Annotated in this window: 107 protein-coding genes and 1 tRNA gene; 47 read left to right on the forward strand and 61 right to left on the reverse strand. The window is 60.5% G+C overall.

The window, feature by feature from the left end; translation table 11 throughout:
• A partial coding sequence (locus EIY72_RS00175; RefSeq protein ID WP_132680096.1) for a retention module-containing protein occupies window positions 1-3,550 on the reverse strand: 3,550 nt, incomplete at its 3' end.
• Between the two features lie 89 nt (window positions 3,551-3,639).
• Window positions 3,640-3,867, reverse strand: a complete 228-nt coding sequence (locus EIY72_RS30015; protein WP_093225337.1) for a hypothetical protein — start codon at window positions 3,865-3,867, stop codon at window positions 3,640-3,642.
• A 270-nt stretch (window positions 3,868-4,137) separates the two neighbouring features.
• On the opposite strand from EIY72_RS30015, the gene EIY72_RS00185 reads away from it, so the two are divergent.
• Genes EIY72_RS00185 through EIY72_RS00195 form a run of 3 tightly spaced genes read left to right on the forward strand, consistent with a single transcriptional unit; the run spans window position 4,138 to window position 9,054 of the window.
• Window positions 4,138-5,502 (forward strand): TolC family outer membrane protein, encoded by a 1,365-nt coding sequence (locus EIY72_RS00185; protein ID WP_093225339.1) that lies wholly within the window; start codon window positions 4,138-4,140, stop codon window positions 5,500-5,502.
• Between the two features lie 18 nt (window positions 5,503-5,520).
• The gene (locus EIY72_RS00190; RefSeq protein WP_093225341.1) at window positions 5,521-7,680 is read left to right on the forward strand and encodes a type I secretion system permease/ATPase; all 2,160 of its coding nucleotides are present in this window, start codon (window positions 5,521-5,523) and stop codon (window positions 7,678-7,680) included.
• A gap of 9 nt (window positions 7,681-7,689) precedes the next feature.
• Window positions 7,690-9,054, forward strand: coding sequence for an HlyD family type I secretion periplasmic adaptor subunit (locus EIY72_RS00195; RefSeq protein ID WP_093225343.1), 1,365 nt, complete (start codon window positions 7,690-7,692; stop codon window positions 9,052-9,054).
• A 145-nt stretch (window positions 9,055-9,199) separates the two neighbouring features.
• Here EIY72_RS00195 and EIY72_RS00200 read toward each other — a convergent pair whose 3' ends face one another.
• Window positions 9,200-9,796, reverse strand: coding sequence for a tRNA-uridine aminocarboxypropyltransferase (locus tag EIY72_RS00200; protein WP_093225345.1), 597 nt, complete (start codon window positions 9,794-9,796; stop codon window positions 9,200-9,202).
• Window positions 9,797-9,800: 4 nt separating this feature from the next.
• The gene (locus EIY72_RS00205; RefSeq protein WP_093225348.1) at window positions 9,801-10,694 is read right to left on the reverse strand and encodes a LysR family transcriptional regulator; all 894 of its coding nucleotides are present in this window, start codon (window positions 10,692-10,694) and stop codon (window positions 9,801-9,803) included.
• Between the two features lie 356 nt (window positions 10,695-11,050).
• Between EIY72_RS00205 and speB the strand changes: the two genes are divergently transcribed.
• The 6 genes from speB (at window position 11,051) to EIY72_RS00240 (ending at window position 16,740) form a co-directional block, all read left to right on the forward strand.
• Complete coding sequence (gene speB / locus EIY72_RS00215) at window positions 11,051-12,001, forward strand: agmatinase (protein ID WP_093225352.1); 951 nt, start codon at window positions 11,051-11,053, stop codon at window positions 11,999-12,001.
• Window positions 12,002-12,010: 9 nt separating this feature from the next.
• A complete protein-coding gene (locus EIY72_RS00220; protein WP_093225355.1) occupies window positions 12,011-12,433 on the forward strand; it encodes a YybH family protein in 423 nt (140 codons plus the stop codon).
• Window positions 12,434-12,488: 55 nt separating this feature from the next.
• Window positions 12,489-14,000, forward strand: coding sequence for a purine-cytosine permease family protein (locus EIY72_RS00225; protein ID WP_093225358.1), 1,512 nt, complete (start codon window positions 12,489-12,491; stop codon window positions 13,998-14,000).
• 227 nt (window positions 14,001-14,227) lie between these two features.
• Window positions 14,228-15,607 carry a sodium:solute symporter family protein gene (locus tag EIY72_RS00230; RefSeq protein ID WP_093225361.1) on the forward strand — a complete coding sequence of 460 codons (1,380 nt, stop codon included), beginning with the start codon at window positions 14,228-14,230 and terminating at the stop codon, window positions 15,605-15,607.
• A gap of 86 nt (window positions 15,608-15,693) precedes the next feature.
• Window positions 15,694-16,419: an MBL fold metallo-hydrolase gene (locus EIY72_RS00235; protein ID WP_093225364.1), complete on the forward strand. Its 726-nt coding sequence runs from the start codon at window positions 15,694-15,696 to the stop codon at window positions 16,417-16,419.
• Between the two features lie 69 nt (window positions 16,420-16,488).
• Window positions 16,489-16,740, forward strand: coding sequence for a phosphopantetheine-containing protein (locus EIY72_RS00240; protein WP_093225367.1), 252 nt, complete (start codon window positions 16,489-16,491; stop codon window positions 16,738-16,740).
• 96 nt (window positions 16,741-16,836) lie between these two features.
• Here the strand turns inward: EIY72_RS00240 and EIY72_RS30185 are convergent, their stop codons facing one another.
• A complete protein-coding gene (locus tag EIY72_RS30185) occupies window positions 16,837-16,965 on the reverse strand; it encodes a PA1414 family protein (protein ID WP_007914492.1) in 129 nt (42 codons plus the stop codon).
• 135 nt (window positions 16,966-17,100) lie between these two features.
• A complete protein-coding gene (gene ptrR / locus EIY72_RS00245) occupies window positions 17,101-17,994 on the reverse strand; it encodes a putrescine utilization regulator PtrR (RefSeq protein ID WP_093230693.1) in 894 nt (297 codons plus the stop codon).
• Window positions 17,995-18,098: 104 nt separating this feature from the next.
• Between ptrR and EIY72_RS00250 the strand changes: the two genes are divergently transcribed.
• Window positions 18,099-19,280 (forward strand): MFS transporter, encoded by a 1,182-nt coding sequence (locus tag EIY72_RS00250; protein ID WP_093225370.1) that lies wholly within the window; start codon window positions 18,099-18,101, stop codon window positions 19,278-19,280.
• On the opposite strand, the gene EIY72_RS00255 is transcribed toward EIY72_RS00250, so the two are convergent.
• Complete coding sequence (locus EIY72_RS00255; protein WP_093225372.1) at window positions 19,225-20,157, reverse strand: DMT family transporter; 933 nt, start codon at window positions 20,155-20,157, stop codon at window positions 19,225-19,227. The genes EIY72_RS00250 and EIY72_RS00255 overlap by 56 nt on opposite strands.
• Window positions 20,158-20,346: 189 nt before the next feature.
• Window positions 20,347-21,183, reverse strand: a complete 837-nt coding sequence (locus EIY72_RS00260; RefSeq protein ID WP_093225374.1) for a CvfB family protein — start codon at window positions 21,181-21,183, stop codon at window positions 20,347-20,349.
• Window positions 21,184-21,534: 351 nt separating this feature from the next.
• On the opposite strand from EIY72_RS00260, the gene EIY72_RS00265 reads away from it, so the two are divergent.
• From EIY72_RS00265 to EIY72_RS00275, 3 genes are all read left to right on the forward strand, one after another.
• The gene (locus tag EIY72_RS00265; RefSeq protein ID WP_015096330.1) at window positions 21,535-21,723 is read left to right on the forward strand and encodes a hypothetical protein; all 189 of its coding nucleotides are present in this window, start codon (window positions 21,535-21,537) and stop codon (window positions 21,721-21,723) included.
• Window positions 21,724-21,927: 204 nt separating this feature from the next.
• Window positions 21,928-22,650 carry a TorF family putative porin gene (locus tag EIY72_RS00270; protein WP_093225376.1) on the forward strand — a complete coding sequence of 241 codons (723 nt, stop codon included), beginning with the start codon at window positions 21,928-21,930 and terminating at the stop codon, window positions 22,648-22,650.
• Window positions 22,651-22,720: 70 nt separating this feature from the next.
• On the forward strand, window positions 22,721-23,590 hold the full coding sequence (locus tag EIY72_RS00275; RefSeq protein WP_093225379.1) for a DUF6279 family lipoprotein: 870 nt from the start codon (window positions 22,721-22,723) through the stop codon (window positions 23,588-23,590).
• 67 nt (window positions 23,591-23,657) lie between these two features.
• Here the strand turns inward: EIY72_RS00275 and EIY72_RS00280 are convergent, their stop codons facing one another.
• Complete coding sequence (locus tag EIY72_RS00280) at window positions 23,658-24,050, reverse strand: transcriptional regulator (RefSeq protein WP_093225382.1); 393 nt, start codon at window positions 24,048-24,050, stop codon at window positions 23,658-23,660.
• A 189-nt stretch (window positions 24,051-24,239) separates the two neighbouring features.
• Between EIY72_RS00280 and EIY72_RS00285 the strand changes: the two genes are divergently transcribed.
• Window positions 24,240-24,974, forward strand: coding sequence for a DUF899 domain-containing protein (locus EIY72_RS00285; protein ID WP_093225385.1), 735 nt, complete (start codon window positions 24,240-24,242; stop codon window positions 24,972-24,974).
• Window positions 24,975-25,163: 189 nt separating this feature from the next.
• Window positions 25,164-25,439: a hypothetical protein gene (locus EIY72_RS00290; protein WP_093225388.1), complete on the forward strand. Its 276-nt coding sequence runs from the start codon at window positions 25,164-25,166 to the stop codon at window positions 25,437-25,439.
• Between the two features lie 52 nt (window positions 25,440-25,491).
• On the opposite strand, the gene EIY72_RS00295 is transcribed toward EIY72_RS00290, so the two are convergent.
• Entirely contained in the window at window positions 25,492-26,832 is a 1,341-nt protein-coding gene (locus EIY72_RS00295) for a DEAD/DEAH box helicase (protein WP_093225391.1), read from the reverse strand.
• A 191-nt stretch (window positions 26,833-27,023) separates the two neighbouring features.
• On the opposite strand from EIY72_RS00295, the gene EIY72_RS00300 reads away from it, so the two are divergent.
• Entirely contained in the window at window positions 27,024-28,322 is a 1,299-nt protein-coding gene (locus tag EIY72_RS00300) for a mechanosensitive ion channel family protein (protein ID WP_093225394.1), read from the forward strand.
• 71 nt (window positions 28,323-28,393) lie between these two features.
• Here EIY72_RS00300 and EIY72_RS00305 read toward each other — a convergent pair whose 3' ends face one another.
• A complete protein-coding gene (locus EIY72_RS00305; protein ID WP_093225397.1) occupies window positions 28,394-29,038 on the reverse strand; it encodes a hydrolase in 645 nt (214 codons plus the stop codon).
• Between the two features lie 159 nt (window positions 29,039-29,197).
• On the opposite strand from EIY72_RS00305, the gene EIY72_RS00310 reads away from it, so the two are divergent.
• Window positions 29,198-30,088, forward strand: coding sequence for a LysR family transcriptional regulator (locus EIY72_RS00310; protein WP_093225400.1), 891 nt, complete (start codon window positions 29,198-29,200; stop codon window positions 30,086-30,088).
• Window positions 30,089-30,122: 34 nt separating this feature from the next.
• Here the strand turns inward: EIY72_RS00310 and EIY72_RS00315 are convergent, their stop codons facing one another.
• The 4 genes from EIY72_RS00315 to EIY72_RS00330 form a co-directional block, all read right to left on the reverse strand.
• On the reverse strand, window positions 30,123-30,971 hold the full coding sequence (locus EIY72_RS00315) for a mechanosensitive ion channel family protein (RefSeq protein WP_093225403.1): 849 nt from the start codon (window positions 30,969-30,971) through the stop codon (window positions 30,123-30,125).
• A 105-nt stretch (window positions 30,972-31,076) separates the two neighbouring features.
• Complete coding sequence (locus EIY72_RS00320) at window positions 31,077-31,943, reverse strand: carboxylate/amino acid/amine transporter (protein ID WP_093225406.1); 867 nt, start codon at window positions 31,941-31,943, stop codon at window positions 31,077-31,079.
• A gap of 342 nt (window positions 31,944-32,285) precedes the next feature.
• Window positions 32,286-32,885, reverse strand: a complete 600-nt coding sequence (locus EIY72_RS00325; protein WP_093225409.1) for an FMN-dependent NADH-azoreductase — start codon at window positions 32,883-32,885, stop codon at window positions 32,286-32,288.
• Between the two features lie 227 nt (window positions 32,886-33,112).
• Window positions 33,113-33,427, reverse strand: a complete 315-nt coding sequence (locus EIY72_RS00330; RefSeq protein WP_093225416.1) for a 3-phosphoglycerate kinase — start codon at window positions 33,425-33,427, stop codon at window positions 33,113-33,115.
• Window positions 33,428-33,476: 49 nt separating this feature from the next.
• On the opposite strand from EIY72_RS00330, the gene EIY72_RS00335 reads away from it, so the two are divergent.
• From EIY72_RS00335 to EIY72_RS00350, 4 genes are all read left to right on the forward strand, one after another.
• Entirely contained in the window at window positions 33,477-34,400 is a 924-nt protein-coding gene (locus EIY72_RS00335) for a PA3225 family LysR-type transcriptional regulator (RefSeq protein ID WP_093225420.1), read from the forward strand.
• A gap of 14 nt (window positions 34,401-34,414) precedes the next feature.
• Entirely contained in the window at window positions 34,415-35,230 is an 816-nt protein-coding gene (locus EIY72_RS00340) for an alpha/beta fold hydrolase (RefSeq protein WP_093225423.1), read from the forward strand.
• Window positions 35,224-35,781, forward strand: coding sequence for a peptidylprolyl isomerase (locus EIY72_RS00345; RefSeq protein ID WP_093225426.1), 558 nt, complete (start codon window positions 35,224-35,226; stop codon window positions 35,779-35,781). Before EIY72_RS00340 ends, EIY72_RS00345 begins: the two co-directional genes overlap by 7 nt.
• 93 nt (window positions 35,782-35,874) lie before the next feature.
• The gene (locus EIY72_RS00350) at window positions 35,875-37,707 is read left to right on the forward strand and encodes an ABC transporter ATP-binding protein (protein ID WP_093225429.1); all 1,833 of its coding nucleotides are present in this window, start codon (window positions 35,875-35,877) and stop codon (window positions 37,705-37,707) included.
• A gap of 3 nt (window positions 37,708-37,710) precedes the next feature.
• Here the strand turns inward: EIY72_RS00350 and EIY72_RS00355 are convergent, their stop codons facing one another.
• Window positions 37,711-38,835 (reverse strand): GNAT family N-acetyltransferase, encoded by a 1,125-nt coding sequence (locus EIY72_RS00355; protein WP_093230696.1) that lies wholly within the window; start codon window positions 38,833-38,835, stop codon window positions 37,711-37,713.
• A gap of 282 nt (window positions 38,836-39,117) precedes the next feature.
• Here EIY72_RS00355 and EIY72_RS00360 point away from each other — a divergent pair, with 282 nt between their 5' ends.
• Window positions 39,118-40,449 (forward strand): putative porin, encoded by a 1,332-nt coding sequence (locus EIY72_RS00360; RefSeq protein WP_093225432.1) that lies wholly within the window; start codon window positions 39,118-39,120, stop codon window positions 40,447-40,449.
• A 1,242-nt stretch (window positions 40,450-41,691) separates the two neighbouring features.
• Here EIY72_RS00360 and EIY72_RS00365 read toward each other — a convergent pair.
• From EIY72_RS00365 to aceK, 3 genes are all read right to left on the reverse strand, one after another.
• On the reverse strand, window positions 41,692-42,813 hold the full coding sequence (locus EIY72_RS00365; protein ID WP_093225435.1) for a beta-ketoacyl-ACP synthase III: 1,122 nt from the start codon (window positions 42,811-42,813) through the stop codon (window positions 41,692-41,694).
• Window positions 42,814-43,143: 330 nt separating this feature from the next.
• Entirely contained in the window at window positions 43,144-47,055 is a 3,912-nt protein-coding gene (gene hrpA, locus EIY72_RS00370; protein ID WP_093225438.1) for an ATP-dependent RNA helicase HrpA, read from the reverse strand.
• 224 nt (window positions 47,056-47,279) lie between these two features.
• Entirely contained in the window at window positions 47,280-48,998 is a 1,719-nt protein-coding gene (aceK, locus tag EIY72_RS00375) for a bifunctional isocitrate dehydrogenase kinase/phosphatase (protein ID WP_093225441.1), read from the reverse strand.
• Window positions 48,999-49,157: 159 nt separating this feature from the next.
• On the opposite strand from aceK, the gene EIY72_RS00380 reads away from it, so the two are divergent.
• On the forward strand, window positions 49,158-50,066 hold the full coding sequence (locus EIY72_RS00380; RefSeq protein ID WP_093225444.1) for a DMT family transporter: 909 nt from the start codon (window positions 49,158-49,160) through the stop codon (window positions 50,064-50,066).
• Between the two features lie 60 nt (window positions 50,067-50,126).
• On the opposite strand, the gene EIY72_RS00385 is transcribed toward EIY72_RS00380, so the two are convergent.
• The 7 genes from EIY72_RS00385 to EIY72_RS00415 all read right to left on the reverse strand — a co-directional run bounded on the left by EIY72_RS00385 (window position 50,127) and on the right by EIY72_RS00415 (window position 58,975).
• Complete coding sequence (locus EIY72_RS00385) at window positions 50,127-51,707, reverse strand: aldehyde dehydrogenase (NADP(+)) (RefSeq protein WP_093225447.1); 1,581 nt, start codon at window positions 51,705-51,707, stop codon at window positions 50,127-50,129.
• A gap of 33 nt (window positions 51,708-51,740) precedes the next feature.
• Window positions 51,741-52,736 (reverse strand): AraD1 family protein, encoded by a 996-nt coding sequence (gene araD1 / locus EIY72_RS00390; RefSeq protein WP_093225450.1) that lies wholly within the window; start codon window positions 52,734-52,736, stop codon window positions 51,741-51,743.
• A gap of 53 nt (window positions 52,737-52,789) precedes the next feature.
• Window positions 52,790-53,965, reverse strand: coding sequence for an L-rhamnonate dehydratase (locus EIY72_RS00395; protein WP_093225453.1), 1,176 nt, complete (start codon window positions 53,963-53,965; stop codon window positions 52,790-52,792).
• A 33-nt stretch (window positions 53,966-53,998) separates the two neighbouring features.
• Entirely contained in the window at window positions 53,999-55,324 is a 1,326-nt protein-coding gene (locus EIY72_RS00400) for an MFS transporter (protein ID WP_093225456.1), read from the reverse strand.
• A 357-nt stretch (window positions 55,325-55,681) separates the two neighbouring features.
• Window positions 55,682-56,686, reverse strand: coding sequence for a 4-hydroxythreonine-4-phosphate dehydrogenase PdxA (locus EIY72_RS00405; RefSeq protein ID WP_093225459.1), 1,005 nt, complete (start codon window positions 56,684-56,686; stop codon window positions 55,682-55,684).
• A complete protein-coding gene (locus EIY72_RS00410; protein WP_093225461.1) occupies window positions 56,683-57,642 on the reverse strand; it encodes an amidohydrolase family protein in 960 nt (319 codons plus the stop codon). Before EIY72_RS00410 ends, EIY72_RS00405 begins: the two co-directional genes overlap by 4 nt.
• Window positions 57,635-58,975, reverse strand: a complete 1,341-nt coding sequence (locus tag EIY72_RS00415) for an MFS transporter (RefSeq protein ID WP_093225465.1) — start codon at window positions 58,973-58,975, stop codon at window positions 57,635-57,637. Before EIY72_RS00415 ends, EIY72_RS00410 begins: the two co-directional genes overlap by 8 nt.
• 310 nt (window positions 58,976-59,285) lie before the next feature.
• Here EIY72_RS00415 and EIY72_RS00420 point away from each other — a divergent pair, with 310 nt between their 5' ends.
• From EIY72_RS00420 to EIY72_RS00435, 4 genes are all read left to right on the forward strand, one after another.
• On the forward strand, window positions 59,286-60,302 hold the full coding sequence (locus tag EIY72_RS00420) for a Bug family tripartite tricarboxylate transporter substrate binding protein (RefSeq protein WP_093225468.1): 1,017 nt from the start codon (window positions 59,286-59,288) through the stop codon (window positions 60,300-60,302).
• A 52-nt stretch (window positions 60,303-60,354) separates the two neighbouring features.
• On the forward strand, window positions 60,355-60,888 hold the full coding sequence (locus EIY72_RS00425) for a tripartite tricarboxylate transporter TctB family protein (RefSeq protein WP_093225470.1): 534 nt from the start codon (window positions 60,355-60,357) through the stop codon (window positions 60,886-60,888).
• Window positions 60,885-62,414: a tripartite tricarboxylate transporter permease gene (locus EIY72_RS00430; protein WP_093225472.1), complete on the forward strand. Its 1,530-nt coding sequence runs from the start codon at window positions 60,885-60,887 to the stop codon at window positions 62,412-62,414. The genes EIY72_RS00425 and EIY72_RS00430 overlap by 4 nt, the downstream gene beginning before the upstream one ends.
• 69 nt (window positions 62,415-62,483) lie before the next feature.
• Window positions 62,484-63,440, forward strand: a complete 957-nt coding sequence (locus EIY72_RS00435; RefSeq protein WP_093225474.1) for a LysR family transcriptional regulator — start codon at window positions 62,484-62,486, stop codon at window positions 63,438-63,440.
• Window positions 63,441-63,474: 34 nt separating this feature from the next.
• On the opposite strand, the gene EIY72_RS00440 is transcribed toward EIY72_RS00435, so the two are convergent.
• The 3 genes from EIY72_RS00440 to cysK all read right to left on the reverse strand — a co-directional run bounded on the left by EIY72_RS00440 (window position 63,475) and on the right by cysK (window position 66,936).
• Window positions 63,475-64,338, reverse strand: coding sequence for a DMT family transporter (locus EIY72_RS00440; RefSeq protein ID WP_093225476.1), 864 nt, complete (start codon window positions 64,336-64,338; stop codon window positions 63,475-63,477).
• Window positions 64,339-64,766: 428 nt separating this feature from the next.
• Window positions 64,767-65,705 (reverse strand): aspartyl/asparaginyl beta-hydroxylase domain-containing protein, encoded by a 939-nt coding sequence (locus EIY72_RS00445; RefSeq protein ID WP_093225479.1) that lies wholly within the window; start codon window positions 65,703-65,705, stop codon window positions 64,767-64,769.
• Window positions 65,706-65,961: 256 nt separating this feature from the next.
• On the reverse strand, window positions 65,962-66,936 hold the full coding sequence (gene cysK, locus EIY72_RS00450) for a cysteine synthase A (RefSeq protein ID WP_093225481.1): 975 nt from the start codon (window positions 66,934-66,936) through the stop codon (window positions 65,962-65,964).
• A 129-nt stretch (window positions 66,937-67,065) separates the two neighbouring features.
• On the opposite strand from cysK, the gene EIY72_RS00455 reads away from it, so the two are divergent.
• Entirely contained in the window at window positions 67,066-68,142 is a 1,077-nt protein-coding gene (locus tag EIY72_RS00455) for a DUF748 domain-containing protein (protein ID WP_093225484.1), read from the forward strand.
• Here EIY72_RS00455 and EIY72_RS00460 read toward each other — a convergent pair.
• A complete protein-coding gene (locus EIY72_RS00460) occupies window positions 68,139-68,639 on the reverse strand; it encodes a DUF2442 domain-containing protein (protein ID WP_093225488.1) in 501 nt (166 codons plus the stop codon). The genes EIY72_RS00455 and EIY72_RS00460 overlap by 4 nt on opposite strands.
• The gene (locus EIY72_RS00465; RefSeq protein ID WP_093225491.1) at window positions 68,627-68,857 is read right to left on the reverse strand and encodes a DUF4160 domain-containing protein; all 231 of its coding nucleotides are present in this window, start codon (window positions 68,855-68,857) and stop codon (window positions 68,627-68,629) included. The genes EIY72_RS00460 and EIY72_RS00465 overlap by 13 nt, the downstream gene beginning before the upstream one ends.
• Before the next feature lie 204 nt (window positions 68,858-69,061).
• Between EIY72_RS00465 and EIY72_RS00470 the strand changes: the two genes are divergently transcribed.
• Together EIY72_RS00470 and EIY72_RS00475 are read left to right on the forward strand one after the other, a co-directional pair.
• Window positions 69,062-69,907, forward strand: a complete 846-nt coding sequence (locus EIY72_RS00470) for an AAA family ATPase (protein WP_007911294.1) — start codon at window positions 69,062-69,064, stop codon at window positions 69,905-69,907.
• Window positions 69,908-69,918: 11 nt separating this feature from the next.
• Window positions 69,919-71,097, forward strand: coding sequence for a vWA domain-containing protein (locus tag EIY72_RS00475; protein WP_093225494.1), 1,179 nt, complete (start codon window positions 69,919-69,921; stop codon window positions 71,095-71,097).
• 117 nt (window positions 71,098-71,214) lie between these two features.
• Here EIY72_RS00475 and EIY72_RS00480 read toward each other — a convergent pair whose 3' ends face one another.
• The 6 genes from EIY72_RS00480 to EIY72_RS00505 are packed head-to-tail and all read right to left on the reverse strand — an operon-like array spanning window position 71,215 to window position 75,512.
• The gene (locus tag EIY72_RS00480; RefSeq protein ID WP_093225497.1) at window positions 71,215-72,141 is read right to left on the reverse strand and encodes a 5-oxoprolinase subunit C family protein; all 927 of its coding nucleotides are present in this window, start codon (window positions 72,139-72,141) and stop codon (window positions 71,215-71,217) included.
• Window positions 72,138-72,842 (reverse strand): 5-oxoprolinase subunit B family protein, encoded by a 705-nt coding sequence (locus EIY72_RS00485; protein WP_093225499.1) that lies wholly within the window; start codon window positions 72,840-72,842, stop codon window positions 72,138-72,140. Before EIY72_RS00485 ends, EIY72_RS00480 begins: the two co-directional genes overlap by 4 nt.
• Entirely contained in the window at window positions 72,839-73,591 is a 753-nt protein-coding gene (locus EIY72_RS00490; protein WP_093225502.1) for a 5-oxoprolinase subunit PxpA, read from the reverse strand. Before EIY72_RS00490 ends, EIY72_RS00485 begins: the two co-directional genes overlap by 4 nt.
• A 58-nt stretch (window positions 73,592-73,649) precedes the next feature.
• The gene (locus EIY72_RS00495) at window positions 73,650-74,192 is read right to left on the reverse strand and encodes a DUF2937 family protein (protein WP_093225505.1); all 543 of its coding nucleotides are present in this window, start codon (window positions 74,190-74,192) and stop codon (window positions 73,650-73,652) included.
• Window positions 74,193-74,204: 12 nt separating this feature from the next.
• Window positions 74,205-74,981 (reverse strand): class II glutamine amidotransferase, encoded by a 777-nt coding sequence (locus EIY72_RS00500; protein WP_093225508.1) that lies wholly within the window; start codon window positions 74,979-74,981, stop codon window positions 74,205-74,207.
• Between the two features lie 33 nt (window positions 74,982-75,014).
• The gene (locus EIY72_RS00505) at window positions 75,015-75,512 is read right to left on the reverse strand and encodes an MFS transporter (protein ID WP_093225511.1); all 498 of its coding nucleotides are present in this window, start codon (window positions 75,510-75,512) and stop codon (window positions 75,015-75,017) included.
• A 113-nt stretch (window positions 75,513-75,625) separates the two neighbouring features.
• On the opposite strand from EIY72_RS00505, the gene EIY72_RS00510 reads away from it, so the two are divergent.
• Window positions 75,626-77,680, forward strand: coding sequence for a S9 family peptidase (locus EIY72_RS00510; RefSeq protein WP_093225514.1), 2,055 nt, complete (start codon window positions 75,626-75,628; stop codon window positions 77,678-77,680).
• Between the two features lie 127 nt (window positions 77,681-77,807).
• A complete protein-coding gene (locus EIY72_RS00515; RefSeq protein ID WP_093225517.1) occupies window positions 77,808-78,281 on the forward strand; it encodes a cyclic nucleotide-binding domain-containing protein in 474 nt (157 codons plus the stop codon).
• Here the strand turns inward: EIY72_RS00515 and EIY72_RS00520 are convergent.
• Entirely contained in the window at window positions 78,278-78,568 is a 291-nt protein-coding gene (locus tag EIY72_RS00520) for a hypothetical protein (protein ID WP_093225520.1), read from the reverse strand. The genes EIY72_RS00515 and EIY72_RS00520 overlap by 4 nt on opposite strands.
• A 95-nt stretch (window positions 78,569-78,663) precedes the next feature.
• On the opposite strand from EIY72_RS00520, the gene EIY72_RS00525 reads away from it, so the two are divergent.
• From EIY72_RS00525 to EIY72_RS00545, 5 genes are all read left to right on the forward strand, one after another.
• On the forward strand, window positions 78,664-79,350 hold the full coding sequence (locus EIY72_RS00525; RefSeq protein WP_093225523.1) for a spermidine synthase: 687 nt from the start codon (window positions 78,664-78,666) through the stop codon (window positions 79,348-79,350).
• A gap of 49 nt (window positions 79,351-79,399) precedes the next feature.
• Entirely contained in the window at window positions 79,400-79,771 is a 372-nt protein-coding gene (locus tag EIY72_RS00530) for a YajD family HNH nuclease (protein ID WP_007944009.1), read from the forward strand.
• A 300-nt stretch (window positions 79,772-80,071) separates the two neighbouring features.
• Window positions 80,072-80,944, forward strand: coding sequence for a hypothetical protein (locus EIY72_RS00535; RefSeq protein WP_093225526.1), 873 nt, complete (start codon window positions 80,072-80,074; stop codon window positions 80,942-80,944).
• A 72-nt stretch (window positions 80,945-81,016) separates the two neighbouring features.
• Entirely contained in the window at window positions 81,017-81,487 is a 471-nt protein-coding gene (locus tag EIY72_RS00540; protein ID WP_093225527.1) for an RNA methyltransferase, read from the forward strand.
• 80 nt (window positions 81,488-81,567) lie between these two features.
• The gene (locus EIY72_RS00545) at window positions 81,568-81,945 is read left to right on the forward strand and encodes a YgaP family membrane protein (protein ID WP_093225531.1); all 378 of its coding nucleotides are present in this window, start codon (window positions 81,568-81,570) and stop codon (window positions 81,943-81,945) included.
• Between the two features lie 82 nt (window positions 81,946-82,027).
• Here EIY72_RS00545 and EIY72_RS00550 read toward each other — a convergent pair whose 3' ends face one another.
• Together EIY72_RS00550 and EIY72_RS00555 are read right to left on the reverse strand one after the other, a co-directional pair.
• On the reverse strand, window positions 82,028-83,257 hold the full coding sequence (locus tag EIY72_RS00550; protein WP_093225535.1) for a hypothetical protein: 1,230 nt from the start codon (window positions 83,255-83,257) through the stop codon (window positions 82,028-82,030).
• Between the two features lie 36 nt (window positions 83,258-83,293).
• On the reverse strand, window positions 83,294-83,743 hold the full coding sequence (locus tag EIY72_RS00555) for a YcgN family cysteine cluster protein (protein WP_093225537.1): 450 nt from the start codon (window positions 83,741-83,743) through the stop codon (window positions 83,294-83,296).
• A gap of 277 nt (window positions 83,744-84,020) precedes the next feature.
• On the opposite strand from EIY72_RS00555, the gene EIY72_RS00560 reads away from it, so the two are divergent.
• Complete coding sequence (locus EIY72_RS00560) at window positions 84,021-84,614, forward strand: nitroreductase family protein (protein ID WP_093225540.1); 594 nt, start codon at window positions 84,021-84,023, stop codon at window positions 84,612-84,614.
• A 154-nt stretch (window positions 84,615-84,768) separates the two neighbouring features.
• Here the strand turns inward: EIY72_RS00560 and EIY72_RS00565 are convergent, their stop codons facing one another.
• The 4 genes from EIY72_RS00565 to EIY72_RS00580 all read right to left on the reverse strand — a co-directional run bounded on the left by EIY72_RS00565 (window position 84,769) and on the right by EIY72_RS00580 (window position 89,065).
• Window positions 84,769-85,701 carry a D-2-hydroxyacid dehydrogenase gene (locus EIY72_RS00565; RefSeq protein WP_093225543.1) on the reverse strand — a complete coding sequence of 311 codons (933 nt, stop codon included), beginning with the start codon at window positions 85,699-85,701 and terminating at the stop codon, window positions 84,769-84,771.
• A gap of 121 nt (window positions 85,702-85,822) precedes the next feature.
• On the reverse strand, window positions 85,823-86,116 hold the full coding sequence (locus EIY72_RS00570; protein ID WP_093225546.1) for a YcgL domain-containing protein: 294 nt from the start codon (window positions 86,114-86,116) through the stop codon (window positions 85,823-85,825).
• Window positions 86,113-87,246, reverse strand: a complete 1,134-nt coding sequence (gene rnd, locus EIY72_RS00575; RefSeq protein WP_093225549.1) for a ribonuclease D — start codon at window positions 87,244-87,246, stop codon at window positions 86,113-86,115. The genes EIY72_RS00570 and rnd overlap by 4 nt, the downstream gene beginning before the upstream one ends.
• Window positions 87,247-87,415: 169 nt before the next feature.
• On the reverse strand, window positions 87,416-89,065 hold the full coding sequence (locus tag EIY72_RS00580; protein WP_093225552.1) for a phosphoethanolamine transferase: 1,650 nt from the start codon (window positions 89,063-89,065) through the stop codon (window positions 87,416-87,418).
• Between the two features lie 370 nt (window positions 89,066-89,435).
• On the opposite strand from EIY72_RS00580, the gene EIY72_RS00585 reads away from it, so the two are divergent.
• The 3 genes from EIY72_RS00585 to EIY72_RS00595 all read left to right on the forward strand — a co-directional run bounded on the left by EIY72_RS00585 (window position 89,436) and on the right by EIY72_RS00595 (window position 92,586).
• On the forward strand, window positions 89,436-90,620 hold the full coding sequence (locus EIY72_RS00585; protein ID WP_093225555.1) for a cyanate transporter: 1,185 nt from the start codon (window positions 89,436-89,438) through the stop codon (window positions 90,618-90,620).
• A gap of 13 nt (window positions 90,621-90,633) precedes the next feature.
• Window positions 90,634-91,563: a DMT family transporter gene (locus EIY72_RS00590; RefSeq protein ID WP_093225558.1), complete on the forward strand. Its 930-nt coding sequence runs from the start codon at window positions 90,634-90,636 to the stop codon at window positions 91,561-91,563.
• 90 nt (window positions 91,564-91,653) lie between these two features.
• Window positions 91,654-92,586 carry a LysR family transcriptional regulator gene (locus EIY72_RS00595; protein WP_093225561.1) on the forward strand — a complete coding sequence of 311 codons (933 nt, stop codon included), beginning with the start codon at window positions 91,654-91,656 and terminating at the stop codon, window positions 92,584-92,586.
• Here the strand turns inward: EIY72_RS00595 and EIY72_RS00600 are convergent.
• The 7 genes from EIY72_RS00600 to dapA form a co-directional block, all read right to left on the reverse strand.
• Complete coding sequence (locus EIY72_RS00600; protein WP_093225564.1) at window positions 92,576-92,941, reverse strand: 5-carboxymethyl-2-hydroxymuconate Delta-isomerase; 366 nt, start codon at window positions 92,939-92,941, stop codon at window positions 92,576-92,578. The two genes, EIY72_RS00595 and EIY72_RS00600, sit on opposite strands and share 11 nt — an antisense overlap.
• A 57-nt stretch (window positions 92,942-92,998) precedes the next feature.
• Window positions 92,999-93,925 carry a LysR substrate-binding domain-containing protein gene (locus EIY72_RS00605; protein WP_093225567.1) on the reverse strand — a complete coding sequence of 309 codons (927 nt, stop codon included), beginning with the start codon at window positions 93,923-93,925 and terminating at the stop codon, window positions 92,999-93,001.
• A 161-nt stretch (window positions 93,926-94,086) separates the two neighbouring features.
• Window positions 94,087-94,176: transfer RNA gene (locus tag EIY72_RS00610), tRNA-Ser, on the reverse strand.
• Window positions 94,177-94,259: 83 nt separating this feature from the next.
• Window positions 94,260-94,973: a phosphoribosylaminoimidazolesuccinocarboxamide synthase gene (gene purC / locus EIY72_RS00615; protein WP_093225570.1), complete on the reverse strand. Its 714-nt coding sequence runs from the start codon at window positions 94,971-94,973 to the stop codon at window positions 94,260-94,262.
• A 28-nt stretch (window positions 94,974-95,001) separates the two neighbouring features.
• Window positions 95,002-95,760, reverse strand: coding sequence for an MBL fold metallo-hydrolase (locus EIY72_RS00620; protein WP_093225573.1), 759 nt, complete (start codon window positions 95,758-95,760; stop codon window positions 95,002-95,004).
• Between the two features lie 4 nt (window positions 95,761-95,764).
• Window positions 95,765-96,880, reverse strand: a complete 1,116-nt coding sequence (gene bamC, locus EIY72_RS00625; protein ID WP_093225576.1) for an outer membrane protein assembly factor BamC — start codon at window positions 96,878-96,880, stop codon at window positions 95,765-95,767.
• Window positions 96,881-96,897: 17 nt separating this feature from the next.
• Entirely contained in the window at window positions 96,898-97,776 is an 879-nt protein-coding gene (gene dapA / locus EIY72_RS00630; protein WP_093225578.1) for a 4-hydroxy-tetrahydrodipicolinate synthase, read from the reverse strand.
• 327 nt (window positions 97,777-98,103) lie between these two features.
• On the opposite strand from dapA, the gene EIY72_RS00640 reads away from it, so the two are divergent.
• Together EIY72_RS00640 and EIY72_RS00645 are read left to right on the forward strand one after the other, a co-directional pair.
• A complete protein-coding gene (locus EIY72_RS00640; RefSeq protein ID WP_056856013.1) occupies window positions 98,104-98,664 on the forward strand; it encodes a glycine cleavage system transcriptional repressor in 561 nt (186 codons plus the stop codon).
• Between the two features lie 10 nt (window positions 98,665-98,674).
• Window positions 98,675-99,148, forward strand: coding sequence for a peroxiredoxin (locus EIY72_RS00645; RefSeq protein WP_093225581.1), 474 nt, complete (start codon window positions 98,675-98,677; stop codon window positions 99,146-99,148).
• A 127-nt stretch (window positions 99,149-99,275) separates the two neighbouring features.
• Here EIY72_RS00645 and EIY72_RS00650 read toward each other — a convergent pair whose 3' ends face one another.
• Both EIY72_RS00650 and EIY72_RS00655 read right to left on the reverse strand, forming a co-directional pair.
• Window positions 99,276-100,346: an AI-2E family transporter gene (locus EIY72_RS00650; protein WP_093225584.1), complete on the reverse strand. Its 1,071-nt coding sequence runs from the start codon at window positions 100,344-100,346 to the stop codon at window positions 99,276-99,278.
• Window positions 100,347-100,377: 31 nt separating this feature from the next.
• A complete protein-coding gene (locus tag EIY72_RS00655) occupies window positions 100,378-100,617 on the reverse strand; it encodes a sulfurtransferase TusA family protein (RefSeq protein WP_093225587.1) in 240 nt (79 codons plus the stop codon).
• A 97-nt stretch (window positions 100,618-100,714) separates the two neighbouring features.
• On the opposite strand from EIY72_RS00655, the gene EIY72_RS00660 reads away from it, so the two are divergent.
• Window positions 100,715-102,148 (forward strand): M48 family metallopeptidase, encoded by a 1,434-nt coding sequence (locus EIY72_RS00660; protein ID WP_093225594.1) that lies wholly within the window; start codon window positions 100,715-100,717, stop codon window positions 102,146-102,148.
• A gap of 77 nt (window positions 102,149-102,225) precedes the next feature.
• Here the strand turns inward: EIY72_RS00660 and EIY72_RS00665 are convergent, their stop codons facing one another.
• The 4 genes from EIY72_RS00665 to rpoE form a co-directional block, all read right to left on the reverse strand.
• The gene (locus EIY72_RS00665; protein WP_093225597.1) at window positions 102,226-103,650 is read right to left on the reverse strand and encodes a DegQ family serine endoprotease; all 1,425 of its coding nucleotides are present in this window, start codon (window positions 103,648-103,650) and stop codon (window positions 102,226-102,228) included.
• Window positions 103,651-103,828: 178 nt separating this feature from the next.
• Window positions 103,829-104,788, reverse strand: a complete 960-nt coding sequence (locus EIY72_RS00670) for a MucB/RseB C-terminal domain-containing protein (RefSeq protein ID WP_093225599.1) — start codon at window positions 104,786-104,788, stop codon at window positions 103,829-103,831.
• Window positions 104,789-104,796: 8 nt separating this feature from the next.
• Window positions 104,797-105,384, reverse strand: coding sequence for a sigma-E factor negative regulatory protein (locus EIY72_RS00675; RefSeq protein WP_093225602.1), 588 nt, complete (start codon window positions 105,382-105,384; stop codon window positions 104,797-104,799).
• A 31-nt stretch (window positions 105,385-105,415) separates the two neighbouring features.
• Window positions 105,416-105,997 carry an RNA polymerase sigma factor RpoE/AlgU gene (rpoE, locus tag EIY72_RS00680; protein WP_003172477.1) on the reverse strand — a complete coding sequence of 194 codons (582 nt, stop codon included), beginning with the start codon at window positions 105,995-105,997 and terminating at the stop codon, window positions 105,416-105,418.
• Between the two features lie 553 nt (window positions 105,998-106,550).
• Between rpoE and nadB the strand changes: the two genes are divergently transcribed.
• Window positions 106,551-108,167 (forward strand): L-aspartate oxidase, encoded by a 1,617-nt coding sequence (gene nadB, locus EIY72_RS00685; RefSeq protein ID WP_093225605.1) that lies wholly within the window; start codon window positions 106,551-106,553, stop codon window positions 108,165-108,167.
• Here the strand turns inward: nadB and EIY72_RS00690 are convergent.
• Together EIY72_RS00690 and EIY72_RS00695 are read right to left on the reverse strand one after the other, a co-directional pair.
• A complete protein-coding gene (locus tag EIY72_RS00690) occupies window positions 108,136-108,588 on the reverse strand; it encodes a protein YgfX (protein WP_093225607.1) in 453 nt (150 codons plus the stop codon). The two genes, nadB and EIY72_RS00690, sit on opposite strands and share 32 nt — an antisense overlap.
• Window positions 108,572-108,826, reverse strand: coding sequence for an FAD assembly factor SdhE (locus EIY72_RS00695; RefSeq protein WP_007979797.1), 255 nt, complete (start codon window positions 108,824-108,826; stop codon window positions 108,572-108,574). The genes EIY72_RS00690 and EIY72_RS00695 overlap by 17 nt, the downstream gene beginning before the upstream one ends.
• 149 nt (window positions 108,827-108,975) lie before the next feature.
• Here EIY72_RS00695 and ygfZ point away from each other — a divergent pair, with 149 nt between their 5' ends.
• Both ygfZ and EIY72_RS00705 read left to right on the forward strand, forming a co-directional pair.
• Window positions 108,976-109,917: a CAF17-like 4Fe-4S cluster assembly/insertion protein YgfZ gene (ygfZ, locus tag EIY72_RS00700; RefSeq protein ID WP_093225610.1), complete on the forward strand. Its 942-nt coding sequence runs from the start codon at window positions 108,976-108,978 to the stop codon at window positions 109,915-109,917.
• A gap of 34 nt (window positions 109,918-109,951) precedes the next feature.
• Window positions 109,952-110,773 carry an HDOD domain-containing protein gene (locus tag EIY72_RS00705; RefSeq protein WP_093225613.1) on the forward strand — a complete coding sequence of 274 codons (822 nt, stop codon included), beginning with the start codon at window positions 109,952-109,954 and terminating at the stop codon, window positions 110,771-110,773.
• Between the two features lie 90 nt (window positions 110,774-110,863).
• Here the strand turns inward: EIY72_RS00705 and EIY72_RS00710 are convergent, their stop codons facing one another.
• Both EIY72_RS00710 and EIY72_RS00715 read right to left on the reverse strand, forming a co-directional pair.
• A complete protein-coding gene (locus EIY72_RS00710) occupies window positions 110,864-112,252 on the reverse strand; it encodes a sensor histidine kinase (protein ID WP_093225616.1) in 1,389 nt (462 codons plus the stop codon).
• Window positions 112,245-112,916 (reverse strand): response regulator, encoded by a 672-nt coding sequence (locus tag EIY72_RS00715; protein WP_093225619.1) that lies wholly within the window; start codon window positions 112,914-112,916, stop codon window positions 112,245-112,247. The genes EIY72_RS00710 and EIY72_RS00715 overlap by 8 nt, the downstream gene beginning before the upstream one ends.
• Window positions 112,917-112,957: the final 41 nt, after the last annotated feature.

Consider the following 112,957-nt stretch of genomic DNA (forward strand, 5'->3'; position numbering starts at 1 on the left):
CAGAATCACGCACGGTGTAGGTGAACACATCCACCGCACCTGGGCCGCTGACCGAGTTGGGGTTGCTGTGGTACACAGCGTTACCGTGGGCATCGAGAGTCAGGTAGCCGTAGGTGCCGTTGATCTGTGAGTTGAGCCCGCCGATGGCCGAGGTCGAGGTATCGGAACCGGCGCGCACGCCGACTACTGCCCCACCGAGAGCCGGGCCGTCGGCACCGCCGATGTCGTTGTCCAGCACGTTGCCGCTGACCGTGCCGCCCTCTTGCACCGAGTCCCTGTCCGCCACGGCCTTGGGCACATCGTCGACGATGTTGACGACGATAGTGCTGGTAACCACGTTGCCCAACGAGTCGGTGGCCTGATAGGTGAAGCTTTCATGGGTAACGTTCGGGCCGTCGTTACTGTGCGGCGAGGTGCTCGGTGGCGAAGTCAGCGTGTAGGTATAAGTGCCGTTGGCGTTGATTTGAATCTGCCCGTAGGCACCGACATTGCTGCCGACCAGCGCGTAGGTGATCGCGCCGACAGCGCCCGTCACCGAACCGACCAAGGTGCCGGACGCGGTTTCGCCAGTATTGTGCGGATCACTGCCGACCACGGTACCCGCCGCCAGGTCGTTGCCGTCCTTGGTCAGGTCGAGGGCTTTTTCGTAGACCGTGACATCGTTGTCGCTGACCGCCTTGAGGCAGCTGTTGTAGACGTCGATAGTGATGGTGGTAGTGCTTTCATCGCCATCAGAGTCACGCACGGTGTAGGTGAAAACATCCACCGCGCCGGGGCCGCTCACTGAGTTCGGGTTGCTGTGGTACACCGCATTGCCCTGGGCATCCAGAGTGAGATAACCGTAGGTGCCGTTGATCTGCGAGTTGAGGCCGCCAATGGCCGAGGTCGAGGTGTCGGAACCTGCGCGCACACCGACCACCGCGCCACTGAGTGCCGGGCCGTCAGCACCGCCGATGTCGTTGTCCAGCACGTTGCCGCTGACCGTGCCGCCTTCCTGCACGGAAGTAGAGTCGGGGTTGGCCTTGGGCAGGTCGTCGACGATGTTGACGTTGATCTGCCCGCTCGCCGAACTGCCGTCCGTGTCGGTCGCGACGACGTTGAAATTCTCGGTGATGCTGTTGGCACCATTCCCGGTCGGATGGGTTTCGTGCTCCACCAGGGTGTAGCTGTAGCTGACCACACCGGTGACCGGGTTGTAGCCGGTGATGGTCAGGGTGCTGCCCAAGGGCGTCGTCACCGATTGCGGGAAGCCCGCGGCCACGCCGTTGGTGACCACCGCTATGCCACCGACGGTCAAGGTTTGCAGGCCGTCGAGTGCAGTCACCGTGAAGGTGCCGCTTTGCGTCAGCGCGGGTGCATCAGGACTGGTGCCGTCGCTGAGGTTTTTCTCGTAGACGGTCAGTTCACCGCCACTGACATCAAGACCATTGAGGATCACCGGATCGTCGTTATTGTGGATCTGCAGCACCAGGTTCGCGGTGCTGCTGTCGCCGTCCGCATCGGTGATGGTGTAGGTGAAGGTCTCGGTGCCATTGCCGCCGCCGTGCAAGGCTTTGAAGTCGGCGTCATTGGTGTTCAGGGTGTAGGTGTAAGTGCCGTTGGCATTCAGCACCAGGGTGCCGTAAGTGCCAGTGAAGGTACCAGGGGTGATTGGCCCGGAATTCTCGCCGACCGTTACCCGGTCCGCGCCCTGCACGTCGTTGGTCAGCACGTTACCGCTGAGGGTCAGCAGGGTTTCGGACGCGGTCGAGGCGTTGCTGTCGTCCACCCCCTTGGGCAGGTCGTCGACGATATTGACGTCCAGCGAGGCATTGGCGGTGGTGCCGTTGTCGTCAACCACGGTCACGCCAAAATGCTCGGACAGCGAGTTGGCACCGTTAGCCGTCGGATGCGCGTCATTGTGATCAAGGGTGTAGCTGTAGCTCACGACACCGGTCGCGGCGTTGAAACCGGTGATGGTCAGCGTGCTGCCCAGGGGTGTGGTGATCGATTGCGGGAAGCCGGCCGCCACCCCGTTGGTGACCACGGCGATGCCGCCGACAGTCAGGGTGGTCACGCCGTCGAGCGCAGTGATGGTGAAGGTGCCGTTCTGGGTCAGCGCGGTGGAGTCCGGTGCGCTGCCGGTGCTGAGGTTTTTCTCGTAAACGGTGAGCTCACCGCCGTTCACGTCCAGTCCGCTGATGACCACAGGATCGTCATTGTTGTGGATCTGCAGCACCAGGTTCGCCGTACTGCTGTCACCGTCCGCATCGGTGATGGTGTAGGTAAAGGTTTCGGTGCCATTGCCGCCGCCGTGCAGGGCTTTGAAGTCGGCGTCATTGGTATTGAGGGTGTAGGTGTAAGTGCCGTTGGCGTTCAACACCAGGGTGCCGTAAGTGCCGGTGAAGGTACCGGGGGTGATTGGCCCGGAGTTTTCGCCGACCGTTACCCGGTCCGCGCCTTGCACGTCGTTGCTCAGCACGTTGCCGTTGAGGGTCAGCAGGGTTTCCGAGGCGGTAGAAGCGTTGCTGTCGTCCACGGCCTTGGGCACGTCATCGGTGATGTTGACGTCCAGCGAACCGGTGGCGCTGTCGCCATTGCTGTCGCCGGCAACCACGCTGAAATGTTCGCTGAGGCTGTTGGTGCCGTCACCGCTGGCATGGGTTTCCGAGCCGTTGAGGGTGTAGCTGTAACTCACGACACCGGTGCTGGCGTTGTACCCGGTCACGGTCAGGGTGCTGCCCAACGGCGTGGTGATCGACTGCGGGAAACCGGCGCTCACACCGCCGACCACCACGTTGATCCCGCCGACGCTCAGGTTGGTCAGCCCGTCGGGCGCGGTCACGGTGAAGGTGCCGCTCTGGGTCAGCGCCGATGGATTGGCGGACGAACCGGTGGGCAGGTTGGCTTCGTTGACGGTCAACTCGCCGCCACTCACCGACAGGCCGGTCAGGGTGACAGGATTGTTCGGGGTTTCCGGGACCACTGGAATCACCGGCGTTACCGGAGTGACTGGCGTTACTGGGGGCACCACTGCGTCAACAGATGGCGCACCGTTGTCCGGATTCGCCGCAAAGCGCTCCTCGGGGAACTCCGGAATGCCGTTGAAACCAGCCGTAGGGAAACCGATGGTGGGATCAACCCGACCACCGACTTCTTCCAGCAGGACAAAACTATGCCCGCCACCCTGCGGCCCGCCAGGACCGGTGAAGGACGGCCCGGCGGCAGTGGCTTCGGCGGTTTGGGTCGGGTCGTCACCGGCGGCAATGGCTTTTTGCAGTTGCTCGACGTCGGTCAATTGCGCCTGAGAGGGGGTCGCCGTGTCAGCGGTATCCACATGGGGGATCTGGTCGCTGAGCATTTGCACGGTCATCTGCTGGCTGCTGCCACGCCCGAGGGTCAGTTCCTGGCCGTTTTGCAGATGCACCGCGACTGCACCTTCAGCGCCGGTGTTCAACTGGTCGCCGGCGAACAGGCGATCGCCCTCGACCAACGCCCGGCGAGTGCCATCACTCGACACCGCAAACACCTGACCAATGACCTTGCTGACGATTCCGATGAGCGTTGCCATGTGCACTTCCTCCGCTGCCAACTGCTGCCGGCAGCCTGTTTTGTGCGAAGAACGTGCTCATGGCTCAAACGGGTTGCTGAACGGATCGTCTACCGCGTGCCGGTTACCGGCCGTAAACCACGGCCCTGGCGACTCTCTCGTCCTTTCATTAACTCACCGGCGATGTCTGCGATTCGGAAAAAGTCCATGCAATCAACGGCATGCGCCTCCTGTTTCGCAACAACCTGCCCAGTGAGCAATGCGTAACGATCTTGAATCACCAGTGACAAAAAACCGTCACCAAAGATCGTCGCATCCCTCCCCTCCAGCACTTCCACGCCCTATGTCGATAAGTGGATTGGAACTTTTTTCTCAAGCTCCGGTGAGCGCCCTAAAGCTCATGATTCCGGGGCTTTGCAAGTGAACAATGTGCTGGATTTGGCGGAGCGCATAAGTTTTTTTCGGCATAAACCTTATGAGAAAAATTTCTTAGCTACGCTCCAGAATGTTCTTAGCTCTTTTGTTAAAGGCATGAAACAACTTTATTAAAAAATGTCGTCAAATAATTGGCGACTGATAAGCACCATCAGGAATCAGGGAGATGCACCATGCGCCAGTTAACCCCCCTCTGCAGCGCGGTTCTTTTGGCGATGGCCTGCATGTCTCAGGCCCAGGCAATGACGCTGACCGAAGCCATCCAGAGCACCATCGCAACCCACCCCGAGCTCGCCTCGCGGGTAGACAGCCGTCTGTCGGCTGACGAGGATGTGAAGGTCGCCAAGGGTGGTTTTTACCCATCAGTCGATCTGAACGCCGCCTATGGCCGCGGCTACAGCGACAACACCAACACCCGCGCGCTCACGCCGAGCGGACACAACACCGAAACCCTCAATTACACCCAGTCGGAATTGCGCCTGCGGCAGATGCTGTTCGACGGTTTCAACACCGCCAATGAAGTTGAACGCACCAAAGGCGTGGTCAACTCCCGCGCCTACTACGCCCAAGGCACCGCCCAGGATCTGGCCCTGCGCACCACCGAGGTCTACCTCGAAGTGCTCAAGCGCCGTGAATTGGTGACATTGGCCAAGAACAACCTGCAAGCGCACCTGCGGGTCAACGACCAGATCGGCCTGCGCACCCAGCGCGGTATTGGCAGCAACGCCGACGCCGACCAGTCCACAGCACGTCGGGCATTGGCGGAAAACAACCTCGATACGGCCCAGGTCGACCTGGCCGACGCCGAATCGAATTTCTACGCCGTGGTCGGGCGCCTGCCCGATGAACTCGAAGCGCCGCCATCGATTCGCGGTGAAGTGCCCACCAGCCTGCCCGAAGCTCAGCAGAGCATGGTCGAGAACAACCCGTACCTGAAGTCCGCGCAGGCGGACGTGCAATCGGCCGAGAGCCAGTATGAAGTTGCCAAGTCGCCGTTCTACCCGCGCTTCGACGCCGAGGCCGCCGTGGGTGCGAACAACAACGTGCAGGGCGATGAAGGCCATGACAACGAATGGCGGGTCGGTGTGGTGATGAACTACAACCTGTTCCGCGGCGGCAGCGACAAGGCGCGCCTGGCGTCCGACGCGCACAAGATCAACCAGGCAATGGACATCCGTAACAATGCCCTGCGCCAGCTCAACGAAAACATTCACCTGGCCTGGAACGCCATGCTCAACGCCAAGAAGCAAACGCCGACGGCCCGCGAGTATGCCGAAACCAGTAAACGCGTGCGCATGGCCTATCAGGACCAGTTCGGTCTCGGACAACGTACCCTGCTCGATTTGCTCGACAGTGAAAACGAGCTCTACAACGCCAACCGTCGCTACACCGAAGTGCGTTACACCGAGGAGTTCTCGATGTACCGCGTACTGGCGAACATGGGCCAGTTGCTGAGCAAGCAACGCGTAGTGCTGCCCGCTGACGCCATCGCCCAGACCGAAGTGAAGAACGAAGCGCGCTTGCCTGAACTGAAGTAGTGCCTGGGAGCGATCAATATGACCAGCATGGAACCCGGCAACACGGGGATCGATCCACGCCTGAGCTTCGATGACCCGCTTCTGGACGGTCTGTTGATCCTCTGCAAACTCCACGGCGCGACGGTCAGTCGCGCCAGCCTGAGTGCCGGGCTGCCAATGGCACACCAACGCCTGAGCCTGGACCTGCTGCCCCGTGCAGCGGCCCGGGCCGGTTTGCAGGCGCGCCTGCTGCGCCGCGATCTCAAGGACATCTCCCCGCTCAACCTGCCCGTACTGCTGTTGCTCAACGACGGCCGCACGGCGGTGCTGCGCCGCTATGGCGAGGACGGCAAGGTGCTGATCCTGCCCAGCGAAGCCGACGGTGGCGAACAATGGATCAGCCCGCAGGAGCTTGCCGAACACTACAGCGGCCAGGCCTTGTTCGCCCGGCCACGCCACGAACTGGAAGACCTGCGCTCGCCGTTGGTGCCGCGAGTGCAGGCCTGGTTTCGCGACACCCTGAAATTGTCGAAATGGCTGTACAGCGATGCCATCCTGGCCAGCCTGTTGATCAACCTGCTGGGCCTGATGGTGCCGTTGTTCGTCATGCAGACCTACGACCGCGTGGTGCCCAACCAGGCCACTTCGACCCTGTGGGTGCTGTCGATCGGCCTGTTGATCGGCACCGGCTTCGAACTGGTGCTGCGTGTGGTGCGCGCGCACCTGCTCGACACCGCTGGCAAGAAAACCGACGTGATTCTCTCGGCCACGCTGTTCGAGCGCATTACCGGCATGTCGATGAAGGCCCGCCCTGCCACGATCGGCGGCTTTGCCCAGAGCATTCACGACTTCCAGGGCCTGCGCGAGTTTCTCACCGCCGTCACCCTCACCAGCCTGATCGACCTGCCCTTCTGCCTGCTGATGCTGCTGGTGATCGGCCTGCTCGGCGGCTGGCTGGTGGTGATTCCGATCCTGGCGTTTCCCATCACCATCCTCTTCGCCATGATCATTCAGGCCCGCCTGCGCGACACCGTGCAGAAAAGCCTGAGCCTCGGTGCCGAACGCCAGGCGCTGCTGATCGAAACCCTCAGCGGCCTGGAAACCCTCAAGGCCTGCAGCGCTGAAAGTGAACGCCAGCACAAATGGGAAAGTACCCACGGCGCCCTCACCCGCCTCGACAGTCACGCGCGTAACCTCGCGGCGCTGGCCACCAACGGCACATTGTTCATCCAGCAACTGTCCGGCATGGCGACCATCGTGGCCGGGGTGTACAGCATCATCGCCGGCAACCTCAGCGTGGGTGCGCTGGTGGCCAGCTACATGCTCGGCAGTCGCGTGCTGGCGCCGCTGGGGCAAATCGCCGGCCTGATCACCCGCTACCAGCAAGCGCAACTGACCATGAAAAGCACCGACGCGCTGATGGGCCTGCCCCAGGAGCGCGACAGCAAACAGCGTCCGCTGGAGCGCACGCAACTGCAAGGCGCGCTGGATGTTGTCGGCGTGACTTTTCACTACAACGGCCAGAGTGCGTCGGCCCTGGCCAACATCAGCTTCAGCGTCAAACCTGGCGAGCGCATCGGCATCATTGGCCGCAGCGGTTCCGGCAAAAGCACCCTGGCGCGGCTGGTCATGGGCTTTTACGAACCCGACGAAGGCCAGTTACTGCTGGACAACCTCGACCTGCGGCAACTGGACGTCGCCGACCTGCGCCATCAGATTGGTTACGTCGCCCACGACCTGCCGCTGCTGGCCGGCAGCCTGCGCGACAACCTGACCCTCGGTGCGCGCTACATCAGCGACTCGCGCATGCTCGAAGTGGCCGAACTCACCGGCGTCACTGAACTGGCTCGCCAGCATCCGCAAGGCTTCGACCGCCCCGTAGGTGAGCGCGGGCAGTTACTCTCGGGTGGTCAACGGCAGGCCGTGCTGCTGGCCCGCGCCCTGTTGCTGGACCCGCCGATCATGTTGCTCGACGAACCCACCAGCGCCATGGACAACAGCAGCGAAGACGTCCTGCGGCAGAAACTCCACGGCTGGGTCCAGGGTAAAACCGTCCTGCTGGTGACCCATCGCACCTCGATGCTCAGCCTGGTCGATCGCCTGGTGGTGCTGGATAACGGACGGATCGTTGCCGACGGTCCGAAAGAAGCGGTCATCGATGCACTGCGCAAGGGCCGCGTCGGCTCTGCGGCTGTCTAGGAGCTGCCTATGTCTGCTTCATCGGATTCCTCGAAACAGCGCGGCTACTTCGACAGTTTCAACAAAAACGTCGAAACCGAGTTCATGCCGGAAACCGCCGGCGCCGCGCTGCAGGACTCGCCGCGCTGGTCGCGGATCACTGTGTGGCTGGCGGCAGGGCTGATTGTCAGCGCGCTGGTCTGGGCCAAATTCGCCGTGCTGCAGGAAGTCACCATGGGCGAAGGCAAGGCGATTCCCTCGAGCAAGGTCCAGGTGATCCAGAACCTCGAGGGCGGCATCGTCACCGAAATCTTCGTGCGCGAAGGACAAATGGTGAACAAAGGCGACACCCTATTGCGCCTCGATGACACCCGCTACCTGTCGAACAAGGGCGAAAGCGAAGCAGATCGTTATGCCCTGACCGCTCAGGTCGAACGGCTGTCTGCCGAAGCCGAAGGTCGCCCATTCAAGCTGTCAGAAGAAGTGATTGCCAAAGCGCCGCAAGTGGCCGAAGACGAGCGCTCGCTGTACGACCAGCGCCAACGTCGCCTGGCCAGTGAACAACGCACCTTGAGCGAACAACTTCGGCAAAAAACCCAGGAACTGGCGGAGTTTCGCTCGAAACAGGGGCAATACAGCTCCAGCCTGGCGCTATTGCAACAAGAGATGAACATGTCGACGCCGCTGGTGGGCACCGGCGCGGTGTCGCCGGTGGAAATCCTCCGGCTCAAGCGCAGTGCCGTGGAGATCCGCGGCTCTTTGGACGCCACCACCCTGGCAATTCCCCGGGCTGAATCGGCGATCAACGAGATCAAGAGCAAGATCGACGAGTCCGAACAGACCTTTCGCTCGGACGCGGCAAAGGAACTCAATGAGAAACGCACCGACCTGTCGAAAATAACGGCTTCGAGCATTGCCATCGATGACCGCGTGACTCGCACCACGGTGGTGTCACCGGTCCACGGCATCATCAAGGTGCTCAAGGTCAACACCATTGGCGGCGTGGTCCAGCCGGGCAGCGACATGGTGGAAATCGTCCCGCTGGAAGACAATCTGCTGATCGAAGCCAAGGTCCGGCCACAGGATGTGGCGTTCCTGCACCCGGGCCAGAAAGCCATGGTCAAGTTCAGCGCCTACGACTACACGATCTACGGTGGCTTGAGCGCGAAGCTGGAGCTGATCGGGGCTGACACCATCACCGATGACAAGGGCAACAGCTTCTATCTGATCCAGGTACGCACGGACAAAAACCACTTGGGCGGGGATGTGAAACCATTGCTGATCATTCCGGGGATGGTGGCCACGGTAGACATCATTACCGGAGAGAAGACGGTGCTTGATTACTTGCTCAAGCCGGTGTTGAAGGCAAGGACCGAGGCGATGCGCGAAAGGTAGCCCTGAACAGCATTCTGCAGATGACTTCCTGCCGCCATCGAAAGCAAGCTCGCTCCCACAGGTTCACTGTCGTTCGCAAAAACCACCTACGACACGGACACCGTGGGAGCGAGCTTGCTCGCGATGGGGCCATCAAAACCAGCCATTATCCCGGGCCGTGATTACGCTGGAATGTCTCCTCCCCCATCGCCGCAATCTGCCCCTCGATCAATGCCTCGAAAGGCTTCAATAAAGGTGCAAACGTAGTCGGCGCTTCAAGACTTTCCAGCGCCTGCACAATGGCCTCCACCGTCGACAAGGCCCCCGGTCCCGGCGCCTTGCGCAGCCGGTAACGGGAAACCCCGCCCTCGGCCAGGGTCACCCTTGGCAACGCTGCCAGCAACGGGTTGAGGTGCAGCATCTTGCGCGCCTTGCGCCAGGTGCCGTCGGGAACCACCAGTAACAAAGGCAGATCCGAAACCCTGTAAGCCCGCATCGGCTGCGCGTCGTCACCAGGAAACAACAAGCGCGCCTGATAACCCGGTCGATTCAACAGCGCTGGCAGATCCTCGAACACCTCGCCGACGATCAACTCAGCATTGTTCAGGCCCAAGGCCGCCAATCGCGCCGTGTTCAACGCATGTTTCACTTCGCTCGGGTGCTGCAACAGCAACACCCGCGTGCGACTGTCGAGGTTCGGAATCAACGGGCACAGGCAGTGGCTCTGTGGGCGCAAGCAGCGTTCGCACTGGATTCTGGACATCGTTTCAAGCCTGGTTCAGTTGCGCTTTGAGCAAATCGCGGAAGGTCTGGATCAAGGGTTCGCGACTGCGTCCCCGGCGCATGATCATCGAGAACGGAGCCTGATAACCGAAGGTCGCCGGCAGCAACACGCGCAAGTCGCCCCTGTCGGCCCAGGCCTGGGCATAGTGTTCCGGCAAGTAGCCGATGTAGGCGCCCGACAACACCAGAATCAACTGTGCTTCCATACTTTCCACGGTCGCGGCGCTGTGCTTGAAACCGTGTCGCGCCAGTTCCGCCTGGCTCCAGTAACCACGACCGACCATGCGCTGCTGGGTGATGACCTGTTCGGGAATGCGTCGTTCGTTGAACAACGGATGGCGGGTACTGCAATACAACCAGTGCTGCTCGCGGTACAGCGGCATGTACACCAGACCGCTCATGCGCGTGGAAAACGCGCCAATGGCCAGATCAAGACGATTGTCCTGCACACCGAGCTGCAATTCGTAAGGGCTCATCACCGACAGGTGCAAGTGCACGGCCGGGTGTTCCTGGCTATAGCCGCCGATGGCTTCGGCGAAGGGCAAGGCCTTGTCGCTGACGGTGGAGTCGATCACCCCCAGGTTCAAGGTGCCGCGCAATTCACCCTTGAGGGCGGCGGCGTACTGTTCGAACCCTTCAAGTTCGCCTAACAGACGCAGGGTCTCCTGATGGAACAGCTCGCCCTTGCTGGTGAGGCTGAAACCGCCGCGGCCACGATGGCACAACACCAGGCCCAGGGCCGCTTCGAGTTGGCTCATGTAGGTGCTGATCGCCGACGTCGACAGATTGAGCTCCTGCTGGGCGTTGGCGAAGCCCTGATGACGCACCACGCTGACAAAGATGCGCAATAGTTTCAGGTCGGGTAAAGCGTTGGCCATGGGTACTCCGGAAGCAAGGTCATGCGTATTCACTTGTGGCGAGGGAGCTTGCTCCCGTTCGGCTGCGCAGCAGTCGTAAACCTGCGGATGCATTCAGCCTGTAAAAATTCAGTGAATGGGTGTGGGGCCGCTGCGCAGCCCAGCGGGAGCAAGCTCCCTCGCCACAGGAGTGCGGCACATGGCCGCAAGTCTAACGCCGTATCGGCCATTAGTTTAGAAAAATCTGAACTAAGTATTTGCGCGTAGCGATTCTTCCCGCCCACTACATTTCGCAGAATCCGCCCACAACGGTGCCCGTACCTCCCGTGAGCGGCGCAACCGACACAAATAAAACAAACGACGATGAGGCCATACCCGTGGACAAGATTCTTCACCAACCACTGGGCGGCAACGAAATGCCGCGCTTCGGCGGCATCGCCACCATGCTCCGACTCCCCCATGTACCTACCGCTGCCGGTCTGGACGCTGCCTTTGTAGGCGTGCCCCTGGACATCGGTACTTCGCTGCGTCCGGGCACCCGTTTCGGGCCACGTGACATCCGCGCCGAATCGGTAATGATCCGCCCGTACAACATGGCCACCGGTGCTGCACCGTTCGACTCGCTGTCGGTTGCCGACATCGGCGACGTAGCGATCAACACCTTCAACCTGCTGGATGCCGTGCGGATCATCGAAGAGTCCTACGACAACATCCTCGAACACGACGTGATCCCGCTGACTTTGGGCGGCGACCACACCATCACCCTGCCAATCCTGCGTGCCATCCATAAAAAGCACGGCAAGGTCGGCCTGGTGCACATCGACGCTCACGCGGATGTGAACGATCACATGTTCGGCGAGAAAATCGCCCACGGCACCACCTTCCGTCGCGCCGTTGAAGAAGGCCTGATCGACCCGGACCGCGTGGTCCAGATCGGCCTGCGCGCCCAGGGCTACACCGCTGACGACTTCAACTGGAGCCGCAACCAGGGCTTCCGTGTGGTCCAGGCCGAAGAGTGCTGGCACAAATCCCTGGAACCTTTGATGGCCGAAGTTCGCGAGAAAGTCGGCGGCGGTCCGGTGTACCTGAGCTTCGACATCGACGGTATCGACCCGGCCTGGGCTCCAGGTACCGGCACCCCGGAAATTGGCGGTCTGACCACCATTCAGGCGATCGAAATCGTTCGCGGCTGCCAGGGTCTCGACCTGATCGGTTGCGATCTGGTAGAAGTCTCGCCCGCATATGACACCACCGGCAACACCTCGCTGCTGGCCGCCAACCTGCTGTACGAAATGCTCTGCGTACTGCCTGGCGTAGTCCACCGCTGAGGATCGGTCATGAACGAACGTGATCAGGTATTGAAAGCTGCCGCCGATCTGGTGTCGGCCTTTGCCCGCAACGATCGCGAAGCCTACTTCGGCGCCTTCAGCGCCGATGCCAGCTTCGTCTTCTACACCCTCGAACAGCCTCTGCTGTCGCGCGACGCCTACCAGGTGTTGTGGGACAGCTGGCGCGCCGAGGATGGCTTCGAGGTGCTGTCGTGCACCTCGAGCAACGCTTTCGTCAGCCTGCAGGGTGATGTGGCGATTTTCATCCATGACGTAGCCACCGAGCTGCGCATGCAAGGGGAGCAACACTTTAGCCAGGAGCGCGAGACGATTGTTTTCAGGAAACAAGCGTCTGGCCAAGAACAACAAGGCCTTTGGCTGGCCTGCCACGAACACTTGTCCGCCTTGCCGGAAGGGCTGCCAACCCCTTAGCCACAACAGGTGACGCTCACACACGATGAGCGCGCCTTTATGATCGGAGCAGATCATGAATAACAACAACAAAGACCAAAGCCTTACACAAATTGAAACCTACGGGGTCGAGCAGATCCCGGACAACGAGCGCACCGCAGGCCCGACGGACTTGTTCCGGATGATCTTCGGTGGTTCGAACACTTTTGCCACCGCCGTTCTCGGCAGTTTCCCGGTACTGTTCGGCCTGTCTTTCCAGGCGGGCGTCTGGGCGATTGTGCTGGGCGTGTTGCTCGGTTCGCTGATCCTCGCCCCCATGGGCCTGTTCGGTCCGATCAACGGCACCAACAACGCCGTGTCTTCCGGTGCGCACTTCGGCGTGCACGGGCGGATCGTCGGTTCGTTCCTGTCTCTGCTGACCGCCATCGCCTTCTTCTCGCTGTCGGTGTGGAGTTCGGGTGATGCGTTGATCGGTGGCGCCAAACGCCTGATCGGCCTGCCGGAAACCGACCTGACCCTGGGCCTGGCCTACGGTCTGTTCGCGGTGTTGGTCCTGACCGTGTGCATCTATGGCTTCCGCTTCCTGCTGTGGGTCAACAAGATCGCGGTGTGGAGTGCCAGCCTGCTGTTCCTGCTGGGCATCTTCGCCTTCGCCGGTCCTTTCGATGCGAACTACGCCGGTACCGTCAACCTCGGTCAGCCTGGCTTCTGGGCCGCGTTCATCGGTGCTGCACTGGTGGCCATGAGCAACCCGATTTCCTTCGGTGCGTTCCTCGGCGACTGGTCGCGTTACATTCCGCGTGACACCTCCAAGCGTCGTATCATGGCGGCTGTGGTGATTTCGCAGATCGCGACCTTCATTCCGTTCCTGTTCGGCCTGACCACCGCGACCATCGTGGCGATCAAGGCACCGGACTACATCGCGGCCAACAACTATGTAGGCGGTCTGCTGGCGGTGTCGCCAAGCTGGTTCTTCCTGCCGGTGTGCCTGATTGCGGTGATCGGCGGCATGTCCACCGGTACCACTTCGCTCTACGGCACCGGCCTGGACATGTCCAGCGTGTTCCCGCGCGTCCTGTCGCGGGTCAAGGCAACGCTGCTGATCGGTGTGATGTCGATTGCGTTCATCTTCATCGGACGCTTCGCGGCGAACCTGGTGCAGAGCGTGTCGACCTTCGCCGTGCTGATCATCACCTGCACCACGCCATGGATGGTGATCATGATCATCGGCCTGCTGGTGCGTCGCGGCTTCTACTGCCCGGATGACCTGCAAGTGTTCACCCGTGGCGAGAAAGGTGGCCGTTACTGGTTCACCCACGGCTGGAACTGGCGTGGCCTGGGTGCCTGGATCCCGAGCGCGGCCGTCGGCCTGTGCTTCGTGAACCTGCCGGGCCAGTTTGTCGGACCACTGGGCGAAATGGCCGGTGGTATCGATATCAGCCTGCCAGTCACCCTGGGCCTGGCCTCGCTGGTGTATCTGGCACTGTTGAGCCTGTTCCCGGAACCCGCAGCGGTGTACGGCCCGACCGACCCGCGCAGCAAGAGCAAGGATTCGCTCGCTAAACCGGCGATGCGACAAGTCGCCTGATAAACGCTCAAGGTGGTAGGCGATACCACTGTGGCGAGGGAGCTTGCTCCCGCTCGGCTGCGCAGCAGTCGCAAAACAGACTGATGAGTTTCTCCTGAAGAAACCCGACAGCAGGCATTGGGGCTGCTTTGCAGCCCAGCGGGAGCAAGCTCCCTCGCCACAGATGTGATCCCAGCCACATTGCTTTTTAGTTTCAACATAAGAAAGACAATCGGAGACACGCCATCATGGCTTTGGATTTATTCGTTGTACTCATCTACGCCGCCGCGATGCTGCTACTCGGCTATTACGGCATGCGCAAGGCCAAGACCAACGAAGAGTTTTTGGTTGCCGGTCGTAATCTCGGCCCAAGCCTCTACATGGGCACCATGGCCGCCACCGTCCTGGGTGGTGCGTCCACCGTGGGCACCGTACGCCTGGGCTACGTACATGGCATCTCCGGTTTCTGGCTCTGTGCCGCACTGGGTTGCGGGATCGTCGCGCTGAACCTGTTCCTCGCCAAGCCACTGTTGAAGCTGAAGATCTACACCGTTACCCAGGTGCTGGAAAAGCGCTACAACCCGATGGCCCGCTCCGCGAGCGCGGTGATCATGCTGGCCTACGCGCTGATGATCGGCGTGGTTTCGATCCTGGCGATCGGTACCGTCCTGCAAGTGCTGTTCGGCCTGCCGTTCTGGATCTCGGTATTGCTCGGCGGTGGCGTGGTCGTGGTCTACTCGGCGATCGGCGGCATGTGGTCCCTGACCCTGACTGACATCGTCCAGTTCATCATCAAGACCGTGGGCCTGATGTTCATCCTGTTGCCAATCTGCCTGTACCGCGTTGGCGGCTGGGATCAGTTGGTGGCCAAACTGCCGGCGGCGAGCTTCAGCTTCACCACCATCGGCTGGGACACCATCATCACCTACTTCGTGATCTACTTCTTCGGCATCCTGATCGGTCAGGACATCTGGCAACGGGTGTTCACCGCCAAGAACGCCAAAGTCGCGCAATACGCCGGTACCGCCGCAGGTCTCTACTGCATCGTCTACGGTCTGGTTTGCGCTCTGATCGGCATGGCCGCTCACGTACTGATCCCGGATCTGGACAACGTCAACAACGCCTTCGCCGCTATCGTGAAGCTGTCCCTGCCGGACGGTATCCGTGGCCTGGTGATCGCTGCCGCATTGGCCGCCATGATGTCCACCGCGAGCGCCGGCCTGCTGGCTGCCGCAACCACCCTGAGCGAAGACCTGCTGCCTAAACTGCGTGGCGGCAAGCAGTCGAGCCTGAGCCTGAACCGCCTGGTGACCCTGTTGACCGGCATTGTCGTGCTGGGTATCGCCCTGGTGGTACACGACGTGATCAGCGCCCTGACCCTGGCCTACAACCTGTTGGTCGGCGGCATGCTGGTTCCACTGATGGGTGCGATCTTCTGGAAACGTGCAACTACCGCCGGCGCCATCGCCAGCATGGGCCTGGGTTTCGCCACTGCCCTGCTGTTCATGGTCAAGGACGGTCTGGATGCCAACACCCCGATCTACTACAGCCTGGTTGCCAGCCTGGTGAGCTTCGTGGTGGTCAGCCTGCTGTCCCGCCGCTCGGCGACATTGGCCAGCGCTGCCTAAGCTGAAACATAACGACTTGATGCTTTCTTCGACGAGTGTGGCGTCGGTTGCCACACTCGTTTTTTTTCGCCTGAAGGAAACTGCCCATGAAGATCGTCAGCCGCGATCAGTGGTTCGAAGTCAAACACCTCAGCGACGGCATTCGCTTGATCCACGAGCCCTACATTCGCCCCTTCTACCGCTGCAACCTCTGGCACATCCAAGGGCGCGACAAGGACCTGCTGCTTGATAGCGGCTCCGGACTGGTCAGTCTGCGCGAACAATTGCCATGGATCACCGAGCGGCCATTGGTCGCCGTAGCCAGCCACTGCCATTTCGATCACATCGCCGGTCATCACGAGTTCGCCGAGCGCCTGGTGCACCCGGCCGAAGCCGACATTCTTGCCGCGCCGGACGGTGAAAATGACCTCAGCCGTGCCTTCGTCGGCGACGACATGTTCGAAGCGCACCCCGACTGCCCGCTGTGTTACGCCGAGTACCGGGTCAAGGCCGCGCCGGCCACAGGTTTTGTCGAAGACGGGGATGTGCTGGATCTTGGCAATCGGGTCTTGCAGGTCGTACACACACCGGGGCACTCGCCGGGCGGCATCTGTCTGTACGAAGCGACCACCGAAACCCTGTTCAGCGGCGACATCATCTACGACGGCCCGTTGATCGAAGACGCCTACCACTCCAACCTTGAAGACTACGCCAACAGCCTGCGACGTTTGCACGCACTGCCAATCCGCACGGTGCATGGCGGCCATTTCGGCAGTTTTTCCGGCGAGCACCTGCGCGACATGATTGACCAATGGCAGCGCTCCCACGACTGATGCCTGCTGTAATCAATGGCAGGGACGACAGCGCCAGGGAGAACAAGAACAACGCCTGCGAAGACCATCATGAACAGAGCCGCCGTACGCGCCGTCGTGCATCGCTATATCAGCCGCCTGCTGGAAAGCCGGGATGACTTCGACGACAGCACCAGCCTGGCGCAGTTGGGTCTGGACAAGGAAGATATCGAGGAACTGATCTTCCACATGGAAGATGAGCTGAATGTGACGGCGTTTACCGCCGAGGAAGACCGGATGCTGAAGTCAGTCAGAACTGTGAATGATCTGAGCCGTTTTTTGTTGGAGATCGGGCGGCATTGAAGTGGATTGCCACAGCTGATCTGTTGGCAATCCAGATGCAAATGGCGAGAGGATTTATCCCCTCACCACAACAAGCCCGCTACGGGTCAGTAACGATTACCGGCGACGCTGCTGACGTCGGCGTTGCTCGTCGTCAGTACGAATAGGCACGGGTTGCAGAGGCGGTTCGATCAAACCGAGTGCGACACCCAGGTCGTGCAGCCAGTTTTGGATTTTCTCTTTCATGGTGCCCCCTTCAGGGTAGTGCCGAGCGGCCAAAATTCTGTAGCCCCTTCGCACAGATAATAGTCCGAAGTCCTGAGTAATGCTCGCGCAAAGTCGCAATGAACTATTACTGAATCCATCACAATCAGCCCGCGTTCAGGCAATGGCCTGCGACTGCACCGACGCTGGCGGATAAATCGCCCTTTGCTGCTCGATCCACGCGTTCAGGTTGGCCCCAACCATGCCTTTACGCCACATCAGCCAGGTGGTGGCGCTGGCAAACGGCTCGGCCAGCGGGTGCACCGCCACACCTTCCCGTCCCGGCAGGCTGGCGAGCATCGATTCCGACATCAAGGCCACGCCAGAGCCCGCAATGACACACGCCAGCATCCCTGGGTAAGACTCGATCTCCATCGGCCGGCCCATGGTTGCGTGATCATGGGCGAACCAGGACTCCAGGCGCGCCCTGTAGGAACAACCTCGACGAAAGGTAAACACCGCACGCCCTTCGACATCCTTGGCGCTGCGCACCGGCGGGTGATCGGCCTCGCTGATCAGTACCAGCCGTTCGTCGCACAATGGCACACCGTCGAGCCCGGCCATTTCCAGCGGGCCATCCACCAGTGCCGCGTCAAGCCGCCCGGTAAGCAAGCCTTCAAGCAACTCGCCACTTGGCCCGGACTGCACTTGCAGATTCACCGCCGGGTACTCGCGGTGATAGCGCGCCAGCAATCCTGGCAGGTGAATCGCGGCGGTGCTGTACATGGTGCCCAGTACGAAATCACCAGCGGGTTGACCGCCCTGTACCGCAGCGCCGGCTTCATCACGCAGGGCGAACAGCCTGGCGGTGTAGTCCAGCAGGACTTTTCCCGCAGGTGAGAGCTGCAAGCGCTGACGCTCACGCATAAACAGCTCTACGCCGAGTTGCTCTTCGAGTTGCTTGAGCCGGGTCGACAGGTTCGACGGCACCCGATGCAGGCGTTCCGCAGCCCGGGTGATCGAGCCCTCCTCGGCCACGGCCTGGAAGATGCGCAATTGGCTGAACTCCACGATCTTCTCCAAAAAAGAACAAGTTACTTAATATTATTCATTTTTAAAGAAAGTCAATCGACTCTAGCCTGACGGTCATTGATCCTCTGCACGGAGTCCAGACCATGTCTGCGCTGATTCGCTTATCCGCCAGCTTTATCGCCCTGATGATGGCCATGGGCATTGGCCGTTTCGCCCTGACGCCGCAACTGCCGCACCTGCTCAGCGAAGGCCAGATCGACCTGACCGCCGCCGGTCTGATTGCCGCCGCCAACTACCTCGGTTACTTCATCGGTGCGGTGGACGCCATGTTCGCCCGCCGCCCCGAGCAGATACGCCGGCGTTTGCTGGGTGGCCTGTGGCTGTGTGTGTTGCTGACCCTGGCGTCGTTCTGGGCCAACGGTTTCTGGTCGCACCTGTTGCTGCGTTTTGGTACGGGTGTGGCCAGTGCCTGGGTGCTGGTGATGATCACCGCCCTGAGCCAGCCGCTGGCGGCAGCGGCCGGGCGTCCGCGTCTCGGTGCCCTGGTCTTTGCCGGACCGGGTCTGGGGATTTTCCTCACAGGCCTGCTGGCGCTGGGTTCGAACTTGCTGGGGCAAACTTCCGCCACACTGTGGCTGGTGTATGCGGCAGTAGGCTTGGTGATGCTGCTGGGCATTCTGCCGTTCCTGCCGCAGCCTGTGGCCAACGCGAGTGCCGCTCCAGCTGTCGCCACGACGGGCAGCCGGGGCATCGGTCGCCTGGGCCTGATCTACGGCCTATACGGCCTGGGCTACATCATCCCCGCGACCTTTCTGTCGCAGATGGCCAGCGCGCAGTTCCATGGCCAGTGGCAAGCCGACCTGTTCTGGCCCTGCTTCGGCCTGGCAGCCGCAACCGGCGTGGTGTTGGTGAGCCTGCGTCGGCAACAGGCCGGTGCGACGCGGCGCTGGTTGATGGCGACCTTGTGGTTGCAAGCGGCGGGCGTCTTCGCCTGTCTGCTAGGCAATGGACCCGGCCTGGCACTGGGCGTGATCCTCTGCGGCACGCCGTTCCTTGCCTGCATGCAACTGGTGATGCAACGTTCCCGGGAACTGGCGCCCCATGCCACTCAACGCAACGCCGGCCTGTTGACCGCCTGCTTCGCCGTCGGCCAACTCAGCGGGCCGCTGCTGGCGGCCCTGAGCAGTCATTTCAGCGGCGGATTGCAGCCTGCGCTGGTGGTCGCCGGTAGCGGCCTGCTGCTAGCCGGTGGGCTGCTACTCACGCCGCTCAACGCTGCCCGAGGGCTTTGCGCAGACGCCGGCGCAACCACTGTTCAGCGCTGACAAAGGTGATGCCAAACAACACCAGTACGGCACCAATGATGAAATTCAGGCTGAGTTTTTCACCCAGCAGCACCACACCGAACGTGACGCCGAACAACGGCGTCATGAACGAAAACACTGCAAGGTTCGCCGCCAGGTAGCGGCGCAACAGCCAGAACCAGACGAGGTAACTGAAGAACGACACCACCACGCCCTGGAACAGCACGCTGGCCACGGCCACCGGGGTCAGGCTGACGTGGGTGATCTGGCCGCTGAGCAGCGCGATTAAGATCAGGCCGACAAAGCCGACGATCAGTTGATAGAAGAGGGTCAAGGTCACCGGCGCCTCGGACAAGCGCGATGCCCGCACCACCACAGTGGTGGCGCCCCACGCGGCCCCCGCAAGGATCGCCAGGGCGTCGCCCATCAGCATGCGCGAATCGAGATGGTCCCAGGAGACACCGCCGGCAAATGCAATGGCAATGCCGAGAAAGGCCAGCAGGATCCCCACCCACTGTAAGGGCCGCAAACGCTCACTGGGCAACAGCCAGTGCACGCCCAATGCGGTGAAGATCGGCGCCGTGTAGAGAAACACCGACATGTGCGCAGCAGTGGTCAGTTGCAGGCCTTCGGAAATGAAGAAGAATTCCAGGCCAAACAAGGCACCGGCGAGCAAACCGCCACGCCAGGTGTTGGGTACCTGACTCCAGCCACCCTTCCAGCAGATCAGCAGACCGACCAGCAACGCCGACATGCCCGACCGCGCAGCAGCCTGCATGACCGGCGCGATGTCCGGCGCGGCCCACTTGATCATCACCTGCTGAATGCCCCAGACCAGGCACAGGCCGATCATCACCTGCAGGGCAAACCCGTCGGTGCCACGCCGCGTGGCGCTCACCGCAACACCTCAAAAAAACAATCCATGGCACAGACTCGGCAGTCAAAACAAAAGCCCCGGTCTGCTTGGGAAAAGCGCCAGGGCAAGGGTGCAGTTGATTATTAACCGAATGGCCAGAAAATGCCGTCTGTCAGAGACCTTTACCTCTCCGTGCGCGTCATTCCGGCCATCCGGGTGTTGCCGGCGAAATCAGCTGAGTTCGATGCGATCGGCATGAATGACAATCTGGCCATTCTTGTACAACGCACCGATGGCTTTCTTGAAGTTGCCTTTGCTGACGCCAAACAGGCTGCTGATCAACGCCGGATCACTCTTGTCGCTGACTGCCAGGGTGCCGTTGTTTTCACGCAACTTGGCGAGGATCTTCGAGTTCAGGCTGGTGGCCGCGTCCTGCCCTACAGGTTGCAGGCTCAGGCTGATCTTGCCGTCGGCTCGTACTTCCTTGATAAAACCCTTTTCTTGCATGCCAGAGCGCATGAACTTGAAGATTTCGTTCTTGTGAATCAGGCCCCAGTGCTTGTTGTTGATGATGGCCTTGAAGCCCATGTCGGTGGCTTCGGCGACCAGCAAGTCAACTTCCTGACCGGCGCTATAGTTGGCCGGGGTCTTGTCCAGATAGCGGTCCAGGCGCGCGGTGGCAGTGATACGGCGGGTGTGCTTGTCGAGGTAGACATGCACCACCACGTACTCGCCGGCGGTCATCTGACGCTTCTCTTCGGAAAACGGCAGCAACAAATCTTTTGGCAATCCCCAATCAAGGAATACGCCGATACTGTTGACTTCAACAACTTTCAAACTGGCAAATTCACCGACTTGAACTTTCGGTTTTTCAGTTGTGGCGATAAGTTTGTCATCGCTGTCCAGATAAACAAAAACGTTGAGCCAGTCTTCATCTTCGCTTGGAATATCTTTTGGAATATAACGATTGGGCAGAAGGATTTCGCCATCTGCGCCGCCGTCCAGATATAAACCGAAGTTAGTGTGTTTAACCACTTGCAAACTGTTGTAACGCCCGACTAAAGCCATGTCCAATACCCTCATTGCGTGGGCGGCATTCTACCCGTTTTTAAGCGTCAGGTTCGGCGGTTGGCCGGGCGGCGCGAGAAAATCCCTTGAAGGCCCTGATTTTTCCGGGTTTGCGTCGGGCACGCGCCCGCTCGTCAGACCGATACGGGCATTTACGCCAGTGTCGAGCGCCCGCCGGCGGCAAATTTCACCGGCAATGTTCTTAGTTAAAACAGCGACTTAGAGCCCTGCTTCGAATAATAATCAGCGATCAATTAGGCTATCGCGACGATAATATTCAGGGGATATTTGCCAAGCAATGACTGGCTATTTCCTGTACGATGCCTGGCCAAGTTAATTTTCTACAGGTTAATGGCCGCCATGCGCGTAAAAGCATCCACCAGCAAAGCAAAGCCAGCTCCAGCCGTTGAAACCAGCGAGTCGATCAACAGCCAGATCGCTGCGTTCCTCAAGTCCGGCGGTGAAATCCAGCAAATTGCCAAAGGCGTCAGCGGCCAGACGTTCGGCCCGTCCAAGCAGATCACCCTGGGCAAAAAGTAATACCCTTCGCGTCTCCTGGTCTTTAAGCGCTTTGAGCCTCGAAGCGCTTGGACTGGAACCCCCGCAACACCCTCCTCCTTCAACAATCTGTTGAAAATCGACGAACGGCCCTCGCTGCCGATCATTCGTCGGTATCCTTGCACGCGTCTGGATCAAGCGTTTCAGCAGGTCGATCGCCTGCCCTCGCTACTCAAGGAGTGACGCATGCGCCATTTTTTCTGTTTATTGATACCCCTGGCCAGCCTGCTGATGAGTCCTGCGGGCCAGGCACAACTCCTGCAGCGCGATCTGGGCGGCTTCGACCTGAAGCTCGGCACCAGCCCCAGCCGCAGCATGGCTCAGGGCCTGGTCAAACCCTCAGCTGCCGGCTCCTTCCACGGTGGCCTGGACCTCGCCCACGACAGTGGTTTTTACGTAGGCCAATGGTCGCCGAGCCTGGGTATCAGCCCCGGGAACAACCTCGAAATCGATTCCTACGCAGGCTTCAAACAACCCTTCGACCAAACCCTGGGCTACGAAGTCGGCATGATCCATTACAGCTACCCGGAAGTGGACACCCTCGACAGCCAGGAAGTGTTTGGGGGCCTGACCCTGCTCGGCAGCCGTTTCGGCGTCGCCCTGAGCAATGACCCGGACAAACGCAACAGCACGCTGTTCGCTGACCTGAGCGGCAACCAGCCGTTCGGCATCGGCGTCAGCATGAAATACACCACTCACCGGTTCAACGCGCCGGTGGCGGTGGACGGCGGTTATGTCGGAAGTTTTACCGATTGGTCGCTGAAACTGTCCCGTCCCTTCATGGGCATCGACCTCAACCTGATCTACAGCGACTCCAGCCTGAGCGGCAGCGATTGTTCGGCCTACGTCGGGCATAACAGCCAGTGTGACGGGCTGGTGACCCTCAAGGCCGAACGCGCCTTCTATTGATCGGCTGAACTGCCGGGCCCATCCTGCGTTCACAAGAGAACCCGAAGCAGGCTTTCGCAAGGATCGGCTCATGTACCGCTGGCTCAAACGTATCGCCCTCATGCTGACCTTCGCCCTGGCGCTTGGCGCGTGCAGCCGCATGGGCCTGGCTTACCGCCACCTGGATGTGATCATTCCCTGGACGCTCAGCGATTACCTGGACATCAACGGCGAGCAGAAAAACTGGCTCAACGAACGCCTCAAGGAGCACCTGAGCTGGCACTGCACCACGCAAATGCCCGGTTACCTTGATTGGCTCGACCGCCTGCAAGGGATGATCGCCAGTAATCAGGTCACCGACGCTGCGTTGCAGGCGCGCACGGCAGAAGCCAAACAGGCGATTGCCGAGACCGCGCGGGAAATCACCCCGTCTGCCGTCGAACTGCTGCAAGGCCTGAACGACCAACAAGTCGCCGAAATGAACGAGGCGTTTGCCAAGGATCAGCGCAAACGCGAAGAGGAATACCTCAAACCCTCCTTGGCCCAGCAGATCAAAGAGCGCGACGAACGCATGCAAAAGCGCCTGACCGACTGGCTTGGCCCGCTCAATACGGCTCAGCAACAACGGGTCACGGCATGGTCGACCACACTGGGCGAGCAGAATACGCAATGGATCGCCAACCGCGTGCACTGGCAGAAGCTGTTTAGCGCGGCCGTTGCCCAGCGTCAGAGTCCAGATTTCCCACAGCGAATAGAGACACTGCTGGTCAATCGCGAGAGTTTATGGACACCGGCCTATCGGCAGGCGTTTGCCAACACCGAGGCACAGGCACGTGCGCTGTTCGTCGACCTGATGGCGCAAAGCACGGCGGATCAGCGTGCAAGACTGCTGAAAAAAATCGAAGGGGTGAGAAAGGATTTCAGCGACCTGAAATGCCTGAAGGCCGCAAAACAGGCCTAAAGGCAACGCCAATTCCATGTGGGAGCGAGCAAGCTCGCTCCCACAAAACAAAGGCATTAGCGTTAGGTCAGGCGATTTTCGCCTCCGACGCCACCTTATCAAAGGTCGACTCATCCAGCGCATCGGCCTGCTCATCCAACACCTGCCGTGGATGATCATTACCCGGGATGCTGCTATCGAGCAGGCTCAACAAGCTCGAGCCCCTTTGGGTCAGTACGTAGTTGGTACCCGTGCCGCCCTCTTCTTGCGGTCTCGGTTCGATATAGCCGCGCTGCAGCAGCAATTTTTCATACTCGTCCGCCACGGCCTTCAAATGGTCGAGGTTGCCGATCGGCTCGCCTTCCGCGGCTTTTTGCGCCGCATGCTGTTCAGCGTATGGACGCGGCGTGAAGCTGTGGCCAGCGCTGTTCTGCACTTCGTGCAACAAGCGCTCGATCAAGTCCCAGTTATAAGTCGTCATCCTGATTCAACCTCCGGTGCCCGTGTGGTGAATGCCCGTGCAGCAGGCCTTACAAGTTGTGACCGGCGTGCTCGGCAGCCGTTCAGCCGAGGTTCTGTGAGTGACCGACTAGCGGTCTGTCGAATGGAGCGCAGGGCGAACGACTAACCTGTGTCAGTCAACTCCCCGCACTCTGCAGGAGAACACATCATGAACATACAGAATCATCCCGTCGTGTCCCGGGAAGAATGGATCACCGCCCGCAAACAACACCTGGCTCGCGAAAAAGCCTTCACCCGGGAACGGGACAAACTCAGCGCCGAACGTCGTGCGCTGCCCTGGGTGAAAGTCGACAAGGACTACCGCTTCCAGGGACCCAACGGCCCATTGACCCTGGCGGATCTATTTGGCGGTCGCAGCCAGTTAATCGTCTATCACTTCATGTTTGCCAAGGGCTGGGACGAAGGCTGTCCCGGCTGCTCGTTTCTCTCGGATCACATCGACGGAGCCAACCAGCACCTGGCCCACCACGACATCGCGCTGGTGGCGGTGTCCCACGCGCCGTTCGCCGAGTTCCAGGCCTTCAGGCGGCGTATGGGCTGGAAGTTCGATTGGGTGTCATCCGCCGGAAGCGATTTCAACTATGACTTCGGCGTCAGTGCCCGAGCAGAAGATGTCGCGGCCGGCAAAGCCACCTACAACTACGAAAAGTCTGACGGCGCAGAAGAAGAACTCCCCGGCCTCAGCGTGTTTTATCGCAACGACAAAGGCGAGATTTTCCACACCTACTCCGCCTATGCCCGGGGTCTGGACTTGCTGGTCGGTGCCTACAACTACCTGGACCTGGCGCCCAAGGGCCGCAATGAAGAGGAAATCATGGAATGGGTGCGGCACCACGACAAATATGACGAGGGGGAGAAATCGAGCTGCTGTCATGGGGGATAAGCCCCTGCGCCAAGTCGCGGCCATCGCGAGCAAGCTCGCTCCCACAGGGATCGTGCCTGGATATGGATGCCATGCACGATGCAGGAGTGTGCTCGCGATGGAGTCCTGACTAAACAGCAACACTGAACTTTTCGCCCAGCCCAGCGCTCAACCGGGTAACCGCCTTAACCGGAACTGAGGCCTGCCCCGATGAAAACCCTGATCAAGCTCACCCTCGCCGCGACCTTAGTCTGCGCCCTGCCCGCCTGGGCCTGCACGCCGGAGGAAGCCACGCAAAAGCGCGAAGAATTGGCCCAGCGAGTCACCCAGCTCACCAAGCAAAACCCGACCAAGGCCAAGGAAATCAACGACGAGTTGCAGAAGATGGACCTCGGCACCGCCGCCAAGGACCTGCCGGACAAGTGCCAGTTGATCGATCAGCGCCTGAAAGAGTTGGACAGCGCAGAGAAAAAGACCGAAGGCTGAAAACCAAAAAACCCGGACAAGTCCGGGTTTTTCTTGGGTTGCCTGGGGCGACTTACTCGGCCGCTGGCGCTTCCGGCTTGCGGCGCTTGAGCGGCGCCATGCCATCCTTGCTCACCAGCGAGTCGCTCTTCGGCCGATTGGCGCTCTTGCGCTTGGTCGGGGTCTTGGCGGCGGTTTTCTTCTTGTCACCCTTGGCGTCGGTCTTTTTCTTCTTCACGCCGACAGCCTTGCCCGAAGCCTTGACCTTCTTCGGTCCGCTGTAGGTGCCTTTGACTTCCTTGATGGTGCGGCGCTCGAAGCTCTGCTTGAGATAGCGCTCGATACTCGACATCAGGTTCCAGTCGCCGTGGCAGATCAGCGAGATGGCCAGGCCATCGTTGCCGGCACGGCCGGTACGGCCGATGCGGTGCACGTATTCGTCACCGCTGCGGGGCATGTCGAAGTTGATCACCAGGTCCAGGCCGTCGACATCCAGGCCGCGCGCGGCTACGTCTGTCGCCACGAGGATTTTCACGCCGCCCTGCTTCAGGCGGTCGATCGCCAGCTTGCGATCCTTCTGGTCTTTCTCGCCGTGCAGGACGAACGCCTTGTACTCCTGCGCCACCAGGCGGCCGTAGATGCGATCGGCCATGGCACGGGTGTTGGTGAAGACGATGGCCTTCTGATAGGTCTCGTTGGCCAACAGCCAGTTGACGATCTGTTCTTTGTGCTGGTTGTGGTCAGCGGTGATGATTTGCTGACGGGTAGTTTCGTTCAGCTGGCTGACCGCGTTGAGTTGCAGGTGCTCCGGGTTGTTCAGGACCTTGGCAACCATCTCGCGCAGGCCAGAACCGCCGGTGGTGGCGGAGAACAGCATGGTCTGCTGACGGTTGGTGCACTCGTCAACAAGGCGCTGTACATCTTCGGCAAAGCCCATGTCGAGCATGCGGTCGGCTTCGTCGAGGACCAGTACTTCCACTTCTTTCAGGTCGAGGTTGCCGGCGTTGAGTTGCTCGATCATCCGCCCCGGTGTACCGATCAGGATGTCCGGCACCTTACGCAGCATCGCGGCCTGCACCTTGAAGTCTTCACCACCGGTGATCAGGCCGGACTTGATGAAGGTGAATTGCGAGAAGCGCTCGACTTCCTTCAGGGTCTGCTGGGCCAGTTCGCGGGTCGGCAGCAGGATCAGCGTCTTGATGCTCACACGGATTTTCGCCGGGCCGATCAGACGGTTGAGGATCGGCAGGACGAAAGCAGCGGTCTTGCCGCTACCGGTTTGCGCCGTCACCCGCAGGTCACGCCCCTGGAGCGCCAGCGGAATTGCCGCGGCTTGCACAGGCGTAGGCTCGACAAATTTAAGCTCGTCCACGGCTTTAAGCAGGCGTTCGTGCAGGGCGAATTGGGAAAACACGGGTGCTACCTCGAAGAAATGCAAAAAAACAGCTGCATAGGGTAACGGTTTCGAGCGCTCAGGCCGAGTTTCTTTGTGCAAATGGCACTAAACAGTGGCTTTTTTGTTGCCCGGTTTGACATCGAACACAATACAAAGCGTCATAAATGCTCTAATCGTCAGTCGCATCCCACAGAAGAATCCCTTCACCCATGGATATCAAACAGCTCTGGCTCAACGTCCAAGCCCTTTGGGGTGCCCTCGATCAGCACCCGCTGGTGTATTCCAGTCTGGCGCTGATACTGCTGCTGACCATCGCCCTGGTCCTCGGACGAGTGGCGCGCTACCTGGTGCTGCACGGCGCCCGCATACTCGGCCGCCAACCGGCCCTGCACTGGATCAACGACTTCCTGCACAACAAGGTGTTTCATCGCCTGGCGCAAATCACGCCTTCACTGGTGATCCAGTTCGGCCTGAAGCTGGTGCCGGAACTGAGCAACACCGCGCAGAACTTCCTCGGCAACGTCGCACTGGCCTTCACCATCCTGTTCCTGCTGCTGACCGTCAGCGCCCTGCTCAACGCCCTGCTGGACATCTATGCGCGCACCGAGCACGCCCGCACTCGCTCGATCAAGGGCTACGTGCAACTGGCGAAAATGGTCCTGTACGTGTTCGGTGCCATCATCATTGTTGCCACCCTGATCGACCGCTCGCCGCTGTTGCTGCTCTCCGGTCTGGGTGCAATGTCGGCGGTGATTCTGTTGGTCTACAAGGACACCCTGCTGTCGTTCGTCGCCAGCGTGCAGTTGACCAGCAACGACATGCTGCGGGTCGGCGACTGGATCGAAATGCCCCAGGTCGGCGCCGACGGCGATGTGGTGGACATCACCCTGCACACGGTCAAGGTGCAGAACTTCGACAAGACCATCGTCTCGATCCCGACCTGGCGGCTGATGTCCGAGTCGTTCAAGAACTGGCGCGGCATGCAGCAGTCCGGCGGCCGCCGCATCAAGCGCAGCCTGTACATCGACGCCAGCGGCGTGCGCTTCCTGCGCGACGAGGAAGAACAGAAACTCTCCCAGGTGCGTTTGCTCAGCGACTACATGACGCGCAAGCAGGCCGAACTCAAAGCCTGGAACGAGGCCCAGGGCAACGTCGCGGCCATGTCCGCCAACCGTCGCCGCATGACCAACATCGGCACCTTCCGCGCCTATGCGCTGGCGTATCTGAAGAGTCACCCGGACATCCAGCCGAACATGACCTGCATGGTGCGCCAGATGCAGACCACGGCCCAGGGTATCCCATTGGAAATCTACTGCTTTACCCGCACCACGGCGTGGGCCGATTACGAGCGGATTCAGGGGGATATTTTCGATTACTTGCTGGCGGTGCTGCCGGAGTTCGGCCTGAGCCTGTATCAGCAACCGAGCGGGACGGACTTGCGTGCCGGGATACTGCCGGCGGTGCTGGGGGCGAGCAGTCTGCCCGAACAGGAAAAACGCTTGATGTAAGGCGACAAAAACCTGTGGGAGCGACGGTGCGTCGTTCCCACAGGCATTGTATTTACCTCTGAAGTTACGGATTACTTGATCTGCCGCTGCGGTGCCTTGTGCACCATGGTGTAGGCGTAATCCACGCCCATGCCGTACGCGCCGCTGTGCTCCAGAACCAGCTCCAACACCGCCTCGTACGTGTCCTTGTGCGCCCAGTCACGCTGGTATTCGAGCAGGACCTGCTGCCAGGTCACCGGCACCGCACCGGCCTGGATCATGCGCTGCACCGACATGTCGTGGGCTTCCTTGCTGGTGCCGCCGGATGCGTCGGTCACGATGTACACCTCGTAGCCTTCGGCCAGGGCTTCCAGCGCCGGGAAGGTCAGGCAGACCTCGGTCCACAGTGCGGCAATGATCAACTTCTTGCGGCCGGTGGCTTTCACCGCATCCACCAGCGCCTTGTCTTCCCAGGAGTTCATCGAGGTGCGCTCGATCGGCTTTTGCTCCGGGTGCACCGCCAGCAACTCGGGCCAGATGTAACCACTGAAGCTCTCGGTTTCGACCGAGGTGTAGATGGTCGGCACGTTGAAGATCTTCGCCGCCTTGGCCAGGCCCACGGTGTTGTTCTTCAGGGTCTGACGGTCGATCGACTGCACGCCGAACGCCATTTGCGGCTGGTGGTCGATCAGGATCAGGGCGGAGTTGGTTGGGTTGAGCAGTTCACGGATAGACATGGCGCGTTCCTTTTGATGTCGTTTATTTCAAGTGAGTTGAGGGTCAGTCGACTCGCCGTGAGTGGCGTTGTCGTCGGCTTGGATGTCACTTTAGGGGCTGGCCACAAAAGGGACAATTACCTAAAATCGAGAATCATTGATTCTAAAATAGGGACAATAATGGATCGCATCGAATGCATGCGCGCCTTCGTCGTCACAGTCGGCGAGAACGGATTTTCCGCGGCCGCCAGGGCCATGGACGTGCCCCGTTCAAAAGTCAGCAAGCAGATTCAGGCGCTGGAGGACGCCATTGGCGTTCAATTGCTGCAACGCACCACCCGCAGCCTGCACCTGACCGAGGCCGGGGCCGAGTATTTCGACGCCGCACGGGAAGTGCTGGCAGCACTGGACGAGGCCGAACAGCGGGCGCGCAATGGCATTGGCGAGTTGCGTGGGGTGTTGCGGGTCAACGCGCCGATGTCATTCGGCTTGCGTCGGCTGGGGCCGTTGATTCCGCTGTTCCATGAACAACATCCGAACATCGAGCTACAACTGGTGCTCAGCGACCAGCAGGTCGATCCGGTGCGGGGTGGGTTTGACGTGACCATTCGCATCGCCAGCCTGCCGGACTCGACCATGGTTGCCCGGCAGTTGGCACCAGCGCCACGGATCATGGTGGCGTCCCCTGAGTATCTGGCACGTGCGGGCACGCCGCAGGTCCCGCAGGACTTGCGCAACCATCAGTGCCTCAATTACGGGTACCTGCAAAGTGGCGTCAGCCTGCAGTTGTGCAACGGCAAGGAAACCCAACGGGTCAACGTCACAGGTCCTCTGCACGCCAATAATGGCGACCTGCTCGCCCAGGCGGCCGAGGCCGGCATGGGCATCGCCCTGCTGCCCAATTTCATCGTCGAAGAGGCGCTGGCGGCCGGTCGGCTGATGCCGGTGATGTGCGAATGGCAGGCGCCGGCGATCACGATCAACGCCGTTTACCCTTCGGCACGTCGGGTGCCGCAAAAGACCCGGACTTTCATCGAATTTCTGGTGGCACAGTTGGCCGAGAAAGATTGAAGCGCCCGGCAGTCACCTGCCGGGCACTTGCAGTTCAGCTGGCGGGCTGTTGGACGATGACCGTCTGCGTCGGCATCGGCGCCGGGAAACCGGCTTCGCCAAGGGCGTCCTTGATGGTGCGGTTGGTGTCGAAATAAACCTGCCAATAGTGCTCGTTGTGGCAGTAAGGCCGCACCGCCAACACCGGACCGACCAGGTTGAATTCCAGGATCTCAACGTCCACCGCCGGCTCGGCGAGCACATTGGGGATCGCCGCAATCTGTTGCTTGAGCAAGGCTGCTGCGGCCTTCCAGTCGGTTGCACCGGACAGCTGTGCCTTGAGTTCGACACGGCGGAACGGGTTGTGGGTGAAGTTCTGGATGTTGTCGCTGAAAATCTTGTTGTTACCGACCAGGGTCAGCACGTTGTCCGGGGTATTGATCGCGGTGGCAAAAAGGCCGATCTCGGTGACCGTCCCGGTGACCCCGCCTGCGCAGATGAAGTCACCGACCTTGAACGGGCGCAACACGATAATGAAAGCGCCGGCGGCCAGATTGGCCAGCAACCCCGACCAGGCCATGCCGATCGCCAGACCGACCGCCGCGAGCAGCGCAGCGAAAGTGGTCGTCTGCATCCCCAGGTAACCGAGGATACCGATCACCAGAATGATGTTCAGGGTCACGGTAATGGCCGATCCCACATAACGCAGGACGGTCGGGTCGACCTTCTGTTTGGACAGCGCGCGCTGGACCATGCCGACCGCAAAACCGATCAGCCAGCGCCCGACGATCCAGAAGGCGATGGCGGTCAGAATCTTCACCGCAAAAGCGGCACCGTACACTTGTACCGTCGCGACCAGCGCGTTGAACTTCGCGGTTGTCACGCCAACAATGGACTCGTCCATGGCAAGGGCTCATAGGAGATGATGGGGTCTCCAGAACACTAGCACAGCCCCTGCGGCCCGCCAGTCGGCAGGCTGCAGGGTATCAATGCCCCCGCTTTGCGTGGCTCAGGCCGGCGCCAAAGACTTGCGTACACCCAAACGACTGATCCACACCGCCCCCAGGATCACTGCCCCTCCGAGCAACAGTCGCCCCAACTCTTCATGCTGATTCCAGATCAGCAAATTGAGCAAAAGCCCGACCGGTACGTGCAGATTGTTCATCACCGCCAGTGTCCCGCCGTTCACCAGGCAGGCGCCCTTGTTCCACCAGTACAGCCCCAATGCGGTCGAAACCAGGCCAAGGAACAGCAGCACGCCCCATTGCAGCGGCGCCTCGGGCAGGAAGTTCTGTTTGCCGAACAGCAGGAACGCCGGCAACGCTACCGCCAAAGCGCCGAGGTAGAAGTAACCGAAGCGCCGGTAATGCGGCAGATCACTTGGATGGCGTGCGACCAGGTGCTTGTACAGCACTTGCCCGGCGGCGTAGGTGAAGTTGGCCAGTTGCAGCAGCAGGAAACCCATGAAGAAGTCCGGGTTGATCCGGTCATAGCGAATCACCGCCGCGCCCGCCACAGCCACCAGTGCCGCCACCAGCGCCCACGGATTGAAGCGCCGGTTCAATGCGTCTTCAATCAGGGTCACGTGCAGCGGCGTGAGGATGGTGAACAGCAGCACTTCCGGCACGGTGAGTACGCGAAAGCTCAGGTACAGGCAGACGTAAGTCACGCCGAACTGCAAGGCACCGATCAGCAGCATGCCACGCATGAACGCCGGCTCCACCGAGCGCCAGCGGGTCAGCGGAATGAACACCAGCCCCGCCAGCAACACGCGCACCAGCACGGCAAAATAACTGTCGACATGACCGGCCAGGTACTCGCCGATCAAACTGAAGGAAAACGCCTGGATCAGCGTGACAAAAAGTAGATAGCCCATGCTCGCCTCGTTTTGAATGGCGGCGAAGATAGCGGGTTTTGCCGGTTATCGCGAACCCTCAAACAATACAAATCACTGGAGGAGCCGGCTTGCTGGCAATAGCGTTATTTCCTGCAAACATCATCGTTGACTGACACTCGGATATCACCAGCAAGACGGCTCCTGCAGGTCTTGTACAGCAGCTTGAATTACAGGCAAAAAAAAGCCCGATCTCGCTAAAGCGTTCAATCGGGCTACAGCACTCAGGAGCAACAAGTGCAAAGGGAGGTTCGATGCGCGTACAGGCTTGAAGGGTTGCGCCAGGTCACTAGACCATCCAGCGATTATCTGACGATTAACATATCAAGCCACTTGAGAAAGCCGGGCGTTGGCCTGGTTGAGGCCTTTCTCCTGGAAGTCGCCGCCCAGGTTCATGCCCTCGGCGTGAATAAAGGTCACGTCATGGATGCCGATGAAGCCCATGACCTGGCGCAGGTACGGTTCCTGGTGATCGGCGGTGCTGCCGGCGTAGATACCGCCGCGAGCGGTCAGCACGTAGGCGCGCTTGCCGTTGAGCAGGCCTTGCGGGCCGGTTTCGGTGTACTTGAAGGTCACACCGGCACGCAGCACATGGTCGAGCCAGGCTTTCAGGGTGCTGGGGATCGCGAAGTTGTACATGGGCGCGGCCATGACCAGCACATCGGCGGCGAGCAACTCGTCAGTCAGCTGATTGGAGCGTTCCAGGGAAAGCTGCTCGATGTCGCTGCGCTGCTCGGCAGGCTTCATCCAGCCACCCAGCAGGTTGATGTCCAGGTGCGGTACCGGGTTCACGGCCAGGTCACGGACGGTGATCTGGTCATTGGGGTGTGCAGCTTTCCACTGACTGATGAAGGTCTGGGTCAGTTGACGGGATACCGAGTCTTGCTGACGGGCACTGCTTTCGATGATCAGAACGCGGGACATGGGCTGTAGCCTCCATCTGAGAATGCTGTAAGTCGATGGAGTGAAGGTTAAACAGAGTCGTATCGATGAAAAAGCGCAAATAACTGCTATAACCCATCAATAAATTCGTTTATAAGCAACCCATGCCCCTCATGTGGGAACGAGCCTGCTCGCGATGCGGTGAGTCAGTGGCAACACCTGTGACTGACACACCATCGCGAGCAGGCTCGCTCCTACAGGGGAAAGCGTTATTTCGGTGTGCAGGTCAGCACGATGCGCAGCTTGATGATGTCCCGGCTGAATTTGGCCGTGACATTCTTGTGTTTGCCGGCCGGCACTTCGAGTTTGCGGGTGCGCGGCGCTTCCGGGCCATTGCTGAAGACCGCCTTGCAATCGGCATCGACATCGCCGTAGTTCGCCACCTGAATGGAGCCGATGTCGCTGTCGGTGGCATAGGTTTCGTAGTCGATCTTCATGCCGTTGAGGTTTTTCTGCACATCGATCGGATAAGCAAACGCGGTCAGCGGCAACATCGCCAGCAACGCACAACACAACTTTTTCATTCGGCAGCCTCCATTAGGGGCCGCCAGCTTAGGACAAGAGGAGCTCAACATGAAAGCGCCCCGCGTGACCCTTGATCAATGGCGAACGCTGCAGGCCGTGGTCGATCACGGTGGTTTCGCCCAGGCCGCCGAAGCGTTGCACCGCTCGCAATCGTCGGTCAGCTATACCGTGGCGCGCATGCAGGACCAGCTCGGCGTGCCGTTGCTGCGAATCGACGGGCGCAAGGCTGTGCTGACCGAAGCCGGCGGCGTGTTGTTGCGTCGCTCGCGGCAACTGGTGAAACAGGCCAGCCAGCTCGAAGACCTCGCCCATCACATGGAACAGGGCTGGGAAGCCGAAGTACGCCTGGTGGTCGACGCCGCTTACCCTAGCGCCCGTCTCGTCCGCGCCCTGACCGCGTTCATGCCGCAAAGCCGTGGCTGCCGGGTGCGCCTGCGCGAGGAAGTATTGTCGGGCGTGGAAGAAGTGTTGCTCGAAGGCGTCGCCGACCTGGCCATCACCGGTTTGAGCATTCCCGGTTATCTGGGCGCGGAATTGAGCGACGTCGAATTCGTCGCGGTCGCCCACCCTGAACACCCGCTGCACCGCCTGAATCGCGAACTGAACTTCCAGGACCTGGAAAGCCAGATGCAGGTGGTGATCCGCGACTCCGGTCGCCAGCAACCACGGGACGTCGGCTGGCTCGGCGCCGAACAGCGCTGGACCGTCGGCAGCCTGGCCACCGCCGCCACCTTCGTCAGCAGTGGCCTGGGCTTCGCCTGGCTGCCGCGCCACCTGATCGAACGGGAGCTGCGAGAAGGCACGCTCAAGCTGCTACCGTTGGACCAGGGCGGCAGCCGCAACCCGAGTTTTTACCTGTACTCGAACAAGGACAAACCCCTGGGGCCAGCCACGCAGATTCTCATCGAGCTGCTGCGCACCTTTGACACCGCGCCGCTGGACGCGCCGTTTGCCGCCCCTGAACAAGCCTGACAAGGAGTGTACGCATGGCCTATTTCGAACACGAAGGTTGCAACCTGCACTATGAGGAATACGGCCACGGCACGCCGCTGCTGCTGGTCCACGGGCTCGGTTCCAGCACTCTGGACTGGGAAAAGCAGATCCCGGCCCTGGCCAGCCGCTACCGGGTGATCGTCGCGGATGTACGCGGTCACGGCCGCTCCGACAAACCCCGGGAGCGCTACAGCATTGCCGGCTTCAGCGCCGACCTGGTCGCCCTGATCGAACACTTGAACCTCGGCCCGGTACATTATGTGGGCCTGTCGATGGGCGGGATGATCGGTTTTCAACTGGCTGTGGATCAGCCGCAACTGCTCAGGAGCCTGTGCATCGTCAACAGCGCGCCCGAGGTCAAGTTGCGCAGTCGCGACGACTACTGGCAGTGGTTCAAGCGCTGGAGCCTGATGCATGCACTGAGCCTGCGTACCATCGGCAAAGCGCTGGGCGGCAAGCTGTTTCCCAAGCCCGAGCAAGCCGATCTGCGAGAAAAAATGGCCGAGCGCTGGGCAAAAAACGACAAACATGCTTATCTCGCCAGCTTCAATGCCATTGTCGGCTGGGGTGTTCAGGAACGACTTTCGCGAGTGTCCTGTCCAACCCTCATCGTCAGCGCCGACCGTGACTACACCCCGGTCTCGCTGAAGGAAAACTACGTAAAACTGCTGCCCGATGCGCGGCTGGTGGTGATCGCCGATTCCCGTCACGCCACGCCGCTGGACCAGCCCGAACGCTTCAACCAGACACTGCTCGAGTTTCTCAGCGCAGTTGATACCACTCCAATCAGGATCCCTGACCCATGCTGAAAAAAATCGCCCTCGCCGCCGGCTCCGTTCTGTTTGCCGCCAACCTGATGGCTGCGACGCCGGAAAAAGCGCCGCACGTATTGCTGGACACCACCAACGGCCAGATCGAAATCGAACTGGACCCGGTCAAGGCGCCCAACAGCACCAAGAACTTTCTCCAGTACGTCGACAGCGGCTTCTACAACAACACGATTTTCCACCGTGTGATCCCGGGCTTCATGGTTCAGGGCGGTGGTTTCACTCAGCAAATGCAGCAGAAAGAAACCAAGGCCCCGATCAAGAACGAGCACAAGAACGGTCTGGTCAACGTTCGCGGCACCTTGTCGATGGCGCGCACCTCCGATCCGGATTCGGCCACCAGCCAGTTCTTCATCAACGTCAAGGACAACGATTTCCTCGACCAGGGTGATGGTTACGCCGTGTTCGGCAAAGTGGTCAAAGGCATGGATGTGGTCGACATCATCGTCAATTCGCCGACCACCGTGCGCAACGGCATGAAAGACGTGCCGGCCGATCCGGTGTTCATCAAGTCGGCCAAACGGATCGACTGAGACTAAGCTGGACAAGGATGTCCGAGCCGTTGCCGGTTATACCGGCAACGCTCAAACCGTTTAAAGGAGAGCCCGCCCGCGGGCGAAAAACCGATGCTTTATCGCCGCTTTGAAAAACTGATCGACGTATTCCGCGACGCACCCACGGCGTCTCCGCCGGACCGGGTGTTCCCCTTCTATACCTATTACCTCAAGCAGGTCTGGCCGAGCTTCGCCGCCCTGCTGTTCGTCGGCCTGATCGGGGCCTTGATCGAGGTCGCGCTATTCAGTTACCTGAGCCGCATCATCGACCTGGCCCAAGGCACGCCGAACGTCAATCTGTTCCGCGAACACGCCCTCGAGCTGACCTGGATGGTCGTCGTAGCCCTGGTACTGCGGCCGATTTTCGTCGGCCTGCATGACCTGTTGGTGCACCAGACCCTGAGCCCGAGCATGACCAGCATGATCCGCTGGCAAAACCACAGCTACGTGCTCAAGCAGAGCCTGAATTTTTTCCAGAACGACTTCGCCGGGCGCATCGCCCAGCGCATCATGCAAACCGGCAATTCCCTGCGTGACTCGGCGGTGCAGGCCGTGGATGCGTTGTGGCATGTGCTGATCTATGCGATCAGTTCGCTGGTGCTGTTTGCCGAAGCCGACTGGCGCCTGATGATTCCGCTGCTGACGTGGATCTTCGCCTTCATCGCCGCCCTCTACTACTTCGTGCCACGGGTCAAGGATCGCTCGGTGCTGGCCTCCGACGCGCGTTCAAAGCTCATGGGCCGCATTGTCGACGGCTACACCAACATCACCACCCTGAAACTGTTTGCCCACACCAATTTCGAGCAGCAATACGCCCGCGAAGCGATCAAGGAACAGACCGAAAAGGCGCAACTGGCCGGTCGTGTGGTCACCAGCATGGACGTGGTCATCACCAGCATGAACGGCCTGCTGATCGTCTGCACCACGGGCCTGGCCCTGTGGTTGTGGACCCAGTCACTGATCAGCGTGGGTGCGATTGCCCTGGCCACCGGATTGGTGATTCGCATCGTCAACATGTCCGGCTGGATCATGTGGGTGGTTACCGGGATCTTCGAAAACATCGGCATGGTCCAGGACGGCCTGCAGACCATCTCGCAACCGGTCTCCGTCACCGACCGCGACCAGGCCAAGCCGCTGGCGGTAGCCCGTGGTGAAGTGCGTTTCGAGCACGTGGATTTTCACTACGGCAAGCAGAGCGGGATCATCGGCGACCTCAACCTGACCATCAAGGCCGGCGAGAAAATCGGTCTGATCGGCCCGTCCGGCGCCGGCAAATCGACCCTGGTGAACCTGCTGTTGCGCCTGTACGACGTCGAAGGCGGTCGCATTCTGATCGACGGCCAGAACATCGCCGAGGTCAGCCAGGAAAGCCTGCGCGAGCGCATCGGCATGATCACCCAGGACACCTCGCTGCTGCACCGCTCGATCCGCGACAACCTGCTGTACGGCAAACCCGACGCCAGCGACGCCGAACTCTGGGAAGCAGTGCACAAGGCCCGGGCCGACGGCTTCATCCCGACACTGTCGGATGCCGAAGGCCGCATGGGTTTCGATGCCCACGTCGGCGAACGCGGGGTCAAGCTGTCCGGCGGCCAGCGTCAGCGTATCGCCATCGCCCGGGTGTTGCTCAAGGACGCGCCGATCCTGATCATGGACGAAGCGACCTCAGCGCTGGATTCGGAAGTCGAAGCCGCCATTCAGGAAAGCCTGGAAACCCTGATGCAGGGCAAGACCGTGATCGCCATCGCCCACCGGCTCTCGACCATCGCCCGGATGGATCGCCTGGTGGTCCTGGAAAACGGCAAGATCGCCGAAACCGGTACCCACGCCGAACTGCTGGCCCATGGCGGGTTGTATGCGCGGTTGTGGCAACACCAGACAGGTGGATTCGTCGGGATCGATTGATCTTCAGCCCTGTCGATACGGCAGGGCTGACCTGGCCTCTTCGGCGTAAGCCAATACCCCAACGCGCTCCTGCTCGAGAAAATCCTTCACCGCCGCTTTCAATCCAGGGTGGCGCAGGTAATGCCAGGAGTGGGTGATCACAGGTTCAAATCCGCGAATCAATTTATGCTCGCCTTGGGCCCCGGCGTCGAAACGCTGGAAACCGTTGGCAATCGCATAGTCCATGCCTTGGTAGAAGCAGGTTTCGAAATGCAGGCGATCAAATTCCGCCAGGCATCCCCAGTAGCGTCCGTAGAAGCTGTCGCCACCCACCAGGCTGAAGGCCATCGCCACCGGTCGTGAGCCTTGTTTGGCCAAGACCACACGAATCGATTCCGGCATGCGCTCGGCCAGTAGGCTGAAAAACTCCCGCGTCAGGTACGGCGCCTGACGCCGCACCGCATAAGTGTTGGCATAACAGGCATACACGAAGTCCCACTGCGCCTGGCTCAACTCGCGACCTTCCAGCCATTCGAACTCGAAGCCCTGCCCCGCCACCTGTTCACGTTCCTTGCGCATCTGTTTGCGTTTGCGCGAGCTCAAGGCGTCGAGGAAATCCTGGAAATCGCGATAGCCGCGGTTCTGCCAGTGGTATTGACAGCCAATGCGCTGCAACCAGCCCGCTTGTTCGCTCAGAGCAGCGTCAGTGAAGGGGTCGGTGAAATTGATGTGCGCGCTGCTGAGCTGCTCGATTTCCAGATAGCCCGGCAGGCTGCCCAGCAACTCGAAACCCTCTTCGGGCGTGGTCGCCAGCAAGCGCGGCCCGCTGACCGGGCTGAAGGGGACGGCCGTCAACAATTTCGGGTAATAGTCGATGCCGGCCCGTGCGCAGGCATCCGCCCAGCCGTGGTCGAACACGTACTCACCGTAGGAATGCCACTTGCGATAGCTGGGCAACGCAGCGATCAGACGCTCGCCTTCCATGTGCAGCAAATGCTCGGCTTGCCAGCCAGTGTGGGGGCCGACGCTGCCGCTGTCTTCCAGTGCGCTCAGGAAGGCGTGACGCAAAAATGGCTGCGCTTCGGGCACCAGCGCGTCCCAAACCTGCGCAGGGATTTCTGACAGTCTTTGCAGGCGTTGCAACGGCATCACCATCCTCACTCTTTCACGGCGTGGAAACCCGGCGAGTATCGCTTATCGCTGCCCTTCGCACACGATCAATTCCACGACAGTGCTCTAACTCAATAGTTCAGGACGATTTTGTATCGTCATCGACATGACATCACATTGCCACCGCTCTGTCATAAACCATCGCGATACTGGCGCCTGTTTTTAGAGCGCCGGGTTATAGCCCGGCCACTGTTTTCCGCCCCTTACGGTCGGTTGTGCCCCGGATGGCTCAGTCATCCCCTTTCATCTTCGGAGATTGATATGCGTCTTGCTTCCACGAAAACTGCGGCGGCCCTGTGTGGCGGTCTGCTGCTGGCCATGAGCGTTCCGGCCAGCGCCGCAGTCGACGCCAAACTGCTCGACATGCTCAAGGCTAACGGCTCTATCACCAACTCCCAGTACGCCGAACTGCAAGCCGAGCTGGCCAGGGATCAGAAAGACCAGCAAATCGCCCGTCAGGCTCAACAAGAGACCAACGAGCAGATCGCAGCCACCGCGAAGAAAACCGACACTCTGAGCGCCTTCGACCAGAAACTCGCCTGGGCCGCCAAGACCCAGTTCAAGGGTGATGTACGTTTCCGTGAAGAAACCGTACACAACGATGCCGTGCCGAACAGCAAGGACCAGGATCGTCAGCGTATTCGTGCCCGTCTGGGCGCGTACAGCGAAATCAACCCGCAGGTCGATACCGGTATCCGTATCGCCACCGGCAGCAACGACGACGCACGTTCCACCAACCAGGACCTGAACAACTACTTCGACAAGAAATCGATCTGGCTGGACCAGGGCTACGTTGACTACCACCCTGACGCGATCAAGAACCTGCACATCATTGGCGGCAAGATGAACCAGCCGTGGGTGAGCATGGGCGACATCATCTGGGATAGCGACATCAACCCGGAAGGCCTGGCCGTTACCTACAAGTATCCTCTGAACGGCAGCGCCGAACTGTTCGGTAGCGCCGGTCACTACACCCTCAAGGACAACGTCGACGGCGAAGGCGTGCAGTTCAAACACGACCTGCGTCTGTACGCTGGTCAGCTGGGTGGTCGCTTCGCGCTGACCGACAGCTTGAAACTGACCGTGGGCGGCAGTATCTACTCCTACGACAACGACAAGAACAGTGCCTGCCCGACCACCGGCACCGTTACTGCGCCATGCGCCCTGGCCGTCAACGGCAACAGCCCGAACGAAACCTTCAAACTGTACGAAGGCTTCGGTCAGCTGGACATCGCCAACCTGCCAGTACCGTTGTCGTTCTACGGCCAGTACGTGAACAACACCGACGCCAGCAACGACCAGGACACTGGCTGGTTGACCGGTGTGAAGACCAAGGTCTACGGCTTTGGTATCGACTACAACTACCGCGACGTACAGCGTAACGCTGTGGTGGGTGCCTTCACCGACTCCGACTTCGCCAACGGCTACACTGGTTCGCGCGGCAGCAAGCTGAAAGTGAGCTACGAGCTGGACAAGAACTTCACCCTGGGCGCCACCTACTTCATGGCTAACTCGGACCAGACCAACGCCAACATCCGCGTGAAAGACTCCGACATCAACACCCTGCAACTGGATGCCGAAGCCAAGTTCTGATTGACCCCGCAATACGACCCGGGCAAGGAAGCCCGGGCCGGTTTCACGCCTCGCCTTGGTGTATCGGTCCCCATCATCCGTCCGATACATCAACGCGAGTTTTTTTATCCCCCCCGCCGACACCCAACCATCCGTGGCGAGCGAGCTTGCTCGCGCGGGACTGCGAAGCGGTCCCAATAGCGACCACCCTGGTTTACCAGACACACCGCAGGCGCCTGTTTTGCGATGACCTCGTCATCGAACGGGAGCAAGCTCCCTCGCCACATAAACCTCACTCCCCCCCAGCCACTTCACAAAAGCCTTCCATCTACTTCACAAAAGCCTCGCCTACCGCCATCCATTTGTGGCGAGCGAGCTTGCTCGCGCTGGGCTGCGAAGCGGCCCCTATCGCGGCCACCCTGATTTACCAGACACACCACCGGCGCTCGTTTTGCGATGACTTCGTCATCGAACGGGAGCGAGCTCCCTCGCCACATAAACCTCACTCACCCCCAGCCACTTCACAAAAGCCTTCCATCTACTTCACAAAAGCCTCGCCTACCGCCAGCCATTTGTGGCGAGCGAGCTTGCTCGCGCTGGGCTGCGAAGCGGTCCCGATAGCGACCACCCTGGTTTACCAGACACACCACAGGCGCTCGGTTTGCGATAACTTCGTCATCGAACGGGAGCAAGCTCCCTCGCCACATAAACCTCACTCCCCCCCAGCCACTTCACAAAAGCCTTCCATCTACTTCACAAAAGCCTCGCCTACCGCCAGCCATTTGTGGCGAGCGAGCTTGCTCGCGCTGGGCTGCGAAGCGGCCCCTATCGCGGCCACCCTGATTTACCAGACACACCACCGGCGCTCGTTTTGCGATGACTTCGTCATCGAACGGGAGCAAGCTCCCTCGCCACATAAACCTCACTCACCCCCAGCCACTTCACAAAAGCCTTCCATCTACTTCACAAAAGCCTCGCCTACCGCCATCCATTTGTGGCGAGCGAGCTTGCTCGCGCTGGACTGCGAAGCGGTCCCAATAGCGACCACCCTGGTTTACCAGACACACCGCAGGCGCCTGTTTTGCGATGACCTCGTCATCGAACGGGAGCAAGCTCCCTCGCCACAAAAGCTGGGCAAAAAAAATCGCAGCTTGCGGCAGCTTCTACGCTGACCGGATTCACCGCGATAGCACGTTGAAATCCAATCCCGTAAAGCCGCCGCAAGCTGCGATATGTTCAGCAGCTGCGACAGTGTCTACACACTCAGCGCTTGCGCAGCAACACGCAACCAATCGAATAACCGGCACCGAACGAGCTCAGCACAGCCAGCGAGCCGGCGGCCAGGTCGTCCTGGTTCTTGTGGAACGCAATCACCGAACCTGCGGAGCTGGTGTTGGCGTAGGTGTCGAGAATCACCGGCGCTTCCTGCTCGGTAGCATCGCGGCCCAGCAGTTTCTTGACGATCAGGTGGTTCATGCTCAGGTTGGCCTGGTGCAGCCAGAAGCGTTTCACGTCGCTGACGTTCAACTGGTTCTCTTCCAGGTGTGCGGCGATCAGTTCGGCCACCATCGGGCAGACTTCCTTGAACACCTTGCGGCCTTCCTGCACGAACAGTTTGTCCTTGGCACCGATGCCCTCTTCCGCAGCGCGGTTGAGGAAGCCGAAGTTGTTGCGGATGTTGTTGGAGAACTTGGTCAACAGCTTGGTGCTGACGATGTCGAACTGGTGCTTGGAGGTCGCCAGGTCAGCACGCTCGATGATCACCGCGGTCGCCGCGTCACCGAAAATGAAATGGCTGTCGCGATCACGGAAGTTCAGGTGACCGGTGCAGACTTCCGGGTTGACCATCAGGATCGCTCGGGCCTGGCCCAGTTGCACGCTGTTGGCGGCGGTCTGGATACCGAAGGTTGCCGAGGAGCAGGCCACGTTCATGTCGAAACCAAAACCCTGGATGCCCAGTGCTTCCTGCACTTCGATGGCGATGGCCGGGTAGGCCCGTTGCAGGTTGGAGCAGGCAACGATCACGCCGTCGATGTCGGCGGCGGTTTTGCCGGCGCGCTGCAAGGCCTGTTCGGCAGCACCGATGGCCATCTGGCAGAGCACCGACCATTCGTCGTTCGAACGCTCCGGCAGGCGTGGCGCCATGCGTTGCGGGTCAAGGATGCCCTCCTTGTCCATGACAAAACGGCTCTTGATGCCGGAGGCTTTTTCGATGAAGGCTGCGCTGGACTCGGTCAACGCCTCGATTTCACCGCGGGCGATGGCGTCGGCGTTGTCGGCGTTGAATTGCGCTACATAGGTATTGAAAGACTGCACCAGCTCTTCGTTGGAAATGCTGTTGGCCGGGGTGTACAGGCCAGTGCCACTGATGACGACGTTATGCATGGTCGTGTCTCTAATCTGTTCAGGCAGAAAGCATTGGCACCGTCGTACCAACACACAAAGGGTCTATTCCCATCCCGGGGACGCAAACCTGGCATCGCTTTATTCCGACCTGCCCGCGAAGCTGAAGGCTCAAAATCGCGGGGCCGGTGTTTATAGCGGCGAAGTTTGCCATAAACGCGGGATTTTGGCGCCTGTTTGCTGGATGACGCCCCTGTAAACCTGTGGGAGCAAGCTTGCTCGCGATAGCGGTGTGTCAGGCAGCGATGATGTTGACTGACAGGGCCCCATCGCGAGCAAGCTCGCTCCACAGGTATTGCGCAAGCCCGGGACTCAGGGCTCGACCTGGCTCCACTGCTTGCTCAGGCGCTTGTCGGAGATCGGCACCTTGGTCCCCAGTTGCTGGGCGAACAGCGATACCCGATATTCCTCCAGCCACCAGCGATACAGTTCCAGCTGCGGATCGCGCTTGCCTTCCTGGGCATGCTTGCTGGCGCGGGTCTGGTACTGCGTCCACAGGCCGCTCAACTCACCGCTCCACACGCGGTCGCGTTGCACCTGGGCGCCGATTTTCTCGAAACGCTGCTCGATGGCTTTCAGGTAACGCGGCAGCTCCTTGAGCCACTGCATCGGCGTCTCCCGGACAAAACCCGGATACACCAGATGGCTGAGCTGCTGCTTGATGTCGTTCAAGGCCACGGCCTGGGCCAGGTCGATCTTGCCCTTGAAGCGCTTTTGCAGGCCGTGCCACAGCTTGAGGATGTCCAGAGTCAGCTTCGCCACGCGCTCGGCGTGCTCGGTCCAGGCACCGCGCTTGCGTTCGGCCAACGAGGCCAGGCCGGCACCGTCACGGGGCAAGGGATCCTCACCTTCGAGAATGCAGCTGTCGAGGCTGGCCAGCAGGATGTCTTCGACCAGCGCGTCGACGCGGCCCATGTCGCGGTACAACAGGCCCAGTTCGGTCAGGCCCGGCAACTTGCCGCGAAGGAATTTCGCCGGCTCGGCCAGTTGCTGCAGCAACAGACGCTGCAACGCTCGGCGATGCTGGAACTCGGCTTCGGCTGGAGTGGAGAAGCGCCCTTCCTTGACCGTGCCGGCTTCTTCCACCAGCGCCGGATACACCGTCATCGACAGCCCGGCGATCTTCTGCTGGGTCTTCTCGGCCACCGCGGCGAACACTTTCGGCTCGACCGGTTGCTGGCTCTTCGCGGTTTGTGGCACTGCCAACGCCGCCTGGCTGGCCTCGGCAAAACGCGCCGTGAGCTCGGCCAGATCGCGGCCCTCACCGAGGAACTTGCCCTGGGCGTCGACGATTTCCAGGTTCATGCGCAGATGGCTTTCAACCTGCTGCGCCGCCTCCGCCCAGGCCTCGTCGCTGACCCGTGCACCGGTCATGCGCAGCAATTCGCGGCCCAGCACCTGGGGCAGCGAGCCCTCGGCAAAGGTCATGCGCTGCAAGGCGGCCTTGACGAAGTCCGGCACCGGCACGAAGTTCTTGCGCAGGGCCTTGGGCAGGTTGCGCACCAGGGCAATGCACTTGGCTTCGATCACGCCCGGCACCAGCCACTCCAGACGCTCGGGTGGCAACATCGGCAACAGCGGCGCCGGTACGCGCAAGGTCACGCCGTCCCGTGGATGGTTGGGTTCGAAGTGGTAACTCAGGGCCAGTTCCAGATCGCCGATGTGCAGGGTATCCGGGTATTGCTGGGCGGTGACTTCACTGGCTTCGCGGGCCAGCACGTCTTCCTCGCGCATGATCAACAGCTGCGGGTTTTTCTGGCTGTTGATGCGATACCAGCTGTCAAAGGTCGCGGTCTGGTGGATTTCCGCCGGCAAGCGCGCATCGTAGAACGCGTACAGGGTTTCTTCGTCGGCCAGAATGTCGCGACGGCGGGCCTTGGCTTCCAGCTCATCGAGTTGTTCGAGCAACTGCTTATTGGCGGTCAGGCATTTGGCCTTGGACTGGATCTCGCCACGCACCAGCCCTTCGCGGATGAACAGCTCGCGAGACACCACCGGATCGACCGGGCCGTAATGTACCGGCCGGCGACCGACCACGATCAGGCCGAACAGGGTGATCTGCTCGAAGGCGACGACTTGTCCGCGCTTCTTCTCCCAATGCGGTTCGAAGTGGTTTTTCTTGATCAGGTGCCCGGCCAGCGGCTCGATCCAGTCGGCATCGATCTTGGCGACCATGCGCGCGTAAAGCTTGGTGGTTTCCACCAGCTCGGCAGTCATCAGCCATTGCGGGCGTTTCTTGCCGATGCCCGACGACGGGTGAATCCAGAAACGTCGCTGACGGGCGCCGAGGTAATCGCCGTCCTCAGTCTTCTGGCCGATCTGGCTGAGCAGCCCCACCAATACAGCCTTGTGCAGTTTTGGATAATCCGCCGGCTCTTTATTGAGGCTCAACTGCATGTCGCGGCAGATCAGGCTCAACTGGCGATGGGAGTCGCGCCACTCGCGCAGACGCAAGTAATTGAGGAAGTTCTTGCGGCACCAGTTACGCAACGGATTGGCGGTGAGTGCCTGGCGCTGCTCCTCGAATCCGCGCCACAGATTGACCAGCCCGGCGAAGTCCGAGTCGGCATCCTTCCACTGTGCGTGGGCCTGATCAGCCGCCTGCTGGCGCTCCGGCGGACGCTCGCGGGGGTCCTGGATCGACATGGCGCTGGCGACAATCAACACTTCCTGCAGGCTGCCCAGTTTCGCCGCTTCGAGCAGCATGCGGCCCATGCGCGGGTCCACCGGCAGGCGCGCCAGTTGCCGGCCAAGGGGCGTCAGCTGACTGTTGCGGTCCACCGCCGAAAGTTCTTGCAGCAGGTTGTAACCGTCGCTGATGGCCTTGCCATCCGGCGGCTCGATAAATGGAAAGGCAGTGACTTCGCCGAGGCGCAGATGCAGCATCTGCAGGATCACGGCGGCGAGGTTGGTGCGCAGGATTTCCGGATCGGTGAATTCCGGGCGCCCGAGGAAATCTTCTTCGCTGTACAGGCGCACACAAATGCCCGGCTCGACCCTTCCGCAACGGCCCTTGCGCTGGTTGGCGCTGGCCTGGGAAATGGCTTCGATCGGCAGGCGCTGCACCTTGGCGCGGTAGCTGTAGCGGCTGATGCGCGCCGTACCGCTGTCGATCACGTAGCGAATGCCCGGCACGGTCAGCGAAGTTTCCGCGACGTTGGTCGCCAGCACCACGCGCCGGCCCGGGTGCGACTGGAAGATCCGCTGCTGTTCGGCCGGCGACAGGCGCGCATACAGCGGCAGGATCTCGGTGTGCTTGAGCTGCGCCTTGCGCAACATGTCGGCAGCGTCGCGAATCTCGCGCTCACCAGGCAGGAACACCAGCACGTCACCGGGGCTGCGGCGCTCACTGCGTTCATAGGCGGCGATTTCATCGAGGGTGGCGAGGATCGCCTGATCCACGGTCAGGTCGTCCTCGACGCGGTTGCCCTCCTCGTCCTGCTCAAGCGTCAGCGGGCGATACCAGGTCTCCACCGGGAAGGTGCGACCCGACACTTCGACAATCGGTGCATCGTCGAAGTGCTTGGAGAAACGCTCCAGATCAATCGTCGCCGAGGTGATGATGACCTTCAGGTCCGGGCGACGCGGCAGCAGGGTCTTCAGGTAACCGAGCAGGAAGTCGATGTTGAGACTGCGTTCGTGGGCCTCGTCGACGATGATCGTGTCGTAGCGCTCCAGATACCGGTCGTTCTGGGTTTCCGCCAGCAGGATGCCGTCGGTCATCAGCTTGATCAGGGTGTTCGAATCACTTTGGTCTTCAAAGCGCACCTGATAGCCGACCAATGCCCCCAGCGGAGTGCCCAACTCCTCGGCGACGCGACTGGCCACGCTGCGCGCAGCAATTCGCCGTGGTTGGGTATGGCCGATCAGACCGTGCTGGCCGCGACCGATTTCCAGGCAGATTTTCGGCAACTGGGTGGTTTTACCGGAACCGGTTTCGCCGGCGATGATCAGCACCTGATGCTTTTCCAGGGCCTTCTTGATTTCATCGCGCTTGGCGGCGATCGGCAGGCTGTCGTCGTAACGAATCACCGGCAGGCTGGCCTTGCGCGCCAGCACCTGGTCACAGGACGCCTGCATGCGCGCCACCCACTGGGCCAGCTTGGCCTCGTCGGGTTTCTTGCGCAGCTCCAGCAACTGCCGCCGCAAGCGGTGGCGGTCGGCAAGCATGGCCTGGTCGAGGTTTTTCAACAGTTTGTCGATGGAGGGCGATTCGTCGGTCATCGGGTACGCAATTCGGTCGTCTAGTGGCGCAGGGTGGCGATTGTCGCAGATTTGACTCCCCCACGACGAATGCAACCTGCTTTTGTGGCGAGGGAGCTTGCTCCCGCTCGGCTGCGCAGCAGTCGTAATCCAGCCACCGTCATGTGCTTTTGAATTACTTTGGGGGCCGCTTCGCGACCCAGCGGGAGCAAGCTCCCTCGCCACAAATTCTTTATCAGGCAGCGCTATTCGTTATCCAGGCCCTTGCGCCGATACGGGAACACATCGATCACCTTCCCTGCGCGAATCGCCTCCTGCAGCCCTTTCCAGTAATCGGCGTTATACAACTCGCCATGCAACTGGTCGAACAAGCGGCGCTGGGCCGAATCAGCAAACAGGAAAGGCGGAAACTCCTCGGGGAACACGTCCAGCGGCCCGATCGAATACCACGGCTCCGAGGCCATTTCGTCCTCGGGTGTACGCGGCGCGGGGATGTGGCGGAAGTTGGCCTCGGTCAGAAAACAGATCTCGTCGTAGTCGTAGAACACCACCCGACCGTGACGGGTCACGCCGAAGTTCTTCAGCAGCATGTCGCCGGGAAAGATGTTGGCCGCCGCCAGTTGCTTGATCGCCAGGCCGTAATCTTCCAGGGCATCGCGTACCTGGGCTTCGTTGGCGTTCTCCAGGTAGAGGTTCAGTGGGGTCATCCGCCGTTCGGTCCAGCAGTGGCGGATCAGTACCGTGTCGCCTTCGACCGAGACAGTGGACGGTGCGACCTCCAGCAGTTCTTCGAGGCACGCCGGATCGAACTTGCCCAGCGGAAAACGAAAGTCGGCGAACTCCTGGGTATCGGCCATGCGTCCGACGCGGTCAACACTCTTCACCAGGCGGTACTTTTCGATCACCGTCGCCCGGTCGACGTTTTTCGACGGTGAAAAACGGTCCTTGATGATCTTGAACACCGTGTTGAATCCCGGCAGCGTGAAAACGCTCATGACCATGCCGCGCACACCCGGGGCCATGATGAATTGGTCGTCGGTGCTGGCCAGGTGATTGATCAGGGCCCGGTAGAACTCCGACTTGCCGTGTTTGTAGAAGCCGATCGAGGTGTACAACTCGGCGATGTGTTTGCCCGGCAGGATACGCCGCAGAAAGCCGATGAATTCCGCCGGCACCGGCACATCAACCATGAAATACGAACGGGTGAAGGAGAAGATGATCGACACGTCCGCTTCGTCGGTGATCAGCGCATCGATCTGGATGCCGCGTCCTTCGAGGTGCAACAGCGGAATCGCCAGCGGCCATTGCTCGTCGGCAGTGTAGATGCGCCCCACCAGGTACGCACCCTTGTTGCGGTAGAGCACCGAGGAAAACAGCTCGACACTGAGCTCAGGGTCCTTGCACACCCAATCCGGCAGGTTCTCGCGCAATTGCGCTTCGAGACGGCGCAGGTCGCCCGGCAGGTCGGCGTAGTCCTCGCTGAAGCGGTAGTCGGCGAAGATGCTCGCAAGCATCGCCGACAACTGGCCCTGGGGCTTGTAGGTGCGGGTTTGCGCGGCGCGGGCCCGGCGCAGGCTCGGCCGGGTGGTGTGGATGAACATGCAGCCGTCGCTGATCAGGTCATGGCTGAACAGCCCGCAGAAGATCGAGTTGTACCAGGTCTCGGACAGTTCATCGTCGAAGCGCAGGTCGATCAGGCTGATGTAGGCGCTTTTCACCAGCGGCCAGCAACTGACGTCGAGGGTGCCCGGGTCAAACGCAGTGCGCAGGCGCTCTACCGTTTCAGTGACTTTCTCTTCATACAGATTGATCCTCGCCGCCGAGGCCGATTGCGTCTCCTGCCACAGGGCCTGCTCGAAGCGGGCCCGGGCGCCGTCGGTGATCTGCCGGAAATGCTCGCGGTAATCGTCAAAGCCATCGAGGATCAGGCGGGCGATGTCGGCGGCTGGCCATTGCTGCGGCATGGTGAGACCTCTGCGGGAATTCGGGAGGCTTGAGCTTAGCCAGTGAAGCGGGTGCAGGAGAAGTGTAATTTTCAGGCCGAATTAAACGCCCGCTTTTCGGTTGCCATCGATCACACACTCAGCAACACTTTCGCCCCGCCCACAAGGAAGGAACGCACTGTGAACCTCGTCGATACATTCCGTTTACTGTCACTGGCGGCCATCTGGGGTGCAAGTTTTCTGTTCATGCGCATCATCGCTCCGGTGATCGGCTCAATCCCCACGGCGTTTTTTCGCGTATCGATTGCCGCAGCCGGGCTGCTGGTGATTCTCGGGCTGATGCGCATCAGCTGGGATTTCAAAGGCAAGCTGAAAACCGTCATGCTGCTGGGGGTGATCAACTCCGGGGCGCCGGCGACCCTTTATTCGGTGGCGGCACTGGTGCTTCCGGCCGGCTACTCGTCGATCTTCAATGCCACCACGCCACTGATGGGCGTGTTGATCGGCGGTCTGTTTTTCCATGAACGGCTCACACCCGCCAAGGTCGGCGGCGTGTTCCTCGGCCTTTTCGGCGTGGGCGTGCTGACCCGCGCAGGCCCGGTGGCGTTCGATATCGAGTTGTTGCTGGGCGCCCTCGCCTGCCTGCTGGCGACCACCTGCTACGGTTTTGCCGGCTTCCTGGCGCGGCGCTGGCTGGATCAGGCCGGCGGCCTCGACAGCCGTCTGTCGGCGCTGGGCAGCATGCTCGGCGCCACTTTGTTCCTGCTGCCGCTGTTCGGCTACAGCGTGATCAGCCAGCCACCGGCGAGCTGGGGCGGCTGGAACGTATGGCTGTCGTTGCTGGGCCTGGGACTGGGCTGCACGGCGTTTGCCTACATCATCTACTTCCGCCTGCTGAGCTCGATCGGCCCGGTGAAGTCGATGACCACGACCTTCCTGATTCCGCTGTTCGGCGTGTTGTGGGGCGGCTTGTTTCTCGATGAGCCGTTGTCGATGGCGCATGTGTATGGCGGGGTGCTGATTGCGCTGGCGTTGTGGCTGGTGTTGAAGCCGACGGTGGTGAAGGTGGCTGAGGTGACAGCCAAGTAGATTTCTGCTGACTTTGATGACGCCATCGCGAGCAAGCTCGCGATGGCATCAGCCCAAACACTACAAGGCCGACAGACTGACCTCCCCATCCACCAACCGCCGAATCCCCAGGGGATTGGCGTTCTGCAACGCCTCTGGCAACAAGGCATCCGGATAATTCTGGAAGCACACCGGCCGCAGGAAGCGATCAATCGCCAGGCTGCCCACCGAGGTCCCCCGCGAATCCGACGTCGCCGGATACGGCCCGCCATGCACCATCGCCTCACAGACCTCTACGCCAGTCGGGTAACCGTTAAACAAAATCCGCCCAACCTTCTCCTGCAACAGCTCCGCCAGCCAGCGATACTCCAGCAACTCATCCGCCTCGCCAATCAACGTTGCCGTCAATTGCCCGCGCAAGCCATGCAGCGCTGCCGCCAACTGCGTGCGGTCCTCGACTTCGATGACGATGGTGGTCGGTCCGAACACTTCTTCCTGCAGCAAGGCATCGCCCTTGAGCAACAGACTGACATCGGCCTTGAATACCTGCGGCTGTGCCTGATTGTCCTGTTGCGGTTGACCGGCCAGATGGGTCAGTCCCGGATGTTCATGCAACTCGGCCAGGCCTCGGCTGTAGCTGACCAGAGCGCCGGCATTGAGCATGGTCTGCGCCGGTTGCTGGTTCATGTTCGCGCAGAAGGTGTCGAGGAACTGACTGAACTGCGGCGAACGCAAACCGATGACCAACCCCGGGTTGGTGCAGAACTGACCGCAGCCCAAGGTCACCGAACCGGCCAATTGCGCAGCGATCTGCTCACCACGCACCTTGAGCGCCTCGGGCAACAGGAACACCGGGTTGATGCTCGACATTTCGGCAAACACCGGGATCGGTTGCGGGCGAGTCGCGGCCATGTGACTCAGGGCATTGCCGCCCTTGAGCGAACCGGTGAAGCCGACCGCTTGTATCGCCGGGTGCTTGACCAACCATTCGCCAACGCCAGCGCCGTAGATCATGTTGAACACACCGGCGGGCATTTCCGTGCGCTCGGCAGCACGGACGATCGCATCGGCGACCCATTCGGCCGTTGCCATGTGCCCGCTGTGGGCCTTGAACACCACCGGGCAACCGGCGGCCAGGGCCGAGGCGGTGTCACCGCCGGCCGTAGAAAATGCCAGGGGGAAGTTGCTGGCGCCGAACACCGCCACCGGCCCCAGGGCGATGCGGTACTGGCGCAAATCCGGACGCGGCAAGGGCTGTCGCTCAGGCAAGGCGCGGTCGATGCGTGCGCCGTAGAAATCACCGCGACGCAAGACCTTGGCGAACAGGCGCATCTGCCCGCTGGTACGTCCGCGCTCACCCTGAATGCGCCCGGCCGGCAATGCGGTTTCACGGCACACGGTGGCGACAAACTCGTCGCCCAGCGCATCGATTTCATCGGCAATGGCATCGAGGAACAGCGCACGTTTTTCCGCGCTCAGGTTGCGATAGATCGGGTAGGCCGCAGCCGCCGCTTTTGCCGCCGCATCCACCTCGGCTTCGCTGGCCTGGAAAAAGCTGCCAGGTAATGGCTCGCCCGTGGTTGCATCGAGGCTTTGCAATTGCACGGTGCCGTTGGCACTGCGACGGCCGCCGATGTAGTTGTGTCCAAGTAACTGGGTCATCTGGGATTCCTTGATCGATTGCAGGCCTGCAGGTCAGAGGGTACGCACCTGGCCAATCGCCAACGGCTGGGCGCTTTCGCCGATGCCGTTTTCCAGCGGAGCACCGAATGCGTCGAGGCTGATCTGGAAGCGATCCCCCGGCTGGGTTTTCACCCCGTCGGCAAACGACAGCGTGGCGGTGCCGAAGTAATGCACGTGGACATCACCGGGACGCAGGAACTGTGCGTATTTGAAGTGATGAAATTCAAGGTTGGCGAGGCTGTGGCACATGTTGTCCTCGCCGCTGAGGAATTCCTTTTCCCAGATCGTTTCACCATTACGCTGGATGCGACTGGTGCCGGCCAGGTGTTTGGGCAACTCGCCCACGCGCAGTTCCGGGCCGAAGGAGCAGGCACGCAGCTTCGAGTGGGCGAGGTACAGGTAGTTGCGCCGTTCCATCACGTGGTCGGAGAACTCGTTGCCCAGGGCAAAACCGATGCGGTACGGCTGACCGTCATCGCCTATCACATAGAGACCGGTCAGCTCCGGTTCTTCTCCGGCGTCTTCGGCAAACGGTGGCACCGGGAAGTCTGCGCCGGGGCGTACGACGATGCTGCCGTCGCCCTTGTAGAACCATTCCGGCTGCGCGCCGACCTGGCCTGCCGGTGGCTTGCCGCCCTGCAGGCCCCACTTGAACATGCGCATGGTGTCGGTGGTGCCGGCTTCGACCTCGCCGTCGTGCTGATGCATCTTGTCCCGGGTTGACGCGCTGCCCAGATGGGTCAGGCCGGTGCCACTGATCAGGCAGTGGGCCGGGTCTTCGTGGTCCAGTGGCGGCAGGACCTTGCCCTGCTGTAACAACTGCGCATAGTCCGGGCCCGGTTCGCTGCCGCGTTGAGCGATTTCGTCCTGCAGGCTGCGTTTCGCGCGAATGGCGGCGAGGGCCAGTTCGCGGGTGCTGCGGGTGCCCTTGAGCACCTGGACTTGTGGTCCTTCGATAAGACCGACCTGGCGTTCGCCGGCCGTGTTTTCAAATTGGATCAGGCGCATGACGGCCCTCCGCAATGTCAGGATGGGCGCCGCCCAAAGGCGGCGCTTGGCGATCACTCGATGATGTTGAAGTCGCTGAGGTATTCATCGGAGATTTCCAGGCCCAGGCCCGGCTTGTGGTCGTCGAGCTGGATGAAGCCGTTGACCGGTTGTGGCTCGCCCTTGAACACGTAGTAGAAGAGTTCGTTGCCGACTTCGACGTCGAACACCGGGAAGAACTCGGCCATCGGCGAGGCAGTGGTGGACATGGTCAGGTGGTAGTTGTGCATCTGCCCGGCATGGGGGATGACCGGTACCGACCAGGCTTCAGCCATGGCGTTGATCTTGCGCGCCGCGGTGATGCCGCCGACGCGGTTGGTGTCGTACTGGATCACGTCGACGGCGCGGCGTTCGAGCAGGTCCTTGAAGCCGTAGGAGGTGAACTCGTGCTCGCCGCCGGAGATCGGCATGATCCCCATTTTCTTCAGCTCGATGTAGCCCTCGATATCGTCGGCGATCACCGGCTCTTCGAGCCAGCGTGGTTCGAATTCGGCCAGTTTCGGCAACATGCGCCGCGCATATTCGAGGGTCCAGCCCATGTAGCATTCGAGCATGATGTCGACGTCGGGACCGGCCAGTTCACGCAGGGCACGTACTTGTTCGATGTTGCGACGCATGCCCGCTGGGCCGTCTTTGGGGCCATAGCCGAAGCGCATCTTCAGCGCCGTGAAACCCTGGCTCAGGTAACCCTGGGCTTCTTCGAGGAACAGGTCGAGGTTGTCGTTGGCGTACAGCTTGGAGGCGTAGGTCCAGATCTTTTCCTTGGTCCGGCCACCCAGCAGTTTGAACACCGGCTTGTTCACAGCCTTGCCCATGATGTCCCAGATCGCGATGTCGATCGCCGAGATCGCTGCCATGCCGATGCCCTTGCGGCCCCAGGCGTGGCTCTGGCGGTACATTTTCTGCCAGATGTATTCGTTGTCGAACGGGTCTTCGCCGATGGCAATCGGTGCCAGGTAAGTGTCGATGATTTCCTTGGCCACACGGGGCGCCAGGGCGCAGTTGCCGATGCCGACGAGGCCGTTGTCGGTCTCGACTTCCACCACCAGCCAGCCGTGGAAACGGAACGAGCCCATGGCGTCGCCTCGTTCGAAGAGGATGTCGCTGGCGTTGGTGCAGAAGTGCGCCTGGGGTGGCACGACCTTGCCTTTCCACTCGAAAACACGGGTACGGATCGCTTTGATTTTCATGAATACAGTTCCTTGCTAACGCTTGAGTAGGGATCAGCCAACCTGAGCCGGTGTGAGCTGCGAGGGCGATTGAGGGGTGTGGGTGGTGCGAAGTCGGGACAGCAGGATGGCGCCAAGAATGCCGACACACGCCAGGGCAAACATGCCGGCACGGGGGTCGGCGAAACTGCTTTCCATCAGGGTTTTCAGGTTCGGTGCGACGAAGCCGCCGAGGTTGCCGATGGAGTTGATCAGGGCGATCCCGCCGGCCGCGGCAGCACCGCTGAGGTAGCTGGTGGGGATGGTCCAGAACAGTGGCTGCACCGAGACAAAGCCGGATGCGGCGAAGCAGAACGCGAGGACCACCGGCACCATGCTCGAACCCAGTGCCGAGGCGGCGATGCCGAGGGCGGCCATGGTCAGCATGCACACGGCGAGGCGACGGTGCTGGCCGGTGCGGTCGGCGTAGCGGGTAACGATGCGGGTCACGATCAGGGCGCAGACCCAGGGGATCGCAGTGATCAGGCCGACGCTCAAGCCGACATGGCCATCGAGCAGGCCGGCGATGCGCGTCGGCAGGTAGAACACCACACCGTAGACACTCATCTGCACAGTGAAATAGGCCAGGCAGAATTGCAGCACCCGCGGGTTGCGCAGGGCGCTGAGAAAGCCGTGAGGACTGCTGTGTTTTTTCTGTGCGTCCTCTTCGGCCAGGGCTGTTCCCAGCGCCAGCTTCTCTTCGGCACTCAACCAGGTGGCGTCGGCAGGACGATTGACCAGATAGAAGTACGCCGCAATGCCGACCACCGAAGCCATCAGGCCTTCGACGACAAACAGCCATTGCCAGTTGGTCAGGCCGAACACGCCATGGAAGTCCAGTAGCCAGCCGGACAACGGGCTGCCCAGCACCAGTGCCAGCGGCAAGCCGAAGTAGAACAGACCCAGTGCCTGGCCACGGCTTTGCGCCGGGAACCAGTAGGTGAGATAGAGGATGATCCCCGGGAAGAACCCGGCCTCGGCCACGCCCAGCAGGAAGCGCAGCACGTAGAAGGTTTGCGCGTTGTGGGCAAACATCATCGCGGCCGACACCAGGCCCCAGGTGACCATGATCCGGCACAGCCAGACCTTGGCGCCGAGGCGGTGCAGCATGTAGTTGCTCGGCACTTCGAAGAACGCGTAACCGATGAAGAAGATGCTCGCGCCAAACGCAAACGCGGCATCGCCCAGGCCGGTATCGGCCTGCAACGCGGCTTTGGCGAAGCCGACGTTGGAGCGGTCGATGAAGGCCAGGATGTACATCAGGATCAGAAACGGCAGCAGGCGCAACCGGCTTTTGGAGATGGCGCTGGACAGCGCCAGGACGGATTCTGGACGGGTCATAGTGAGTGTTCCTTTGCTGCCGTAAGTGCCTTGCGGAAGTGACAAGGCGGGCTTTTTGTAGTTGTCATTCGCCTGATCGCAGCGGCCGGAAGTGACCGCTTGCGTTCATTCGATGGAGCGACTTTAGCCAGCGCAAAGGGTCGCGGATAATCACTTATGGGTATCCGGCGATAACCTGGAGTGATCGCAAAAACCGTTTATTGGCCATGTCGGGTTATCAGCCATGGACAAAACAAAAGTGGGAGCGAGCTGACTCGCGATAGTGCCGTATCAGTCGACAGGGTTGTCGCATGACACGGCCTCATCGCGAGCAGGCTCGCTCCCACAGGGGATCTAAGTTGTTCTGAAAATCCGTGTTTAGCGGCGGTTGGTGCCCATCCGACAGGCAATCTCGAAGGCCTGGCGAATCGCACCGACATTGGCTTTGCCTTGCCCGGCAATGTCGAATGCGGTGCCATGGGCCGGAGTGGTAATCGGGATCGGCAGGCCGCCCTGCACGGTTACGCCACGGGAGAAGCCCATCAGCTTGATCGCGATCTGCCCCTGGTCGTGGTACATGGTGACCACCGCGTCGAAGGCACTGGCATCGCCCTGGACCTTGAGGAAAATCGTGTCGGCCGGATATGGCCCGTCTGCGGCGATGCCCATGGCCTGGGCCGAACGTACGGCCGGGCCGATGATGTCCAGTTCCTCACGGCCGAACGAGCCGTTGTCACCGTTGTGCGGATTGAGCCCGCAGACACCGATTCGCGGTTTCGCCAGGCCATTGCGCTTGAGCGCGGTGTCGATCAGTTGAATCGCCTCCATCACCCTTTTTTCATTGAGCAAGCCCGGCACATCCGCCAGCGCCACGTGCGACGTCACCCGGGAGGTCCAGAGGTTGTCGAGGACGTTGAACTCGCAGAACGGCCCGTGGAAATCCAGCAGCTCGGCAAACCAGTGCAGCTCATCGCTGTGGGCCATGCCGGCCATGTGCAGCGAGGTCTTGTTCAACGGACCGAACAGCACCGCGTCGGTAGCGCCCGCCTCGGTCAGGCGCAACGCTTGCTCGAGGGTATCGAGGCTGTAGCGACCACCGATGGCGCTGGCTTCACTGCGCGGGAACTCACCCACGGTGTCGCCACGAAAGTCATAAAACAAGGGCGTGTCATCGACAAATGCCAGCTGTTCCAGTGATTCGACGCGACGGTAGGGAAACTCCAACCCGGCAATGCGCATGCCCCGTCGCATTTCCGCCTCGTCGGCAATCAGGATCACATTGGCCTTGCTGCGCACTTCGGGCTCGGCGAGCAGGCGTGCGATCAGTTCGGGACCGATACCCGCCGGGTCGCCCAGGACCATCGCGATGGTGGATTTGCTCATGCTTCACTCCTCAAGGGTTCAGGCTGCGCCCGGTCAATGGCGCAAGGCTCGCAGCGGTAAACACGCTGCGCATTGCTGTAGAAAAGTCGCTCCTGATCAGCCAGCGGCAGATCGGCGACTATGGCTTTGAAACCGCTGTAAATGTCGTCGAACGAGCCACACAGACTGTCGACCGGAAAGTTGCTGGCGAACATCGCCCGCTGGCTGCCGAACATGGCGATGACCTCGCGCACGATCCAGGTGTTGTCCTTGGCCCGCCAGCGTTGGCCGCCCTGCCCCAGACCGGAGATTTTCACCTGCACGTTCGGCCAGCGGGCCAGTCGCGACATCGCCAGACGCCAGGCAGCCAGGCCTTCGGCGCTGCGGTCATTGGGCAAGCCGGCGTGGTTGAGGATCAAGGTGATGCCGGGAAAATCCCGCGCCAGCCGTTCGGCTTCGTGGAGGTTCCACCAAGGCGTCTGCAAGTCGAAATGCAAGCCCAACCCTTCGAGTGCGGCGTAACTGCGCCGCCAGTGCTCATCACTCATCAGGCTGCGCATGTGCCCGACCTGCGCCGGCGCGGTCGGACCGCCAGGCTTGTGGCGAACGCTGCGCACATGTTTGAAACGGGCCTGCTCGGTGAGCACATCGATGGCGTCCGGGTGATCGAGCCAGGCCTGGGCAACGACGGCGTTCGGCACACCGTAGCGGGCGGCCAGCTGTTCGACGAAACGGGTTTCACCAATAGGATCCTGGGGGTTCCATTCGGTCTCGACATACACCGTTTGCACGACGTGATGGGCACCGGCATCGGTGAAGTAATCGTCGGGAAAATATCGCCGTTTGATCGCGCTGTAATCGCCATAGCGAAACGGGATATTGGCCTCGGGGGCGAGCCAAGGGTGATCGTTGATCGTCGGGTCCCAGAAGTGGTGATGGGCGTCGACGATGGGGCCATTCCAGATCGCTTTAGTCATGACGCACCTCATCCAGGCTGATGAACAAGGTGGCCAGGACAAACAGCGCCGAACACACCGCAAAGAAGCCCAGCACCGGGGCAAAGCCGCCAGTCATTTGCAGGATTACCCCGACCAGGATCGGCACGGCAATGCCGCCGACGCTGCCGGCCATGTTCATCACGCCGCCGATCAGGCCGACCCGCGCCGGTGCCGCCAGCAGTGCCGGAAAACTCCAGTAGAGACTGCCCCACATCAGGAAGAACGCGGTCATGGCCAGCAAGGCCACCGCCGCAAACGGATGGCTGAGGGTCGGCAGCAACAGGAACGCACCGAGGGCGACCAGGCCGGAAAACGCCAGCAGGCTCTTGACTGCCACACCGCGGCTCACGCCTTTGCGGATCAATCCGTCGCAGAGAAAACCACCGGTCAACGAACCCAATGCACCGCAGATGAAGATCACGAAGGTCGCGGCGCCTATGCCCTTGATATCGAAGCCACGCGCCTGGGCCAGATAACTCGGGCCCCAGGTCAGCAGGCCGAAATACACCATCGCCCAACTGGCACGTCCGATCAGCAAACCGCTCAGGGAGCGGGCAGCGATGCCCAGCCCCTTGACGGGCAGGCGAGCCGCTTCGGCAGCAGGTGTTGCGCGGCCGACATTGATTTTTTCCAGCTCGGCTTCGTTAACCTGCGGGTGACTGGCCGGGTCATCGCGCAGATAACGCCGCGCCAGCCAGGCCAGCACCAGCGTGGCGATACCGGCAATCACGAACGCCAGGCGCCAGGAGTCCAGCGAGGCAATCAGGTAGGCGATGATCAAACCGCCAAGGGCCACACCCAAGGGGCTGCCGCTGTCCATCAACACAGCGCCGCGACTGCGCTCGCTCGGTGCCAGCCACAGGGAAATCAGCTTGCCGCCGGAGGGAAACAACGGCGCTTCGGCAGCACCCAGTGCGACCCGGGCGAACAGCAACGACAGGCCACCAGTGGCAAACGCCGCCAGCACCTGGAAGGTACCCCACAAGCCAGTGGACCAACTGATCACCCGATGCGGGCCGAAGCGGTCGATCAGCCAGCCGCCGGGTATCTGCAACAACGCATAGGCCCAGAAAAAACTGCTGAGGATCAGCCCTTGCAGGCTCGGGGACAGGGAAAATTCGTGGGCGATGGTCGGCATCGCGATAGACAGCGACACCCGATCGATGAGGTTGACCATGGTCAGGGCGAAGATGATCGCGAAGATCCGCCAGCGTACGCTGCTGGCCTTGCGGGTGGAGACCTGCGCTGTGGCTGAGGCGGCAGATGGAGCATCGGCGCCGGATAGCCGCAGGGATGCACTGGAACGAGCCATGGTGCGTACCTCTTTTATTATTTTTGTGGGGCGGCGTCGCTTCGTGGCGACACTGGTGAGCACTATCGAAGGCTCAGCGATAACCGTCTAATCAAAACTTGAAATCAGGCGATAGCCTCGGGTTATGCCATGCCCCGCTTTCAAAGGCCTTTCAACGCAGATTTACCCGAGCGATAACCCCAGGCTATCGGTGTATGTATTGTTTTGACTAGACGCCAAGCCCTCAGCTTCCCACACTCGGCCCAGGCTTGCGGCTTTCGGGCGCAGACAAGTCACTCATAACAACTACAAAAAACGAGGCCCTTCCATCATGCGAAATGCATTCGTCCGTCGCACATCCCGTCTTTTTCTTGGCTGCACATTGATCGCCGCTGGCACCCTCCCCGCTCTTGCTCACGCCGCCTGGCAACCGGACAAGAACGTCGAAATCGTCGTTGCCGGTGGCCCCGGCGGCGGCACTGACCAACTCGGGCGCCTGATCCAGTCGATCATCACCACCCACAAGCTGCTCGACGTCAATACCATCGTGCTGAACAAGGGCGGAGGCAACGGCGCCGAAGCCTTTCTCGACCTGAAGATGAACAAGGGCGATGCCGAGAAGCTGGTGATCGGCACCAACAACATCTACCTGCTGCCGCTGGTGTCCAAGCTCGGTTACCAATGGCAGGAGCTGACACCGGTCGCCGCCGTGGCCGAGGACGACTTCATTCTCTGGAGCTACAAAGGCGCACCGTGGAAGGACGCGAAAGGCTTCTATGAAGCAGTCAAGGCCGATCCTTCCAACCTGCGCATGGGTGGCAGCCAGTCCAAGGACGTCGACCAGACCCTGACCCTGCTGCTCAACCAGACCAACAACGCCAAACTGGTGTACATCCCGTTCAAGAGCGGCAGCGAAGCCGCCACGCAACTGGCCGGCAAGCACATCGCCGCCAACGTCAACAATCCCAGCGAAAGCATCAGCCAATGGCGTGGTGATCAGGTCGAACCGCTGTGCGTCTTCAGCCAGGAGCGCATGAGCTACACCGAAAAAGTCGCCGGCGACAAATCCTGGTCCGATGTGCCGACTTGCCACGAGCAGGGCCTGGGTATCGATCAGTACCGCTTCCCGCGCACGGTGTTCATGCCGGGTGACGTCAGCCCTGAGCAACGGACGTTCTATGTCGAGCTGATGCGCAAAGTCACCCAGACCGACGAGTTCAAGGCCTACGTCAAACAGAACGCGCTGGTGCCGACGTTCCTCGAAGGCGAGCCTTTGACCGCCTACATCGAAAAGGACACCGCCCGCGTCACGCCGGTGTTCAAGGAAGCCGGCTGGCTGAAAAACTGACGTTGCCGTGGCCGCTCGCCTGCGGGCGGCCGCCTTCTGCTGGAGGTGTTTCATGTCCCATTCTTCGGATTCGCCGGCCTTGCTCGGCACCCGTTGGGTCGAGCTCGGCCTGGCGTTGTTCACCACCCTGATTGGCGTGGTGGTGATGTTCGGTAGTGTCGAACAAGGCATCGGTTGGGGTGATGCCGGCCCGGAACCGGGCTACTTTCCCTTTTACATCGGCTTGCTGCTGAGCACCGCCAGCGTGGCCAATGCCCTGTTGGCCGTGGTGCGCTGGCAAGCCCTGAGCACAGCCTTCGTCAGTCGCGCCGCGTTCCGGCAAGTGCTGTCGGTGTTCGTGCCGATTGCGCTGTTTGTTGGCGCCATGCCGTTCACCGGCACCTACCTCGCTTCGATTGCGTTCATTGCCTGGTTCATGTGGCGTGACACTGTCCGCGCCAAGCCTTACGGCAAGTGGATGATCGGCGGCGTGTCCTGCGGCGCAGCACTGGCCAGTTACCTGATTTTCGCCTTGTGGTTCAAGGTGCCGCTGGATGCGGGCCCAATGGGCGACTGGATTGCCCTGGCCGGGAGAAACTTCAAATGAGCGAGTTCGACTCCCTGCTGCAAGGCATGAACCTGATCCTCACCCCGGGCCACATCGGCCTGATGGTGATCGGCGTATTGCTGGGTATCCTGGTCGGCGTGTTGCCCGGCCTCGGTGCCCCCAACGGCGTGGCATTGCTGCTGCCGCTGACCTTCACCATGTCGCCAGTCTCGGCGATCATCCTGCTGTCGTGCATGTATTGGGGCGCGCTGTTCGGCGGTTCGATTACTTCGATCCTGTTCAACATCCCCGGTGAGCCCTCATCGGTGGCGACCACCTTCGACGGCTACCCGATGGCCCGCGAAGGTCGCGCCGCCGAAGCCCTGACCGCCGCCTTCAGCTCAGCGCTGATCGGTGCCCTGTGCGGCGTGCTGCTGCTGACCTTCCTGTCGACGCGGATCGCCGAGTTCGCCATGTCCTTCAGCTCGCCGGAGTTCTTCGCGGTGTACCTGTTGGCGTTCTGCACCTTCATCGGCATGAGCAAGAACCCACCGCTGAAAACCGTGGTGGCAATGATGATCGGTTTCGCCATGGCGGCGGTCGGCATGGACACGGTATCCGGCAACCTGCGCCTGACCTTCGACCAGCCGATCCTGATGACCGGTATCAGTTTCGAGGTGGCGGTGATCGGTCTGTTCGGCATCGGCGAAATCCTCTGCACGGTCGAAGAAGGCCTGGTGTTCCGCGGCGAACATGCGCGTATTACGCCCATGGTGATCTTGCGCACCTGGGCCAAGTTGCCACGCTACTGGTGGACCATTGTGCGCAGCACCCTGGTCGGTTGCTGGATGGGCATCACCCCCGGCGGGCCGACGGCGGCCTCCTTCATGAGCTACAGCCTGGCGCGGCGTTTCTCGAAGAACCGCGAGAACTTCGGCAAGGGCGAAATCGAAGGCGTGATCGCCCCGGAAACTGCCGACCACGCGGCCGGCACCAGCGCCCTGCTACCGATGCTGACCCTGGGCATTCCTGGCTCGGCCACGGCAGCGGTGATGCTCGGCGGATTGATGATCTGGGGGCTGCATCCCGGCCCTACCCTGTTCGTCGAACAGCATGACTTTGTCTGGGGCCTGATCGCCAGCATGTACCTGGGTAACGTGGTCAGCCTGATCGTGGTGCTCGCGACCGTGCCGTTGTTTGCCTCGATCCTGCGCATCCCGTTTTCGATCATCGCGCCGATCATCATCATGGTCTGTGCGATCGGTGCCTATTCGGTGCACAACTCGTTCTTCGACGTGGTGTTGATGCTGGGCTTCGGCGCGCTGGGTTATCTGTTCAAGAAACTCGGTTACCCGATTGCGCCACTGGTGCTGGCGGCGGTGCTGGGGGACAAGGCAGAAGATGCGTTCCGCCAGTCAATGCTGTTTTCCGATGGGCAGCTGGGGATTTTCTGGTCCAACCCCCTGGTCGGCAGCCTGACCACGGCGGCCTTGCTGATGCTGTTCTGGCCGCTGATTTCCAAAGCGCTGCAAGGCCTGATCGGCCTGCGCAAATCCCACATCGCCAAACCCAAATCGGTGCTGTGACACGCCAATGCTGGCAACGCCTGACATTTATTGTCAGGCTTGCCGCAGTCTTTCTTGCGAGCCCGGCCCATGACCCGAATACCTGAAGTCCGAATTCCAGAAGCTAATGTCATCCACAGTCGACTGCGCCTGCGCCAACTGCGTTTGATGCTCGCGTTGCAGGAATTCGGCTCGCTGCGCCGCGCCGCCGACCACATCGGCATGACTCAACCGGCCGCCACCAAAATGCTCCATGAGGCCGAGGACCTGCTTGGCGTCGAGCTGTTCGAGCGCCTGCCACGGGGTATGCGTTCGACGCCGTTCGGCGAGACGGTCATCTACTACGCGCGCATGGTCTTTGCCGAGCTCAGCGGCATGCGTGAAGAACTGGTGGCGCTGGAGTCCGGCAACCTTGGTCGGGTTGCAGTGGGTGCGATTCCCGCGCTGGCCTCCGGATTGCTGACTCGCACCATTGCCACGCTCAAACAAAGCCATCCGCGCCTGTCCATGAGCATTCAGGTCGACACCAGCGACGTGCTGGTGCAGGCCCTTTTGCAGGATCAACTGGACATCGTGCTGGGGCGGATTCCGGCTGGGGCGCGCGCAGAAGAGTTGCTGTTCGACAGCCTCGGCGAAGAAGCGCTGTGCGTGATTTGCGGCGCACAGAATCCCCTGGCGAACGCCACGCAATTGAGCTGGGCAGAATTGCAGAACATGACCTGGGTACTGCAACAGCAACCGAGTCCGATGCGCGCGATCATCAACCAGGTGTTCCACAACGCGCGGGTCGATATTCCCAGCAGCATCGTCGAGACCACCTCGATCATGACCTTGCTGTCGTTGATCCAGCAGACCGACATGCTCGGCGTCACGCCGTTGTCGGTGGTCGAGGATTACGCCGGCCGCGATCTGCTCGCGGTGTTGCCGATCAAGTTTGAAGCGCGCTTGCCGCCGTTCGGACTGATCACCCGCCGCCATCGCATCCAGTCTTCGGCCATGCAGGCGTTCATGAATTCGGTGCGCGCCGAGCATGCGTTGAGCCAATAAAAACCCGGAACATTGCTCCGGGTCTTTTTGCTTCTTACGCGGTTTTACGGAAGACAAACACCAGACCGACGATGATCAACAGCATGCCCAGCAGGCTCAACATCGCCAGGCGATTGCCGAAGATCAGGTAGTCCATCACCGCCGTCACCGCTGGTACCAGGTAAAACAGACTGGTGACGTTGACCAGATTGCCCCGGGCGATCAGGCGGTACAGCAGCAAGGTCGCGAGTACCGACACCACCAGCCCCATCCACAGCACCGGGACGATGAACCCCGTGCTGTGTTCGAAGTGAAAAGGCTGGAACGGCACAAAGATCCCGCACAACAGCAAGCCGGCCAGATACTGCACCGGCAGGGTGCCGAGGGGATTGTCGGTGATGCGTTTCTGCATGATCGAGCCAAACGTCATGCTCGCCAGCGCCAGCAAGCCGAAAAGCATCCCGGCCAATGACATGCCGGCCAGGCCGATGCCCTGATAGACCACCATGATCAACCCGGTCAGCCCCAACGCCAGACCAAATATCCGGCTCAAGGAGCGCTGACGCTCCATCAGCACCACGGTCAGGATCGGCTGCACGCCCATGATGGTCGCCATCACGCCGGGCGTGACTCTCAGATCAAGGGCCAGCAGATAGAAGATCTGGTAGGCCCCGAGCAACACGATGCCCGTGGCCAGCGCATACAACATCGGCTTGCCGCCCTTGGGCAATTTCAGCTTGAGCAACGGCACCAGCAGGATTAACCCGCAAAGCGCAATGACAAAGCGAAACAGCAGAAAGGCAAAGGGTGACGCATGGGCCAGGCCCCATTTGGAGAAGATCGCCCCGCTGCTCCACAGCAGGACGAACAGGCTCGTGGACGCCGCCGCGAGCGCGGTTTTTTTCGAAAGGACAAACATGAATACCACCTGTAGTCAGGCACAAAGCCAACTCAGCCGAAGCTGAAATTCAGTAGGTTTCCGGCGGGCGTGGGGTACAGCGAAAGAAGCAGCTGATCAGCCCGAAACGCCAACGCCCGGCGGTGATACGACTACGCACACCGGCGTGCTACTGACAGGTGGGGGGTAGTGACTGATCTGCCCGGGCTGCAGTTTCCCGCACGGCACGACGCCAGCGTTGACCGCTGAATCGACTACCGCGTTGATGAGGAATGCAGGCATTTAGGCTGATCGCTTTTGAGGAAAAAAAAGGTGAGTCCTGAAACTCACGAGCGCCGACTATAACCAGCTCTGGACATGGATTGCAATGAGTTGCCGGAGGCGATCTCGTGATCCTGGAACAAAAAAACCGCTCATGAAGAGCGGTTTTTTTCATAGTTCATCTGGCCTCAACCAAACAGCCAATACCCCAACAACGTCAACACCACCACCGCCAGCACTGGTCGCAGTACGCGATAAGCCTTGGGATTGCGGCGTTTCCACTGTTTGACCACACCGCTGAATTTGTCGCTGGAGTTCTTGCTCCAGGCGTACGCCTTGTTGATGCCGCCGACGCGTTCATCGTCGAGGTTCTGCGGTGCAGTCGCGCGACCCAGCCAGGCGCTGATGCTGCGATTGATGCGGGTCATCAGGCGATTGCTCAACGGGCGCTCGATGTCGCAGAACAGGATGACCCGGGTCTTTTCGGTTTCGTTCTTGACCCAGTGCACGTAGGTTTCGTCGAACATCACGTCTTCACCATCACGCCAGGCGTATACCTGACCGTCGACAAAAATACGGCAGTCGTCCGAGTTCGGTGTCGACAAGCCCAGGTGATAACGCAAGGAACCGGCAAACGGATCGCGATGCGGATTCAGGTGACTGCCACCGGGCAGCAACGCAAACATCGCGCCTTTGACATTGGGAATCGCACTGACCAGTTCCACGGTTTTCGGGCACAACAGTTCTGCCGACGGCAGCGGTTTGTCGTACCACTTGAGGTAGAAGCGCTTCCAGCCCTTTTTGAAGAACGAACCGAAACCGGCGTCGTTGTTCTTTTCCGCGGCCCGAATGTAACCCTCGTCGAACAGGTGCATCGCTTCGTCGCGAATCACTTCCCAGTTGTCCTTGAGCACGTCCAGCTCCGGGAACTTGCTGCGATCCAGGTACGGCTTGGACGGTACCGCCGAAAACAGGTACATCAAGGCGTTGTAAGGGGCGAACAGCGCCGAATGGTTGACGAACTGGCGCAACACCGGCAAACGCGCCTTGCCGCGCAAATGCACATAGAGCGTGCTGCCGAGAAACAGCAGCAACAACGACGCCTTCGCGGCAAAGGAAAAGGTCATCCACAACTCCTTGAAAATAGGCAACTTTGCACCACGTCATTCAACCCGACGCGGCAGCCGGTATATAACCACGACCGACTCAATGAAAAAACCGCACTTTAGAACATTCAATGTTAAAAATTGCGCAACAAAGCACTTCGTAACACAGGGCACCTGAACCTTGGCTGATGTGGGTCAATGCCTTGGCCGAACGGCCGCAACATGACCGCATTGCGTGGCGCTGCCAGCAGTATGCGGCCCGGTCGCTTCTACCCTTTTACTGCTGATTCTCCTGTTCGGTAAACAGGTCACTGAAGAGCATGCTCGACAGGTAGCGCTCCCCGGAATCCGGCAGGATCACCACAATGGTCTTGCCCTGCATTTCCGGGGTTTCCGCCAGTCGTACCGCCACTGCCATGGCAGCGCCACAGGAAATGCCGCAGAGGATTCCTTCTTCCTGCATCAGGCGCAGGGCCATGGCCTTTGACTCTTCATCGGTGACCAACTCCACGCGATCAACCAACGACAGATCGAGGTTTTTCGGCACGAAACCGGCACCAATGCCCTGGATCTTGTGCGGGCTCGGCTTGATTTCCTCACCGGCCAGCGCCTGGGTAATCACCGGCGAAACCACCGGTTCCACAGCTACGGAAAGAATCGGTTTGCCCTGGGTATTCTTGATATACCGCGAGACACCGGTGATGGTTCCGCCGGTTCCGACCCCCGCAACCAGCACGTCCACCGCTCCGTCGGTATCGTTCCAGATTTCCGGGCCGGTGGTTTTTTCATGGATGGCCGGGTTGGCCGGGTTGTCGAACTGCGCCGGCATGAAATATTTCGACGCATCGCTAGCAACGATTTCACCTGCCTTTTCGATGGCGCCTTTCATGCCCTTGGCTGGCTCGGTCAGCACCAGTTCGGCGCCCAGCGCCTTGAGCACCTTGCGCCGCTCGATGCTCATGGATGCCGGCATGGTCAGCATCAGTTTGTAACCGCGCGCGGCCGCCACGAAGGCCAGGCCGATGCCGGTATTGCCCGAGGTCGGTTCGACGATGGTCATGCCTGGCTTGAGCTTGCCGCTGCTTTCGGCGTCCCAGATCATGTTTGCGCCGATGCGGCACTTGACCGAGTAACCCGGGTTGCGCCCTTCGATCTTCGCCAGAATGGTCACGCCGCGCGGCGCTATGCGGTTGATCTGCACCAGTGGCGTGTTGCCGATGGAATGGGCGTTGTCAGCAAAAATGCGGCTCATGGCTGGGTCCTTAACGACAGCATTGAAATAGGGCATCAAGTTAAGCCTCTTGCCCGCGGGCGTCCAGTCGCGCCGAACGTCCGATGCGCTGTGCAGTCAATGGCTTTAGATCGCCAGAGAATTGCCATCATGAAACGTCGATACAGCTGGCCGCTGTGGATCCTTGCAGGCCTCGCCGTGCTGCTGATAGCCCTGCACGTCGCGCTGCCTTATATGGTGCGCAATTACCTCAACGACAAACTTGCCGACATGGGCGATTACCGAGGCCAGGTCACCGATGTGGACATCGCCCTGTGGCGCGGCGCCTACAAGATCAACGGACTGAAGATCGTCAAGGTCGACGGCAAGGTGCCGGTGCCGTTCGTCAATGCGCCGTTGATCGACCTGTCGGTGAGCTGGCATTCGCTGTGGTTCGACCATGCGGTAGTGGCACAGGTTAAATTCTTCAATCCCGAGGTCAACTTCGTCGATGGCGGCGCCAACAAGCAAAACTCCCAGACCGGTAAGGGCACCGACTGGCGCGCACAGCTCGGCAAACTGCTGCCGATTACCCTCGATGAAGTACAGATACACGACGGCCGCATCAGTTTTCGCAACTTCAACTCCAAACCGCCGGTGAACATGAATGCCACCAAGGTCGAGGCCAGCATCTACAACCTGACCAACGTGGTTGATAGCAAAGGCAAGCGCGATGCCCGCTTCGAAGGCAAGGCCCTGCTGCTCGGTCAGGCGCCACTGGAAACCTCCGCCACATTCGACCCGCTGAGCAATTTCGAGGATTTCCAGTTCCGCCTGCGTGCCCGCGACCTCGAACTCAAGCGCATGAACGACTTCGCCTCGGCCTATGGAAAATTCGACTTCAACGCCGGCCACGGCGACGTGGTCATCGAGGCCCAGGCGAAAAAAGCCCAGATCACCGGTTACATCAAACCGCTGCTGCGCGACGTGGAGGTGTTCAACTGGCAGCAAGATGTGGAGAACAAAAACAAAAGTATCTTTCGCTCGGTCTGGGAGGCACTGGTCGGCGGTACGGAGACGGTGTTGAAGAACCAGGCGAAAAACCAGTTCGCCACCAAAGTCGAACTCAGCGGCAGCGTGCATCAGCAAAATATCAGCGCGTTCGAAGCGTTTTTACAGATTTTGCGCAATGGTTTCATCCAGGCCTTCAATGCCCGGTATGAACAACCCAAACCGGATGCGGGCTAGTTCTTGCGATTGACGACGTAACGGCCGGTATCCTCTGCCGCATGTTGCGCCGGCCTCTGCTGCAAGGAGTCCCAGCCCAGGCAAGCCAGGGCCAGTGATCTCGGCACCGCTTCCCTGCCACTGCTGTAGCGACTGATACTGCGGGGACTAACCCCCAGCGCCTCGGCCGCCTGGTTCAGCGGCAATCCGGTGCGAGCACGCCAGTCCATGAAGATCCGGGTGTTTTCGTCCGGTGCATTCTGTGCGAGCGCATCGCGGTACAAGGTATCGGCGCCAATCTGGATATCCGGCTCCGGCCATTCGACGCTCCAGCCGTCATCACCCAATTCTGCGCTGGCGAACACACTGGCATCCAGCAACGGTTTCAGCCCCGGATAGGTTTGTAGATCACGGCTCAAATCGAGGCTCAATTGTTGACCGTCGATGAAAGTCAAAGACAAACAGTGCCCGGCCAAAGCCTGCACTGCCGACAATCGTGGCCGTTTCATGGGTAACATCGTTTCCAGTCCTCCAACAATTGCACCTGATGAGCTGCCACCCAGGCCAACGCCTCCTTGATGATCAGCGGCGGCGCCTTGCCCATCATCACTTCGACGGTGTCCAGGCTCAGCATCACATCCACTCCGCCGCCGGTCAGGTGAACATGGGGCGGCGGGTGATCCTTCTCGCGCAACTGAATGCGGTACTTGTCGCGAAATCGGTATTTGGTAGACATGCCCGAAGGCTATCGCCAAATTGGCAATATCTGAATACTGGCCATCGGCCGAGACTGAGTCAACATGTGACGCTCCATTCAGAGACTGAATACGCCGTCTGCGTTCACAGTCGACGGGGCGCCGCGTTATAGTCGGGGCTGACCATTTTATTGCGCCCCCGCCCTGCCGCGTTCAGGTCGGCGTTACCGTTCGAGGATTAGCAGATGAAGTTCGAAGGCACCCAGGCCTACGTCGCCACCGATGACCTGAAGCTGGCGGTCAACGCCGCCATCACCCTGGAGCGGCCGCTGCTGGTCAAGGGCGAGCCAGGCACCGGCAAGACCATGCTCGCCGAGCAACTGGCCGAATCCTTTGGCGCCAAGCTGATCACCTGGCACATCAAGTCCACCACCAAGGCCCATCAGGGCCTGTACGAGTACGATGCGGTCAGCCGTCTGCGTGACTCGCAACTGGGCAACGAAAAAGTCCACGACGTTCGCAATTACCTGAAAAAGGGCAAGCTGTGGGAAGCCTTCGAATCCGAAGAGCGAGTGATCCTGCTGATCGACGAAATCGACAAGGCCGACATCGAATTCCCCAACGACCTGCTACAAGAACTCGACAAGATGGAGTTCTACGTTTACGAGATCGACGAGACGATCAAGGCGAAGAAGCGTCCGATCATCATCATTACCTCCAACAACGAAAAAGAACTGCCAGACGCCTTCCTGCGCCGCTGCTTCTTCCACTACATCGCCTTCCCTGACCGCACCACGCTGCAGAAAATCGTCGATGTGCACTACCCGGACATCAAGAAGGACCTGGTCAGCGAAGCGCTGGACGTTTTTTTCGACGTGCGCAAGGTGCCGGGCCTGAAGAAGAAACCATCGACGTCGGAACTGGTGGACTGGCTCAAGCTGTTGATGGCCGACAACATCGGCGAAGCAGTGCTGCGCGAACGCGATCCGACCAAAGCCATCCCGCCGCTGGCCGGCGCGCTGGTGAAGAACGAACAGGACGTGCAGCTGCTTGAGCGTCTGGCGTTCATGAGTCGTCGCGGCACTCGATAAGGGCCAACGTCATGTTGCTCAATCTGTTCAATGAAATGCGCGCAGCCAAGGTGCCGGTCTCGGTGCGCGAGCTGCTGGACCTGATCAACGCGCTCAAGCAGCGCGTGACCTTCGCCGACATGGACGAGTTCTATTACCTGTCCCGGGCGATCCTGGTGAAGGACGAGCGGCATTTCGACAAGTTCGACCGGGCCTTCGGCGCCTACTTCAATGGCCTGGAGAAGCTGGACGATCACCTGCAGGCCTTGATTCCGGAAGACTGGTTGCGCAAGGAGTTCGAACGTTCGCTGACCGACGAAGAACGCGCGGCCATTCAGTCCCTGGGCGGCCTGGACAAGCTGATCGAAGAGTTCAAGAAGCGCCTCGAAGAGCAAAAGGAACGCCACGCCGGCGGCAACAAGTGGATCGGCACCGGCGGCACCAGCCCGTTCGGCTCCGGTGGGTTCAACCCGGAAGGCATTCGCGTCGGCGATGCCGGCAAGCGCCAAGGCCGAGCGGCCAAGGTCTGGGATCAACGGGAATACAAGAACCTCGACGATTCGGTGGAGTTGGGCACGCGCAACATCAAGGTCGCCCTGCGTCGCTTGCGCAAGTTTGCCCGTCAGGGTGCGGCCGAAGAGCTGGACATCGACGGCACCATCGATCACACCGCCAAAGACGCCGGCTTGCTCAACATCCAGATGCGTCCGGAGCGCCGTAACACCGTCAAGTTGCTGTTGCTGTTCGACATCGGTGGCTCGATGGACGCCCATGTGAAGATTTGCGAGGAGTTGTTCTCGGCCTGCAAGACCGAGTTCAAGCACCTGGAGTACTTCTATTTCCACAATTTCATTTATGAATCGGTGTGGAAGAACAACATGCGTCGCACCTCCGAACGCACCTCGACCATGGACCTGCTGCACAAGTATGGCGCCGACTACAAAGTGATCTTCATCGGGGACGCCGCCATGGCTCCCTATGAAATCACCCAGCCGGGCGGCAGCGTCGAGCACTGGAACGAAGAAGCCGGTTACGTGTGGATGCAGCGTTTCAAGGAGAAGTACAAGAAGCTCATCTGGATCAACCCGTACCCGAAAGACACCTGGGGCTACACCTCATCGACCAATATCGTGCGTGATTTGATCGAGGACCAGATGTATCCGCTGACCCTGCGCGGGTTGGAGGAAGGGATGCGGTTTTTGTCCAAGTAATTGCAGTGTCTGGTCTGACGTCATCGCGAGCAAGCTCGCTCCACAGGGTTTAACGGTTGATCACAACAACTGTGAGCAACAGCGATCCTTGTGGGAGCGAGCCTGCTCGCGATGCTCTTAGCGGCTCAAAAATCGCTGCAAATATTCGATATGCTCCCGGTGCGCCACTTCCTGCACCACCGGCCTTAACTTCACCTGCGCCTCCGGCAGGCACTGTGCCAATCGCGCCAGCGCCAGTGGCGTCAAAGCCCCCAATCGCGGATAGCCGCCAATGGTCTGCCGATCATTGAGCAACACGATCGGCTGCCCGTCCGGTGGCACCTGCACCGCCCCCAGCGGAATACCCTCGGAAATCATCGGCTTGCCCTGGTACAGCAACGCAGGGCCCAGCAGGCGAATGCCCATACGGTCGGCACGACTGTCGAGGCGCCAATCACTGTAAAAGGCATCGAACAGGCTTTGCCCGCTGAACTCGCCGATCTGGGCACCCAGCACCAGGTCCAGCAACACATTGCCCTTAAAGTCCGGCACTTGATCAACGGAAAGCTCCCGCAGCAGGACCAGCGCACTGCCGGAATAACGCAATCGCTCGTCTTTGCCCAAAGCGAGGCCCATGCCGCTCAATCCGCCCAGCTCCTCGCGAACCACTGTCGAACAACTGCCCAGTACTTTTGCCGCATCAAAGCCACCGGGCGCCGCCAGATAAGTTCGTGCGCCGGATAACGGCTGGGTGAACTGCAAGCGCTGGCCCTTGCACAGCCTGAAACTGCGCCAAGGTGCCAATGGCTTGCCATCCACCCGTGCATCCAGATCCGCGCCGGCCAGGGCCAGCACACAATCGTCCTCGGCCAGCACACTGAAACCGCCCAGGGTGATTTCGATCACCGGCGCATCCAGTTGATTGCCCAACAGCCAATTGGCCCAGGACATCGATCGCCAGTCCGCCGCACCGCCCTGGGTGACGCCGAGATGGCGCACGCCGAACCGGCCAGCGTCCTGCAGCTGACACAGCGGCGTACTTGCCTCGATCATCAGTTGGCTCATGCCTGGGCCTCCAGCGGCGAGTCGTCACCCCCTAGACGGATGAACTCGGCATGACTGACCGCCTCGAAGCGAACCCTGTCGCCTGGCTGCATCAGGCTGTAGCCGTCGCGCTCGCGGTCAAAGAGCCTGGCCGGGGTGCGGCCGATCAGGTTCCAGCCTCCGGGGGATACCGCTGGGTAGGCCGCGGTTTGTCGCTCGGCAATGCCGACACTGCCGGCGGCGACTTTCTTGCGCGGGGTGCTCAGGCGTGGCGCAGCAAGCACCTCATCCACCAGCCCCATGAACGCAAATCCGGGCGCAAAACCCAGGGCAAACACCTGATACTCCCGCCCGCTGTGACGCCGAATCACCTCCTCCACCGCCAGCCCGCTGCGTTGCGACAGCAAGCTCAGTTCCGGCCCGACGCTCAGGTCGTACCACACTGGCAGCGTATGGCGGGTCCCGCGCGCATGGGCATTGGGCGACAGGTCGACCAGCGCTTGCGCAATCAGATCCCGAGCCTGGGCCGGGGTCAGCGCGCGGAGGTCGTATTGCAACATCAAGGTGGTGTAGGACGGCACCAGATCAATCAGATGACCGGCAAACACCTGGCGCAGGCTTGCGCTGGCGGCCAGCAGCCACGGCATGTTGGTTTCGGCGATCTCATCGAACAGACGCACCATCAGGCAATCCAGCGCCACCACTTCGACTCTTGGATTCATGCTGCGCTCAGACGGCTCAGGGCTTCACGGATTCGTTGCACGGCCGCCACTGAGCTGGCGTTGTCGCCGTGCACGCAGAGGGTATTGGCTTGCAGACGCAAGGCGCTGCCATCGCTGGCGATCAGGTTTTCGCCACGGGCGATGGTCAGGGCCTGCTCGATGACGATCTCGGTATCGTGGTGCACCGCCCCCGGCAGTTGTCGTGACACCAGCCGGCCAGCGCTGTCATAGGCCCGGTCAGCGAAAGCTTCGAACCACAGGGTCACGCCGTATTCATCACCCAGTTGTTGGGCGGCGCTGTTGTCACGGGTCGCCATCAGCATCAGCGGCAAGCTGCGATCATAGGCGGCCACCGCCTGCAGCACCGCGCGCAATTGCGCGGGGTTGGCCATCATGTCGTTGTACATCGCACCGTGGGGTTTGACGTAACTGACCCGGCCACCCTGTGCCCGGCAGATACCGTCGAGGGCGCCGATCTGGTAATGCAGGATGTCCTGAAGCTCCTGGGCGCTGTAGGCCATGGAGCGACGGCCGAACCCCACCAGGTCCTGATAGGCCGGATGAGCCCCGACCTTCACACCATGGCTCAACGCCAGGCTGACAGTCTTGCGCATGATGCTCGGGTCACCGGCATGGAAGCCGCAGGCAATGTTGGCGCAATCGATGAACGGCATGACCTCGGCATCCAGACCCATGGTCCAGCTGCCGAAGCTTTCGCCAATGTCGCAATTCAGTAGCAGGCGGCTCACGGTGAACACTCCTGTAGGCGTTAATCGGCAGGCCACACTGAAGTGTCATACACCCCAGTCAGAGACCGCGCAAATCCCGCTCTTCAATCGGCCGGCTCTGGCGCAGGCGCTTGCCGCCCAATACCACCCAGTCGATCAGGCGGTACAGGCACTCAAGGCCGAACGAGAGCAGCAAGGCGCCGCTCATGCCCCAGATCATCGCCTCCGGTGTCAGCAGGATCTGGTAGCTGTAGCCATTCCAGGTTTCCTTGCGGATGTCCGGGTCGGCGGCGAGCACCACTTGCAGCACGCGGATGTACCAGGGGCCTTGCATCGCCTGGAATTGCTTGTCCAGCGCCAGTTGGCGAGTCAGCAGGTTGCTCAGGCTGTCGGCGTCGCTGCGAAAGATCGGGTCTTCGCTGGCGCGGTAATGAGCGACCAACGCCTGCATATCGCCCTTGAAGAACTGATTGGCCGTGCCCTGGAATCCGCTCAGGCTGGCCTGGGCTTCAATCAGGTGCGCCTCGACCCGCTTGGCGTAATCGTTGATGAACCCCGGCACCTGGACACCGATCAACAGGCCCGCCGCAAACAACACCAGCCGTAGGTAACTGAGCAACATGGAGTCGGATCCTTATTCGGTAGTGCCTTGGCGGACGCATTCGCCGCGTCGCCACAGGCTCCATTGACCCGGTTGGTAGCGGGTCCAGGTTTCGTTTTCGGTCAGAGGTTCGGTGGCAATCACCGTCACCACGTCGTTGGGCGTGGTTTCGGCCTGGAAATCGACGATCACGTCGACATCTTTCAAGCGTGCCGGGCCAAAAGGTGCACGCCGAGTGATTTGCGCGAGTTTGGTCGAGCAGTAGCAGAACAGCCAGTCGCCGTCGCTGAGCAGGCAGTTGAACACGCCTTTGCTGCGGTACTCGGCGCAGGCCGCGACCAGATCCGGCAGCAGCTCTTCGACTTCGACAGGCTCGGGGAAGGCCGTGCGTACGCGGTTGAGCAAGTCGCAGAAGGCGGCTTCGCTGTCGGTGTCACCGACCGGGCGGTAGAAACTGGTCGCGGGCTGGAAGTCCGCCAACTGGCCGTTGTGTGCGAAACACCAGTTGCGGCCCCACAACTCGCGGATAAAGGGATGAGTATTGGACAGGCAGACCTTGCCGACGTTGGCCTGGCGAATGTGACCGATCACCACTTCGCTCTTGATCGGGTAGCGCTGCACCAGGTTGGCGACTTCCGACTCGCAACTCGCGGCCGGGTCCTGGAACAATCGCAAACCCCGCCCTTCATAGAAGGCGATGCCCCAGCCATCCCGATGCGGACCGGTACGCCCACCGCGCTGCATCAGCCCGGTGAAGCTGAACACGATATCGGTCGGGACATTGGCGCTCATGCCCAATAACTCACACATGCTCGGACTCTCGCTCAATCGCAGGGGGCAAGGTTACAGACGCGGTTCGACTCGCATGCGTTGGGGATTGCTCGGCACCGGTGGGCGACCATAACGATCATCACCGGCACCGCCGAACGGTTGGTCGTCCTCACGCTCGTCGGCCTTGACCGCGGCTTTGGCGGCGGCCTCACGCTCCTTGCGGGCGTTGGCGGCGCGTTCGATGGGGAAGCGGATTGCCACCATTACCAGGTAAAGGCCGAATGCGATCATGCCGTACATGAACAAGTCGGAAATCGCCCGCCAGGCGTTATTGCCGACCTTGAACAGCAGATCCAGGGCGGTAATGGCGATCGCTGGCGCGACCTTGTCCTTGACCGGATCGATGATGGTCGGGCTGAACAGCAGCACGGCCATCGCCAGGCGCAGCGGCTCGCGCAGGTAACGCCACATCCAGCGGGTCAGGCGCATCCACACCAACAGGCAGCCCAAAGCGGCGAAGGCGTAGAGCCCCCAGGCGATCAGATAGTCGTTCTCGGTCATGGTGTCCATGGCAAGGCAGGCAAAGAGGCGCTTATGATAACGGCTTTTCGCCCATCAGGCTGCATCAAGACATAGATGCCCTGTGGCCGATCCCCATTTCGTACACTGTTCGAGAATCTTTCATGCCCCTACCCGCCAACAGTTGCGACGCCCCCATTGCCCACAAGGCTGAAGGTTCCGACCCCTATGCCTGGCTGCAAGAGCGCGATACAGACGCCGTGCTCGACTACCTCAAGGCGGAAAACAGCTATCAGGAAGCGCAAACCGCCGATCAGGCCGAACTGCGCGAAGCCCTGTTCCAGGAGATCAAGGGCCGGATTCTCGAAACCGACCTGTCCCTGCCCTCGCCATGGGGACCGTACCTGTATTACACCCGCACCACCGCCGGTGACGAATATGCCCGACATTACCGCTGCCCGCGCCCGGCCGACGACAGCCTGACCCTCGACGAGAGCCGGGAGCAATTGCTGCTCGACCCGAACGAACTGGCCAATGGCGGGTTCTTTTCCCTCGGTGCCTTCAGCATCAGCCCTGACCATCAACGCCTGGCCTACAGCGTCGATTCAAGCGGTGACGAGATTTACACGCTGTTCGTGAAGGAATTGTCCGACGGCCGGGTCAGCGAACTGGCGTTTGATGACTGCGACGGCAGCATGACCTGGGCCAACGACAGCCTGACACTGTTCTTCGGCGAGCTGGACGACACCCATCGCCCGCACAAGCTGTATCGCTATCGCCTGGACGGCACGGCGGCCGAGGAAGTGTTCCACGAACCGGACGGGCGCTTCTTCCTGCATTGCTACCGCTCGAGTTCCGAGCAGCAATTGCTGTTGTCCCTGGGCAGCAAGACCACCAGCGAAGTCTGGGTACTCGATGCATCGCAGCCGCAGCAGGCCTTCACCTGCCTGGCACCGCGGGTTGAGGATCACGAGTACGACGTCGACCACGGCATGCTCGACGGCCAGTGGACCTGGTTCATCCGCACCAATCGCGACGGTATCAACTTCGCCCTGTACACAGCCGTTGATACCGGTGTCGCGCCGACCGAAGCCGACTGGCAAAACCTGATTGCCCATCGCGACGAGGTCATGCTCGACGGCATCAGTCTCAATATCCAGGCCATGACCTTGAGCTTGCGCATCGGCGGCCTGCCGATCATTGAAGTGCACCCCCAGGGGCTGGCGCCTTATCGCGTGCAACTGCCGGACGCGGCCTACAGCCTGCACGTGCAGAACAGTCTGGAATTCGAAAGCGAGCGCATTCGCCTGCGTTACGAGGCGTTGAACCGCCCGGCACAGATCCGTCAACTCGACCTGGCCAGTGGCGCGCAGCTCGTCCTCAAGGAAACCCCGGTGCTCGGCCCGTTCGACGCCGATGCCTACGTCAGCCAGCGTCTGTGGGCAACTTCGGCGGATGGCACCCAGGTGCCGATCAGCCTGGTGATCAAGCGCGAGTACCTCGGCAAGCCCGTGCCGCTGTACCTCTATGGTTACGGCGCCTACGGTGCCAGCCTCGACCCATGGTTTTCCCATGCGCGCCTGAGCCTGCTCGATCGCGGCATGGCCTTTGCCATCGCCCATGTGCGCGGCGGCGGCGAGTTGGGTGAAGCCTGGTACCGCGCCGGCAAGCAGGAACACAAACAGAACACCTTCACCGACTTCATCGCCTGCGCCGAACACCTGATCGCCAACGGCTTCACCACGGCGCCGCAACTGGCCATCAGCGGTGGCAGTGCTGGCGGCTTGCTGATCGGTGCCGTGCTCAATCAGCGACCGGAGCTGTTCGGTGTCGCCATTGCCGAAGTACCGTTCGTCGATGCGCTCAACACCATGCTCGACCCGGACCTGCCCTTGACCATCACCGAATACGACGAGTGGGGCAACCCACAAGAGCCGGACGTCTATGATCGGATCAAGGCCTACGCCCCGTACGAAAACGTCACTGCCCAGGCTTATCCACCGACCCTGGTCATCGCCGGCTACAACGACAGCCGAGTGCAGTACTGGGAAGCGGCCAAGTGGGTGGCGAAGTTGCGTGCAACGAAAACCGACAACAATCTGCTGCTGCTCAAGACTGAACTGGGAGCTGGCCACGGAGGGATGAGCGGTCGATATCAGGGATTGCGTGACGTAGCACTCGAATACGCCTTTCTGTTCAAGGTTTTGGGTATGGCCTGAGGAACTTGGCGCGGTGTGCCGGTCTTAATTCCGGACACCGCCCGCCGATACAACGGCTGCCTCCCACATGGGATCGGCGGTGAATTCACATTCGAGTCAGCAACAAACATAAAAAGACCGTGACGACATGTCAGAACCGACCTTACTGAACAACGAAATTCGCGACTGGCTGATGGACTGCGGTCTGTTCAACCAGTTGCTGCCTGCGGACTTCGCCGCCGCTTCGGGCTACTTCAGCATCAGCAGCATTGCCCAGGGCGAAGAGATCTTCCAGGAAGGCGATGCCGGCAGCTTCATGTGCATCATCCACACCGGTCAGGTCGCCGTGCAGAAAACCACGGCCGATGGCCAGCGGGTGACCATTGCCACCCTGCGCAGCGGCCGCTCGTTCGGCGAAATGGCGGTGCTCGATGGCGAGCGACGTTCGGCCAGTTGCGTGGCAGCCAGCCACTGCCAGTTGCTCAACCTGGGCAAGGACTCGCTGGAAAAGATGATCAACGACGCGCCGAAAATCGCCGCCAAGATCATCCGCGCCCTTGCCGTCTCCCTGTCGAAACGCTTGCGCATGGCCGACGGTCAGCTGCTTTCACAGCAGGTCTAACCGCCGGGTGGTTTGGCTTTTGGCGGATTGGGTTCGAGCCCCGGCAAAGGTTGATCCTTGGTCGGTGGGGTCGGCATTTCGATCGGCACCAAGGGCGGTCCGCTGCTGCCGGGGCCGGCTTTCGGCAAAGGTGCGGGGCTGATTTGCGGATAAGGCGTTGGCGTCGCCGTACCCGGTGAGCCGGGTATCGGTGCCGGGCTCACCGGGATGGTTTGCAGCGGTTGGGCCAGCACTGCAGTTATCGGGAGCGCGGCCAGGGCAATGACCGTTAGAATGGTGCGCTTCATCAATGGCTCCGTTGGCCTTGTCGTCACCTTCAGGCTACTCCCAACCGCGTCCTTTTGCCTTCCCCTGTGCTGCCAATTTTCCTCAAGTGAGCCCCATGAAACGTTTCGTTCTGCTCGACACCACGCCCATTCCCGACAACGGCGGTGCCCTGTGCCTGTTCGAATACGGCGAGGATTTCGTCATCAAGATCCAGGGCGGCGACGGCGGTCAGTTGATGAACACGCGCATGCACGGTTCCGAAGACGCCCTGGCCGAGATCCCCTGTCGCAAGGTCGCTGGCCGGCCGAATTCACGGGTACTGATCGGCGGCCTGGGCATGGGGTTCACCCTCGCCTCCGCGCTCAAGCACCTGGGCAAGAGCGCTGAAGTGGTGGTGGCCGAACTGGTGCCGGGGGTCGTCGAGTGGAACCGTGGCCCGCTCGGTGAAAAAGCCGGAAACCCGCTGCTCGACCCACGCACCGTGATCCGCATGGAGGACGTGGCCAAAGTCCTGCAAGCCGAACCGCAGGGCTTTGACGCGATCATGCTCGACGTCGACAACGGCCCTGAAGGCCTGACCCAGAAAGCCAACAGCTGGCTGTATTCCGCCGCCGGACTTAATGCCTGCGCCAAAGCCATGCGCCCCAAAGGTGTGCTTGCCGTGTGGTCGGCCAGCGCCGATCGGCAGTTTTCCGACAAGCTGAAGAAAGCCGGCTTCAAGGCCGAGGAAGTGCAAGTCTTCGCCCACGGCAACAAGGGCACCCGCCACACCATCTGGATTGCCGAGAAGCTCAAGGGCTGAGCTAAACTCTACCCATTACCGTCATTAGTCATTCTACAAAGGTGAACCCATGAGTTCGTCCACCCCGACCAACACTTCAAAACTGGACCGCATCCTGGCCGACAACCAGCGCGACAAGGAAATGGGCTACCGCGACAAGGCCCTGAAGATGTACCCGCACGTGTGCGGCCGCTGCGCCCGTGAGTTCTCCGGCAAGCGCCTGAGCGAGCTGACCGTGCACCACCGTGACCATAACCACGACAACAACCCGCAGGACGGCTCGAACTGGGAACTGTTGTGCCTGTATTGCCACGACAACGAACACTCGCGTTACACCGACCAGCAATACTTCGGTGAAGGTTCGCTGAGCACGCCGAAAATCGCCAAGGCCACGCACAATCCGTTTGCCGCCTTGGCCGGCCTGATGAAAAAAGAAGACTGATCCCGCCTTTCCCTGCAGGGGCGAATTCGCTCCTGCAGGATAACTGTCAAGAACCCGGCAACCCTTGGTGCCCGACGGCGACAATCTGCCGCTTGCGGCAACCCTCTCCCTGGCTGTTCGCGCCTGCAATCGTATCCTGAACGTTACAAACCCGTATCTTCATGGCCACCAAGACTGCTGGCACTGTTCTTGCCATGTATCCGTTTCAATACATACAAGGAAGTGGATGTTGACGCGTGGCCGTCATGCCCTCCCCCGAATCGCTCCAGAGACTGTGCCTTTCGCCAGAGAGAACGCCGGATGAACATCACGTCAAACACTGCCAGTGCCGCCCTGTCGGCCTACACCTCTTCCGCTGAGATCAAGGCAGCTGCCGAAGCCAAGGCGCAATCGGCAAACAACTCGCAGGCCACGGACAAAAGCAAAAAGGAAGATGCCCTCAGCCTGTCCAAAACTGCGGCGGCCTATAGCGGCTCGATTGCCAGCAACGCGCCGTTTTTCCCGGTTCGCCCGGGCATGAATGCCGATGCACTGGTGCTCGGCGTGAGCCAGCCGGACGCCGTTTCGAGCTCCAAAGGCAAGACCTTCCCGGAAGTCGCCACCGATGCCCGCAAGCGCATGGACGACAAATACGCGCAGATGAAGACCGGCGACAAGCCCTACAGTGGCAGCGTCGAAGACCGTAACGCACTGATGGGCGACCTCGACCGCCGCTCGCTCAATGCCGTCGCCACCAACGAAGGCGGGCAGTTTTCCAAGGACGAACAGGATGCAGCCAAAGCCCTGATGCAGCAGCAGGCGCGCCTGGCGTCCGGTTACTACAGCGGCCCAGACGAGCAGAAGAACAACTGGAAAGACCCGTTCGCCAACGATCCGATCGGTCGGGCCAAGGCTGCGTTGAACTTCCTGCAAAAAATGACACCGGAAGAAAAGAACACGCCACAGTGGCTGTCCCAGCACATGACACTGCAAAACGCCCTGGACCAGTACGCCAAGGGCAGCAGCAGCGAGTCGGCGGACAAGAAAACTGGCCACTTCCATAACCTGGCGGAAATTCTGGCTGGCGTCGAAACCGATGGAGCCGCCAGTAAAAACCCGCAGAACGAACAGATCGCCAACGCTGGCAATAGCATGATGGACCGGATCAAGGCGCTGATGCCGTCGCCGACCTGAGTGTTCGGCGATTGAGCGGTGCGGGAGCAATCTCCGTATAATCGCGCTTTTTTCCTGAAAGGCGCTTCGCTCGTGGCAGACAAACGGTACAGCTGCATTGGTTTGTATAACCCGAAATCACCGGAGAACGTCGGTTCGGTGATGCGCGCCGCTGGCTGCTACGGCGTGGCGTCGGTGTTCTACACCGGCAAACGCTATGAACGCGCCGCCGACTTCGTGACCGATACCAAGCGTGTTCACTACGACATTCCGCTGATCGGCATCGACGACCTGAAGAAAATCCTGCCACTGGGCTGCGTACCGGTGGCGGTGGAATTGGTCGAAGGCGCGCGCCCGCTGCCTGAGTACACCCATCCGGATCGCGCACTGTATATCTTCGGTCCTGAAGACGGCTCCCTCGACAAAGAGATTCGCGACTGGTGTGAAGACGTGGTCTACATCCCGACCACCGGTTGCATGAACCTGGCGGCCACCGTCAACGTGGTGCTCTACGACCGCATGGCCAAGGGCCTCAATACCCGTTCCGGGCCGAAATTCCGCTGAGTCGGCGCATATCCGATGGAACAAGCGAGCCGCCTCGGCAGTCAGCTTAACTATCCACTACACAAGCCTGGAGCCAGACCATGAACGAACTCAAACGTGTCGAGCGTATCGAATCCACGCCCTTCCAGAGCCCTTCCGAGCAGAACGTGCAGGGTTGGGAGCGCATTGGTTCACTGGCCGGCGGCGTGGTGATGATGGGCAAGGGTCTGCGTCGCGGTGGGCTCTTCGGCCTGATCCAGGTGGCCATCGGCGGCGTCGCGCTGGCCCGTGGTATCACCGGCCACAGCTCGGCGAAAAGCCTGTTGGAGAAAAGTCGTCAGGACATGAATAACGTTCGGGCGAAGATTCAGCGGGCGGGTGAAGAATTGAGCCAGTTGAAGGCCAATGCGGAGGCCGCGACCAAAACAGCCACCGTGACTGGTAATGATTCGCTGAAGTCGCCGAAAGCCGGGGTTTGATTTTAATGCTGCGGTAAAATTTCAGGGCATCATCGCCAGCAAGCCGACTCCTACATGTACCGGCTGGCTGGCGATGGCGGAGTTACTGCAGCAACTCCGTGCTCAGCACTTTCGACGAACCGCCGATCACGCTCTCGCTGAGCTGTACGAACGCCTTGGTATCGACGCTTCCCAATCGCATTGCCCCGCGCAGCACGTCATCGAGCGAACGCTTGTTGTGGGTTTTCAGGCGAATCTCTCGATCCAGTTCCTGTAACAACACTACAGCCTTGGCCACCTGTGCCGGGTCGGCCTTGTCACCGCGCAGGCTGGTGACTTTCTGCCCGAGCTTGAGCAGCTTGCCGTTGAGGTTTTCATAGCGCTCATCGCTCATCCCCCCCGCCCGACGTACCAGCTCGATGGCGTAATACTCGGCCAGGCCCTCACTGATCCAGTCACTGCGCTGAGTACCGTTGATCCGCCCGAATACCTGTGCCAGCTCGCGGATCAACGCGCTGGTGCCGCGCTCGCTGACCAGCGGTTGATGACTGTTCAGGTAGATCGACTCGTGGGCCGATTGACTGCCCCGCGCCATCGGATCACCGGCGCCGACTATCAGCAACTTGCCCGGATGGCGTGGATACAGGGCCTGTACCTGCGGCCAGACGAAGGTCAGCAGCGTCAGAACATCCATGCGCCGCATGCCCTGGCCGACGGGCGAAGCCACGGTGACATCGGTTTCGCCAAGGCGCGTGCGGCGACTGCCGAGGTGGCCGGCGAGCATCCAGCCGGTGGGGCGATCAAACAGGCGTGAAGGTTTATCGATGCGGAACTTGTTCTTGCCGATCCGCGGCCACGCCGTCTCAACGCTTTTCCAGCCATTGGGCAGTTCGAACTCAAGGCGGGAAACCAGCTCGACGCCGTCCTGTTGATCGAGACGGGCGGCGGGCACCAAATCATCGCCGCGCATCAGCGCCCAGTTCGGCGTCATGCGCGTATCGAAGCTGCCGTTCTTGCGGCCATGGCTGATCTGCACGCGATAGGTCAGGCTGGCCTTGTCGCTGGCCGGGCGCCAGACACCGCGCGCCGCCTTGCCGGGCGTCAGTTGCCACTGGCCATCAGCCTTGAAGTCGCTGTAGTGGCTGCCATCGCCCAGGTCGAAATCGAGGCTGCGCACGGCCGAGCCCTGGGCCAGGGTCAGGCGCACTTCCGCCTGATCGCTCTGCGGCAACAGACGCACGTGATAATCCAGATCGACTTTCTTCGCCGCCCACACGGGCGAGCCCAGGGTCAAGATTCCGAGCGCCAACGCCAGCCGCCATCCCACAGCCATACACACTCCTTGGTGAAACGTCAGAACGCCGGGCGATCAGCCGGCCCGGAAAATCAGATGATCTTCCCAGTCGTCTTCCGGCACGCTGCCTTCGGCGAGCATGCGCCCGGACTGGGAGATCCCTTCGTGGTGCACCGCGTCGCGGTCGCCGCAGACCAGATGGTGCCACAGGGGCAAGTCCTTGCCTTCGCTGACCAGCCGATAACCGCAGGTCGGCGGCAACCATTTGAACTCATCGGCCTTGCCCGGCGTGAGCTGGATACAGTCCGGCACCGAGTCGCGCCGGTTCGGGTAGTCACTGCACTGACAGGTTTTCAGGTCCAGCAATTTGCAGGCGATGCGCGTGTAATAGACGCTGTTGTCGTCTTCGTCTTCAAGCTTTTGCAGGCAGCACAGACCACAGCCGTCACACAGCGATTCCCATTCCTCCTGATCGAGTTGATCGAGGGTCTTGCGTATCCAGAACGGTTCTACTTTGGCGGCCATGGTTCAAGCATCAACATCAGGTGGTGAAAAGGCCGCCAGTCTAGTGCCAGGCGCTCGTTGGGCCAAGCATTGGCGACTGTCGGTACAACACACTTGCCAGTTTTGCCGGCGCCAAGTAGCGTTGCCGGTCACAGGGAGCCCGGCCGGCCTGCCATTAACGCTCAACCGCGTTGCATTCCGGTGAATGTCGCCGCTCCCGATAAACCTTATCGCTCAGCCCATCTGCGCCCGCAGGTTTCGACGTCCCTCACTTTCAAACGTAGCAAGGAATCTCTTGATGAGTGCCAACCCACGCGTTGCCGATTACGCCATTCACCCGCAGTTCACCGATCGCTGGTCGCCCCGCGCCTTTACCGGCGAAGCCATTGCCGAAGAAACCCTGCTGAGCTTCTTCGAGGCCGCGCGCTGGGCGCCGTCGGCGTACAACTCGCAGCCATGGCGCTTTCTCTACGCACGTCGCGACACGCCGAACTGGGAGCGTTACCTGGGCCTGCTGAACGAATTCAACCGCAGCTGGGCGCAACACGCCTCGGCACTGGTGATCGTGATCTCGAAAACCACGTTCGCCGTACCCGGCGCCACCGAGGAAACCCCGGCGCTGTGGCACACCTTCGACACGGGTTCGGCCTGGGGCCATCTGGCGCTGCAAGCGAGCCTGAGCGGCTGGCACACCCATGGCATGGCCGGTTTTGACCAGGAACTGACCCGCAAGACCCTGAACGTTCCCGAGGGCTACGCGCTGCACGCGGCAGTGGCGGTGGGCAAACTGGGTGACAAGGCCACCCTGGCGGACTACCTGCAAGCCCGTGAAGAGCCAAGCCCGCGCCGTCCGCTGAGCGAGCTGGCGGCGGAAGGCGATTTCAGCCTTTAAGCCACACTGCAAAACCACTGTGGGAGCGAGCTTGGTCCGGGCGGCGCTCCGACGATGGGGTCTTTACATCCAACATCAATGTTGAATGCCCTGCCGCCATCGCGAGCAAGCTCGCTCCCACAGGTTTAGTGCTCAAGACAGAGTCAGCGGTGAATCAATACCCGCGAGCGAAATCCACTTCCCCACGCAACGCTTCACCCGCCTGATACGCCCGCAAGTTCTCGACGAACAGCTTGATCATCAGCGCCGGCGAGGTCGGTGCCGAGCTGTGACCGGTCAGCAGCAATCCCCACGCGGTCCAGAATGGATGACGTTGCGGCAACGGCTCCTGACGGCAGACGTCGATCACGGCACCCGCCAGATGGCCTTCCTTCAAGGCCTCCACCAGATCCGCATCAACCACCGCCACGCCGCGCCCGACGTTGAGAAACAAGCCGGTCGGCTTGAATTGCTTGAAAAGCGCAGCGTCGTAGATATCGTGGGTGTCCGGCGTGTTGGGCAGCAGATTGATTACGTAGTCGACTGCACCGACCAGGCGCGGCAAGTCTGCCAGGGTGCCGACTTCGATGAACGGCGCCTGCTCCCGTGCAGTGTTGGCAATGCCGTACAACTCGACACCGAACGGCACCAGGAACTGCGCAACGCTCTGGCCGATATCACCGGTGCCGACGATCAGCACCTTGCGCCCCGCCAGGCTCTGGCCCATGCGATTGTCCCATTTGCGCTCAACCTGGCTGACCAGCCGCGCCAGCACTTCGCGCTCGTGACCGAGCATGTAGGTGAGCACGTATTCGGCCATGACCTGACCGAAAATCCCCACTGCACGGGTCAAGCGGTAATGGCGCGGCAAGCCGTCGGCCAGCAGCGGCGTGATGCCCGCCCAGGTCGATTGCAGCCACTGCGGCTGATGCCCCTGGCGCAACAGCGTCGCCAGCAGATCGGGCTGCCCCAGCCAGACCGGGCAATCGGCGGCCTGACTGGCCAGTTCGGCGGAGTCACCGCTGGTGAGCACCTCCAGGTCCGGTGCCGCGTCACGCAGCAGTTGCGCATAAACGGGGTGGTCGTGCTCAGCAATCAGAACGCGCATGCCTAAAACCTTTCAAAAACGATGCGAACAGCCACCGGAAGGATTCAATCCGCCCCCCCCGTGGCCGCCGCCAAAATTCATCAGCCTTTCACAATAACCCTGAACAGGGCCTGTCGATCGGTCAGACCGGATCGTTGCGACGCAACAACTCTTCCGGCAGGTGCTCGATGTACTCGTCCTCGGCCGGTGGCATTTGCAGGTGGTAGCCCTGCTTTTCGAGGTTCTCCAGCACGATGGCGATGTCTTCGCGGGCCAGTTTGCGCTCGGGTGTCAGCACCAGGTCAAAGGCGTGTTTCGCCTTGCCAAAGGCGGCCATCAGGGCTTCCGGCACGCGTTCCAGCGCGTCGCTCTTGAGCACATAGAGGTACATGCCGTTTTTCTTCGAGCTGTGGTAGATGGAGCAAATATGTTTCAAGGCTGTTCTCCGGCGGTGACCAGGCTGTCGAGCAGCGCCTGGCCCATCAATTCGCGGCGCCAGCCACGCAGCGAATCAGGCAATTGGTAGGGACCATTGGGGAAGCCACTCTTGAGCAGCAACTCCAGGGTTTTCTTGCGCAGCATCAGTTCCGGCGCAATGTTCAGGCGCTCGGCTTCGGCCTGACCGATGGCCTTGAGCTGCTTGAGCAATACGGCGGCATCCACCGGCAACGGTTCAGGCACGGCTGGCGGCCATTGATCCGGGGACACACTGCCAGAGCGCTTGATCAGATCAAGCAGAAACTCGCCGTCCTGACGCACGGTACGCGGGTGCATGTCTTCGATTTTCGCCAGGGCACCGAGATTGTCCGGTTGCGTACGCGCCAGCGGCCACAGCGAGTGTTCACGGATGATCCGGTTACGCGGCAGGTCACGGGCGCGGGCTTCCTTTTCACGCCAGGCGCAGAGTTCGCGCAATACGGCGAGCTGGGCGCGGGACAGTTTCCAGGCCAGCTTGGCATCGCGATAAACCTCGTACGGATCGGTCTCGCGGCGCAGGTTGGCGACCAGCTCAGCACCGTCCTCCAGCACCCAGGCGTATTTATCGTCAGACAGCTTCGGACGAAGCTGTACGAACACTTCCGCCAGGTGCAGCGCATCTTCGGCGGCGTAGCTGATTTGCGTGTCGGACAGTGGACGTTGCAGCCAGTCGGAACGGGTCTCGCCCTTGGGCAGGTCGATGCCGAGCACTTCCTGCACCAGGCGCGAATAACCCATGGAGAAGCCCAGGTTCAGGTAGGCCGCGGCCAGTTGCGTATCGAACAGCGGCGCCGGCAGACTGCCGGTCAGGCGCAGCAGGACTTCGAGGTCCTCACTGCAGGCATGCACAACCTTGACCACCGCGGTGTTTTCCAGCAATGCCTTGAGCGGTTGCCAGTTATCGATGGTCAGGGGATCAATCAGGTAGGCGCGTACGCCATCGCCCACCTGCAGCAGGCCGGCGATCGGATAGAAGGTGTCGACCCGCATGAATTCGGTGTCGAGGGCAACGAATGGCAATTGCTGCCACTCGGTGCAAAACCGAGCGAGGCTATCGTTGTCGCGAATCCAGTGAATTTCGATGGCCACACGGCTCTCCCTTGAAGAATGGCACGCAGTATATATCGCCCCCGGCGATTTCCGCGCATCCACTGAACGAGAGCGTTAGCGAAAAATCCTGCCTGTCGTTAAGAATAGTCTGACAAAGCTTGGCTGGGATGGCGTACAGCGTATCCGCCAGCCCTCCCCAGCCTCACCCTCACTGCCCGGCCAGCACACCATTGACCACCGGACCGCGGCAGCCGGCAAACATATCCAGGTCGTGGTTGTAGACCTTGCTGTTGACCTCCAGCAGCCCCAGCATCGAATGGAACAGGTTGTCCTGGCTCAAGGGTTTTTCACGACCCTGTTGCAGGCAATGGGTGTCCACCGAAAACGACTTCTGATAGCTGTCGGAGAACCAGGCAAACATCGCTACATGCTTTTGCTGTTCCGGTGCCAACATGTAAGGCGTGCCGTGCAGGAACAAGTTGTACTCGCCCAGGGACTCGCCGTGGTCCGACAGGTAAAGCATCGCGGTATCAACTTTGTCCTGATTGCTGCGCAACAGATTGATCAGGGTGGCCAACACATGGTCGGTATAGGCCAGCGTGTTGTCGTAACCGTTGACGATACTTTCGCGACTGCAGTTGTTCAGCGCATTGCTTTCACAGACCGGAGTAAAACGCTCGAACGCCTTCGGATAACGCTTGAAGTATTCCGGACCGTGGCTGCCCATCTGGTGCAATACCAACACCGTGTCTTTATCCAGGTTGTCGATGAAGTGCTGCAGACCTTGCAGCAGGATTTCATCGCGGCATTCACTGTCGGCACACAGCGCCGGGTCTTTCAGATTGCTGACATCATCCAGTGTGACGCGGTCGCAGGTGCCCTTGCAGCCTGACTGGTTGTCACGCCAGATGACATCGAAACCGGCACGTTTGAGCACATCCAGCAAGCCTTCTTCGTTCTTTGCCTTGCTGGCGTCGTAGTCCTGGCGCCCCATGTTGGAGAACATGCAAGGCACCGACACCGCCGTTTCGGTGCCGCAGGAATGGACATCGGTGTACGCAATCAATCCGGCTTCCTTGGCAAGCTCAGGCGTAGTGTCGCGGTTGTAACCAAGGATGCCAAAGTTTTCCGCGCGGGCACTTTCACCGACCACCAGGACCGTCAGCGACTTGCGACCGTCGGCATGGGAGGCCGGATTGCGTTGGGCGTCTTCACCGATTTTGATAAAAGGCTGATGCGCAGAGGCAACTTGCTGGCGCAGGAACCCGGCCGAGGCACCAATGTAGTTGCTCGGCACCACCATCAAGCGCAACTCATGGTGATTGCGAAACAGCGAAGACAAGCCTTGATAGTTCACCAATGCAACCGCACCAATCACCACAGCTGAAGCAAAAGTAACCAGCGCCTTGCTCAACAGTTCACGGTGCCAACGGCGATAGGCAATGGGTGTTTTCCACAATATCAACGAGGGTAAAACACCGAGGAAAACAATATAGGCAAACAACTTCAACGATAATAAGTCGCGCACTTCCGTGGCGTTGGTTTCAGCGAAGTTCTGCAGCATCCCGGTGTCGATCAGGACACCGTACTGACTCATGAAATAGGCGACACCGGCACTGATCATGAACAGCAGGATCAGCACGGGTTTGAGCACGCGACGGAATGCCACCAGCGTCAGCACAATATTGAAAGCCGCGAAAATCATGGCGCCGAACGCCACGCGCATCACGATGCCTTTGCCGTCTGAGGTCGTGATATCGAAAAGGTGCTGCCAGAGCACAAAGTTGAAAGCCACTAATAAAAACGCGCTGGCAATCAGTGTCACCCATTCAGGGCGCACGGCTTTGATCTTGAACATGGTAATCGGGGGGTCCTGAAGAGAGATGCTGCTAGCAAATGTGAACTTTTCTCATTGACTTCAGCAGCACTGATTCTAGGTAGCCGACCATCAATTTTTTGTGAAAAAGAAGGCAATGATTGGTTGCTCGGTTGAACAACTTCGTTGGAACCGGATTATTTTCGATGGATTCAACCAACGTTCAGCACCCATTCAGCGATGGTTCATGCGCCTTGTGCTTGCTCAGCCCTCCCCCAACCTCACCAATCCCGCGCATCACGCTATCCGACGATCTGCATTATTTAATTTCTAAATATCCCCTCGGACTTTCTGATTTGCGGGCCTTGGACCCGGCGCGCCTAATGCGCTTCGTACTGTTCAAGGTTCGACCATGGAAAACACACGCACCAAATCCCGCCCCGCTTTCTGGCTGATGTTCAGCATCGTTCTCATTGCGCTGAACCTGCGCCCCTCAATGGCTGCGGTCGGGCCTCTGCTGTCGGCCATTCGCGGCGACATTGCCTTGAGCTTCAGCCTTGCATCACTGCTGACCATGCTGCCGGTCATGACCATGGGGCTGGCGATGTTTTTCGGTCTGCGCGTGAGCCAGCGTCTCGGCGAGCAACGCACCGTGCTGCTTTCGCTGCTGATCATTGGCGTGGCGACCTTCTCAAGGTTGTTTCTCGACTCTGCGGCCGAGTTGATCCTCAGCGCGATGCTCGCGGGAATCGGCATTGCCTTGATTCAGGCGCTGATGCCGGTGCTGATCAAATCCCGGTTCAGCGATAACGTGGCCTTGTGCATGGGACTTTACGTCACCTCGATCATGGGCGGCGCAGCCATTGCGGCGTCTTTCGCCCCCCTGGTGATGGTGAGCACTGGCAGCTGGCGCATCGGCCTGGCGATCTGGGCGGGGCTGGCCGTTGTAGCGTTGCTGATTTGGTCCGTACAGCGTGCAGCGATGCCTGCGTCGCCGTCGAAGCTTGTTCGCCAAAGGTCTTTCTTCGCCAATGGCCGCGCCTGGCTGCTCGCCGTGTTCTTCGGTTTGGGTACTGCTTCCTACACCTGCGTACTGGCCTGGCTGGCACCGTATTACGTGGAAAAAGGCTGGAGCGAACAACAGGCCGGATTGCTGCTCGGCTTCCTGACCGCCATGGAAATGCTGTCGGGCCTGCTGACCCCAGCCATCGCCAATCGCAGCCGCGACCGCCGCGTGGTACTGATGGTACTGCTGGTCCTGATCATGGCCGGTTTTTGCGGTTTGATCCTCAGCCCGCACAACCTCAGCCTGTTATGGCCATGCCTGCTGGGGCTGGGCATTGGCGGGTTGTTTCCGATGAGCCTGATCGTGTCGCTGGACCATCTGGACAACCCGCAAAGCGCCGGTGGCCTGACCGCATTTGTACAAGGCATCGGCTACCTGATCGCCGGCCTGTCGCCGCTGCTGGCAGGGATGATCCGCGATTCACTCGGCAGTTTCGAATGGGCCTGGTGGTCGCTGACGGGGGTCATGGCCGTGATGATGCTGATGGCGTTGCGCTTCAATCCACGGCACTACGCCCGCCACATTCACTGAACCGGAGCCGCCCATGAAAACCACAGGTTTCGCCGCCGCTCACGCCGGCATGCTGCTTTGGGCCCTGTTGATCGCCGCTTCATTTTCCGCAGCGGCGCAGGTCAGTCAGGCCATCGACCCCGTACTGCTGACCGGTTTGCGCCTGCTGCTGTGCGCCCTGGTGTTCCTGCCTCTGCTGCTGTTGAACGGTGGTATCAGCCTGACGGGCCGCGCCCTGCTTGGGCATAGCGTGCTGGGTTTGTTACTGGCCCTCTACTTCGGCTCATTGTTCGAGGCATTGCGCTACACCTCGGCGGTCAATACCGGAACGATGTTTACCTTGGTACCCCTGCTGACCCTGGTGTTCGAAGCCGTGCTGACGCCTGACAGCCAACTCAGGCAGCGGGTGCTGCCGGTACTGATTGCGGCAACGGGAGCGGTGTTGCTGATCCTCAAAGGCACGGCACCTGGCGAATTCCCCTCGCTGTATGCGTTGACCGTATACGGTATCGGCTGCCTGGCGATGGCACTTTATGCCCCGCTGAGCCAGCGTCTGAAGGCCAGCAGCCTTAAAGGGCGAGGCCCTGCAACCATGACGTTCTGGAACATGCTGTCCGGGGCGATGTTCCTGCTGACTTTCTGCGGACTGAGCGGCGGCTGGCGCTCAGCTTCGCTGCTCACCCTCAAGGATTTTTACTGGCTGCTGTATCTGGCGCTGTTTGCCACCCTGGCCACCTTCTGGCTACTGCACCGCGCCATTGGTGTCATCGCGCCCTCTGCGGTAATTTCCTACATCTACTTGAGCACGCTATTGATCACATTGTTCCACTGGCTGTGGTTACGCCAGTCGCCGCTGCCACTGGAAATTGCCGGTGCGCTGTTGGTGGGATGCGGTATGTTGGCGCTCTTGTGGTCCAGTCGCCGATCGACATCGGCGAGCGGACAAGCCTCGGCAAACCGCTGACGAAACATTTGCCTGATGCCCGCGCTCCAGTAGGATCACGTCCACGGCATTGCGCTCCATCAGCGCAACGTGCACCGCGAGACAGGAAGGATGCTGAACAGTAATTCGCTGCGCAAACTCGATATGCAGGATCTGCTGGTGTTCGTCGCGGTGTTCGAGCAAAACAGCGTCACCGAGGTCTCCGAACAGCTCAGTGTCAGCCAGTCCACCGTCAGTTACTGCCTGAAAAAGCTGCGCAACTGCTTCGATGACGAACTGTTCATCAATACCCGATCCGGCATGCAGCCAACCTTCAAGGCCAGCACCATGTACCCCCATGTGCTGCAGATTCTTCACAGCATCAACCAGTGTCACGCCGGCTCATCGACCTTCGACCCCGGTGCTCGGCCAGTGACTTTCAACATCTGCGCGCCGGAATACTTCGAACAACTGATCCTGCCGCGCCTGCTGAAGCACTTCGATCAGGCCGGCTTTCCGGTGATGGTCAACATGCACAAGTTCGAAGCCGAGATCCCGGCCGACGCCCTGCGCGATGGCAGTCTTGATCTGGTGATTTGCTTCGGACCGAACTTTCATCGGCAACATGCAGAACTGAGAGTGCAGACGCTGCTGGAAGACGACCTGGTCTGTGTATTCGACAAATCCGCCGCCCCTTCAAAGCAGCGCCTGAGCCTGCAAGGGTACGTCGAACGCAAGCATGTGTTTCCGACGCCCTGGACGTCCGCGACCAATATGGTCGATGGCTGGCTGGCCCGGCAGTCGCGGCAACGTCAGATCGTCGCCCGGGCCAACAGTTACAGCGCTGCGCTGAAGTTGATCAGCGGCACCGACTTCATGGTCACACTGCCTCGGCGCATCCAGCAATTACTGGCCAGCGAGTCGGACTTCAATCATTGCGAAGCGCCGGATGATTTGCCGGGATTCAGCCTCGACCTGCAGTGGAGCCAGCATCTGGATCAGGACAGCGCCAATGCATGGCTACGTGAGCAGGTGCGCAGCGCTTGCGCCGGACTCAATGATTGATGGCAGTCTTGGTGTAGGACTCACGATCGATGTCGAGAATTTCCACACACAGCTGGACTTCGATGCCGGCCGGCCATTCACACAAATCCTGAACCACCGCCAGCAGGCTTTCAGACAACTGTGTCTTCACCTGCGCTGAGCGACCGCTCAACAGGGCCAGTTTCACGTGCACGAAGGCCCGTTCGGCCAAAGCCGTCCCCACCTTGAATGTCTCGACCTTGATCGCGCGACTCTTGATGTCGAACTCGGCAGCAAACTGACCGGAAGCCACCAGCGTATTGTTCAGCCGGATCAACGCCACATCGGCGTTCAGTTCAGGCAGGTTGGCGGTGTATTCCATGTGCAGGTGAGGCATGGCGGGAATCCTGAAAGTCGGCGGAAAGATCGTACATATAACACAGCGCAGCCCGCTTCACTCGGGCAGCGGCAACACCGAGCGCTCACTCATGAAGGCTTCCAGGCGCGAGCGCAGCCAGCGTTCGGCGGGGTCGGTGTCAACGTGACTGAGCCAGACCATGGACAGGTCCAGGGTGGGCGTCTTGAACGGAAACGGCTCACAGAACACCGAACCTGACGCCGCCATGGCCTGGGCCGTGTAGTCCGGCAGGCTGGCAATCAGATCGGTCCCGGCGAGCAAGGCCGGCAAGGCACTGTATTGAGGTACCGAGAGCACCACGTGACGCGTCCGGCCCATTTCCGCCAGCCACTCATCGGCGTAACCACTGACGTTGGCCGTGTGAGACACCAGCACGTGGGGGCGCGAGCAGTATTCATCGAGGGTCAGCGGCGTATCGCTGGCGTCCGCACGCAAGATGCTCGGCTGAATATGCCGCAGCAATTTGCGCTTGGCATTGGCCGGCAAGCCACGGGTCTGGCTGATGCCCACGGTGATATCGCCCGAGGCGAGCAGGTCTGGAATCCGCCAGTAATCGACGTGCTGCACGACAAACACCACTTTCGGTGCTTCCTGGCGCAAGGCCCGCAGCAGCGGCGGCAACAGGCCGAACTCGACGTCATCGGACAAACCGATACGAAAGGTCATGGTGCTGCTTTCAGGATCGAAGTCGTGAGTCAGGCTCAAGGCCACCGACAACGAATCCAGCGCCGGCGACAGATGCTTGATGATCTCCTCCGCCCGCGCCGTCGGTTCCATGCGGTGGCCAACGCGGATGAACAACGGATCATTGAACATCGCCCGCAAGCGGTTGAGCGCAGAACTGATGGTCGGCTGACCGAGAAACAGCTTCTCGGCGACCCGGGTGACGTTACGCTCGAGCATCAGTGTCTCGAACACCACCATCAAGTTGATATCGGCCTTGCGAAGTTCGTTACGGTTCATCCACTGTCCCCGATCCCCAAATCTGCCGACAGTTTAGGGAGTTGCCGGGATCGCCGTCCATTGAACTCAAGTTCAAGCGCGAGATGCCTGTCACAGGCCAGCAATGACGCAGAAACGAAAAAGCCCCGTAACTTTTCAGCTACGGGGCTTTTTGCATGTAATGGCGGAGAGATAGGGATTCGAACCCTAGGTACCGGTGAAGGTACAACGGATTTCGAATCCGTCCCATTCGGCCACTCTGGCATCTCTCCAACGGCGCGCATCATAACAACACTTTTGCCGGAAGCGAAGCCCCCTGGCGAAATATTTCTGTGCTTTCAGATGCTTGCGTCGATTAAAGCGGCACGCCCAGACGATTGGCGACTTCTTCGTAGGCTTCGATGACGTCACCGAGGCCCTGGCGGAAGCGGTCCTTGTCCATTTTCTTCATGGTGGCCTTGTCCCACAGACGGCAGCCGTCCGGGCTGAACTCGTCGCCCAGGACGATGGAGCCGTCGTGGAACACGCCGAATTCCAGCTTGAAGTCCACCAACAACAGACCAGCGTCGTCAAACAGCTTGGTCAGCACTTCGTTGACCTTGAGCGACAGTTCTTTCATGCGAACCAGTTGCTCGGCGGTGCCCCAGCCGAAGGCCACGACGTGGGATTCGTTGATGAACGGGTCGCCCTTGGCGTCGTCCTTCAGGAACAGTTCGAAGGTGTAAGGATTGAGCTTCATGCCCTCTTCGACGCCCAGACGCTTGACCAGGCTGCCGGCGGCGTAGTTACGCACGACGCACTCGACCGGGATCATGTCCAGCTTCTTCACCAGGCATTCGTTGTCGCCCAGCAGCTTGTCGAACTGAGTCGGCACGCCGGCGGCTTCGAGCTTCTGCATGATGAAGGCGTTGAACTTGTTGTTCACCATGCCTTTGCGGTCGAGTTGTTCGATGCGCTTGCCGTCGAACGCCGAGGTGTCGTTGCGAAACAGCAGGATCAGACGGTTGGCGTCGTCAGTCTTGTAAACCGACTTGGCTTTACCGCGATAGAGTTCTTCACGCTTTTCCATGATGGGCTCCGCTTGCTAAGTAGATGGGCTAGGCGATGTGACGCCAGTCGAGCCCTGAATCTTGATCGGCCAGTTGCAGCCAGTCCGGGTCGCACCCGAGGGTGTCGACAAAACATTGCCGGGCCAGCTGCGGCAGGTTGTTCTTGCTGCTCAGATGGGCCAGGACCAGGTGTTGCAGGCCTTGCCAGCCCAACTCGGCCACCAGGAATGCCGCCTGATGGTTGTTCAGATGTCCCAGTTCACCGCCCACCCGCTGCTTGAGAAAGTACGGGTAATGACCACGAGCGAGCAGGTCGCGGCAGTGGTTGGCTTCGATCATCAATGCATCGAGATCGCGATAGCCCTCCAGCACCTTGTTGCAATACGAGCCCAGATCGGTGAGCAGGCCAAAACGCCGTTCGCCATCACTGAATACATACTGCGTCGGCTCTTGCGCATCGTGGGCCACGGCAATGACACCGATACTCAACGCGCCGATTTGCAGCTGCTCACCGCCGGCTATAAAGCCTGCGGGGTCTATCGGTTTGCGCATCCCGCGCAAGGTCCCGCGACTGAGGTAGACAGGCAGATTGTAGCGCCGAGACAGCAAACCCACGCCATGCACGTGGTCGGCATGTTCGTGGGTCACGAGTATCGCGCTCAACTGCGCCGGGTTCACACCCAGGCGCAGCAGGCGTTTTTCGGTTTCCCGCAGGGAAAAACCACAATCGACCAGCACATAGGTATCAGCGCTGGCTATCAGCGTGCCGTTCCCTTGGCTACCGCTGCCGAGAACGGCAAAACGCATGTGATCAGCCCAGGTTGTCCTGAATCTTGCTCAGCACCCGGCGCGCCACATCAGCGGGTGCCACGGTGTTGATGTTCTTCTCGACGGTCACCTGGACGTTCTCACCGACCTTGCTCAGGCGAACCTGATAGCGCTCGGCGCGGGCTTCAAGCTCTTCCTTGCTCGGACCACTGCCGAACAGGCTGCTGAAGAAGCCTGGCTTGTCGTCTTTCTTCTCGGCCTTTTCGGCCAGGTTGATGTAGTACAGGCCCAGGCTGCGGTTGATGTCTTCCACGCGCCACTCGCCTTGCTCAAGCGCTCGGCCGACACTCGACCAGGCACGATCCAGGTCCGTGCCGACGTTCAGCACCGGGTTGCCGCTGCCGTCTTCGCTGAGGCTGACGCGGCTTGGCGCGTCGAAATCACGCGAAGCCAGCATCGAGACCGAACCGCCCTTCTCGGAAATCCGGCTCATGCTCGCGAGCATGTCATCGACCAGCGCCGCATCCAGGCCGGTGTTGACCGAACGGTTGGTGAAGTCGACATCGGCGGTGCTGCCGGCAGGACGCTCGGCGCTGACCACGTAGATTTCGCTGGTGTTGCGTTGCACGCCTGGCTCGATACGTACCCGCACGCGGGTTTCGCTGTCGGTGCTGACACCGGCGGCGCTCAGGCGCTTGGCCATGGCCGCAGACAGTTCGTCGGAATGTTGCCAGGTGGTGGTGAATTCACCGGTCTGCGGACGCTGCTCATCAATGCGGAAGCCATTGTCCTGGAAGAACTGAATCGCGACAGGCCAAGCTTCAGCCGGCGGATTCTGCGCCAGGATCGAACGGGAATCGCCAGTCTTCTGCAGGGAATAGGCGCTGGCATCAGCCGCCGCCGTCAGTGGCTGTGGCCGTGGAACGACGTACTCGCCCTTGACGGTGTCATCGGCTACGTTGCGCGGGATCGGCAGCAGCGGGTCCAGGCGCTTGGCGGTCTGGACATCCGGCGGCATTTGCATCGGTGCAGTCTGTTGCGCTTCCAGGTAATCGCTACCACGGTCACGGAAATAACCTTCCGGGCCCCAGAGCCATCCACAGCCACTGGTGCTGGAGATAATCAAGGCAAGTGCGGAAAGTCCGGCCATTCGCTTCATGCGTTGTACTTCCTCAATTAAACCAGGACGCTGCATTGGCGCAGGGCCTTGCGCAGCGTTTCGTGACAAGGTGCGCTCAGCCAGGTCAGCGGCAGGCGGATGCCTTCGTGCATCAGGCCCATTTCAACCAACGCCCACTTCACCGGAATCGGGTTGGCCTCGATGAACAGGTCCTTGTGCAGCGGCATCAGTTTTTCGTTGATGGCCCGTGCAGTCTCGGCGTCACCCTTGAGGGCGGCCTCGCACAGGTCGGCCATTTCCCGCGGCGCGACGTTGGCGGTCACGGAAATGTTGCCCTTGCCGCCCAGCAGGATCAGCTCGACAGCGGTCGGATCATCACCGGACAGGACGATGAAGTCCTTGCTCACGCCATCGAGGATGGCCTTGGCGCGCTTGAGGTCGCCGGTCGCTTCCTTGATGCCGATGATGTTCGGCACCGTGGACAGGCGGATCACGGTTTCAGCCTGCATGTCGCAGGAGGTACGGCCGGGAACGTTGTAGAGAATCTGCGGGATATCGACCGCTTCGGCGATGTGCTTGAAGTGCTGGTACAGGCCTTCCTGGGTCGGCTTGTTGTAGTACGGCACAACCAGCAGGCAGGCGTCGGCGCCGGCTTCCTTGGCGTTGCGGGTCAGTTCGACGGCTTCGCGGGTCGAGTTGGCGCCGGTACCGGCGATCACCGGAATGCGGCCATTGACCTGCTTGACCACTGCCTTGATAACGGCAATGTGTTCTTCGACGTCAAGGGTTGCCGACTCGCCGGTGGTGCCGACGGCGACAATGGCATGGGTGCCGTTTTCAAGGTGGAAGTCCACGAGTTTGCTGAGGCTGCCCCAGTCAAGACGCCCCTGTGCATCCATGGGTGTGACCAGTGCCACCATACTGCCCGCAATCATGAAACCGCTCCTGCCGGAAAAAGAGAGCGGTAATGGTACTGGCGCCAAGATGCTTGCACAAGCGAAGTACTGCGCTGGCGCCATTCCCCTTGGCGCCGGTTTTCGCTACCCTTCAGACTTTGATTGATGCAGACAAGCGCATACGTCGGGTTTCAGCCTCCATTTTCGTTCTCGCAAGCCCCGTCCAGGCGTTGCCATCGCTCGCTCTTGCCGTACCGGAGCCGGTTGCAACAGGACGCCAGGGGCCTTCTGAATGCGCATCCGCAGGCTCGCATCCGACCAATAGCCTTTAACAGCATCGACCGCTCATCGCTTTAGGAATGCTGCATGTCCACCCCCACAGTTCGCGAACAATTCCTTGTCATCAGTGCCCTCGGCGCCAACCCCATGGAGCTGACCAACGTCCTGTGCCGCGCCAGCCATGAAAACCGCTGCGCCGTGGTCACCTCTCGCCTGACCCGTCACGGCGAATGCAGTGCGCTGGTGCTGGAAGTCTCCGGTAGCTGGGATGCCCTGGCTCGCCTGGAAGGCAGCCTGCCGGTGCTGGCCAAACGGCACGCATTCACCGTTAATGTGGTGCGCAGTGCCGCGCTGGAAAATCGCCCGCAAGCGCTGCCTTACGTGGCTTATGTCAGCTCGGCGTACCGCTCGGACATCATCAACGAGCTGTGCCAGTTCTTCATGGACCACAACGTTGAACTGGAAAACCTGACCTGCGACACCTATCAGGCACCGCAGACCGGCGGCACCATGCTCAACGCCACCTTCACAGTGACGCTGCCTGCCGGCGTTCAGATCAGCTGGCTGCGCGATCAGTTCCTGGATTTTGCCGACGCGCTGAACCTGGATGCCCTGATCGAACCGTGGCGCCCACAGAACCCAATGTAAGGAGGTTTTTATGGCCGTCACTGTCGACCAACCGGTTGCCGATTTCGAAGCCGCCGCCACCAGCGGGCAAACCGTCAGCCTCGCCGGGCTGAAAGGCAAGCAAGTGGTGATCTATTTCTACCCCAAGGACAGCACACCGGGCTGCACCACCGAAGGCCAGGGCTTTCGTGATCAGTACCCGGCGTTCCAGGCCGCCAATACCGAGGTATTCGGCGTATCCCGCGACAGCCTGAAGTCCCACGAGAACTTCAAGTGCAAGCAGGAGTTCCCCTTTGAGCTGATCAGCGACAAGGACGAGGCTATCTGCCAGCTGTTCGACGTGATCAAGCTGAAGAAGCTCTATGGCAAGGAATACATGGGCGTGGACCGCAGCACCTTCCTGATCGACAAGAACGGTGTGTTGCGCCAGGAATGGCGTGGCGTGAAGGTGCCGGGGCATGTCGATGCGGTGCTGGCGGCGTCCCAGGCGCTCAATAAGGCCTGATTGATCGGCGTCTGTGCAGGCGCCATCGCGAGCAAGCTCGCTCCCACATTGGTTTGTGTACAACCCTGGGGGAGCGAGCCTGCTCGTGAAGAGGTCATTGGCCTCACTGAAAAATCAGAATTGAGCGTTAAAGCAGCGGCGCCACCACGGGTTCCTGACGCGGCCACGCGTCCAGCACGGCCTTGAACAAGGTAGCCAGGGGAATGGCGAAGAACACGCCCCAGAATCCCCACAACCCGCCAAACAACAGCACCGCGCAGATGATTGCCACCGGGTGCAGGTTGACCGCTTCCGAGAACAGCAAGGGCACCAATACGTTGCCGTCGAGTGTCTGGATGATCCCGTAGACCGCCATCAGGTAGATGAACTGATCGCTCCATCCCCACTGAAACAGCGCGATCAGGAACACCGGCACGGTCACCACCACGGCGCCGACGTAGGGCACCACCACGGAAATCCCCACCAGCAATGCCAGCAACGCCGCGTAGTTGAGTTCCAGCACCACAAAGGCGATGTAGGTCACCCCGCCGCAGATGAAAATCTCGATGACCTTGCCGCGAATGTAGTTGGCGATCTGCCGGTTCATGTCATGGGCGACCCGGGTAATCAACGCGCGCTCACGGGGCAGGTAACCGCGCACCCAGCGCCCGATCATGGCCCGGTCCTTGAGAAAAAAGAACACCAGGATCGGCACCAGCACCAGATAGATCATGATATTGACCAGCAATGGCAGGCTCGACAGCGAGAACGTCAGCGCCCACTGGCCGAACTTGCCGATCTCGCCCCGCGCCACTTCGATGGCTTGCAGCACCTGCTCATCGGACACCAGGTGCGGATAGCGTTCCGGCAGCAGCAACAGTAGCGACTGCCATTTGGCGAGCATGCCGGGCAATTCGTTGAACAAGGTGATCAGTTGATGCCAGAGCAAAGGCACGACAATCACGATGAAGACCAGCAAAAGCCCCATGAACAGCGCAAAGACCAGGCCCACCGCCACACCGCCCGGCACCCGCAGGCGCTCCAGCGTTACGACCAGCCCCTGCATCAGGTAAGCCAGCACCATGCCGGCGAGCACGGGCGCCAGCATGCCACCCAGCGTCAGGACAGCGGTGAATGCCAAAAACAGCAGTACGGCCAACACCACGGCTTCTTCATCAGAGAAGTAGCGCTGTACCCAATCGCGTAACACTTTGAACATCAATAATCCTTAAGAGCAGACGCTGTCGATTTCAGGCTTTTTTCAGCCAATAGCGGTAAACACCCGCTTCGTCTTCTTCACGAAGCAGGGTATGACCGGCCAATCGGGCAAAGGTGCGAAAGTCGCGCTGAGAACCGGCATCGGTGGCGATTACCTTGAGAATCGCGCCGCTGGCCAACCGGTTGAGTTCCATCTTGGCCTTGAGCAACGGCAACGGACAGTTCAGGCCGCTGGCGTCCAGTTCGACGTCATGGTGTACAGCGTCAGTCATTGCATCACTCCGGTCAGGTGGTTGAGTGCCCTAGAATATCTGGTCGCAAGGCCGGTGTCCGGCTACAGTAAGGTCTTTGTCGACTAAGGCTCTGTGCATGACTTTTTTGCGCCCTACCCTGCTGACGCTCGCTTGCCTGCTTGCCTCACCAGGCTTCGCTGACGACCTGCCGTCACTCGGCGACGCCAGTTCTGCCATTGTCTCGCCACAACAGGAGTACCAGTTGGGCCGAGCCTGGCTGGCGATGCTGCGCAGCCAGGTGGCGCAACTCAACGACCCACAGCTCAAGGACTACGTGGAATCCAGCGTCTATCGACTGGTGGAGACCAGCCAGGTCACGGACCGGCGCCTGGAGTTCATCCTCATCGACAGCCCGCAGCTCAACGCCTTTGCGGCGCCCGGTGGCATTGTCGGCGTGAACGGCGGCCTGTTCCTCAATGCCCAGACCGAAGGCGAGTACGCCTCGGTTCTCGCGCACGAATTGGCGCACTTGTCACAACGACACTTTGCCCGTGGCGTCGAAGCCCAGCAACGCATGCAAGTACCAATGATGGCGGCCTTGCTGGCCGGCATCGTGATTGCCGCAGCTGGCGCCGGTGACGCGGGGATTGCGACAATCGCCGGCACCCAGGCCGCCGCAATGCAGGAACAGCGTCGTTTCTCCCGCCAGAACGAACAGGAAGCCGACCGCATCGGCATCCTCAACCTGGAGAAGGCTGGGTACGATCCTCGCTCGATGCCGACCATGTTCGAGCGTCTGATGCGCCAGTATCGCTACGACGCCAAACCGCCGGAATTCCTCCTGACTCACCCGGTGACCGAGTCCCGTATCGCCGACACCCGCAACCGCGCCGAACAAGCGCCTCAGGGCGGCATCGAAGACAGCGTGCGTTATCAGTTGATTCGCGCCCGGGTCCAGTTGTCCTATGAAGAAACGCCCGGTCTGGGTGCCAAGCGTTTCCGCGCGCAACTGGAAGAAAACCCGAAGAACGACGTTGCCCGTTACGGTCTGGCCATTGCTCAGGTCAAGGGCGGCCAACTGAACGAAGCCCGGGAAAACCTCAAGCAACTGCTGGCCAAGGCGCCCAACGAGATCATCTACAACCTGGCTCAGATCGACCTCGACATTACCAACAACCGCTTCCCGGACGCCCAGTCCCGCGTCGACAGGATGCTCACCCAGTACCCCGGCAATTACCCGCTTAATCAGGTGCGCGTCGATTTGCTGCTGAAGGAAAACCGCGCAGCCGATGCAGAAAAAGCCCTCGAAGCCTTGCTCAAGTCGCGCCCGGATGATCCGGACGTCTGGTATCAGGTGGCTGAGACGCGCGGCCTGGCAGGCAACATCATCGGCCTGCATCAGGCGCGTGCCGAGTACTTCGCACTGGTGGGTGACTACAAGCAGGCCATCCAGCAACTGGACTTCGCCAAACGCAAGGCGGGAAGCAACTTCCCGCTGTCGTCACGGATCGATGCGCGTCAACGTGAGCTGATGGAGCAGGAACGCATGATCAAGGACATGATGGGCTGATCAACTTCAGGCGCACAAAGTCCGGACAAAAAAAAAACCGCCTCTTTCGAGGCGGTTTTTGTTTTACCGCAAGCGGATTATTCAGCCAGCTTGAAGGTAATGAAGCTTGCACGACCCTGACGCAGCACGCGCATCGACACCGAGCGGTTCTTCGGCAACGCCTTGGCGATGTCCGCGAACTCCTTGGTAGAGCCGATGGCCTGATTGTTCAGGTGAGTAATCACGTCGCCAGGCTGCAGGCCGATCATGGCAGCAGGACCATCCTGCACTTCCTTGATCACCACGCCACCCTTGAGGTCATTACTTTTCTTCTGTTCGTCGGTCAGTTCGACCACCGATACACCCAGGCGATTGCTGCTGCGCTCGACGCTGGATTTCGGCATGGAGTCGAGTTCCTTGCCTTCTTCCGGAATGGCTCCGACGACCAGTTCGACGTTCTTGCGCTTGCCGTCACGGATCACTTCCAGGTCAGCTTTGGCGCCGGCTTTCAGTGCACCGACGAGGTGCGGCAGGTCCGCCGACATGACGATCGGTTGACCGTTCATGCTCAGGATAACGTCGCCGACTTGCAGACCGCCTTTGGCTGCCGGGCCATCATCCTGGATCTGGGCAACCAGCGCACCGGCCGGTTTATCCAGACCGAACGACTCGGCCAGGTCCTTGCTCACTTCCTGAATGACCACGCCCAACCAGCCGCGGCTGACCTTGCCACCGGATTTCAGCTGATTGGAAACGTCCATGGCGACATCGATCGGGATTGCGAACGACACACCCATGAAGCCGCCGGAGCGGGTGTAGATCTGCGAGTTGATACCGACCACTTCACCGTTCAGGTTGAACAGCGGGCCACCGGAGTTACCCGGGTTGATCGGCACGTCGGTCTGGATGAACGGCACATAGTTTTCGTTCGGCAGGCTACGCCCAACGGCGCTGACGATGCCTTGGGTCACAGTGTGATCGAAGCCAAAGGGCGAGCCGATGGCGACGACCCACTGGCCGGCTTTCAAATCCTGGGATTTACCCAGTTTCAGCACCGGCAGGTCCTTGCCTTCGATTTTCAGCAGGGCCACGTCGGAACGCGGATCCGTACCGATCAACTTGGCCTTCATTTCGCTGCGGTCGGCGAGACGCACGAGAATCTCGTCCGCATCGGCAATCACATGGTTGTTGGTCAGGATGTAGCCGTCTGGCGAGATGATGAAACCCGACCCCAGGGAGGTCGCTTCGCGCTGACGATCGCGAGGTGAGCGCGATTGCGGCGGCATGCCACGTTCGAAGAACTCGCGCAGCATCGGTGGCAAACCTTCAAGGTCAGGCATCTGCTGGCTGACTTTGCGATCCGGCAATTTCTGCGTGGTGCTGATGTTCACCACGGCCGGCGAGGCTTGCTCGACCAATTGCGTGAAATCAGGCAGCTCAACCGCTTGAGCGGTGACCGCCTGGCCGAGCACCAGCACGGTGGCAATGATGGAAAGGTAAGACTTCAAGCGTGGTATCGACATACGGCTCCCGTTACGACGAGCATGGTTAAGCGATATGGAGCAAGGAACACCGGGAACAATACGCCGGTATTTTTGTTCCGGGAACAACAAACAAGGCCAGAGCCGAGAGGCTCTGACCTATAGAAAATTCAAGGGGATTTTGCAAATTGAAATGCTCACGAAACATTTCGACTTACGCTCACTGCTTGGTTGCAGCTGCATCGGAGCGCATGGAGAGCGCGATCCGTTCGGCGGTGCCCACCGGTATTTCGCCGACGACAGTGACCATCATGTCACCCTGGGCCGTGCTCAGGCGTCTGGAAACTGCGACAGTAGGCCCTAGCTGAGTGCGCGTATCGGTCACCGTTGCGCCGTTCAGAGGCTCGAGGAACACCGAAAACCGCGCCAGCCCATCGTCGTACATCAGACTGTTGACCTGGGTTTTGGTCTCGGGGTCCTTGCGCGCGGTGCTGCTGGTCAGTTCGAAGCCGGGTGGCAACCAGTCGGAACGCCAGACTTGCGCGGCCTTCACCGCTGAAGCCTTGTCACTTTCCAGGTTGACCGCCTTGCAATCACTGCCAGGCTGCAATTCGCTGTCCGACGGCACATCTGCCGTGTCCAGCCGCGTGAACTGGAAGCGTTCCAGCAACTGGCCCTTGTCGTTAAGCAGCAACGACTTGAGCGGCAGACCGGTCTGCTGGTCCAGATGCAATTCAAATCCGTAACGGTGCTGATCCCGTGGCGTCAGCGAGACAATCACTGCCGGCCGCCCGGCCACACGCGACTTGCCGATGACGGCAAGGTCATACCAATTCTTGAGCTTTTGCGGATCGAGTGCGCGCGCTGCAGAGTTTGGAGAGTCCCCAAGCCCTGCGATCAGCGTGCCGCTGACGCATTGAGTATGCCCATCAATGCGTACGACTTCCTGAGCGGATCCGTCAAGCTGGAGCAAACGCTCGCGGACCTTGCCATCCTGGACTCTATGCCAGATGTTGTGGGTAGAAAAACTACCGTTACGCTCGTAGACGAAAGTGCCCTGAAAGCTTTGCTGCTGTTCGGCCTGCCCCAGGCGGTTCAACCAGTCCTGGGCATCATCGGCGTGGGCTGGAACGACGAACCAGCCACTCAGCAGAAGCGACAGTAGAGGTATGGCGCGCATGATCCTCCTTAACGGTTTTCCAGACTTGCTGCACGAGCATACGGCAGGGCGCTTTCAGTGCCTTTCAGTGCCGCTTGTTGTGCGTGTTGGCGCAAGTAGCCTGGCAGACGCTGATCGTGCCAGCCTGGTTGACCTTGCAATACGCCATTGGCCATTGGGCCGGTGGCTTCCGAACTCTCATTGTAGCCTGCCAGAACAGCCGGGCCTTTTACTTGAGGTACGGCCAGGGTTGGCTGTCCGGATTGCTGGGCCAGTTCGGCACCGGCGATTTCGTCCTGATTATATAGACGAACACCTGCCAGTACTGCCAGGGTAACCGAGGCAGCGACCGCCAGACGACCCAGGCTGCGCCATGGACCGCGGGAGGTTTTTGCCGGTACGGCTTCGTCAGCCAAGGCTGCGGAAACGGCCGCGGCAATGTCCAGGCGTGGAAGCAGCAGGTCCTTGTGCATCACTGCCCGAGCGATTTGATAACGAGCCCAGGTTTCACGGGTTTCAACATCGTCACAGGCGTTCAACACCCGACGCAATTCCAATTCGTCCGCTTCGTTATCCATCACTGCGGACAGCGATTCCTGCAGGGCTTCACGACTCATGGCGTTCCTCTCTTGGCTGTCGCCGCTGTCTCTAGTTTTCCTGCAACAACGGCTGCAGGGCTTTATCGATGGCCTCCCGGGCGCGGAAGATCCGGGAGCGCACGGTGCCTACCGGGCATTGCATGACGCTCGCAATGTCCTCGTAACTCAGACCATCAAATTCACGTAAAGTTAACGCCGTACGCAAATCTTCCGGCAGTTGCTGAATGGTTCGATGGACGGTGCCTTCGATCTCATCCCGCAGCAAGGCCCGCTCTGGCGACTCGAGATCCTTGAGGCCATGATCGCCATCGTAGAACTCTGCATCCTCGGAACTGACATCGCTATCCGGCGGCCGACGGCCGCGTGAAACCAGATAGTTTTTCGCCGTGTTGATGGCGATGCGGTACAACCACGTATAAAACGCACTGTCGCCGCGAAAATTTCCAAGTGCACGGTATGCCTTGATAAAGGCTTCCTGCGCCACATCCTGGGCTTCATGGGTGTCGTGCACGAATCGCACGATCAACCCGAGAATTTTGTGCTGGTATTTCAGCACTAGCAGATCGAACGCACGCTTATCACCGCGCTGAACGCGCTCGACCAGCTGCTGATCCTCTTCCTGGGTTAGCATGAACACTCCTCGATAAGCTCGGAGGAGGCTTGCAGAACTAAACGATCAGGCTTGCAAACATAGACTCGGGCTTTTCGCAAAAGTTCTCCCCCTCCAGGCAAGTTTCCTGCGGGCTCTGATTTGGCACGCACGAAAAGCGCAGCGCGAGTTGACCCGGCTGCGCGAATAATCTTTTCATCGGATTCACAGGCTAGGATCAAACCGCAATCCTGCACTGAAACCGACACTGTCCCTTGATTCAGGCAACGGTCTATTGATCTTGGGCCTTTGGCAAAAGTTCCAAATATTTATAGCTGTGTCGAAGCGACATTGTGCAACCGTGAAGGGAAAATGACTGTTAAATCGACGATACAGTCCGCCTGACGCCGAAAAGGCAAAAAAATCACCCGACGAAGCGCTCGACGATTTCCGTCACAGTAGTTTCACAATGCCATGCTTGCTCGGGTATTGTGCCGCTCCCCCCCTCTATATACTAGTGGGCTGTGACGCTGCCTCGACTCGCCAGTCCAGGTACGCCTACCCCGACCCGGGTCGCTTTGAGCGGAATCCTGAAATGAGCCAACAGTTTCAACACGATGTTCTGGTAATTGGCAGCGGTGCTGCCGGCTTGAGCCTTGCGCTGACCTTGCCCGGTCATTTGCGTATTGCCGTCCTCAGCAAGGGCAATCTGGCCAATGGCTCGACGTTCTGGGCCCAGGGTGGTGTCGCTGCGGTTCTCGACGACACCGACACCGTCGAATCCCACGTCGATGACACGCTCAATGCCGGCGCCGGCCTGTGCCATGAAGACGCCGTGCGCTTCACGGTCGAGCACAGCAAGGAAGCCATTCAGTGGCTGATCGATCAGGGCGTGCCCTTTACTCGTGACGAACACTCCGGCAATGAAGACGGTGGATTCGAGTTCCACCTGACCCGCGAGGGCGGCCACAGCCATCGGCGCATCATTCACGCCGCCGATGCCACCGGTGCTGCAATCTTCACGACCTTGCTCGACCAGGCCCGCAAAAGACCGAACATCGAACTGCTGGAACAACGTGTCGCGGTGGATTTGATCACCGAAAAACGCCTGGGCATGGACGGTGACCGCTGTCTCGGCGCCTACGTGCTCAATCGCGGCACCGGCGAAGTCGACACCTACGGCGCCCGCTTCGTGATTCTCGCCTCCGGCGGCGCGGCCAAGGTCTACCTCTATACCAGTAATCCCGACGGTGCCTGCGGTGATGGCATCGCCATGGCCTGGCGTTCGGGTTGCCGGGTGGCGAACCTTGAATTCAACCAGTTCCACCCGACCTGCCTGTATCACCCCCAGGCCAAGAGCTTCCTGATCACCGAAGCCCTGCGCGGCGAAGGCGCCCACCTGAAGCTGCCGAACGGCGAGCGCTTCATGCATCGCTTCGATCCACGGGCCGAGCTGGCACCGCGGGACATCGTGGCTCGCGCCATCGACCACGAGATGAAGCGCCTGGGTATTGATTGCGTCTATCTGGACATCAGCCACAAACCGGAAGCCTTCATCAAGTCGCACTTCCCGACCATGTATGAACGCTGCCTGGAGTTCTCCATCGACATCACCAAGCAACCGATCCCGGTGGTGCCGGCGGCGCACTACACCTGCGGCGGCGTGCTGGTCGATCAACATGGCCGAACCGATGTGCCGGGCCTCTACGCCATCGGCGAAACCAGCTTCACCGGCCTGCACGGTGCCAATCGCATGGCCAGCAACTCCCTGCTGGAGTGCTTCGTGTACGCCCGCTCGGCGGCGGCCGACATTCTTGACCAGCTGCAGCAGGTTCCGCAGCCAAGCGCCCTGCCCGTCTGGGATGCGAGCCAGGTGACCGATTCTGACGAAGACGTGATCATTGCGCACAACTGGGACGAGTTGCGGCGTTTCATGTGGGACTATGTCGGCATTGTGCGCACCAACAAACGCTTGCAGCGGGCTCAGCACCGCGTGCAGTTGCTGCTGGATGAAATCGATGAGTTCTACAGCAACTACAAGGTAAGCCGGGACCTGATCGAATTGCGTAACCTGGCGCAAGTGGCCGAACTGATGATTCTGTCCGCCATGGAACGCAAGGAAAGTCGTGGGCTGCACTATACCCTCGACTACCCGGACATGTTGCCGGTTGCCCTCGACACTATTCTGGTGCCGCCCACCTACGCCGACTGAACTTGAGCCGGACCCGCAGGCGGCGGTGCACATCCGCCGCCTGCGAATCCCGGGGCACGCAAATGGCCCTGATCCGGCGCTCGCCGCGCAGGCGAAAACGCAAGACCACCACCAGCGGCAGCGCCAGACTGTCCGGGCGCAATTGCACCGCTTGCCAGCCCCCCGCCTGATTCCACAACTGCCAGCCATCGCCATCGCGACGCAAACCGCAGAATGCCTTCGGATGTGTCAGCAGAATCTGCCGCGGCAGCACCCAAAAGCCATGCAGCAGACAGCACAAGGCACCAGCCAGGCCGGCCCACAGGGGAATCGACAGGAGAAACAGCGAGCCCAGCGCGAACAACTGGGCCAACAGATACGCCGCCAGCAACTGCCGAGAGGCATGCCAGCGGCATTCGAACCCGTTACTTGGGCTGGACACGATCCAGGATCATGCGAACCATACGTTGCAGCTCAGGATCTTCCGATTCGCTGCGTTCCATGAACCAGCCGAACATGTCCTGATCTTCACAGGTCAGCAGGCGGACGTACAACGCGCGATCCACCTCGTTGAGCGTGGCGTAAACCTCTTTGGTGAACGGCACCAGCAGCACGTCAAGTTCCAGCATGCCGCGGCGGCTGTGCCAAAAGAGGCGGTTCAGTTCAACATCTTCGACCATGGAGCGCTCCTCAAATAGGCCGCAAGTATACAGGCCCGCGCCATGTCGAACAGTCGGCTTTGGTCGGGCACCGAGGATCCTTTGTGAACTACCCATTTCAAGGGCGCCACCTTATGATGTCCACCAGACTCTTTACCCTGCGATGAACCATGGCCGATTCTGCTTTTTTCTGCACCCTGTCTCACGAAGGTGTTCTCGCGGTCCGCGGCGCGGACGCCAGCAAATTCCTGCAAGGCCAGTTGACCTGCAACCTCAATTACCTGAGCGAAAGCCGGGCCAGCCTCGGTGCCCGTTGCACGCAGAAAGGCCGGATGCAATCGAGTTTCCGCATCCTGCTCGAGGGCGACGGTGTGCTCATAGCCATGGCCAGCGAATTGCTGGAGCCGCAGCTGGCGGACCTGAAAAAGTACGCGGTGTTCTCCAAATCGAAATTGACCGATGAAAGTGCCGCCTGGGTACGTTTCGGCCTCGATCACGGCGACGCTGCGCTGGCCGGCCTTGGCCTGCAACTGCCGGCAGATACCGACAGCGTCGTGCGCAATGACGGCTTGATCGCCATTCGGGTTTCGCCGGAACGGGCCGAGCTGTGGGTGGCCGCCGATCAAGCGGACGCGATCAAAGGCAAACTGGCGGGCGCACTGACCGAAGGCCAGCTTAATCAATGGCTGCTCGGACAAGTGCGCGCCGGCATCGGCCAGGTCATGGCGCAAACCCGCGAGCTGTTCATCCCGCAGATGCTCAATCTGCAAGCGATCGGTGGCGTCAGTTTCAAGAAGGGCTGCTACACCGGCCAGGAAATCGTTGCGCGCATGCAGTACCTGGGCAAACTCAAGCGTCGTTTGTACCGCCTGCAACTGACGGCCGGTGAAATGCCTGAACCGGGCACCGCGCTGTTTTCCCCGACCCACAACAGCTCCATCGGTGAAGTGGTACTGGCCGCCGACGCCGGGCAGCACGTTGAACTCCTGGCCGTGTTGCAAGCCGAAGCCGCCGACAGTGGCGACATCCACCTGGGCGCACTTGAGGGGCCATCCCTTCAACTGCTCGACTTGCCTTATGAACTGGACCGTGACCGCGAAATCCAGCAATAACGGCAGTACCTGGCGCAACACCTAGAGAGATGAAATGAGCGAGCTGGCGGAAAAGGTCCAACAGGATTTGGTTGAGGCCATCAATAACGATGACCTGGTTCTGCCAACACTTCCGGAAGTGGCCCTGCAAATTCGCAAGGCCGCGGAAAACCCGGAAGTCAGTGTCAGCAATCTGAGCAAAGTGATCGGCCGCGACACCGCGCTATCGGCTCGCCTGATCAAAGTGGTCAACAGCCCCCTGTTGCGTGCAACCCAGGAAGTGACCGATCTGCACACCGCGATCACGCGCCTGGGCATCAACTACAGCTGCAACCTGGCCATCGGCCTGGTCATGGAGCAGATTTTCCATGCCCGCTCCGACGTGGTTGAACAGAAAATGCGCGAGGTCTGGCGCAAAAGCCTGGAAATCGCCGGCGTCAGCTACGCACTCTGCCGTCGTTACACTCGCCTCAAGCCGGACCAGGCCGCCCTCGGTGGGTTGGTGCATCAGATCGGCGTGCTGCCGATCCTGACGTATGCCGAAGATCACTACGAACTGCTGTCAGACCCGGTCAGCCTCAACCACGTGATCGACCGAATCCATCCGCTGATTGGCGAAAAACTGCTGCAGGTCTGGGATTTTCCCGACATGCTGGTGCAGGTACCCAAGCTGTACCTCAATTTCAAGCGCCAATCCGCCCAGGTCGACTATGTCGATCTGGTGCAGGTGGCGAGCCTTTATTGCTTGCAGGATACCGATCACCCGCTCGCTCGCATCGACGCCCTGAACGTTCCGGCCTTCAAGACGCTGGGCATCGATTTCGATGACAAGGCGTTGTGCGCCGACCTGGAAGAAAACCGCACGATGTTTTATTGAATACTGTGACGCGAAAGGTTGTCGGGGCCTGCTTCGCAGCCCAACGGGAGCAAGCTCCCTCGCCACAGGAGTCTCGCTACAGGTGCTGAATCACTCACCCGCGATAAAACTCACCCGCACCTTCAACCCTCGCTGCTCGCCGTCGTGCAGGGTGATCACGGCCAGGTGGGCGCGACAGATTTCACCAACAATCGCCAGGCCGAGGCCAGAACCGGCCACCTGTTGATTGCGCCGGTAAAAACGTTCGAACACCCGATTACGCTCCTCGGCGGGAATGCCCGGACCATCATCCTCCACTTCCAGCACGGCGGGTGCAGTGACCCGCAGAATCACATTGCCACCGGCTGGCGTGTGGGCCAGTGCGTTATCCACCAGATTGCTCAGCAATTCGTTCAGCAGCGTCGGCTCACCGCGTAACCAGACAGGCTCGTCAGCCTCCAGTGCCAGGGCAATGCCACGCTTGTGCGCCAGCGGCGCCATGGCCATGCCCAGCTCCCGCGCCAGTTGACTCAAGTCCAGCAACTGCGCGCCACCCTCGGCAATGGCCCGGGCGCCGTTTTCCACCCGCGCCAGCGACAACAGCTGATTGGCCAGGTGGGTCAGGCGATCGGTGCCCTGCGCGGTCATCTCCAGGGTTTCCCGCCAGGTGTGCGGCTCGCTTGAACGAAGACCCAGCTCCAGTCGGGCCTTCAGCGCCGCCAACGGCGTGCGCAACTCATGGGCGGCATCGGCGATGAACTGCGCCTGGCGTTCAAACTGCCCGCGCAGTCGCTCGGTAAAGTGGTTGAGCGCGCGCACCAGCGGCCAGAGTTCGCGCTGCACTTCCACCAACGGCAAGGCCCGCAGGTCGTCCGGCTGCCGCTCTTCCACCGCGTTGCGCAAGCGCTCCAACGGACGCAGCGCCGCACTGACGGCAAACCACACCAGCATCAACGCACCGATCGACAACATGCCCAGGCGCAACAAAGTGTCTGCAGCCAGGCTGCGAGCCATGGCCACTCGGGCTTCATCCGTTTCCGCCACACGGATCTCCGCCATGCCGTTCATGTTCGGCTCGCTCACCGGCTTGAGCAGGCTCACCACCCGTACATTCTGCCCGCGATACTGAGCGTCGTAGAACCGCGCCAAGGCGGGATAGTCATCCGTGCGCGGCGTGCCAGGCGGTGGTGCAGGCAGGTTTTCGTAGCCGGAAATCAGCTTCTGATGAATGTCATTGACCAGGTAGAAAATCCGCCCGGCGCTGTCATAGGCGAAGGTATCGAGGGCCACATAGGGCACGTCCGCACTCAGGGTGCCATCGCGCTGGGAAACCCCTGCCGCGATGGTCCGCGCCGAGGCCAGCAAGGTCCGGTCATAGGCGGTGTCGGCAGCTTCCCGGCCGTTCCAGTAGGCGCTCAAGCCACTGGCCAGCATCAACACCACCAGCAGCAGCGCCAGGTTCAGCAACAGCCGCCAGCGCAGGCTGCTGGGCTTATGCATCACGGCTTTCCAGCAAATAACCGAGGCCACGGAAGGTCACGATGGCGACTGCGTGACCATCGAGTTTCTTGCGCAGGCGGTGCACGTAAATTTCGATCGCGTCAGGGCTGGCTTCTTCGTCGAGACCGAACACCTGGGAAGCCAGTTGCTCCTTGCTCATCACCCGTCCGGGGCGGGCTATCAGGGCTTCGAGTACCGCCTGCTCACGGGAGGTCAGGGTCAGCAATTCGTCGCCGAGGGTAAACCGGCGGGTTTCCAGATCGTAGGCCAACACGCCGCAGCGCTGCACCCGTTCGCCACCCAGCACGCTGCGCCGCAACAGGGCTTTGACCCGGGCTTCGAGCTCGGTCAGCTCGAAGGGTTTGGCCAGGTAATCGTCGGCGCCGAGGTTCAGGCCATGGACCCGATCCTTGACGTCGCTGCGCGCGGTCAGCATCAGCACCGGCAGGTTCTTGCCCCGCGCCCGCAGGCGTGCCAGCACTTCAAAACCATCCATGCGCGGCAAGCCGACATCGAGAATCGCCACGGCGTATTCCTCACTGCCCAGCGCCAGGTCGGCGGCCACGCCGTCGTGCAGCACATCCACGGTCAGGCCGGTGCTCTTGAGCGCCTGAGCGACGCTTTCAGCGAGCTGCAGATGGTCTTCGACGAGCAGGACACGCATGGTTTTTTACCTCGTTCAGGGATGGTCGACACCATTCTTTG

Origin of the sequence: Pseudomonas vancouverensis, from assembly GCF_004348895.1 — a bacterium.
Classification (GTDB): Bacteria; Pseudomonadota; Gammaproteobacteria; order Pseudomonadales; family Pseudomonadaceae; genus Aquipseudomonas; species Aquipseudomonas vancouverensis.

What these genes read in the sequence shown, in the direction of transcription:
- EIY72_RS00360 (WP_093225432.1), top strand. Translation starts at nt 39,118, where the DNA reads ATGCGTCTTGCTTCCACGAAAACTGCGGCGGCCCTGTGTGGCGGTCTG.
- nadB (WP_093225605.1), top strand. Translation starts at nt 106,551, where the DNA reads ATGAGCCAACAGTTTCAACACGATGTTCTGGTAATTGGCAGCGGTGCT.
- EIY72_RS00330 (WP_093225416.1), bottom strand. Translation starts at nt 33,427, where the DNA reads ATGAAAAAGTTGTGTTGTGCGTTGCTGGCGATGTTGCCGCTGACCGCG.
- EIY72_RS00675 (WP_093225602.1), bottom strand. Translation starts at nt 105,384, where the DNA reads ATGAGTCGTGAAGCCCTGCAGGAATCGCTGTCCGCAGTGATGGATAAC.
- EIY72_RS00655 (WP_093225587.1), bottom strand. Translation starts at nt 100,617, where the DNA reads ATGACTGACGCTGTACACCATGACGTCGAACTGGACGCCAGCGGCCTG.
- purC (WP_093225570.1), bottom strand. Translation starts at nt 94,973, where the DNA reads ATGGAAAAGCGTGAAGAACTCTATCGCGGTAAAGCCAAGTCGGTTTAC.
- EIY72_RS00475 (WP_093225494.1), top strand. Translation starts at nt 69,919, where the DNA reads ATGTTGCTCAATCTGTTCAATGAAATGCGCGCAGCCAAGGTGCCGGTC.
- EIY72_RS00510 (WP_093225514.1), top strand. Translation starts at nt 75,626, where the DNA reads ATGCCCCTACCCGCCAACAGTTGCGACGCCCCCATTGCCCACAAGGCT.
- EIY72_RS00525 (WP_093225523.1), top strand. Translation starts at nt 78,664, where the DNA reads ATGAAACGTTTCGTTCTGCTCGACACCACGCCCATTCCCGACAACGGC.
- aceK (WP_093225441.1), bottom strand. Translation starts at nt 48,998, where the DNA reads ATGCCGCAGCAATGGCCAGCCGCCGACATCGCCCGCCTGATCCTCGAT.
- EIY72_RS00605 (WP_093225567.1), bottom strand. Translation starts at nt 93,925, where the DNA reads ATGAACCGTAACGAACTTCGCAAGGCCGATATCAACTTGATGGTGGTG.
- EIY72_RS00595 (WP_093225561.1), top strand. Translation starts at nt 91,654, where the DNA reads ATGCTGAACAGTAATTCGCTGCGCAAACTCGATATGCAGGATCTGCTG.
- EIY72_RS00695 (WP_007979797.1), bottom strand. Translation starts at nt 108,826, where the DNA reads ATGGTCGAAGATGTTGAACTGAACCGCCTCTTTTGGCACAGCCGCCGC.
- EIY72_RS00190 (WP_093225341.1), top strand. Translation starts at nt 5,521, where the DNA reads ATGACCAGCATGGAACCCGGCAACACGGGGATCGATCCACGCCTGAGC.
- EIY72_RS00435 (WP_093225474.1), top strand. Translation starts at nt 62,484, where the DNA reads ATGACCCGAATACCTGAAGTCCGAATTCCAGAAGCTAATGTCATCCAC.
- EIY72_RS00335 (WP_093225420.1), top strand. Translation starts at nt 33,477, where the DNA reads ATGAAAGCGCCCCGCGTGACCCTTGATCAATGGCGAACGCTGCAGGCC.
- EIY72_RS30185 (WP_007914492.1), bottom strand. Translation starts at nt 16,965, where the DNA reads ATGAAAGAGAAAATCCAAAACTGGCTGCACGACCTGGGTGTCGCACTC.
- EIY72_RS00355 (WP_093230696.1), bottom strand. Translation starts at nt 38,835, where the DNA reads ATGCCGTTGCAACGCCTGCAAAGACTGTCAGAAATCCCTGCGCAGGTT.
- EIY72_RS00665 (WP_093225597.1), bottom strand. Translation starts at nt 103,650, where the DNA reads ATGTCGATACCACGCTTGAAGTCTTACCTTTCCATCATTGCCACCGTG.
- EIY72_RS00550 (WP_093225535.1), bottom strand. Translation starts at nt 83,257, where the DNA reads ATGGCTGTGGGATGGCGGCTGGCGTTGGCGCTCGGAATCTTGACCCTG.
- EIY72_RS00650 (WP_093225584.1), bottom strand. Translation starts at nt 100,346, where the DNA reads ATGTTCAAAGTGTTACGCGATTGGGTACAGCGCTACTTCTCTGATGAA.
- rpoE (WP_003172477.1), bottom strand. Translation starts at nt 105,997, where the DNA reads ATGCTAACCCAGGAAGAGGATCAGCAGCTGGTCGAGCGCGTTCAGCGC.
- EIY72_RS00305 (WP_093225397.1), bottom strand. Translation starts at nt 29,038, where the DNA reads ATGTCTATCCGTGAACTGCTCAACCCAACCAACTCCGCCCTGATCCTG.
- dapA (WP_093225578.1), bottom strand. Translation starts at nt 97,776, where the DNA reads ATGATTGCGGGCAGTATGGTGGCACTGGTCACACCCATGGATGCACAG.
- EIY72_RS00415 (WP_093225465.1), bottom strand. Translation starts at nt 58,975, where the DNA reads ATGGCTCGTTCCAGTGCATCCCTGCGGCTATCCGGCGCCGATGCTCCA.
- EIY72_RS00560 (WP_093225540.1), top strand. Translation starts at nt 84,021, where the DNA reads ATGAGTGCCAACCCACGCGTTGCCGATTACGCCATTCACCCGCAGTTC.
- EIY72_RS00240 (WP_093225367.1), top strand. Translation starts at nt 16,489, where the DNA reads ATGAACAGAGCCGCCGTACGCGCCGTCGTGCATCGCTATATCAGCCGC.
- EIY72_RS00230 (WP_093225361.1), top strand. Translation starts at nt 14,228, where the DNA reads ATGGCTTTGGATTTATTCGTTGTACTCATCTACGCCGCCGCGATGCTG.
- EIY72_RS00260 (WP_093225374.1), bottom strand. Translation starts at nt 21,183, where the DNA reads ATGGCTTTAGTCGGGCGTTACAACAGTTTGCAAGTGGTTAAACACACT.
- EIY72_RS00365 (WP_093225435.1), bottom strand. Translation starts at nt 42,813, where the DNA reads ATGCATAACGTCGTCATCAGTGGCACTGGCCTGTACACCCCGGCCAAC.
- EIY72_RS00265 (WP_015096330.1), top strand. Translation starts at nt 21,535, where the DNA reads ATGGCCGCCATGCGCGTAAAAGCATCCACCAGCAAAGCAAAGCCAGCT.
- EIY72_RS00600 (WP_093225564.1), bottom strand. Translation starts at nt 92,941, where the DNA reads ATGCCTCACCTGCACATGGAATACACCGCCAACCTGCCTGAACTGAAC.
- EIY72_RS00470 (WP_007911294.1), top strand. Translation starts at nt 69,062, where the DNA reads ATGAAGTTCGAAGGCACCCAGGCCTACGTCGCCACCGATGACCTGAAG.
- EIY72_RS00440 (WP_093225476.1), bottom strand. Translation starts at nt 64,338, where the DNA reads ATGTTTGTCCTTTCGAAAAAAACCGCGCTCGCGGCGGCGTCCACGAGC.
- EIY72_RS00460 (WP_093225488.1), bottom strand. Translation starts at nt 68,639, where the DNA reads ATGTTACCCATGAAACGGCCACGATTGTCGGCAGTGCAGGCTTTGGCC.
- EIY72_RS00300 (WP_093225394.1), top strand. Translation starts at nt 27,024, where the DNA reads ATGGATATCAAACAGCTCTGGCTCAACGTCCAAGCCCTTTGGGGTGCC.
- EIY72_RS00505 (WP_093225511.1), bottom strand. Translation starts at nt 75,512, where the DNA reads ATGGACACCATGACCGAGAACGACTATCTGATCGCCTGGGGGCTCTAC.
- EIY72_RS00345 (WP_093225426.1), top strand. Translation starts at nt 35,224, where the DNA reads ATGCTGAAAAAAATCGCCCTCGCCGCCGGCTCCGTTCTGTTTGCCGCC.
- EIY72_RS00640 (WP_056856013.1), top strand. Translation starts at nt 98,104, where the DNA reads ATGTCCACCCCCACAGTTCGCGAACAATTCCTTGTCATCAGTGCCCTC.
- EIY72_RS00535 (WP_093225526.1), top strand. Translation starts at nt 80,072, where the DNA reads ATGAACATCACGTCAAACACTGCCAGTGCCGCCCTGTCGGCCTACACC.
- EIY72_RS00320 (WP_093225406.1), bottom strand. Translation starts at nt 31,943, where the DNA reads ATGGGCTATCTACTTTTTGTCACGCTGATCCAGGCGTTTTCCTTCAGT.
- EIY72_RS00500 (WP_093225508.1), bottom strand. Translation starts at nt 74,981, where the DNA reads ATGTGTGAGTTATTGGGCATGAGCGCCAATGTCCCGACCGATATCGTG.
- EIY72_RS00200 (WP_093225345.1), bottom strand. Translation starts at nt 9,796, where the DNA reads ATGTCCAGAATCCAGTGCGAACGCTGCTTGCGCCCACAGAGCCACTGC.
- EIY72_RS00310 (WP_093225400.1), top strand. Translation starts at nt 29,198, where the DNA reads ATGGATCGCATCGAATGCATGCGCGCCTTCGTCGTCACAGTCGGCGAG.
- EIY72_RS00545 (WP_093225531.1), top strand. Translation starts at nt 81,568, where the DNA reads ATGAACGAACTCAAACGTGTCGAGCGTATCGAATCCACGCCCTTCCAG.
- EIY72_RS00350 (WP_093225429.1), top strand. Translation starts at nt 35,875, where the DNA reads ATGCTTTATCGCCGCTTTGAAAAACTGATCGACGTATTCCGCGACGCA.
- EIY72_RS00515 (WP_093225517.1), top strand. Translation starts at nt 77,808, where the DNA reads ATGTCAGAACCGACCTTACTGAACAACGAAATTCGCGACTGGCTGATG.
- bamC (WP_093225576.1), bottom strand. Translation starts at nt 96,880, where the DNA reads ATGAAGCGAATGGCCGGACTTTCCGCACTTGCCTTGATTATCTCCAGC.
- EIY72_RS00185 (WP_093225339.1), top strand. Translation starts at nt 4,138, where the DNA reads ATGCGCCAGTTAACCCCCCTCTGCAGCGCGGTTCTTTTGGCGATGGCC.
- EIY72_RS00340 (WP_093225423.1), top strand. Translation starts at nt 34,415, where the DNA reads ATGGCCTATTTCGAACACGAAGGTTGCAACCTGCACTATGAGGAATAC.
- hrpA (WP_093225438.1), bottom strand. Translation starts at nt 47,055, where the DNA reads ATGACCGACGAATCGCCCTCCATCGACAAACTGTTGAAAAACCTCGAC.
- EIY72_RS00425 (WP_093225470.1), top strand. Translation starts at nt 60,355, where the DNA reads ATGTCCCATTCTTCGGATTCGCCGGCCTTGCTCGGCACCCGTTGGGTC.
- EIY72_RS00660 (WP_093225594.1), top strand. Translation starts at nt 100,715, where the DNA reads ATGACTTTTTTGCGCCCTACCCTGCTGACGCTCGCTTGCCTGCTTGCC.
- EIY72_RS00395 (WP_093225453.1), bottom strand. Translation starts at nt 53,965, where the DNA reads ATGAAAATCAAAGCGATCCGTACCCGTGTTTTCGAGTGGAAAGGCAAG.
- EIY72_RS00270 (WP_093225376.1), top strand. Translation starts at nt 21,928, where the DNA reads ATGCGCCATTTTTTCTGTTTATTGATACCCCTGGCCAGCCTGCTGATG.
- EIY72_RS00530 (WP_007944009.1), top strand. Translation starts at nt 79,400, where the DNA reads ATGAGTTCGTCCACCCCGACCAACACTTCAAAACTGGACCGCATCCTG.
- EIY72_RS00645 (WP_093225581.1), top strand. Translation starts at nt 98,675, where the DNA reads ATGGCCGTCACTGTCGACCAACCGGTTGCCGATTTCGAAGCCGCCGCC.
- EIY72_RS00670 (WP_093225599.1), bottom strand. Translation starts at nt 104,788, where the DNA reads ATGCGCGCCATACCTCTACTGTCGCTTCTGCTGAGTGGCTGGTTCGTC.
- EIY72_RS00325 (WP_093225409.1), bottom strand. Translation starts at nt 32,885, where the DNA reads ATGTCCCGCGTTCTGATCATCGAAAGCAGTGCCCGTCAGCAAGACTCG.
- EIY72_RS00420 (WP_093225468.1), top strand. Translation starts at nt 59,286, where the DNA reads ATGCGAAATGCATTCGTCCGTCGCACATCCCGTCTTTTTCTTGGCTGC.
- EIY72_RS00465 (WP_093225491.1), bottom strand. Translation starts at nt 68,857, where the DNA reads ATGTCTACCAAATACCGATTTCGCGACAAGTACCGCATTCAGTTGCGC.
- EIY72_RS00710 (WP_093225616.1), bottom strand. Translation starts at nt 112,252, where the DNA reads ATGCATAAGCCCAGCAGCCTGCGCTGGCGGCTGTTGCTGAACCTGGCG.
- EIY72_RS00410 (WP_093225461.1), bottom strand. Translation starts at nt 57,642, where the DNA reads ATGACTAAAGCGATCTGGAATGGCCCCATCGTCGACGCCCATCACCAC.
- EIY72_RS00565 (WP_093225543.1), bottom strand. Translation starts at nt 85,701, where the DNA reads ATGCGCGTTCTGATTGCTGAGCACGACCACCCCGTTTATGCGCAACTG.
- ygfZ (WP_093225610.1), top strand. Translation starts at nt 108,976, where the DNA reads ATGGCCGATTCTGCTTTTTTCTGCACCCTGTCTCACGAAGGTGTTCTC.
- EIY72_RS00705 (WP_093225613.1), top strand. Translation starts at nt 109,952, where the DNA reads ATGAGCGAGCTGGCGGAAAAGGTCCAACAGGATTTGGTTGAGGCCATC.
- EIY72_RS00220 (WP_093225355.1), top strand. Translation starts at nt 12,011, where the DNA reads ATGAACGAACGTGATCAGGTATTGAAAGCTGCCGCCGATCTGGTGTCG.
- EIY72_RS00315 (WP_093225403.1), bottom strand. Translation starts at nt 30,971, where the DNA reads ATGGACGAGTCCATTGTTGGCGTGACAACCGCGAAGTTCAACGCGCTG.
- EIY72_RS00385 (WP_093225447.1), bottom strand. Translation starts at nt 51,707, where the DNA reads ATGACCCAGTTACTTGGACACAACTACATCGGCGGCCGTCGCAGTGCC.
- EIY72_RS00195 (WP_093225343.1), top strand. Translation starts at nt 7,690, where the DNA reads ATGTCTGCTTCATCGGATTCCTCGAAACAGCGCGGCTACTTCGACAGT.
- EIY72_RS00250 (WP_093225370.1), top strand. Translation starts at nt 18,099, where the DNA reads ATGTCTGCGCTGATTCGCTTATCCGCCAGCTTTATCGCCCTGATGATG.
- EIY72_RS00495 (WP_093225505.1), bottom strand. Translation starts at nt 74,192, where the DNA reads ATGTTGCTCAGTTACCTACGGCTGGTGTTGTTTGCGGCGGGCCTGTTG.
- EIY72_RS00400 (WP_093225456.1), bottom strand. Translation starts at nt 55,324, where the DNA reads ATGACCCGTCCAGAATCCGTCCTGGCGCTGTCCAGCGCCATCTCCAAA.
- cysK (WP_093225481.1), bottom strand. Translation starts at nt 66,936, where the DNA reads ATGAGCCGCATTTTTGCTGACAACGCCCATTCCATCGGCAACACGCCA.
- EIY72_RS00405 (WP_093225459.1), bottom strand. Translation starts at nt 56,686, where the DNA reads ATGAGCAAATCCACCATCGCGATGGTCCTGGGCGACCCGGCGGGTATC.
- EIY72_RS00555 (WP_093225537.1), bottom strand. Translation starts at nt 83,743, where the DNA reads ATGGCCGCCAAAGTAGAACCGTTCTGGATACGCAAGACCCTCGATCAA.
- EIY72_RS00430 (WP_093225472.1), top strand. Translation starts at nt 60,885, where the DNA reads ATGAGCGAGTTCGACTCCCTGCTGCAAGGCATGAACCTGATCCTCACC.
- EIY72_RS00445 (WP_093225479.1), bottom strand. Translation starts at nt 65,705, where the DNA reads ATGACCTTTTCCTTTGCCGCGAAGGCGTCGTTGTTGCTGCTGTTTCTC.
- EIY72_RS00585 (WP_093225555.1), top strand. Translation starts at nt 89,436, where the DNA reads ATGGAAAACACACGCACCAAATCCCGCCCCGCTTTCTGGCTGATGTTC.
- EIY72_RS00280 (WP_093225382.1), bottom strand. Translation starts at nt 24,050, where the DNA reads ATGACGACTTATAACTGGGACTTGATCGAGCGCTTGTTGCACGAAGTG.
- EIY72_RS00580 (WP_093225552.1), bottom strand. Translation starts at nt 89,065, where the DNA reads ATGTTCAAGATCAAAGCCGTGCGCCCTGAATGGGTGACACTGATTGCC.
- EIY72_RS00620 (WP_093225573.1), bottom strand. Translation starts at nt 95,760, where the DNA reads ATGCGTTTTGCCGTTCTCGGCAGCGGTAGCCAAGGGAACGGCACGCTG.
- EIY72_RS00590 (WP_093225558.1), top strand. Translation starts at nt 90,634, where the DNA reads ATGAAAACCACAGGTTTCGCCGCCGCTCACGCCGGCATGCTGCTTTGG.
- EIY72_RS00480 (WP_093225497.1), bottom strand. Translation starts at nt 72,141, where the DNA reads ATGAGCCAACTGATGATCGAGGCAAGTACGCCGCTGTGTCAGCTGCAG.
- EIY72_RS00520 (WP_093225520.1), bottom strand. Translation starts at nt 78,568, where the DNA reads ATGAAGCGCACCATTCTAACGGTCATTGCCCTGGCCGCGCTCCCGATA.
- EIY72_RS00235 (WP_093225364.1), top strand. Translation starts at nt 15,694, where the DNA reads ATGAAGATCGTCAGCCGCGATCAGTGGTTCGAAGTCAAACACCTCAGC.
- EIY72_RS00485 (WP_093225499.1), bottom strand. Translation starts at nt 72,842, where the DNA reads ATGAATCCAAGAGTCGAAGTGGTGGCGCTGGATTGCCTGATGGTGCGT.
- EIY72_RS00275 (WP_093225379.1), top strand. Translation starts at nt 22,721, where the DNA reads ATGTACCGCTGGCTCAAACGTATCGCCCTCATGCTGACCTTCGCCCTG.
- araD1 (WP_093225450.1), bottom strand. Translation starts at nt 52,736, where the DNA reads ATGCGCCTGATCCAATTTGAAAACACGGCCGGCGAACGCCAGGTCGGT.
- EIY72_RS00205 (WP_093225348.1), bottom strand. Translation starts at nt 10,694, where the DNA reads ATGGCCAACGCTTTACCCGACCTGAAACTATTGCGCATCTTTGTCAGC.
- EIY72_RS00455 (WP_093225484.1), top strand. Translation starts at nt 67,066, where the DNA reads ATGAAACGTCGATACAGCTGGCCGCTGTGGATCCTTGCAGGCCTCGCC.
- EIY72_RS00285 (WP_093225385.1), top strand. Translation starts at nt 24,240, where the DNA reads ATGAACATACAGAATCATCCCGTCGTGTCCCGGGAAGAATGGATCACC.
- EIY72_RS00290 (WP_093225388.1), top strand. Translation starts at nt 25,164, where the DNA reads ATGAAAACCCTGATCAAGCTCACCCTCGCCGCGACCTTAGTCTGCGCC.
- EIY72_RS00715 (WP_093225619.1), bottom strand. Translation starts at nt 112,916, where the DNA reads ATGCGTGTCCTGCTCGTCGAAGACCATCTGCAGCTCGCTGAAAGCGTC.
- EIY72_RS00225 (WP_093225358.1), top strand. Translation starts at nt 12,489, where the DNA reads ATGAATAACAACAACAAAGACCAAAGCCTTACACAAATTGAAACCTAC.